A 114477-nucleotide genomic window follows, 5' to 3' on the forward strand; every position below is an offset into this window, starting at 1 on the left:
AACGACAAATCGTCCACCGCTTTCGTCGGTCCGTAAACCTTGGTCAATCCCCTCAACTCGATCATGAGGACCAGTCAACCATGAAAACCGAACTGTCGGAACTTTCGGACGCCAACAGAGAAAGCCGTTGCGTGCGTTCACTGTCGGCGCTAGTATCGAATGCATGTTCGACACTACCGGGGGGTAAAAGTGACGACGAAAGTATCTGAACAGGCGATTTCCAAACAGACGATATCCGAAGAGACGATCGGACAATTCCGAGCGTCACTCGTCAGCATGGATCGTTCCATCGACAACGCAGCTCGCGTGGATCTACTACGCGCACTGGAAGAGCTGAAGGCCAGTTGCGCTGGGGCCCAGGCATTGCTGGCTGCCGATCTCGACACGGTAACCCGCAAGGACCGCGGCGAACGGGGAGTTCCGCGCTCGTACCAGGGCCGTGGAATCAACGCGCAGATTGCCCTCGCACGGCGAGAGTCGGCATGGTTCGGAACTCAGCATCTCAACCTGGCCCGCGCACTGAACGACGAGATGCCACACACACTTCGACTACTCGTCCGTGGCTCCATCAGTGAGCATCAAGCGACAATTCTCATGCGTGAAACTGCGTGTCTCACAGTCCAGGATCGCGCTGCATTGGATCGCGAGTTCTGCTGCGACGCTGCGATCTTGGACGGATGTGGCACCCACCAACTGACAGAAAGAATCCGCGCACGCACTGCCGAAATAGACGCCGACAGTGTTGCGAGACGAGCACGCAAAGCCGTACGAGACAGACGTGTGACGTCTCGGCCTGCGCCCGACACGATGTGCTGGCTCAATGTCCTACTTCCCGCTGCCGCGGGTACCGTCGTATATGCCACGCTCGGCCGCGATGCAGATTCCGTACTTGCCGGCGGGGACGAGCGCACGCGAGCTCAGATCATGGCTGATCTCCTGGTGGAGCGGGTCACCGGAATCGGCCGCGCCACACCGACACCCGTCACGGTGAATCTGATTGTCTCCGACCAGTCGCTACTCGGCGACGGTTCCGACCCTGCCCACGTCCACGGGTACGGACCTGTTCCAGCAGCCATCGCACGTGAATGGATCACCTTGTCCGGCGAGGACTCCGAAACCATGACAACGGTTCGAAAGCTCTACGCACGCCCCGATACGGGCGCACTGACCGCAATGGAATCCACCGCGAGAACCTTCCCGAAGGGGTTGGCACGATTGATCGAACTCCGGGATCGAAGCTGCCGCACTCCGTGGTGCGACGCGCCGGTTCGCCACCGCGACCACATTCGCGATCACTCGAGGGGTGGCCTCACCAGCGCAGCCAACGGTGCCGGGTTGTGCGCGGCATGCAACTACGCGAAACAGGGCTCGGACTGGTCTGCCGAACCTGTACCAGGTACCCGGCACACCTTCACCACGACGACACCTACCGGGCACCGATATTCGTCTGAGGCTCCGCCACTTCCGACGCCCTGGGCCGGTCCCGACGCGGCCTGAGGTCCTCGGCGTGGCTCACGATCCTCGGTGAGCCAGTGCGTTCACAAACACCTCGGAAATCTCCGAGGGGTCTCGAGCGATGTACGTCGAACCGCCCGTCACGCGGGAGATATCGGCGAGTGCCGCCGCATCGGCGTCATCGGTGATGCCGATGGTGACGATGATGACCGGACGCGCCGGATCCTGCTCGCGTGCAAGAACATCGAGCAGCTGTTCACGGCTGATGCTGTCGGGATCTTCGTTGGCACCGTCGGTCAAGATGATGACGCTGTTGACCGCTCGCGGATCGTACGATTCCTGCACCTTACGGAAGGCGGCCAGAGTCGTGTCATACAAACCGGTGGCGCCACGCTTGAGTTCGGTGAGACGGTTCGCCTGATCAGCCATCAACTTTCGCTGAGTCATGCCGTCGACGATGGTGTCGTAGCGCCTGATCGGCACTAATTCCTGAAAGTCCTGGGTTCCGTTCATACCTTGGGAGAACGCCCAGAGACCGGCAGCGACACTGTCCGGGAAGACCTGATTGCCGGCGAGAGCGGCAGCAGTGGTCAACTGCATGCGCGTCTTGCCGCCTGCTGCCGGGTAGTCCATCGACGCAGACACGTCGATCGCAACGAGTGTCCGGATCGGCTTGGCCATCAGAGCCCAAGCGCCCAGCGTTTGATCGGCCACCGACTGTTCGGAGACCGTCAAGGCCGTCACGTCACCAACTCCACCTTCGACAGCTCCACCGCCGGAAGTACGGAAACCGCTGCGTGTCAGCACTTCCTGAGCAGATTCACTGTGCAACAGCTCAGCGATGGCGTCACTCTTCTTCGCTGCCGCGTAGTGCCGATCCGGCGCCGAGGCACTGACCACCAGGGGGTAATCCATGATCATGGTTCCAGTCGCCGGTACTGTCGCGGAAATCTTCGACTCGGCTTTCGTGAACTCGACTACCTGCTGCTCGGTCGAAACACCGACCTTCCCGGAGCTGACCAATTCGGTGAGCATCTTCTGCCCTACCGGCTGATCTTCGGTACGAACGCTCTCTGCTTGGGCATGGGGTACCAGGGCCGCTCGAACCGATTCGGAGGTGGCCCCGGTCTCCGCGAGGGCTCCGAGAATGGGCGCCGACGCAACCCCGGTGAACAACGGATTGCCCAGCGCGAGATCGGGAACCTGAAGCGCCGTGAGCCAACTGGCAAACTGCTCGCCACCGCCGGAGGCGAGGACGACAGGCGAGGTGGCGATCGAACCACCGGCGGCAGCGACCGGTCCCTTGGCCGTCAGTGCAGCTTTGCCGACCCACGCTGTCGAATCCGGTATCCACATGTCCGGTGCGTCCACGCCCTTGCCCAAGGTTCCCGCTACGTCGCCTGGCAACGCAGAGGTGACCGTGATCCGTGAACAGCCTGTCTGCTCCGGCGACGATTCTGCGAGGATCTCCGTGACTGCAGGCGCGATCGCAGGATCTGCTGCCAGCGAGTACTCGTCGACGCTCTCGCAGGAATCGGACTGTGTTGCCTTGAAGACCACCACCCCGGTAGCGACTACCGCGACGGCAACCAACCCACCCACTGCGTAGAACCCGATCGATCGCCCGCTGTCAGGACTCGAATGCCGTCCGCCCGCCATGAAATCTGCCCTTCCGAGGCCACTCGCACTAGGACATACCGACGGCATGCGTGCGACTGGAGCTATCCCTACCGGGCGGTAGTGTAGCCAAGAACACAGAAATTCCAACTAGCGCTGAATCGTCGGAGAACCGACGAGCCCATATTCCGGGACAGTCCGACCGAAGTCACGAACCTTCAAGCGTCACAGCGACTTTTCAGCAAACCGCTCTGCTCAGAAGAGCTCGCGCTTCTGGACCTTGCCCATCGCGTTACGCGGCAGAGTCTCGGCGAAGCGAACCTCACGGGGACGCTTGTGCGCCGACAACTCAGCCCCGACCAACTCGACCAATTCAGCTTCGGTGACCTCGGGGCTCCCGGGCTTACGGACTACGACGGCGATGATCCGCTGACCCAGATCGGCGTCGGGGACACCGATCACCGCAACTTCGGACACCGAAGGGTGCCCGAGGATGGCGGTCTCGATCTCGCCGGCGCCGACTCTGAATCCACCGGTTTTGATCAAGTCGATGGATTCGCGGCCGACGATTCGGTGGAACCCACCCTCGTCGATGACGGCGACATCACCGGTCTTGAAGTAGCCGTCCTCCGTCCAGGACTCGGCGGTTGCGTCTGGACGGTTCAAGTAGCCGTCGAAAAGCATCGGCCCACGTACCTGTAGACCGCCGATACTCTCGCCGTCGTGTGGCACGTCGTTGCCCTTCTCGTCACGAAGACGAGTCTCGACTCCGCGCAGCGGCACGCCGACCCACCCTGGGCGTCGCTCGCCGTCGAAACGTGTGCTCAAAGTCAGCATCGTCTCACTCATGCCGTAACGCTCGATGGGCGTCAATCCTGTTCGGTCCCGTAGCTTTTCGAAGACAGGCACAGGAAGCGGCGCACTACCGGAAACCAGAAGTCGGGCACCGGACAACGCGCGCGCAGCTTCTTCGTTTTCGGCGATACGCGACCAGACGGTGGGAACACCGAAGTAGAGGGAGCCTTTCGCCCGGGCGTAGTTTTCCGGCGTCGGCTTGACGGTGTGGATCACCCGGCTGCCGATCCGGAGGGGGCCGAGGATTCCGAGGATCAGTCCGTGCACGTGGAAGAGCGGAAGCCCGTGCACGAGCGTGTCTCGCCACGTCCAGTCCCAGGCCTCGGCGAGCGCGTCGATCCCGGCTGCGATGGCCGAGCGACTGAGCAGAACGCCCTTCGGTGGGCCAGTGGTTCCGGACGTGTACAGGACGAATGCTGTGGACTGCGGTGCCGGTTCGGGATAGCTGTGCCACGAGCGAGCGTGCAACCGGACGGGAACTACCGGCAGAGTGTCGCAGTGGTCGTCCGTTTCACCGAGCCACGCCTGGGCCCCGGAGTCACGCAGAATGTGCTCCCGCTCAGCCTTCCCCGAGTCCGGCGGTACCGGCACAACGGTGACACCGGCAATCAAGGCCCCGACGACGGCGAGGATCGTTTTTGCTGTGGGAGTTGCCAATACGGCAACCCGATCGGCCTGCGCCACTCGTTCCGCGACCGAGGTCGCGGCACCGAGAATGGCACTCCGCGAGAGAACCGTGTCACCGATCGTCATGGCGTCGTCGAGGTCGTCACCGCGGGCGACAGCAAGGGGGTTCAGTGATCTCAGCAGCACCACGACAGCATCTCACAGGGCCGATGGTCGCAAACTTTCTCCCGCCCGACGCGCGTCTATCGAGTGCGGAGGGAACAGCGTCACCAGCGCCGCCCCCAAAAGCGCCCCGGAAAGAACGGCGAATCCGTGCGCATCGTCAACCGTCACCAGGGTTGCGCCGCCGACGACAATCACGGCCGTCAGAACAATCTCAGGCATTCGCGGGCGCACCAGAACACCGATCCCCGCGGCCGCCGCTGCCAGAGCAAGTGTGGCACCGGAGTTACCTGCGCCGGTCGACGGAAAGACTGCGGTGGTGAGCAAACCGAACAACAGTTGACCGAACAGGAACAGAGCCCACCCACGTGCGGCGCCCCAGAGCCGAAACGCAGGCGGTGCAACCACGGCCAGCGTCACGAGATTGGTGACGGCTCCTGCGACCCCTCCGTCCTGGACGAGCACGGAGGTCAGAATGCGCCACCATTGACCGTCGCGAATCAATGCGGGATCACGACGAAACATCTCGAGTAGTCCTGGTATCAGCGCCTGCAGGATGGACGGCACTGCAACCATCAGCCAGAGGAGAGCTGCCGAGAGTGGGAATTCTCCGAAAACTCGACGACTTTTCAACCACACGAGCATCAGTGCAACCGAGGCGACAACGACAGCAAAAATCAGTACCGCGTCCAAGCCGCCGGTCCCTGAGGTGGTCACAGCGCGACCTTACATCGGACCGATACCGACATCAGGGAACCTGACACCCGGGAAAGCACACGGTTCAGGCGGAGAGGCGCTTTGCTGCCGCGGAGATTCGTTCGTCTGTTGCAGTGAGCGCGATCCGCACATGCTTGCCCCCGCTCGGACCGTAGAACTCACCGGGGGCAACGAGGATCCCACGATCGGCGAACCAACTGACCGTCGCTCGACATTCCTCGCCGCGCGTCGCCCAGAGGTACAGACCCGCCTCGGAATTGTCGACGGTGAATCCGGCGCCTCGAACAGCTTCGATCAACACGCTGCGACGCTCGCGGTACCGCTCGCGCTGGATGTTCTCGTGTTGGTCGTCGCCCAAAGCTGCGGTCATCGCCGCCTGGATCGGCAGCGGCAGGATCATGCCCGCGTGCTTACGCACCTCGAGCAGTTCCGACACCAAAGCCGGATCACCGGTGACGAACCCCGCGCGATAGCTCGCGAGATTGGACGTCTTCGAAAGCGAGTGGACCGCAAGCAAACCGGTCAGATCGCCGTCGTTGACACGGGGATCGAGAATGGAGAGTGCATCCGCTTCCCACGTCAATCCGAGGTAGCACTCGTCGGAGACGACGATCGCGCCGCGCTCGCGCGCCCAGGCCACCACCTTCTGCAAGTGCTCGAGGCCGAGCACTTTGCCGGTGGGGTTCGACGGCGAGTTCACGAAGATCATCGCCGCCGACTCGGGACCGAGCTTGTTCAAGCCGTCGGCGCGCAGGACGCGAGCGCCTGCCAGCTTCGCCGCAACCTCGTACGTCGGGTATGCCAACTCCGGAATGACCACCAGATCGTCGGCTCCGAGACCGAGCAATGTCGGCAGCCACGCGATCATTTCCTTGGTACCGATGGCCGGCAGGACCGCTGCCGGATCGACGTCGGGAATGTTGTAACGGCGATCGAGTGACTCCGCTACGGCCTCGCGAAGTGCGAGCGTGCCGTGCGTCGTCGGATATCCGGGTATCTCGGCAACAGAAGACAAAGCCTCCTGGATCACCGGATCAACGGGATCAACCGGCGTTCCCACGGACAGGTTCACGATGCCGTCGGGATGAGAGTGCGCCTTCGCCGTGACGTCGGCGAGCGAATCCCACGGAAAATCAGGAAGCCCAGCGGCCACCGGAGTACGAGACAAGATCTCTATTCCTCACCCATGGGAGGCAGCGCCTTGATGAACGGCGTGTCGTAGTCGACCTTGCCGAGCTTGGCCGCTCCACCCGGCGAACCGAGATCGTCGAAGAAATCGACGTTGGTGCTGATGTACGCGTTCCACTGGTCCGGGACGTCGTCTTCGTAGAAGATGGCTTCGACGGGACAGACAGGCTCACACGCGCCGCAGTCGACACACTCGTCGGGGTGGATGTAAAGCATGCGTCCACCCTCGTAGATGCAGTCGACAGGGCATTCTTCGATGCACGCCTTGTCCATCACATCTACACACGGTTCAGCAATCGTGTAGGTCACTGCCGATCTCCCTGCCTTCCTGTCGTGCATCGCCGCCGCAACACGCAGTTGCAAGGGGCCGAAAATCCGATACGACTCTCACGTACCGCGGGAACAGCCTATTATCCCCCTGCCAACCGACTCTGAGCAGGCGGGGGTAACACATTTCAGCCTACTGCGGTGATGTTCCTCGACCGAATCGCGATCCACTTCTCCCCCGCGGCAGCCGCGCGGACCAAAGCGCCGCGCTCACCGAGATAATCCGCCACGACGCCGACCACCGGAATCTTGCCGAAAATCTCGTACGGTTTTGTCCGCGACGGCCGCTTGTGCAGCTCGTCCGTGATGGCACGAAAAGTCTTGGACGTGCGCCACAAGGTGCCGATGAGCGCGAACGGGCGCCAGGTCTCGTCGGCACCGCTGACCGACTTTTCGGCGAAATCCTCACCGGCGAGCAGATCTCGGGACTTGGTCTCACGCCGGCACAGCACCGACGCCAGGAGGTCCACCTGCTGATCCCGCTCCGTCACTCCGTGTTCACGGGCAACCGCAACGAGCACAACGGCCTGATTCGCGAATGCCAAGAGGTCCTGGATCGGCAGCCGATTGAGGAGGACGCCGAAGATGCCGGGGAACGCGACGGCGACGGTGTTGAGTGCACCCAACCGGGTCGTCCACCACTTCGAGCGCTGCTCGTCGGTCATCACCGACCACGCCGCCGTCCCGGGGAACTTGACGACGTCGAGGACCCAGGCCGCCGCGTCCAACACCATCGCTGCGGCATTTCGCTCGGGATCGGTCGGCTCGAAGGTCCGACGCTTGATACCGAGCGGATCGCTGTAGGCGAGATCGAGAACCGGGTTGATCCCCCACACCGCTCGATCGAGAACCTCGACGACCTTGCGGTCCCCCAGAACATCGGCCATCAGGCAATCGCTCCTTCGCGTCGTGCATGTGTGGTGGTTCGTTCGCGCGCCGGGCGTCCGATTCCCTCGGCGATGGCGCGCAGTTCTGCGACGGTCTTCTCGGAGCCGTGTTCGGAGCCTGCCATCCGCGAGATCGTCTCCTCCATCAGCGTTCCGCCGAGGTCGTTGGCTCCGCCGTTGAGCATCATCTGCGTTCCGGTGATCCCGAGCTTGACCCAGCTGGTCTGGATGTTGGGGATACGACCGTGCAGCATGATGCGTGCCAGTGCATGCGCAGCGCGGTTGTCCCGGTTGGTCGGCCCTGGCCGTGAAGCGCCCGCCAGGTACAGCGGCGCGCTCTGGTGAACGAACGGCAGCAGCACGAACTCCGTGAATCCTCCTGTACGGTCCTGGATTCCGCGAAGAACGTTCAGGTGCCCGACCCAGTGGTGCGGCTGATCGACATGCCCGTACATCATCGTCGAACTCGACCGCAGTCCCACCTCGTGGGCCGTGGTGACCACTTCGATCCACTCCGCCGTCGGTAGTTTGCCCTTGGTGAGGATCCAGCGCACCTCGTCGTCGAGGATCTCCGCTGCCGTACCGGGAATGGTGTCCAGGCCCGCCTCACGCAGAGCGGTCAGCCAATCCCTGATGCTTTCACCGCTGCGCGATGCACCGTTGACGATCTCCATCGGCGAGAACGCGTGGACGTGCATCGACGGCACGCGCTTCTTGACGGCCCGGACCAGGTCGGCGTAACCGGTGACGGGAAGTTCCGGATCGATACCGCCCTGCATGCACACCTCGGTCGCGCCGGCGACGTGCGCTTCCCACGCACGGTCGGCGACCTGCTCTGCCGACAGCGTGAACGCGTCGGCGTCGCCCTTGCGCTGCGCGAATGCACAGAACCGGCAGCCCGTGTAGCAAATGTTGGTGAAGTTGATGTTTCGGTTCACCACGTAGGTGACGTCCTCGCCGACGGCATCCTTGCGTAGCGCATCCGCCAGTGCCACAACAGCTTCCAGGCCCGGCCCCTCCGCCGTGGCAAGGGCCAGGTACTCGTCGTCGGAGCATCCGGCCGGGTCGCGTTCGGCACTGCGCAGCGCAGCCAGCAGATCGGTGTCGACGCGAATCGGAGCACTCAGCTCGAGGACCTGTTCGCGCACGGTCTCCCAGTCGCCGAATGCACTGCCCAGGTCACTGCGGGTCTCGGTGTTGCGCCCGTCCGTGTCGATCTCGGTATTGAGATCGACGCGTCCGCTCGATTCCCACGACTCGTCCGGTTCCTGCCACGGTCGACCCACAGGCTTGGTGTCGGGCCGGGCGAGGCCGGTTTTGGGGTCCGCCAGTGCCTGCACGTGGCCCGCAATGCGCGGATCGATCCACGGAGCCCCGGCCAGGACATATGCCGGCTGAGCCGCAGTCCGTTCGGTCAGGGTGAAGCCGCCTTCGGTGCTGATCTCCGCCAAGGTCTCGAGATTCGGCCACGGACGCTCCGGGTTGACGTGATCGGGGGTCAACGGTGATACCCCGCCCCAGTCGTCCACACCGGCGCCGAGCAGCGCGAGGCACTCGCTGTTCGAGACGAGATTCGGCGGACTCTGAATCCGCATCGTCGGCCCGAGCAGCAGGCGTGCGACGGCGATGGCCGCGAGAAACTCGTCGAGTCCTGCATCAGGGGTATCGCGCATCGCGGTATCAGGTTTGGCCAGGAAGTTCTGGATGATCACTTCCTGGATGTGCCCGAACGCCTTCTGCGACTTGCGTATCGCCATGATCGATTCGGCACGCTCGAGGAAGTTCTCCCCGATGCCCACAAGAATTCCCGTGGTGAACGGGATGTTCAGTCGGCCTGCGTCGGTCAGGGTGCGTAGCCGAACCGCCGGGTCCTTGTCCGGGCTGCCGTAGTGGCATTCGCCCTTGTCGGTGAACAGGCGGGTTGCGGTCGTCTCGAGCATCATGCCCATCGACGGAGCAACGGGCTTGAGCCGCGAGAGTTCCTGCCAGCTCATCACACCGGGATTGAGGTGCGGGAGCAGTCCGGTCTCCTCGAGTACCCGGATCGACATCGCCCGCACGTAGTCGAGGGTGGAGTCGTAGCCGCGTTCGTCCAGCCACTGCTTTGCTTCCGGCCAGCGAGCCTCGGGGCGATCACCCAGCGTGAACAACGCTTCCTTGCAGCCCAATTCGGCGCCTGCCCGAGCGATGTCCAAAACCTCGTCCGGCTCCAGGAACATGCCGTGCCCAGCGGCACGCAGTTTCCCGGGCACCGTGACGAACGTGCAGTAGTGGCACTTGTCCTGGCACAGACGGGTCAGCGGAATGAAAACCTTCCGCGAATACGTCACGGTGTTCGGCCGACCCGCTGCCAGCAGACCCGCATCGCGAACCTTGGCTGCCGAGGAACACAGATCGGTCAGATCGGTTCCCCGCGCCTGCAGCAGCGTTGCCGCCTCGTCGACGTTTAAGGTCGCTCCATCGCGTGCGCGACGGAGAACTCGCCGCATCGCCGACGCTGACGGGCCGGGCGACGGACTGGACGAGGCGGACGCGGAAATACCTGGCATCGGAAGCATGGTGGGTTTGCCGGAGTCATCACCAGTTCGGTTCACCTAGCGATCATGCGCCATGTGGGACGACTAGTGCCACCCGGTGCCAGAAGTAGGAGGCCTTACCGCCCCGACACGGCCTCGATCACGACGGCCGGTAGTCGTCGTCGACCGCGACCTCGACTCGTTGATCCACCACGTCAGCCACTGGCGCGTCGAGTGGAATGTCGGTCAGATCGGGTTCTTCGGGGGCGTTCGGATCTACGGGTGTCGATTGTTCGAGCGCATCTGATTCCGGAGCCTCCGGGTCGAATGTCGCATCTTGTTCGGTCATCACGTGCTCCCTTCGCAGTCGCCACACTCCACGATAGGGCCGATGTCGACAGATCGCCCCTCACTCGACCAAAGTAGTGCCCATGACTGCCCCGCAACCGCTGACCATGGCCGACCCGTTATGGCGACCCAGCGCCAAAGCCCCGAGGCTGTGGGCAATCACTGCCTCGCTGTTCTGGGTACCCGTCATCGTCGCCGAAATCGTCTGTGCCGTCTTGATACCCGGAATCCCGTCCTGGGTGGTGGGCCTGGTCTTCGCAGTCACCGTCCTGTTCGCGGCCACCTACATTCTGATGGTTCCGGCGTGGCGGTATCGCGTACACAGATGGGAAATCAGTGACACTGCGGTGTACACACGCACGGGGTGGTTCACCCAGGAACGACGGATCGCACCGATATCGCGCGTGCAGACCGTGGACACCGAACGCGGACCGATCGACCGCATGTTGGGTCTGGCAACCGTGACCGTCACTACGGCGTCGTCGGCCGGGGCTGTGAAGATCTCCGCGCTCGACCAGGAAATCGCCGACCGCACAGTGGCCCAACTGACGGAGATCGCGGGCACCAACGTGGGAGACGCAACGTGAACGAGAAGCAGTTGGGCGACCCGACCGCGATCGAAATCCCGGTCGAGGCGGAAACGGCAGCTGCCGAGGCAGCCGAGGAGGAACAGCCATGGCTCCGCCTCGACCGCCGCATGCTTCTGGTCCACCCCGTCAACGAAGTCGTCAAACTGCTCCCGGTCCTGCTCGTCTCCGTAGTTCTCGGCAGCCAATCCGGAAACCACTGGTGGGGACTCGGCGTCGTCACTCTGCTCGTCGTCTTCGGTCTGTTGCGGTACTTCACCACCACGTACCGAATCGGGCCCGTTCACGTACAACTGCGCACCGGGGTATTCCAGAAAAAGCTGCTCTCCGTCCCGCGTAGCCGCATCCGATCCGTCGACGTCGAGGCCGGGGTCATGCACCGACTGCTCGGGCTGTCGATCGTGCGCATCGGGACCGGCCAGCGCGCCGGGATCGGCCACGATTCGAACAAGTTCGAACTCAATGCCCTCTCGACTGCCCTGGTTCCGGACCTACGTGCCGCACTGTTGGCCGGCGCGCAACAGGCACGGCGACTGGAAACCCCGGGCACACCGGTCGAGAACAGCGCCGAACCGGTCGACACCGAGATCGGTCACTGGGAGCCCAGTTGGGTTCGCTACGCTCCCTTTTCGTTCACCGGAATCGCCATCATCGCAGCGATCATCGGCATCTCGTTCCAATACGGCATCGGCACTGCCGTCGCGAAATCGTCGGCAGTAAGCGACAGCTTCGACTCACTCGAGAGCCTCGGCATCGCGCTGATGGTCGTCATCGCACTCGTCGTGCTGCTGGTGCTGTCGAGTGCACTCGCCTGCGTCCAGTACCTGATCGCGTTCGGCAACATGAAACTCACCGACAACGGCCGCATCCTGCATGTCAGTCACGGCCTGTTGAAAACTCGGCAAACCACACTCGACCGCGCCCGCCTCCGCGGCACGACGCTCAAGGAACCGCTTCTACTGCGATTGGCCCGCGGCGCGCGGCTCGACGCCATCATGACCGGGGTCAGCGCCGAGAAGAAGGAATCTTCGCTGCTGCTCCCGCAGGGACCACGCAGAGAAGCCGAGCGAGTGATGGCTACCGTGATCGGTGATTCACGCCAGGCGTCCGCCCCGCTGATCCCGCACGGGCCAGCCGCGCGGCGTCGCCGGTACACCAGGGCACTGTTTCTCGCGACTGTGGCGTTTCTGGTCTGCGTGGCGTGCACGGCTTCTGGTCTGGATGTACCGATCTACGCGTGGTTCGGGGTCGCCGTACTCGCCATCGCTGGCGCTGCCCTCGCCTACGACCGATACAACGGCCTCGGCCACGCAGTCCTGCCGGGATGGTTGATCACCCGAAGCGGCTCGCTCGATCGCCAGCGTCACAGCCTCGAATCCGAAGGTGTCATCGGATGGACAGTGCGCGAGACGTTCTTCCAGCGACGCGCAGGCGTGGCAACCGTCATCGCCGCGACGCCCGCAGGCACCGGAAGCTACGAGGTGATCGATCTCCCCGCCGAGAACGCGTGGGCATTGATCGAAGCCGTCACTCCGGGCGGTGGCGACGTTTGGGCAGGTCGTCGATGATGAGCCTCGCCAGCGAACCGAGACGCGATCGCTCCGGCTGGATGGTCGGAACACCGAGGAGTTCCAGCGGGGCGGCCGTCACCGGTCCGACGCAGTAGGTCGGTACCGGTCCGCGCATAGCTGCGACGAACCGCTCCAGCTCGCCCATCTCTTTTGCCGTGCTGAGCATCGAGGACACCGCGGGGGCACTGGTGAAGGTCAGCGCGTCGATTGCACCGGAACGAACTGCAGCGACCAACGCGCGGACTGGCGACTGATCCGGCGGCCGGATCCACCGATAGACCGACACCGGGGTGACAACCGCGCCGATGTCGGCGAGGGAGGCGCTCAGGTCCGTCAACGGCTCCCATTCGGTGATGGTGCCGTGCAACTGGACCGCGACGCGTAAGCCTGCCACTCCCTCGCTTCCGAGGTGCGCCAGAACTTCCTCGGACGACTCACCCGAAGGCGACCATTCCTCGCGCAGTCCGGCGCCCCGGATGGCGCCCGTCGCCTTGGGGCCGCGGGCGATGATGCGCGTGCGGGCCAGAGCTCCGAGGAACTCGTCGGTCAAACCCCACGACGCGACGGCGTCGAGCCAACCCCGAAAGCCGATTCCGGTGCTGATCACGACCAATTCCGGTGGATCGGAAATCAACGCGGACGTCTGAGTGCGCAGGTCTCGATCGTCCACCAACGGCAGCACATGGATCACCGGTGTCCGCACGATCTCCGCCCCTCGACGTTCGAGGAGCGTCGCAAATTCTTCGACACGCCGTTCTGCGGTCAAGGCGATAGTCGCGCCCGCCAGATCATCTTCAGCCACAGGCTGAGTGTCCCTTATGGATGGGTCACTTTCCTACGCGCGCGCCGAGAACTATTGCGAACTGAGGGCGGCAAGCCTGTTGATCGCTACTTTGAAGAGGAAAACCGCGGCCGGAGCGATTGCGCCGACCAGCAGTAAGAACGTCAGAGGGGACGAGAGCACCAGCACGTCGCCGCCCGGACCGCCGACCATGCACACCAAGAACCCGACGATCCAACCGGCGAGCGGCAATGCGGCCATACCCGGCGTCGTAACCGTGCGGGCGGCGATCACCAATACGAGGTTCGCGGTCGCTGCCACGAGAATGCTGATCGGAAATGCGGTCGTACCGAGATGAGTCGGCAAGAACAGGACGGACAACACCGCGCATAAGAACCCGTCGAAAATCAGGACACCGAGGATGATGGGGTCGAGCCACGACAGCGACGTTTCTGTCGAAGCGTCTGTGTTGTTCTCGGCCGTGATCATGGTTTTGATAGTGGTCTATCGACGGCCAACGCGCGAGCGCGGGGTCCCTCCCGACAAGCACCCCGGCTCGCGCCCGAAAAGCACGAAGTCGATCAGGGAACCGGCGGGAACCCGAGCAGCGTCAGCAGATGACTTTGCTGATCTGCAAATGCGTAGAGCGATCCGTAATACATGTCGTGGTAGTAACCGGCCATCGGACGCAACGAATCGACGAAGGCGACGATCTGGTTCTGCAGGTCCCAGTTGTACATTTCTTCAGCCCCCAGGCTTTGCTGTTACCGAAAGGACCACCCATCCGGTGACACGCATCACACACCACTACGGCGTCGATCGCAATGCCTGTGAGCCGACGCCCAGGTCAGCTGTGCAGCCCGCCGAACAGATCGCGCTCGCGACCGTCCTCACCCACCGGACCGAGCGTGCCGGCGGCCAATACGAAATGCTCGACCGTCAGGATCGGTTGGACCACGTTGTTCGACAACGCGAACTCGGCTCCACTCGGGGCTACCGTCACCTGAGTGGCGTGGGCGCTCAATGCCCTCGCCTTCGCATCGATGACGCCTCGAACATCGATTGCCGTCGTCACGTCTGCGTCCTCGACGCTCGGCAGTTCACCGGGCTCGGGCAGACGCCAGTTCTCCGGGAACTCGGAAATCGCAGCGATGCCGCGTTCGAGTCCGCTGCGCTCGGTCACGGTCCAGTAGAACTTCGGAGTCGACCACGGCTCGCCGGCCCCGGGATATGCGGTCGTTGCTGCAGCTTCCACGGCCGCTGTCGTGATCGCGTGTGCCTGGATGTGATCCGGGTGCCCGTAGCCTCCGTTGGGGTCGTACGTGATCACGACGTGCGGCCGAATCTCACGAATGACGGCGACCACCGCGCCGACTGCCTCGTCGGGTCGAGCATTGACAAAGGCACGGGGATTGGAGGCCGAAGGTGTGCCGATCATTCCGGAATCGCGATACCGACCGGCACCGGCGAGGAAGCGAGGAGCGGCACTGCCCAAAGCCGACAAAGCAGCGCTCAATTCGGCGATCCGGTAACCCCCGAGTTGATCGGCCTCGGCAGCCACGAGCCCTGCCCACGCGTCACCGATCACTTCGCCTTCCTCCCCCAAGGTGCAGGTGAGGACCGTGACGTCGGCGCCTTCGGACGCGTAACGCGCGATGGTGCCACCGGTGGTGATCGTTTCGTCGTCCGGATGTGCGTGCACCAACAGAAGTCGCTTTGCCGACGCGGTCACTTTGCCACCCTCACCCAGTCCGTAGCGTTTCCGAATATCCCCACCTGCACCGGCCCGTCGAGGACCACGCCCTCGACTCCGGTCCCGACTGCAACCAGCGCTCGGCTCTGCACGATCGGCAAAACCGCCGCCAGATCCCACAGCTTGGGTTCCGCATCGGCGATCAACGACCCGAGATCCCCGATGCCACTGAGCGCTTCGTCGATCCGACCTTGCAACGCCGGATCACACAGCCCGGACAGGTTGCTCGGAGCCTCGACGCTTGTCGTTCGAACAGGCTCCGGAGACTGCGACGGCGTGGGTGTGGGCACCGCCGAACCTGTCGCAGGAGCGGAAGGCGCTGTAGGGCAACTGAACCGGGAGGCCAGTGAAGTTGCGGTGTCAGCGCCTGCTCGGCTCCAACCGACGATCATGTCGACGCGTCCTGTGGTCAGATCCTCGCCGTAGAGCTCCTCCGGCGGCACCGATTCGACGGTCGCCAGGATCCCCACGTCACGCAATTCGTCGGCAGCGGTGTTTGCCACGGCGATCGCGATGTCGTCGTTTTCGGGAGCGCCGATCAGCAGCGTCAACTGAGCGCCGTCCCGGACGATCGATCCGACCGTTCCAGTGCCAGTGACGATTCCGGTTGGCGGTGCTGTCAAGTAGCCGGCTGCGGTCAGCTCGCCCAGCGCCTGATCTCTGGTCGGTTTCGGCGGCGCGGTTGGCGCATATCCCGGATCCGACGGAGCGAGGATCTGAGCTTTCACCGGGGCCGACGCCGATTCACTCCCGGCCGCCACTACGGCGAGCAGGTCCGGATCGAGCAGTCCCAGAACACCTTTACGCACCCGAACGTCCGCGAAGTTCTTACTGCGCCCATTGACGTTGATGTCGAGAGTGCGCGGAACGTAGGAGAATGCCGTACTGACACCCGGGATTGCAGAAAGCTGAATATCCGTGGCACTACCCGAATGAACTTGCGCCACTTGAGCGTCGTCGGTACGCAGTGCATCCGCCAACTGCGAAGCCGTTCCTCCGCGTCGCAGAACTATCTGATCCGGATCTGAGGGCTTGCCCCAGAATCGGTCGTTGCGTTCCAGCACGATTTCGTCTCGACCACGGTCGACCGAGCGCACGTGAAAGTGGGCTCCAGACACCGGAATCCCCTCACTCAAACCGGTGCTGAAACCGCCGGGAGTGTCCTTGATCAGGTGGGACGGAAGAATATCGGTGAACAACTCTCGCCACGCCGGATACGGCGCACGCATCACGACGTTGACCGTCTTGCCACCGCCGGACGAGTTCACGTCGTCGATCATCTGATAGCCCGCGGGGTTGACCACACCGGGAACCGAGATCATCTGCTGCCAGAGGTAGCGAAAGTCCTCTGCCGCAATGGGAGCGCCGTCCGACCATTGAGCTTCGTTGCGCAGTTGGTAGCGAATAGTGAACGGAGACTCTGACGTCACTTCAGCCGAAACGAGAAAAGAATCGTCGATCGCCCACTCCGTCGCACCAGGCTGCGTCGGCGAATTGATCGGGCGAAACGCACTGGGCAACACGAGGTTGCCGACTGCGGAGTTGACCGGCGACTGATCCGCGAGCAGGTGCGGGTTGAATCCGCCTCCTACCTCGTCGATCGCCACAGTGACCTGCTTCATCGCCGGAACGACCGGAGTCGGTGTGGGCTTGACGGTTTCGGTGCTCTCGACCGGAGGCGGCGGATCGGCCGTACACGCAGTCAGCGACAACGCCGTCACTGCCACTGCCAACGCCAGGTAGCGACGTCCTGAGGCCACAGACAATTCCTTCCGTACGGGGCCGCGTCGCCCCTTCGCACTCGATTTCCGGGCAGAACTTTCGCCCGGAAACCATGAAGGCGAATGTACCTTTCCGCCGAAAACTCGGCTGAAAGGCACATCCGCCTGTCAGGTGGTAACCGACGAAAGACTACAGAGCAGCCTTGTCGCGAGACTTGCTACGCGAACGCTCGCGAGCGCGCTCGGTTGCATTGAGATGCACCTTGCGGACGCGGACGTCCTCGGGGGTGACCTCGACGCACTCGTCGCCGGAGCAGAATTCCATGGCCGCTTCGAGCTCGAGCTTGATGGGCTTCGCGAGGGTCTCCATCACGTCTGCGGACGACTGACGCATGTTGGTCAGCTTCTTCTCGCGGGTGACGTTGATGTCGAGGTCTTCCTGACGGGGGTTGATACCGACGACGTGACCCTCGTAGGTGTCTGCGCCGGGCTCGACGAAGAAGGTTCCGCGGTCAGCCAGCTGGATCATGGCGAACGGCGTCACTGTGCCGGAACGGTCCGACACGAGAGAACCGGTGTGGCGTGCACGAATCTCGCCGGCCCAGGGGCCGTACCCGTCGAAGACGGCGTTGGCGATGCCGGTTCCGCGGGTATCCGTGAGGAATTCCGTACGGAAGCCGATAAGACCACGCGAAGGAACGATGAACTCCATACGAACCCAGCCCTGACCGTGGTTCGACATCTGAACCATCTTGCCCTTGCGGTTGGCCAGAAGCTGAGTGATGGCACCGAGGTACTCCTCGGGGCTGTCGATGGTCAGCTCTTCGAAAGGCTCGTGGATCTTACCGTCGACAGTCTGAGTGACCACCTGCGGCTTTCCGACGGTCAGTTCGAAGCCTTCGCGACGCATCTGCTCGACGAGGATGGCGAGCGCGAGCTCTCCACGACCCTGGACCTCCCAGGCATCGGGACGTCCGATGTCGAGGACCTTGAGCGAGACGTTACCGACCAGCTCCTGGTCCAGGCGAGCCTTGACCATGCGCGAGGTGAGCTTGTGACCCTTGACGCGGCCGACCAGCGGTGAGGTGTTGGTACCGATCGTGACCGAGATAGCCGGCTGATCGACAGTGATGCGAGGCAGCGCAACCGGGTTGTCGAGGTCGGCGAGCGTGTCGCCGATCATGATGTCCGGGAAACCCGCAACAGCGCAGATATCGCCGGCAAGCGCAACCTCGGCGGGAACACGCTCGACACCGATGGTGGTGAGCAGTTCGGTGATCTTGGTCTTGGTGATGACGGGCTCGCCGTCGACCTCGCGGCACCAGGACACGGTCTGGCCCTTGCGCAGCTCGCCGTTGTGGATGCGAACCAGCGCGAGGCGACCGAGGAATGCCGACGCGTCGAGGTTGGTGACGTGAGCCTGAAGCGGCGCGTCGACCGTGCCCTTGGGGGCCGGGACGTACTCCATCAGAACCTGGAACAGAGCGGTGAGGTCCTCGGCGTCGGGAGCCTGACCGTTCTCGGGCTGCACCGTCGAAGCCTTGCCCTCGCGGCCGGAGGCGTAGAGAACTGGCAGCCCGAGCGCAAGCTCGGCAGCTTCGGCGGCCTCGTCGGAGAGATCGGACGCGAGGTCCAGGAGCAAGTCCTGAGCCTCGGAGACAACCTCTTCGATGCGAGCATCGGGACGATCGGTCTTGTTGACAACCAAGATGACAGGCAGTGAGGCAGCAAGTGCCTTACGCAGCACGAAACGCGTCTGCGGAAGCGGGCCCTCGGACGCATCGACGAGCAGGACGACGCCGTCGACCATGGACAGACCGCGCTCGACCTCGCCACCGAAATCGGCGTGGCCCGGGGTGTCGATGACGTTGATGACGGTGACCGAACCATCCTCGTTGCGCTTGTGCACCGAGGTGTTCTTCGCGAGGATCGTGATGCCCTTCTCGCGTTCTAGGTCGCCGGAGTCCATGACGCGATCGACCAGCTCGGCGCGCTCCTCGAACGCGCCGGACTGACGAAGCATGGCGTCGACGAGGGTGGTCTTGCCGTGGTCGACGTGTGCGACGATGGCAACGTTACGGAAGCTGGTGGTGGTCACGCGATGGCTCTCCTGGCTGAGTTGATTCGGCCACGCGAAAGTCAAGTCGCACGGCTCTTCTGGTGGCCGCTGCACGAGTGTGTGATCCGAATCAGGGCACGAATCGCCTGAATAGGCACCGCGGCCTAGTAAATACTACTCGCTCCGAGCGGATACTCCTGCATTGTGCGGCCTCTATCACCGCCCCCACCAGCCAATAGTGATCTGCACCACGCTGAAGCGAGTAGGATTACGACCTGGAGAAACAGGGTATTTAAGGGTACGCTAACCTCGTTCCAAGAGCGGGCTCTCCGCCGTAGTGAAACAGGAAAGCCGCAGCGTCACATGGGAAAAATCAAGGCAAGCAAGGTCTCGAAGCTCAAGCCGAAAAAGAAGTGCTGCCGGAAGAAGACACGGTGCATCAAGTGCCCCGTCGTCATCATGCGGATGAAGAAGCTCGAGAACGAGGGCGCATCCAAGAAGGAACTGAAAGCCGGTCTCAAGAAGGCCCGCGCGGCGTAAGCGCCCTCAACTCCTCGAGCAATTCGGGGATCCAGGCTCGATCGTTGTCGACCAGATCCATCGACAAGAGTTCTTCGGCATCGACCCATGCCAACTGAGCGTGGTCGAGCGCGACCGGTTCGCCGGACACCAACTCCGCCCGGTACGCCCGCAGGACCAACCCGGCCGACAGTTGCACGTCGACGCCGATTCTTGTTCCGCATCGAACCTCTACCGCAAGCTCCTCGCGCAACTCGCGGGCCAACGCAGCCTGCGGCGTTTCGAACTCCTCGACCTTCCCGCCCGGCAGTTCCCAGCGACCGGCCAACGCCGGCGGACTCGTCCGCTGCGCGAGGAGCAGCCTTCCCCCACGGAAGATCGCACCGGCGACAACTTCGCGATCCCTTGCAGGCACATCACTCATCGCACCATGATGGAGTATGGCCACTTTGTTGTCCGACTCCGCGATCCAAAGCGCTCTCGACGAACTGCCGGCCTGGCAGCTGTCGCCGGGCTCGATCACTCGTACCGTCGATTCCGCGACTTTCCCGGATGCGATCGCGCTTCTTCAACGCATCGCGGCTGTCGCCGAGGCCGCAGATCATCATCCTGACATCGACGTTCGCTGGCGAAAGGTCACGTACACGCTTTCGACACACTCGGCGGGCGGTCTCACGGAACTGGACTTCGACCTTGCCCGTCGAATTGACGTACTCGTCGACGATTCGGTCCGTTTCGACTGATCTCCGAGTAAACAAACCTCGCAATCTGACGTAACAGTTGCATCAACTTTCACATAGATCACTTCAGTCACAGGTATGGTCGCCGTAAATCACGATCGAGGCCGGTCATGCCATAGACTCCCCCCGGTGCGTAGCTGCTCAGCAACTGAACAGCTGTACAACCCGGGGGCTCTGTACATAGAGTGACCCCTCGAGCCGTCAAACGCGGAGCTCGCCTAGGCGCCCGCGCGGTATGACTAAGGATGGGGAAACAGTGCTTCGAACCCGAGGTATGCGAAAGGCGTTCACCGCCGTCGCTATTGCCGCAGTAGCAGGACTGGCATTGCCGGCACAGGCAATGGCCGATCCGGCAGCACCGCCCGCACCCGAAAGTGTGCCGATCGAGTTCCTCGCATCGTTTGCGCCCGCCATCATCGGCGCCGCTGCAGGTCCGGCTGACGTCGCCGGCGGCCCGCAGCAAGCGTTGCTCGACCAAGCTCGCGCGATCCTGAACTCTCCCGGCATTCCGCCCGAGATCAAAGCCACCCTCGAGAAGGTCATCACCTTCCTCGACGGCAGCGGCGGCGGCGGACCGGAAATCCCGAACGAGAACGCCCCCGTCATCGCGCAGTTCCTCTACCCGACGCTTGGCAAGGGCTGCATCTCGGCCACCGCCGATTCGGTCGGAACCGCGCTTGCTGTTCCGGGCCCGGCTCACCTGCCCCCTCCCGGCCCCGCTGCCGGTCAGGCCGGGTTCGTCTTCACCGCTCTCGGTACGGCTCCCGCCGTCGACGACCAGCCGGTGCCGATGACCGTGACGTGGGTCAACATCGACAACCAGCGCAGCGCCACCCAGAACCTGACCAACGCGTCGCGCATCAACCCGGATGGTCCCGCCACCTTGTCGGCTATTGCCGATACGGGTCCGGGACGCGTCCTCTCGGTGATCAGCGGTTCGCTGACCACCCAGCCGGAAGGCGCAGATCGCATCACCTGCAGCTTCCTCCCGACCGTGGGTATGTTCGCGGTCGCTTGATCGAAGTCTTATGAAAGGGACCCGCCGAATTCCGGCGGGTCCCTTTTGCATCTCCGATCACCCTGATAGACCCGATAGATGGGACATCTACGAGTGGATATCACGCATGGCCGTCCAGACAAGGCATCGAGCCCAGACGACCAGTCGATACGGTCTCACAAGTCGAGTCGATCGATACTGTCCATCCGATCCGAGGGGTCCATTCTCTCGATCGGATCGGCGTACTCGATTCTCTCGATCGGTAGCGTCGGCTCTTTCCTTTCGATCGGGAGCATCGGGTCTACGGCATCGGTGCTGAGTTCGGGCTCGTTCGCCAGCCTCGGGTCGGCACTGTCCGGTCTCTCACGCTGGTCACTGCTTTCCTGGCGGGGAAATCACACCGCCCCCGAGGAACATCCGAAACTTGTTGTCATTGCGCCGGAATCGGATTCGAGCGATCCGGACCGATCACTGCGGTCCGTCTCGCACTCTCAGACCTGATTCGGTCGCGGCCATTCGCGGCCTTCCAAGGACTCGACCGAGGTATTGAATTGCCGCAGTAGGTCACCGAGCGCGAAGCGCTGCTCCGGCGTCCACTCACGCAGCGCCTTTGCGACTCCTGCTGTCGAATGTGCGCGGTCTGCACGGAGTTTCGCCAGACCCTGCGCCGTCGGCCGAACTTTTCGAGCCAGCCCACCGTCCGGATCCTCCACCCGCTCCACCAGACCCTGCCGCCTCAGAGCGCCGATCTGCCGGTTGATGGTCGAAATGTCGAGCGAGAAAGCACAAGAGAGTTCCTTGAGGCTCATGGGCTGCTGCAATTCCAGTCGTCCGAGCAACAGATACGCGGACCGGTCCAGAAGAAGTTCGGCTCTTTGAGCCAGCGCGTGGTAACGCGAGAGCAGGGTCAACTCGTACTCGATGTTCACCAGTTCGGGTTCTCGATCCATACTCATATTGTGCAGAATACACACGATGTGTAGCGTGCACATTGGGGCGAACGCACCAAATCAGAACAATCCATGGCGGGAGCCGCATGTCCGTGCACGCAGATTCGTCGAACGTCGACGAGAAATCCCCGGACAAGAAAACCACGGTCACGAACTACGCACCTTCGGGTCCCGTGCTCACAGTCCTCGGGCTGTGCGGAATCGTCGTCGCGCTGATGCAGACACTGGTAGTCCCGATCATCCCGCAGTTGCCTCACCTACTGAATTCCACCCCCACCGACACCTCGTGGGCGGTCACCGCCACACTCCTCGCTGCCGCGGTGATCACGCCGATCAGCGGGCGGCTCGGCGACATGTTCGGCAAGAAGCGAATGCTGCTCGTCAGCCTCGGATTGGTCGTTCTGGGCTCGGCCATCTGCGCGATCGCACCTTCACTCGTGGTGCTCATTATCGGACGTGCACTTCAAGGAGCATCTATCGGGGCGATTCCATTGGGCATAGCCATCATTCGCGATGTACTGCCGCCGAAAAAGGTAGCCGGGGCAATGGCGGTCATGAGCGCCACCCTCGGCGTCGGTGGTGCGATCGGATTGCCCATCGCCGCGGTGATCGCTCAGCATGCCAACTGGCACTTCCTCTTCGTCACTGCGGCGGCACTCGGATTGATCTGCGTCGCACTTGTTGCGTTCGTCATTCCCGAATCAACGGTACGACGCCCGGGCCGTTTCGACTTCGTCGGAGCCCTCGGCCTCACAGTCGGCCTGATCACTCTGCTGCTGCCCATCACCAAAGGCGGGACTTGGGGATGGGGCGACGCAAAAACGCTCGGGCTCTTGGGCGTATCCGCCCTCAGCTTCCTGGTTTGGGGATGGTGGGAGCTTCGACGCAACGCACCTCTAGTGGACCTCCGAGTATCGGCCCGGCCGCAGGTTCTCTTCACCAACTTCGCGTCGATCGCCGTCGGATTTGCCATGTACGGCCACTCTTTGACGCTCCCCCAACTCCTCATGGCACCGACATCCACCGGCTACGGACTCGGATTGTCCATGGTCGCAGCAGGACTCGCGCTGGCTCCCGGTGGACTCGTCATGATGGCACTCTCACCTGTGTCCGCTCGAATTTCGGCGTGGCAAGGCCCGCGAATCACGCTGATGCTTGGCGCGCTGATAATCGGATTGGGTTACACCTTTGCGTATTTCACGGTTTCGAGCGTGTGGCAGGTCTCCGCTGCCGGAATGATCATCGGCGCAGGCGTCGGACTGGCGTACTCGGCGATGCCCGCCCTCATCATGGGCGCTGTGCCCATCACGGAATCTGCGGCCGCAAATGGACTGAACTCCTTGATGCGATCGATCGGCACATCGACGTCTGCCGCGATCGTGAGCGTCGTTCTGGCCGGAATGACCATCACCGTCGGCACCGCAGTGATCCCCTCGTTCGAGGCGTTTCGTGCCACGTTCCTGATTTCCATCGCAGCCGCCGTTGTGACGATGGTGTTCGCCGGATTGATTCCCAAACAGAAAGTCACGTAAGGGAATCAACCCGGCAGCGGACTCACTTCTCCGAAGAGCCTTCGATGCTGCCAGTCTGCAACTTCGACAAAAGTGTGTAGATGAAACTGATGATGGTATCCACGCGTTGCCCTCTCACATATTGGGTCCCCGACCCGTCAACGACGGTACCGCAGAACTCGTCTGCATCGAATCGCCGACAATCAATTCTGCAACGTGTTCTAATTTGAGGCGACCACTACCCGAGGAGCCTTTCATGACCTGGACGCGTACCGAACTCGAAGACGCCTTCGCGGGGTACCAGAACACCGTTGTCGAGTGCACTCGTTCCGGCGATTGGAACGCCTTCGCGGACATGTTCACCGAGGACGTCGTCTACGTGGAACACGCTTTCGGCACCCTCAATGGCCGAGAGGCTGTACGCAAGTGGGTCACTCGCACGATGACAGAGTTCCCGGGGCACCGCATGACCGAATTCCCGGCCAACTGGTTCGTCGTCGACGAGCAGCGCGGATGGATCGTGTGCGAGATCGATAACCCGATGGAGGATCCGGGCGACGGATCCAAGCACGGAGCCGCCAACATCACGATCCTGCATTACGCCGGCAACGGATTGTGGTCTCGCGAAGAAGACGCCTACAACCCGATGAACTTCCTGTCGATGGCAAAAGCATGGTGCCTCGCCGCCGAAGCGGCGGGCACCCTCCCCGATGACGCCAAGGCCTGGCTCGCCAAATTCGGCGCTATGGTGCGATAGATCCTGTCGGCAACGAGGATCCGACGGGCTGGACCGGACCGACCGCACCGGCCAACGACCACTGGCCGTAGTCGCGAGTGAGGATCGAGTTCAGATCCACGCCCACGCCGTCGACCTTGCGCTTGTCGATCTCGAACTGGTGCAGGTTTGCCCTCGGGTGCACATATCCTGCGGGCGACCCCCAGTTGTGCTGCCAGAACCAGGTTCCGACGCCGGCGCTGATCATTGCGTCGATCACGCGAGTATTTCCGTAGATACCGAGTGCTCCGTTGCCGACGACCGAGGCCCACCCCTCGAGGTACGGCGCGATCAGGGTGGTGATTTCGGTACTGGTCGGGTTGTCGTCGATCGACGCGTAAATCGGCCGACCGGACGGCCCACCGGCCGCAGCGTGTAGTTCGAGGCCACGGGAAGCATGACGCTTGCCTGCCTCGCGAGCCCCGCGCCAGTCCGCCGTTCCGCCCTTGCCGAATTGATAGCAGGAAACGACTTGGAGTCCGGCCGCCGTCAACGCGTCGGTTTCCCGCGCCAGTACGGGCTTGCCGACCATCCAATCGGCTCCCGGGCGCCTGTCCGAGACATATCGAATGGCGCCTGCATACCCGGCGGCCTTGATTGCCTGAGCCGACGGCACACCGGCGGCGTAATCGAGCAGGGTCCCTAGTGAACCGGCATTGGCCACCGACGTCGTACCGCTCAATGCAGCGAGTCCGGCAGCTGCCGATCCAGCAGCTGCGTACTTGAAGAGGTTTCTTCGCGAGACGTGCACAAAGCTCCGATCATCGGCGTGTCCCGCTGGAAGTGGCGGGCAGGCAAGCTATCTTCTTTCGCTCGCATTCCACCACAGTCACATCATCCCCGCCATGCACTTGGCCAACATGAGCCACATTTGCGACAAATGGGCTCAGCGCCCGCTCCACCACACAGCTCGACGAAACAGAGAAGTGCCCCCGAGCCACAGGCTCGGGGGCACTTCTTGCTCTGCGGGACTTACTCTGCCGACAGGCCTTCAACGCTTCCGGAGATGAAGTCGAGGAATCCGAAGAGGTCAGCGAAAGCGCCGAGGAAGTCTGAGATGTCGCCGAAACCGATAGTAGGCATTGATGTTGCTCCTGTCAGTGATGAACTGTCCGTGATGGCGGGCCACTGGCTGGCTGCCGGGGCTAACACTAGAGCCCTTCCGTTACTTTTACGACACCAAATGTGTCCGGGACGTTACATTTCACGCCCGCTCAACTGACCTCATATCCACAGGTAACAACCAGTCAGGGTGAACAATTTGTCGACATATGGCGCATTCCTGACAAGATTCGAACATGGTTCCCGAGAACAGTTATCGCGCAGCATCACAGCTGTACCGTGGTTGCAAGTTCGGAACGCTCGACTTCCCCGCCCTGAGAGATTCGCCCTCAACGTCTCTTACTTGCAAATCGGTGCCGAATCTCCCCCTCTCGGACACATTGCATCCCGAGGATGTGCGCAAATTTTCAGCCCAAACTTCAGTTAGCGAGATCTTTACGCTGAAAACGACCGCCCCGACGGGGCGCGGGACCGTACCTATCGGTCATCATGGTGACGCTATTCACACTGATATGAGGAACTCGGGGCACCGATAACAACCAGATCTCGACACCGATTGGACGTTCGAGGGCACAGTGGAGTTCATGAACCTCACAAAAAAGAAATCCTGGAGTGAGCTGTCACCCGCGCAGCGCCGCGTCGTCTCCCTGCTCGCAACGATTCAGTCCCTGTTGGCGATCGCAGCGTGGACCGACCTGGCGCGACGCCCTGCCAATACGGTCAACGGCAGTAAGAAGAAGTGGGCGGCGATCATCTTCGTCAACTTCTTCGGACCGCTCAACTACTTCCGCCGAGGCCGGATTCAGTCGAAGTAGTCCCAGAACTGCAGCCACTTCACGGAGGCGAAGAGCGTCAGAGTCACGACGTACACCGCAATTACCGCTGCGACACCGCGCCAGTTGGTGCGGGGAACGGCGCCGTCGACCGGGTCGAGCCAGTGGCGGAACCACCTGGTGACCGTCGGCATCAGGAACCACGTCATGGCGCCGACGCTGACTATCTGGCTCAACCACATCGACAGCCACGGCGGCGCTCCGATTCCGTCGAGCAGCGGACCGAGAAATCGTGACAGCGTCATCACTGTCGGATAGAGAACGAGCAGGATGATCATCGCCGTTTTCCAATTCGGCGTCGCACGGGTCTGCCCGTTCTCCGTGCGCAGAATCGTGCCGAACGGTGTCGACCGCGTGGTCTCGGTGAAGTCCTCGGCCAACTCGGCTCGCAGTTTCGGCAGTGCCGCGGCCCTTTCGGGCGACGCCATCCACTCCGCCAATTGCTGCTCGGTCCGGAACCGAAGGACGGACTTCCACTGGGTGGAGTCGGTGACCGACCGCAACAACATCACCGACTCGTAGCCGGAGAATCGCGAACTGAGATCGATGAGGTGGCGTTGCGTTCGCAGAAACTCGTTCTCCTTGCCCACGACGACGACGTGGTCGTACACGCCGATACCGGGCGGCGGCAGAACTCCGTCGACGAGGACCAGATCACTCGTCTGTGCCAGAATTCCCGTTGCCGCAGCAGCTCTTTCGAGATCGCGGCGATCACTCGACTCCAGCCAACGGTGAAGATCGTCGGCACTGTCGAATGTGACAGACATGCCGTGCGACACCGGTTCCGGTTGATCACTGATGCCACAGCTCAGGTAGCCGTCGAATCGACCGGCGGTCTCGGCCGCACGCTCGACCCACGCCCGGAATCCCGAACTCGTTCGGTGATACCCGGTGATGGCGGTTGCGGACACGTCAGCCCGACACCCGGCGCCCTTGCACGTATACGTGCGCAATCGCGGGCTCGCGCATCGCCATCAGGAGGCCGAAGAGCGTCTGGTCGCGGGCGAGTATCGGATCATCCGAACGCGTTCCGTGGTTGACGAGCCCGGCGAGCGGCGGCCACCCGGAGGGATCGATCACCAGGAAGTCGGCCTCTTTGCCCTCGTCGAAGTTACCGATCCGGTTCTCCATGTCCAGCGCGCGAGCACCGGCGAGTGTTCCGGTGAACAGCAGTTCGGCGGGGTGCATCGACACTCCGTCGTCGCCGGCTTCGGAGATATGAACCTTGAAGGCGTCGCCGAGGACTCGGGTGAGCAGGCACTCGTCGCCGCCGCCGAAGTCCGATCCGATCGCGATGTTGACCCCTGACGCAACGGTTCGCTTCCACGGCATGGTGCCTGAGCCGAGAAACTGCTGGGACGTCGGGCAATGTGCGATCGAGGTTCCGGTCTCGGCCATTCGTGCGAGTTCGGAGTCCTGGCAGTGCACCGAGTGCGCGAGTATCGCGCGCGGACCCAGAAAGCTCTTTCCGCCGACCTGTGAGCCGGGGAGGAACTTGCCGTCGTACGTGTCGAGATAGGTCTCGACCTCGTACTCGGCAAGTGTGGTTGCGACCTCGCCGGTTCCGGGCCGATTGTTCTCATTGAGGTGACTGTGGAAGTAGACGCCCCTGTCACGGACGGAGTCGTACAGCTCCCCCAAGTCTTTCAGCGTCCGTGTTGTCACCGCGAGGGAGAAGCGGGGAACCACTGCAACGTGAATGAGTGCGGTGTTCACGTCGCCGGTGTCAGCCGCGTGCCACTTGTCGATCTCCTCGCGGGTGAGTCTGATCGCGTCCTCTTCCGAGGTGATCAGCGCGGCAGCGGAGGCCGGGCCGGTGGTCTGAATCCCGCGGCCGCTGGCCACTCGAAGGCCGCGTTTCAGAGTTTCCGAGAACAACGCGTCCTGTGCATGCGGGAAGGCCGATCCGAACACCATCGCGGCCGTGGTTCCCGTGGCGATTCGGCGAGCGCAGAAGGCCTCGGCAGCGTGCTGGGCGAACTCCGGATCAGCGAATCTCGATTCGGAGGGAAAGACGCACAGGTCGAGCCACTCGAGGAGTTGGCCGCCGCCGTACGCATCGCCGGCGTAGGTCTGAGGGAAATGAATGTGGGCATCTACGAATCCGGGCAGCAGGAAACCCGGTCGATGATCGTGAATTTCGCCGCCCGCGAGGTCTCCGGGGAGCAATTCGAATTCTCCGCAGTAGACGATCGTTCCGGCATCGTCGATCGCCAAGACGCCGTCGGGGATCGAGACGAGCGACTGCGCCGCATCCTCAACCGTCGGACGACCGGAAATGTGGAAGACATGGCCTCGATGAAGGTGCGTCACTTACTGAGCAAAGCACAAAACTACCCGGCGCCGCGCGGCGAATGCTGTCCTTTTTGTCAGATATTGGGATCAAGCAAGAGTTGCATGCCAAACAAGAGCCGCAGCCAGTGCACCTGCACCATTCAACGACCAATGCAGAGCAATCGGCGCAATCAGGCTGCCGCTGCGATGACGAAGCCAGGTGAATACGAGACCGGCCGCAGCGGTGGCGAGAACAGCTCCGAGGATGCCGGCGACCTGGCCGACGACTCCGGTACCGAGAAAGCCGGACAGCCCTTCGTTACCACTGGTCAAACCCATCGACGACGCGATATGCCACAGTCCGAACATCAGAGAACCGGCAGCGGCGACGCCGCGGAATCCACTGACCCGGTTCAACGTGCCGTGCAGGACGCCACGGAAAGCCAACTCTTCGGGAATGACGGTCTGCAGCGGGATCACGATCATCGACGCGATGATCGCGCCGGAAATAGTGGCGTAGCGATCCGCCATGAAGAAAGGACGTGTGAGCGGAAGCAGAGCGCCGACGGCGACAACGGTCAGGACCAGGCCGACGGCAGCAAGCGCGTACTTCGAACCTCGCCGCAGGTCACGAGGGGACAGCCCCAATTCCGCCCAACCCATTCCCCGGCGCTTGGTGAGCGCCAACAGGACGAGAGCAGAGATGGGTACCGTCGCGATGCTTGCCCAGGCGGTGGTGAAATGCGCGATCAGATTGGTTCCCACCAGCACCACGATCACAACAGCGATATCCACGTATGCATGCATCCGCGGAAAACGAGGAGCGGTCGCTTCGATCTCCACTGGAGCGATCTCCACTGGGCCGCCGCTCGTTAGCTGAAAGTTCACTTTTTCCAGTGTACTGACGCACGAGAACTGCCCGCCACTGTTTGCGAACACGCTCACAGTGACGGGCAGGTCCCGAAACACCTCTGATCAGGCGCCGAGCGTGCTCGCAAACTTCGGAACGGCGTTGTCGATTGCGTAGGTCAACCCCGGTACCGAGCCACTCGAGAACGCATTGACGAGTGCCGGGTCATCGAGGATCAACAGATGTCCCTCCTGGGCCGACGGGATTGCGCGCAGCAGCGGATCGTTCGCAAACGCACTGCTGTCGAGGAAGATCGGAAACAGAACCGTGAGATCCGCGTCGAACAAGTTCAGGTTCTCGTTGGCGACCGGGATGTAGAAGTTTCCGGTGGCTTTTTCGGTGATCGCCGTCGGGATCGTGAAGCCGAGGCGCGTCATGAAGTCTGCGCGTGCGTCGCCGGGTACGTACGCGCCGTAACCATCGGAACTGTAGGCGCCGACGGCCGCTGTCTTACCCGCAAAACTCGGATTGGCGGCAATTGCAGCGTCGAACTTGGCGTCGAGGCCGGACAGTAGCGCCTTTCCTTCTGCTCCCTTGCCGAGAGCCTTCGCGACGAGTTCGGTCTGCTGCTCGACCGTCGTCCCGTACGCAGTGGCCAGACCCGGGGGCGGCCCGACCGTCGGCGCGATGGCGCTGAGCTTGTCGTAGGTGGCCTGCGTGTTGTCGCTTCTCGTCCACAAAATCAGGTCCGGGTCGAGAGCAATGACGTCCTCGATGCTCAGGTCCATGGTTCCGAGGATCTTCGGGTCCGTGGTGAACTCGTCCGCAATCCAGGGTCCGACACCCTTGCCACCGAACGCCATCCAGTCCGCGACACCGACCGGCTGTGTTCCGAGGGCAAGTGCCGTCTCGGCGTCCGACCAACCGAGCGCGACGACGCGCTGCGGGTTGGCCGGGACCTCGACGTCGCCGAACATGGTCGAGACGGTTGCTCCCGCCTCCGCGGGTGCGTCAGCGCTGTCGCTGCTGCAGCCGGCAAGCCCGGCGACGGCGAGCGAGGCCGCCAAGGCGGTGACTGCAATCTTCATTCGAGAGACTTTGATTCGCATGGTTACCAGCACTCCTCCAACGCTCCAGCGAGAATTAGGGAAGGCTAGCATCAGCTAACGAAGGCTGTCGCCCATCGGCCAGAACGTGTTCAGGACGCGTCTGCGGCCCGTTCGAGCTCCGCGATGTCGATCTTCTTCATCTTCATCATCGCGTCCGTGGCGCGTTGTGCCTTGGCCCGATCCGGATCCTTCATCAGTTCGAGAAGACGATTCGGGACTACCTGCCAGGACAATCCGAACTTGTCCTTGGCCCATCCGCACGGGCCCTCTTCCCCACCTTCGGTCAGCCTGGACCAGTAGTGATCGACCTCAGCCTGATCGACGCACGGAATCTCGAACGACACTGCTTCCGAGAACGTGAACATCGGTCCGCCGTTCAATCCGGTGAATCGCTGACCGCCGAGCTCGAAGCTGACGGTCATCACCGATCCCGCCGGCATTCCGGAAGGCGATCCCTCGACGTATCTTTCGATTCCCAGGATCTGCCCGGAACCGAACACCGAGATGTAGAAGTTCGCTGCTTCTTCTGCTTGGTTGTCGAACCACAAACAGGGAGTGATGGAAGGCATGTTCTGTCCTTGTCGATGAGGTTACGAATCAGGTGTACAGGGTTATAGACCCGGCCCGAAGCGGAAACTCATCGCAAGGAATTACTCAAGCCGACAACGCAGAGTCGAGCATCGGCCAGGAGCGAACGAGTTCGTCGCGCCAGTACGGCCAACCGTGCGTCCCCACCGGTTGAGCGCTGCGGGTGACATCGACTCCGCGATCGCGCAACACCTGCGTGATCTGGTCGGTGCACAGGTTCGATCCCAGTTCCATGACCCCGCCAACGACCAGTACCCGGCCCAGGGCAGGAGTATCGAGAGTTTCGTGCGGGCCTGGTAGTCCCGATCCCGAGGCGAGATACACCTTGGTGCCGCGCAGCTTGTCGGCATTGGCGAAAATGTCGTGCTCTTGCCAAGCCTCACTGCCGGCCGGACCCCACATCTGCTCCGAACGGGCATTTCCGTTGATGACCACAAGATCGGTCAACGCCTTGCCGAATCCTCCGACGGTTGTGTAGCAGCCGCTGTAGCCCGCGACCGCGTCGTACAACCCGGCCGAGCGTTGGGCCAGGATCAGCGCGGCCTCTGCACCCATCGAGATCCCGCCGATTGCGTTGTGCCCGTTGGTTGCGAACCTCGTGTCGATCAGTGAGGGAAGTTCTTTCGTCAGGAACGTCTCCCATTTCAGACGACCGAATTTCGGGTGGTCTTCCTGCCAATCGGTGTACATGGTGCCGGTTCCACCGATGGGGAGTACGACGTTCACGTTCTTGTCGGCAAAGAACGGGACGATATCGCCGTTAGCCGGAGCCAGCCAGTTGTTCTCTTCGATCTGCCCGGAATTGCCGTCCAGGAGATACAGCGTCCCGCGCGGTTCCGAGCGGTCGGCAGGAAGCAGTACTTTCACCTGCATGGTGCGCCCCATGGCGGGACTCGCGACGTCGAGAAGAACCAAGCGCGAAGACAGTTCGGTGACACTCGTTATCTTCGGGGTCTCGTCGGCGAGCGCAGTCGAGGGCAACGCAAGTAGTGAAATCAAGGCGAGCGCGCCGACGAGAACGACGCTTCGAAGGCTTGCTCGATGGGGCCTCACACGCCGAGCGACGCGGCGATCATCGGCCACGAGTCGTGTAAGTCGTCTTCCCAGTATCCCCATGAATGCGTTCCTGCCGGCTTGAAGTTGTAGCGAATGTTGTTCATACCCAATGCGTTCGTCCTGTCCGCAAGCTGGGTGGTGCAGTAGTGAGTTGCCGCCTCGATTCCGCCACCGAGTACAAGCTGCAACGCCAAATCTGTGACGTCGTTGTCGATCCGTGGATCGGCAAGCGTGTCGTACGGACCCGGAATCCCGGTTGCGGTAGTGATGTACATCGGGATTCGAGGTAGCTTGTCCGCGCTGACAACCGGATCGTGAGCCGGCCAACCCGGGCCATCGTACGGACCCCACATGTTCTCCGCGTTGCCACCACCCACTGCGACCACGAGTTTCACGAAGTCCTGACCGATGCCTGGACTCGTCATCGCACACCCGCTGAAGGACCCGACACTGTTGTACAGCGCGGGCGCCGCCATAGCCAGATCCAGTACCGACGTGCCTGCCATCGACAAGCCGGCAAGTGCGTTCTCGCCGGTCGTTCCGAACGTCGAATCAATGACTGGCGGTAGTTCTTCCGTCAGGAACGTGGTCCACATGTTGACCCCGTTGTTGTTGCCGGATTTCGCGAGGCCGGGGTCCGGCCGCTCCCAATCGGTGTAGTAGCTGAATGCTCCACCGAGAGGGGTGACCACGTTGACGTGCTTGTCCGCGAAGAACTTCGGTGCATCGGTCCGCACCGACCACGTCGCGTCGTCTTTTCCTCCGTCCACTCCATTGAGTAGGTAGAGCGTCGGAGCGGGCGTCGAGGTATCAGCCGGCCGCAAGACCTGCAACGGAATGTCGCGCCCCATCGACGGTGAGTACACCGAGATGTCGACCAGCCTGCTGTCCACCGACTGAGCGTGACCCGGTGCCGTGAGGAGCTGGAGCCCACATACTGCCGTGGCCAACGCCACGAAGACGCGGAAAACCGTTCGCAAAGCACGAGTCTCGATCATCCGGGTCACTCTCTTCGGCAGCGGAACCTTTCGAACGGTACCGGCTGAAAGAGGCAAACCCGACGTGATCGGGAAAATTAGACCTGACCGACGCGGAAAGGCTCACACACCGAGTGCGTGAGCCTTTCGGAACTAGAGTCCTCCGATCAGGCCGGAGGGGTTCCTCCGCTGAGCGAAGTCAACAGGTTGACGATCTCGGTGCCAATCGCACTCGAACCCGTGGTCAGAATCTTGATGATGTCGAGCGAACCCATGTGAACTCCTATGTTGGTGGGCGCTTTGCACGCCAAGCTGAAGCAGATGAACGCAGACCCCTAAGAGGCCAGACTTTTAGCCGCCGAAGCTACCGAGGTTGGTCTCAACCGAACCCATGAACGTTTCGAGAAGACCATCAGCAGCAAACAACGAGCCCAAGCCACCGAGGGCAGCGGCGAGAATCGATTCCATCGAACCCATGTGAATCTCCTTGAGAGGTCAGAGGTCAGCTGCCGAAAGCACCCGACAGTGCTGTGACAGCTGCGTCACATCTGTAATGTATCCGTGACGTGGGTAACAGTAATCATACGTACGACCAGTTGGCAAAGGATTCTGACAATGGGGTCATTATTTCGACTAATAAGGTCTGCTACTGAAAAAATTCCGGCCAATCGGTCGAATTCGACCAATCCTGTCGCCGTATGGATCAAGCACCCCAAATCCTTTGGTTACCCACCAGTAAACTGAAATCATGTCTAGCGCAACCTCCCTCACGCAGGTAGCTAATTTCCGGTGGCACCGCCATCAACTCGACCGAACGACTGCCGGTGACGCCACTGAGCTCGCTCTTGCCTGGACGTTGCGCGGCGCTCCCCACTATTACCGTCGGGGCGACCTGCCTGCCATCGCCGTCGCCACGTCGCCGTTCAGCGAGGCTGATGCAGCCAAGCGCATTTACGACGCGAATCGGCCCCTGAAGGCCGCCGGCATCCCGACGCTGAGTGCCCTGCAAACAGTTGCTACTGCGATGCGGGACATCGTCTCGAAACCAACCGTCAAGGGCGAGATGTCCGCGCAATTGACCACGCGGGTCACCGAGCCCTTTCTGAGATTCTGCCGCCCGTGCAACGCCACTCATCTGTACGAGATGCCGTTCCGGCTCGCGGCACTTCAGGCAGGCCTCGAGCTACAGCCGAGCACATCTCCCCCAGTGCTCGAACGCATTCCGGGTTGGCGCCGACGCCCGTACACATCCTCAGGTTCGGACGCCGATCCCCGCTTCGACGTGATCCGCGGGTATCTGCGCTTCTACGGCCCCGCCACTCCTGCTCACGTCGCGTCGTTTCTCGATGCTCCGGTCAAGGACGTCAAAGCCCACTGGCCCGTCGATGCCGAGGAGATCGAGGTGAACGGCGAGAAGCGGTGGATTCTCGAACAAGACCGCGAAGACTTGCTCGGCTCCCCCTCCGATTCGAGTACGCGCTTGCTCGGGCCTTTCGATCCGTATGTACAGCTCAAGGATCGGGAGACCCTGGTGCCCGATCCGGCCGCACAGAAGACGGTGTGGCCGACCCTCGGGCGACCGGGCACGGTGGTGGTCGGCGGCACGATCACCGGACTGTGGCGACCGCGGGCGTCCGGAAAGAAGCTGAAGGTCGCGATCACCCCGTGGGGAACGTGGTCACGATCGGCCCGTGCAGCAGTGGCCGAGCAGGCCGAAATACTTGCCGAATTTCGCGGCGTCGAGCTCTCCGAACTGGTCGAAGTATCTTGATCGAGCCAGTGGCATCCGGATAATTCCAGCTCACACCCGCCCCGATTCGGAGAAGGAAACCCCCAACGATAACCTGAATGCGACCTTCGCACGCACCCTTGTTCAGGAGAGATGATGGCCGACTTCCTCTATGAGGACCTGTTGCCGATCGGTGATGACACCACCGAGTACCGATTGCTCACCACCGAAGGGGTGTCGACAGTCGAGGGACCGGACGGTCGCACCTTCCTGCAGGTCGAGCCGGAAGCGATGCGCTTGCTGACCGAAACGGCGCTGCACGACATCTCTCATTACCTGCGCACGGATCACCTGACGCAGCTCGCGAGCATCCTCGACGATCCCGAAGCGTCGAACAACGACAAGTTCGTCGCGCTCGATCTGCTCAAGAACGCCAATATCGCCGCTGCCGGCGTTCTGCCGATGTGCCAGGACACCGGAACCGCCATCGTCATGGGCAAGCGTGGACAGCACGTACTCACCCCCGGCGACGACGAGAAGTCCATTGCCCGCGGTGTCTACGACGCCTACACGCGTCTGAACCTGCGCTACTCGCAGAACGCCCCCATCACGATGTGGGACGAGAAGAACACTGGCAACAACTTGCCCGCGCAGATCGAGCTGTACGCCGATACTGCTGCCGGACATGAGAACTCGTACAAGTTCCTCTTCATGGCCAAGGGCGGCGGCAGCGCCAACAAGTCCTACCTGTACCAGGAAACCAAAGCGATCCTGAACCCCGACTCGATGATGCAGTTCCTCGAGGCGAAGATCCGCTCACTCGGCACCGCTGCCTGCCCGCCGTACCACCTTGCAATCGTCGTCGGCGGCACGTCGGCCGAGTTCGCGATGAAGACGGCGAAGTACGCGTCGGCACACTACCTCGACGAGCTCCCCACCGAAGGCGCCATCACGGGCCGCGGCTTCCGCGATCACGAACTCGAGAAGAAGGTCTTCGAGCTCACGCAGAAGATCGGCATCGGCGCACAGTTCGGCGGTAAGTACTTCTGCCACGACGTCCGCGTCGTTCGACTCCCCCGCCACGGCGCTTCATTGCCCGTCGCCATTGCGGTGTCGTGCTCGGCCGATCGACAGGCGAAGGCCAAAATCACGCCGGAGGGCGTGTTCCTGGAACAGCTCGAATTCAACCCGGGCCGTCTCCTGCCCGAGGTCACGGACGCTCAGCTCGACGAAGAGACCGATGGCATTTCGGGTACCGGCAAGGGTGCTGCGGTCAAGATCGACCTCACCAAGCCGATGGCCGAGATCCTCGCCGAGCTTTCCAAGCACCCGGTGAAGACTCGTCTGTCGCTCACCGGTCCGCTCGTCGTGGCACGCGACATCGCGCACGCCAAGATCAAAGAGCGTCTCGACGCAGGTGAAGAGATGCCGCAGTACCTCAAGGATCACCCGGTGTACTACGCCGGCCCAGCCAAGACGCCCGACGGTATGGCGTCCGGTTCGTTCGGCCCGACCACGGCCGGCCGTATGGACTCGTACGTCGAGCAGTTCCAGGCCGCCGGTGGCTCGATGATCATGCTGGCCAAGGGAAACCGTTCCAAGCAGGTTACCGACGCCTGCAACACCCACGGAGGTTTCTACCTCGGATCGATCGGTGGACCGGCGGCTCGTCTGGCACTCGACTGCATCAAGAAGGTCGACATCCTCGAGTACGCCGAACTGGGTATGGAAGCCGTCTGGAAGATCGACGTCGAGGACTTCCCCGCGTTCATCGTCGTCGACGACAAGGGCAACGACTTCTTCGCCCATACCGGTGAAGTGACCCTGACGATCGGTAAGCGTCCGGGCCTGTAGACGCGTCAACAGCAAAGAGCCCCGGCGAGTTTCGATCGCCGGGGCTCGTTTGTGTCTTTGTCAGGTCCAGAGCGCGGCCACGAATACGGTCACGATCGACAACCCGCCGACGACGTGCACCAGATTCGGATTGGGTTGCCCCTTCTTCTGCTTCGCCCGGGTGATCTCGGCCAGCGCCACGATCACCAGCGAAAGCACCAGCTTCACAGCGATTTTCGCGTGAATGTAGTTCTTGTCCAGCGCACCTTCGCCCAAGCCGACGATGATCAGGCCGGACACGAACTGCATCCTGGCACCCCACACCATGACCTCGGTGATCGAAGGAGCCTTGAGGACGGTGAAGTAGCTACCGACCAGGGCAGCCATACCGAGTAGGTGAATCACTACAAAGACGTTGTAAAGAACAGACATACGACTACTCTATCCCGTACTTCGTTCCAGGCGAACGGAACTGAGAGTTCCTGTCAGAATATCCCGGCTTCGGCTGCAGCAGAACGGTATTTGGCGGCCAACGTATCCACCGTCTCGTGTGCGTTCAGCCCACTGGGATTGGGCACGATCCACAGAGCAGCATCTTCGAAAGGCTGATCCTGCCGCCCCGCTTTGGCTCGTTTGTCAGCGAAAGCAGTGCGATAGGCGGTGATTCCGGCGAAGGCAACCACTTTCGGTTTTGTCGCACGCACGACCGCCCGCACCCGCACTCCCCCGGCGGCAAGTTCCTCCGCCGTCAACTCGTCGGCTCTGGCCGTCGCGCGAACGGCGAGATTGGTGATACCGACGCCGCGATCGATCAGGTGCTGCGTATCGGCGTCCGACATACCCGCGGAAGGATCGATCGGACGCTCGATGATGCCTGCCCGCAGCAGTGCCGGGTAGAACCGATTACCCGGCCTGGCGAAATGCGCGCCGGTCGCCGCCGTCCACAGTCCCGGATTGATACCGACGAACAACAGACGACAATTCGGCCCGATCAGATCGTCGATCTCGGCGTCTCGGAACGATTCCAGTTCGGCGCGCGTGAATCCCATGCTGCCAGTACATCAGGCCGTCACGACAGTGCTTCGCGTACCTCGTCGATCGCGTCGTGCATCATCTGCTCGTACACGTCGATGCCCGCGATCGAGGCCGGACTGCTGGTGATGCTGATCGTCACCGTGTCCCCGATCCCGTGTACGCCGTGGGTCAACGACATGACCGGTGACAAACTCGGGAAGCCCGCTGTGAACCGAACGACGCCGCCTCCGAGCACCAGATCCGCGTCACCGCGCGCGACACTCGACACCACGGTGTTGCCGGTGACCTCGTCGGGCACTGCCGTGAAATCGTATTGCTGCACGCCCCAACGGACCAGCGGGCCGGGAACCGCGTTCAGCGCGAGATCCGAAGCTGCGCTGGACGGATGGGATGCCCGTGCGCGACGCTCGTCCATCGACTCCTTTATCCGTTGGGCTCGCTCACGAAGATCATCGACGTCCGGGAACAGTCCGACACCTGCATTGCGGAAGTGGTTGCGCGCCGTGGGTGTACCCGCCTTGGCGATGGTCACCTCAGCTCCCAGTTCCGGCGGTACCGAGCCGTCTCGCTCGGTGAGGTAATTCGCCATCGCTACCGAGATGGCTGTCATCGCTCCGACTGTGACGGATACGTCGTCGCCACGGAAATCTGCGCTGTCCCGCACGACCATGCGCACCAGTCGGTGAGGTCCAGGCGGGATGTTGGAGCGCACCTTGGGACGGCTCGCCGCCTGCGGCGCAACAACTCCCGATTCGGTGTCCGCCTGCAGCTGTAACTGCGCTCGGTGCCCAGCCCGTCCGTCGCGGAACAGCGAAACGAGCTGACCCGGCAGGCGCAAGGCGGCGCGGCCCAGAATCTCGGCTGATCCGCTGGGCCGCACGTCCGTCTTCTGCTTTGCGGGCGGTTGCGGCGAGAACAGCTGGCGAGCAATCGCCGACGCCCGCTTGCCGTCCGCCAGAGAATGAGCGACCTGCAGAACTGCGATCAGAGCCGGGCCGCTACAACGCGGCGCGCCGGTGACGCCGTGGAACAGGTGAAGCGTCCACGGGGACTCACGCGGGTCGACGTGGTTTTCGAGAAGCTTTTCGATTCCGTGAATACACGATGGCCACGAGTCATCTGGCAGCTCATGCACTCTCACCAACGAGGCATCGACCGGCATGGGATCCCAGAGCGGATAGTCGAGATGCCACGGTGATTCACGAATCCGAACATTGAGATCCGGAATGAGCGACGCTCGTTCCACCACCGAGCGTCGTAGCTCGTCGATCGACTGGCTCTGCCCGTCGAAACAGTAGAGCAGTAGTTGATCGTTGGGGATCTTCTCCGAAATCCAGAAGGTTTGGGCATCGGTGGGCGTCATCCGTAACACCGGGAGACGGTACCACCGGCTCGTCAGCCCTTTTCGGCAGCAGCTTTCAGCTGGGACAGGCCCTTCTCGAAATCCTTTCCGACGAGCTTGTCCATGCTGAAGATGAAACCGAAGATCTTGAAGAACAGATTCTTCTTTCCAGTCATCTTCCACGTCACCTGAACTTCACCGGCATTGGGAGAGGCACCGGCAGTCGGAGAGATGAGAAAGGTGGTGACGTTCTGTGCCTTGAACGGCTTGAGGAAGGCCAGGTCCAAAACTACGCGTTCGTCTGGGACGGATTCGGTGATCACCATCGAACCGGAACCTGCCTTCTTGTTGCCGGCCCAGGCGTACGAAGCCCCGACGCCCGCGTCAGGACCCGCGTATGTGCGCTGCATTGCCGGGTCGAGACCTTCCCAGGGCGACCACTGCGTCCACTGGTGGAAATCGTTGATCAACGCGAAGACGACCGATGCTTCTGCCTTGACGATCGTCGTACGTTCTACCAGGAATTCGTCGGAATTCTGCGAAGCCATCGTCGATCTCCAATTCTCGGGCGTGACAAGTGTTCGGAATTATCCACGGTCGACGAGATCGGGGCGAGTCGACACTCAGTCGCGCAGACACAGGCAGAAGTGGTGACCGACCGGGTCGCGGTAGACGCGGAAAGTCTGATGCTCCGGGATGCCGGTCACCCGCTGCGCACCCAGGCTGATCACCCAAGCCTCCACGGGGTCGAGAGAATCGACGAGCAGATCCAGATGGATTCCGACGCCGGATGTCGGCCAGTCGACCGGAACAAAATCCGGAGCAAGCTGAAACGCGAGCCGCTCGCCGGCGGGTCCTTCGATCACGTGCCAATCATCTTCGTCCCGAACGCTTTTCCAGTCGAGGACCTGGACGTAGAAGTTGGCCAATGCAGCCGGATCCGGGCAGTCCAGGACTGCGTAGTCCATACCGATGTTCGGACGCGTCACTGAGCCTTCTTCTCCTGAACTTTCTTACGCACGAACAACAACGGAAGCACCAGCGTCGCAAGTGCTGTTACCAGCCACACGACGACTGTTCCCAGAATCCACGTCGAGACACCGGAGATCGACAGATTGGAGAAAAGCGACGCCACCAACAGAGCGACAAACGTCGACACCAATCCGATTCCGCCGAGAAATGCTGGTGCGTGGCGCTTTGCCACTGTCGCGATGAACGGCGCCAGGACCGACTGCGCTATCGCAAAGATCACGACCGCAACGATGAATCCGGATGTGGGCGCCGAGAAGCCCGAAAGAATCAACGACGCAACAAGAAGCCCGACAGCGGCAGAACCCAGGAAGATCGCGGCGCGAATCAGGAAGCTGATCATTTGTTGATCCTATATGTCGGATATCGAGCAGAACAGATATTCACAATCCCAGAGATTCCTGCACCTCTCGCAATGTACGGGCAGAAGATCGGAGCCCCGAAGCCTCTTTTTCTGAAAGCGGTACCTCGAGGACTCGACCGGCACCCGCGCGACCAACCATCGTGGGAAGGGACAGGCAAACGAGATCGAGTCCGTGGACACCGGTCTGCAAGGTCGATACCGGAAGAACCCGTTGTTCGTCCCGCAACACGACTTCCGCGATGAATGCGCTCGACAATCCGATGGCGAGGTTGGTCGCACCCTTTCCTTCGATGATCTCGTAGGCACTCTCGACCACAGACTTCGCGACATTCGCGCGTAAGTCGGGGCCGAGGACTCCGCCCGACGGTCCCACGAACGAGGTGGCCGGCACTCCGCCGATGGTTGCGCTCGACCAGAGCGGAATCTCGAGTCCCCGTGCTCGCCGACGATGAAGGCATGGACGTTCTCGACCGCGACTCCGAGTTCGGTGGCCAGCAGGAATCGCAATCGGGCCGTGTCGAGCACCGTCCCCGATCCGAAAATTCGGCTGCGGTACGACGGTCCCGCAGCCTGGATCGCTGCGTAGGTCGCCACGTCGACCGGGTTGGTGACGAAGAGTAGAACCGCGTCCGGTGACACCGCCAACAGTTGTTCGGTCAGAGTCTGTGCAATCTTGACGTTCACCGCGGCAAGTTCGAGCCGCGACTGGCCGGGATGCTGTTTTGCGCCCGCGGTGACGACGACCAAGTCGGATCCCGCGGTGACCGAGATGTCATCACCTCCCTCGACGGTGCACGGCGGTGTGAACTGGGTGCCGTGGTTGAGATCGAGAACTTCGGCGCGGACCTTTGCACTGTTGGTGTCGTAGAGGGCGAGCGCGTCGGCTGATCCGCGTATCAAGCACGCGTACGCAATCGCAGTGCCGACGCTTCCCGCACCGACAACGGACACTTTTCGCCTGGATGAACGATTCGGCGTCGTCATGGGTAAATGGTGCTCGCTCGATAACGATTTCGCAGCACAACGGATTGCCAGCCTCTTCTCAGGGTTTGGATGCCGGCCTCTCAGAATTGACGTGGATCATCGCTGGCATGGCTGAGGTAACCGTTCTTGCAGTTGGCGGCACCGGCGAATCCCACGTCGGCGACCACGGCACCCGTGTGCGCGGACTCCTCAGTGCCGTCACCGACGAACTCGACAGTCGATTCGATTCTCGCTGGGTCGCCTATCCCGCGTCGTACGGCCCGGTCGCCGACGGCGGCCTGAGCTTTCGGCACAGCACCGCGATGGGTGTGAAGGCCCTCTCGACCGCAATCGCAGAGACAGACGGCCCAGTCATGCTGATCGGATACTCACAGGGATGCACCGTGATCCGCGCGGCTCTTCCGACTTTGACTTCTCCGACGCTGAACGGCGCCAACATCATCGGAGTCGGACTGATCTCCGATCCACAACAACCGACCGGCGTCATCGAAGGTTGCGAGGGACACGGAGTTGCCGGCGACGGACCCGAAGTCCAGCCGTGGATTCCGGTCAAGTGGATCGGGCACCCACAGGACATGATCTGTAATGCCAGCGACGACAGCTACATTCGCGACATCGCAGACTTGACGCGATGGATGTCCTTCTCCCAGGCACGCGTGTGGGCACAAAAAGTTTGGGAACTACTTCGTAGCAATGCTTTCCAGAATGCGCAGAAGACTCGTTTCAGTCCGAAACAGTGGCGCACCGATCTACGACGCATTCGCACCGCGTTCCTCGAAGTCCTCGGCTATCTGCCGACGCGGTTGAACCTGAACCGCTTTCAGCTGGAGAACCCTCGCGGCGGTAGACACATCAGCTACGCGATCGAACCTCTCGACGAGAGCGGACTGACCGGGTGCGAGCTTCTGGCGTCGTGGATGAAGGTCCAGGCAAACGGCGTCGAGCAGCGCGTTCACGCAGCCTGACCTTTACCGTTAGTTTACCTAACGAACCCCGGCGAGCCATTCGACGCCCTTACGTTCCTTTCATGCAACTGAGCAGAATATTGTCGTGTGCCGCCGTGACCGTCGCACTCCCCCTCACCGCCCTGGCGACCCCGGCCGGCGCATCGCCAACCGGCAGTCTCGACTGGTCCGGTTCGTTCGGTAGTTCAGCACCCCAGCCGGTTTCGACGTTCGACGTCCAAGCCCACCGCGGCGGGCTCGGCCTGTACACGGAGAGCAGCCTGGCCGCGTTCTCCAATGCTCTCGAAATGGGCGTCAGCACACTGGAACTCGATACCCAGATCACCGAAGACGGGATCGCTGTCGTCACGCACGATCGTAAGATCTCGAACAAGAAATGCCTCGACACCGAGCCCGCCACTACCGGCGACCCGGAGTTCCCGTACGTCGGCAAATTCGTCAACACGCTGAGCCTGCAACAGATCAAGACCATGGACTGTGGCACGCTCCCCCTTGCCGGATACCCTGAGCAGCAAAATGTTCCGGGAGCGAATATGCAGACACTCGAAGAAGTGCTCGCTCTGGTGAAGTCGTACAACGCACCCGGAATCAAGCTCAACATCGAGACCAAGGTGGAAGCGGGAGCGCCCCACGAGACCGCCCCGCGTGAGCAGTTCGTCTCTGTAGTCCTCGATACGATCCGGGCAGCCGGATTGTTGGACAGCGTCACCATTCAGAGCTTCGACTGGGGCTCGCTCATGCTCACCCGTCAACTCGCGCCGAGTGTGCCCGTGGTCGCGCTCACCAACGGTGACTTTCTCCAGGTAGGCAAGGACGGAGCGTCACCGTGGCTCGGCGGTCTGGACATCGATGATTTCGGTGGCGACGGCATCGCGGCGGTGGCAACCTTCGGCGCCTCCGCCTACTCCCCTGTCCAAGGAACTCCCCAGGGTGGAAAGGTCGGCGACCCCGGCTTCGCCTTGTACCCGACAGCCGACATGATCGCGAGCGCACATGCGCGTGGCATGAAGGTCATCCCGTGGACCGTCGATGATCCCGCCACCATGCACGCCCTCATAGACCTGGGTGTCGACGGAATCATCACCGATTTCCCCGACCGTCTCCGCGCCGTCCTGTCCGAGCGCGGTATGCCGCTACCAGCGCCTGCGGTCAAGAAGTAACCTCCACCGCGCACCGAAGCAGGTACCTGAACAGGTACTTCGGCCGATGTCCGCGGGGTGTCGCCGGACGCATCCTGGACAGGTACTTGCTCGGGTGATCGGAGGTGAATTCTGATGATGTCTTTGAAGGATCAGTTGGACAACTGCGAATACCTACTTGCCGACGCGGAAATGGCGGGTGACTGGAATGCTGTTCGGCGATTCAGGGAATACCGGCTGAGGCTCGTTCGACAACTGTGCAGGCAAAGGGCTGCCGGTCTCTGCGCCTAGAGTCCTCACGTCAGCCGTATCTGAACTGAGTCCCTCTGGGCGGTTACGATCCGCCGTCGCCCGAGTCACAGTCGGGTGCTCTCACCAATTGAGCTACAGAAGGTATGGACCGCAGTGCTTTTCGACCGCGATCGTGTGTGTCGAAACCATACGGAGCCTTCCGGGGTCCGCGCTACTGATTTTCCGACTCGACGATCTCTGGTGATCACCGCTCCGAGTTGGTCCCCACGTCCCCGCGGGGACGTCTCCGGCAAGGCCGCACCGAATCACCGCTGACCAGCAGTCGATGGGATGATTACCTGTGTGTCCATGTCCCCACCGCTGCCCGTCAAGAACGGGGTTGGCCCGACGCGCCTACGCATCCCGCTCTCTGGGCCGTGGACGACGATCGCCGAGTACGTCGTAGCCAAGTTCGACCATCTGGACGCCGAAAACCTGTATCGGCGGTTCGACGACGGCGAGTTCGTGGGTATCGACGGCCAGTCGATCTGCCGGAGCACAGAACTCAGCGCGCACCGGTTCGTCTGGTACTACCGTGAGTTGCCGGCGGAGGACCCCGTGCCGTTCCACGAGGAGATCCTGCACATCGACGACGATCTCGTCGTCATCGACAAGCCACATTTTCTCCCGACCACCCCCAGCGGGCGCTACCTCCGCGAGTCGGCGCTCGTCCGACTGCGGGTTCGTCTCGACAACCCAGATCTGACCCCGATCCACAGACTCGACCGCGGCACCGCAGGGGTGGTGATGTTCTCGGCCCGCCCCGCGACGCGCGGCGCGTACCAGTCACTGTTCGAGAAGCGGCAGGTCACGAAGGTCTACGAGGCGGTGTCCGCGCGACCGTCCCGGTGGGGCCAGGATGCGCCAGCGCTCGACGTCCCTCTCGTTTACCGCAACCACATCGAAGCTCGACGCGGCGAGTTGCGGGCCGTCGTCGACGACAGCCGTGAACCCAACTCCGAGACCACGATCGAGGCGCGAGGGATGGGCGTGAGCGCCTCCGGACGTGGTGTGCTGCACACGGTTCTACGTCCGCAGTCCGGACGAATGCACCAGTTACGGGTGCATCTGGCAGCTCTCGGCGCTGGGATCCTGGGCGACCGGCGATACCCCGACCTGCTTCCCGACGCCCCGGACGATCATTCCCTCCCACTCCAATTGCTCGCGAGGGAACTCGAATTCACCGACCCGTTGACGGGGAGAGCGCGGCGGTTTGTCACGCGTCGGACGCTCAGTGAGATGCCCGCGTCTGACTGCTAAGCCCCGCGGGTTGACCGTGCTCTCAGGCACCTGAGGACCGTTGCTGGCCTGGCAGCCCGGCGAAGTCATGATGGAGGGTGGACGGCGACCGGACTGCTCCAGACACTCGCGGAGCGTGTTCGGCAGTTCATCGACGCTGTCGATCAAACGGCGTGATCTTTCCCTGTATGAGCGTGCACTGCAGCCCCTCCCGACGCAGACGGCAGACCCACAGATGAGTTGTTCCGGACGCTGCGGATTCTGCTGCGGACGGACGATGAATAGGCCGCTGACCAGGGTCCACAAATATTGAATCGGAATTCCACCACGTCGCCACGGTTAGGAACGTCACGGCCGGAGCACGGAACGCTAGCCGCGACGCCGCGCCGCCGCCCTGATCGCGACCAGGAACGGGCCGTCCTCCCTGCGTGTCTCAGTGTCGAGCTCGTCGAACGGGCGGATCGACTCGTGGGCGGGGTCGACGCGGAGCATCCAGGCCGACCACGCGTCGTGGACGTCCCTCGCTTGCGTATCAACTCCCTTCGCACGCATGAGCACCGCGTACATCAGGAAGAGGTCGTCGGAGTCCTCCGGCGCGTCGGCTCCTGCAGGGAGGCACTGCTTGATCAGCTTCGCGTCTCGTCCCAAGTAGCTCGTCATGACATCAGCCTGCCGATGAGCAGCACGATGTACAACAGGCCGAAGACGATGGGCACGAGACGCTCGACGCCTCCGAGCTGCTTGAGGCCAGCCTTCACCTTCGCCGTCCTGCCTGCGGGTGAGGCATTCCCGCCGAGCTCCGTCCATTCATCCTTGAACACCTTGACGGGCAGGTGCTCGTCCTCGATCCGATTGATGATGACGAACTTCGCCTCGTTGAGCCTCCGGTAGTTCTGCAGGAGAAACCACCAGCAGGCAGCTACGACGACCCCCGCACTACAGACGGCTATCGACAGCAGCACAGAGCGCTCCGTGGAGGCGTGGAGCCCCACGACGGCCACCAGCGTCGTGTTTACGGTCAGGAAGAACGCGTTGGCGACGGCGCGACGCGCCGACATCCTGTCCGCCATCTCGACCGCGAGCTTGTACGCCTCCATCACGCGGGGGTCAGGAATCAGCTCAGACGTCACCGTGCACCGCCCACGAGCGCCTTGAGATTGGGCCAGGTCCACTCGTAGAGCTTGTCGCTCGACTTGGCTGTCGTCGGCCTCGTCGAGCCCTGGGTGTAGCCGGCGAGCAGGAAGTAGGGAACGCCCTCCTCCTGGGCGATGGTCACCTCGATTGCCACGCCCGTCGCGGTCCCCATGTTCTTGCCGCACAGCACGATGACGAGGCCGCTTGCCCTGATCTGCCGGCGCGCCCTGGCCTTCCAATCGCTGGATGGCTCCTTGAGCGACCAGTCGTGGATCGTGAAGGGCGAGTCGGGATTCTTCGACTGCCCGATCAGCAGGTCTTTCAACCTAGCGTCGTTGTCATAGTCGAAGCTGATGAATGCGCGCTGCGCCATGGGATCTCCCGGTCTTGCGGTCTGGCCGGGCGTTCCCGGTTCGAGGACATGATGCCAACAGCCACCGACAGACCGAGCTCGAAGGGCTTCAGACGCCGCCCTACCGGCACGCGCCGGCGCGAGGCAGTTCAGTGCTCGATGGCCTGCAGGCGCTCCAGTCGCTGCTCGGCCAGGGCGAGGGCGATGTCGGCCTGCTGCAGCTCCCACTCGCCGTTGCGGATGCGCTCGTGGAGGGCGATGACGGGCTCCGCGTCGGCCTCCTGAAGGGCGAGCTCCCCGAGGTCCTCCAACTCGGCGCGGGCACCGCGGTGCTGATCCTCGAGGTGCGTGGCGCGGATCGCCAGGCGCTCGACCTGATCCTGCGTCCAACGGATCCGCGACTCGCGGTCCAGAGCGGTCCGGCCCTCCAGCCAGGCCCGCAGCTCGGGCAGCTCGACGTCGGCGGGCACGCCGGCGGCCAGCGGGCAGCCGTCGCCCGGGTGGGCGACCGGGACGTGCGACAGGAGCACGGCGGGCGTGGTGTCGAGGGCGACGGCGAGAGCGACGAGGTCATTCGACGGTGATGATGCTCGCGCCCTGCTCGATCGCGCGGAGGTCGTCGACGTCGAGCTCGTGACCGAGGTCGGAGAGCACGTAGGACAGCTCATCGCGCGTGAGCTGGCGCAGCTCGCGGTGGTGGACGATGGCACTGGCGACGACGCGGGACGGGTGGGAGAGCGGGATCAGCGGTGGCATGACTCCGGCGTAGGTCGGACCACGGACATGGTTCGGCTGGAATACGAGGACGTCGGAGCCGGAGGCGACGGACGCTGGGCAGCTCGCTGCGCTCGTGCCAGGCCAAGTCTCCCGGGGTCCGGCGCTCCGCGCCGGGGAGGTCGTGCGGGGAAAACGGGCGAGTGAGGCAGCGCCGAGGTGTTTTGGCGCTGCCTTCGCACAGAACCCCGACCGCTGGTGCGGCCGGGGTTCTGTGCTGTCTCGGACAACGAGTTCGAACCTTCCCGGCGAATCGTGTATGACAGTGTTACGCTTGCGTAATACATCACTACGAAAGGTGGGAGCCATGGCGGTTCTGAACATCCGCGTCGACGATCGAGTCCGTGACCAGCTCAAGGAGATGGCAGATACAGAGGGGGTGACTCTCAGCGAGTTCGTTCGGGACCTCCTGATGGAGGCGGTCGTCCCCGTCTTCGAGAGGGAGGTCGAGCCCGGCGACGAACCCGCCCCAGCGACGATGCAGATCGTCGACCGGCAGGTCCTCTCGCTCCTGCATCGGATCCTCGGTCGGGTGCTGCCAGAGGACGCCAACGATGTCGACGGCGACCTCGACTATCAGCTGATGCGGGCGAAGATCCTCGAGGAGGGTTACACCGGCGAGTACTGGTACGAGACCGCTGGATTCCACACCGAGCTATCGAAGCGTGACTGTGGACGGGTCGCGGATCTCCTCGACATGTTCCGGATCATCACCTACAGCATCGCCCGCCTCGAGAAGGACGGGACGCCCGTCGATGAGCGGCTCGTCCGCGAGCTCGAGTTCCGAGGCTTCGATCACAACGACGCCCTCGAGGGCCACATGGCGAGCTACGTCGAGTTCCTGATGCGCGACGGCGAACGGTGGACCGAGCTGAAGCCGCAGCTGGAGCGCAACGACGACGGGAACTCGCATCAGCGCGTCCTCGACTTATACCTGCGGATGCTGGCCGAACACCGTCGCATCATGGACGGCCGGGAGCGCGGATTCAGCCATACGGACTATTTGCTGTCCCAGGACGAGCTGCAGCAGGTCGCCGACGCGCGAGTCCATCCCGCAAACCGCCGGCCGTACCGCTCGGTCAGCCGTTACGCCGGCGACGCTGCTCTGATCAAGCTGCCAGCGGAGAACGTCGTCGCCAGCCGCAAGTACGAGATCCGCGATGTCGACGGCGAGACGGTGCTCGCCGCAGGCGTGACCGGCCAGGAGATCCTGGACGCCCGCAGGGCTCAGCTCAAGACCTACCTCGCGGAGGATCCAAAGCGCACCAACATCTCGATGGTCGATGTCGCCGAGCTCATCGAGCGCCATCGGGTGTAGACACGGGCTGCCTACCGAGAACCAGCAGACCCTGGTCGCCTATGCGGCCGGGGTCTGCTGCGTGTTCGGGCCACACCGTTGGTCAGGTCGCTGCCGCCTGCTCAGCTCGCGCCCGTGCGACCAGCGCGTACATCCGCGCGCGGCTCATGCCGACCGCGCCGGCGATCTCCTGTCTGGCCATGCCGCCGTTGTCGAGCATGTGCATCGCGCGCTTGACCTGCTCGGGAGTGTGCGTCGGCTTGCGACCACCGACCCGCTCTCCTCAGCGGCGCTGGAGCTCCGCGCGGATCGACGTGGCGATCCTCGTTGCCTCATTCAGGGTCTGCGCCCGGGCACCGTGAGCGACCTCGCCCTTGTCGTTGACGTGGAGCCCGACGAATGCCAAGCGCTCGTTGAGGCGGTCCTGGCGCAGCGTGAAGAGCTCGGGCCGGTCTCTGTAACGGACCGGCTCCATCGCGCGCACGATGAAAGTCACGATGCGTTTCGCACTTCCGTCCGTGTTCTGGCGGGCGACGAACGCCTCGGTGAGGCGATCGCGCTTGGTGACACCGGGCATAGGGTCCTCCATCCGCAGACGTGCGAGCAGATCGCCGATCTCCGAACCGGTGAGGCCATCGGCAGTGTCAGCGAGGACGGCAGCGATCTCCTTGAGGGTCGCGTACGACCAGGCGGGCGGTGGCGCAGTCATCTACTCATCGGATTCGTCTGTAGACGGCGCAGGGAGGATGACCTCGATCCGTCGGTCAAGCAACGCGTCGCGAAGTGCTGCCCTCGCCAGTCGCGCACTGTCGAGCTCGGCCGCCGTCGTGGTGATCTGCTGATCCATCGCATCCATCGCGTCGGAGATCTCCGCCTGCTTGGCTCGCGGCGGAACCGGGACGACCAACCGCGCGAGGTTGTCGCGCGACACGCGCACGACCTTGGTGTCCGAGTACACGCGCTCCACCTGCTCTCGGAACGCCGGTGATACGAACAGGTGCGCGGCGAACCGCGGCTCGAGCGAGTGGTCGAAGATGTAGGCGTCGTCGTGGACGGCGACCGAATCGTCCCCGAGCCAGGCCACGGCCTTGAGCACACCCTCGACGTTCTCGCTCGTCCCAGCGATGACGAGGTTCCCCGGCGCGGCGAATCGTAGCTTGGAACGCATCTCCTCCGGGAGACGGGTCCTGACCTCGGCGGTGTGCGCGCCGAAATCGGTGTGGATCTGGGAGTAATGGATGCAGCCGATGCCCTCGGGTACGTAGTCCGACTTCACGAAGCGCTTGCCTCGGATGATCGTTCCGAGGTCACCTACGGGGCGCTCTTCCCATGTCTCGTCCCGACGCCGGAGCAGCTCGCCGAGGAGGGCGACGCGCACGGCGGCAGCAGCGTCGATCTCGGCCTCCAGCGCCTTGATGACCGCGTCAATCACCGTGACGACCTCGACGATGCCGGCCTGCACTGCCAGCGGCGGCACGGGGGCAGGCAGCGTTAGGAAGTCGGGCTCCTTCAGGCGGTTGCGGCTGACCGCGGCTGCGCCCGTCGACAGGTTGAGCGCTTTCTCCGCGAAGCTCGGCGATGAGCAGTAGAGCGCGAGGAACTCGGGGGTCGCCTGCGACGGGTCCACGTCGAACTGAGGGAACTCGTTCGACACGACGACGCCCTCGAACTCGTCTCCAACGACGGCGAACGATTGCTTCCAGGCGAACAACCGGTTGTAGATCAGCGTGCCCGGCTTCAGCGCGTAGATCTTCCCCTTGATCGCCGCCCCTCGCCGCTCCTCGCGGACGAAGAGGCCATCGCCGTACCAACGGACGCCGGCGAACTGCACGATGTCGTCAGGTGCCGGGGCTACCGCGCTGGGAACGTGCTGGGTCAACAGCGACGAGAGGGGCGTGGTGGGCCACTCAGGCATCGAAGCCGCCGATACCAGCCGCTGTCAGAACGGCGTCCATCGTCGCCTGCGCCTCCTCGCGCGCTGCTCGCGCCTCCTGCCAGTCCGCGATCGGCCGACTCCAGGTCGTGCGACTCCGTGAGCGGCCAGGGGTTGTGGCGGACACCGCGGGCGACAAGTGTGCCGGTCGCTGTGAAGATCGGCGTGCGCCACGAACGGGCGTGCTGGTCCTCGAGATTGTCGCGGATCGCACGTTGGACGTTCCGGCTGATGGTCGGCCAGCTGCCCGTATCGCGCCGGCCCTGACCGAGCATCACCTTGTGTCCGTCGTCGGCCATGTCGACAGCGGTGACCAGAGCCTCGCGATCGTGGCCGTTGCTGGTCTTGGTGAAGCCGAAGACCGAGGTCTTCACGCCACGCCCCTGCTCGAAGAACAGCTGCTGGGGCATATCGATCATGAAGTCCAGGCGAGCCTTCCCGAGGATCGCCAGAGCAGCCTTCTCGTTCATCGACTTCGAGAGCGTGTTGTTCGGCATGATGATGACCAGCCGACCGCCCTCCTCGAGGTACTCGATCGCCGACATCGTGAAGTTGACTGGATTGTCGTTCTCGTAAGGCGGGTTGATCACGCACTTGGTCGGCTTCAGACCCTTGACGTATTTGCGGAACCGCTGGTCACCGCCGGCCTTCACCGTGAAGGTCTTATCGCGAGTCACGAGCGAATCGCGGAAGATCAGGTTCGAGCGGCCGTCGCCGTGCAGGAACATGTTCGAACAGGCCAGCGCAAAGAGGATCGGGTCGAGCTCCATGCCGATCAGCTGGTTGTCGTGGATGTGCTCGATCATCTGCTCGTCACCACGAGCCTTGTCGACGAGCTGTTCCATCGCGTCCATGAGGAAGCCGCCGGAGCCCATGCAGGTGTCGACGACGGTGTCGTCCTTGCCCAGCTGCGCGAGGTCAACCATGAAGGTCTTGATGTGATCCGGCGTCAGGTTGATGTTCTTGTTGTCCATCTTCCCAGCACGGGAGAGGAAGATCTTGTACGCACGTCCGAGGATGTCGCGCTTCGTCGTCTGCTTCGAGGGCTGGTGGACCCGCTCGTCGATGTCGCTGATGATCGATTTGTACTCGGTCAGCGGGATGTCGACGTTTTTGATGAAGGCGAAACGGTCCTCCCAGTCGATCTGCTTCGATTCGGAGTTGACCTTCTTCGCCAGCTGCCGCTTCACCGCGTCCACGACGGCGTCACTGAGGTAGCGTGCCTCGACGACGCGCTGGTCCTCCGGCTTCGAGAGCGACTGGTACATGCTCCGAAACGGCTGGTCATCGAGCGCGATCATCAGCGCCGAGAAGAACAGCGAGCGCTCGGTGTCGCGCACGCGCGAGTCCTTGTGGAAGCGCTCGTTCAGCCGCACGAGGAACCGACGAAGCTCGACATCGGAGAGCGGGTCGCCATGGGCAGCCGCCACGTAGTGCTTCGTCAGCGTGTCGAGGCTGACCAAGGACCTGGGGTCATCGAGCTCCTCGACCTCGTCAGAGCCGCCCTTGCGGAGGAAGTGGGTGACCTGGAGCGACTCCTGCGTCTGTCCAGAGACGGCGATGCCGACGATGTCGACGTGGGGCACGGCGTTGGTTTCCATGTACGTCCGGACATCGGCGACGGCGGCGGCATGGCTGGTCTTCGGCCCTGGGTCACCCGATTTGGCTTCAACGACAATGAGCCACTCACCCATGTCCTTGAAGAAGTCGGGGTAGCCGTCGACGACGGACCCTGCGCGCTTGGACTGGAAGCCGAACTTCTTCGGGATGTCACGCTTCTCGACGAACGTCGAGGCCCCGTAGAACTCGCGAAGTAGGTTCTCAGTCGTGCTCTCTGCCATCGTTTTCCACCCTCGTCGGCTCTGACTAGTTCGTCCTACTCTCAGACGCGACGTTCCTACACGTTGAAGCGGAACTCCACCACATCGCCGTCGGCCATGACGTATTCCTTGCCCTCCATGCGGACCTTGCCTGCAGCCTTGGCTGCGGCCATGGAACCGGCCTCGACGAGGTCGTCGAAGGACACGATTTCAGCCTTGATGAAGCCACGCTCGAAGTCGGTGTGAATGACGCCGGCAGCCTGGGGCGCGGTGTCACCCTTATGGATCGTCCAGGCGCGAGCTTCCTTCGGACCAGCCGTCAGGTAGGTCTGCAGTCCGAGGGTGTGGAAGCCGGTGCGCGCGAGAGCGTGCAGGCCCGGCTCGGTCTGACCGATCGAGTCGAGCATTTCCTGGCGGTCCTCCTCGTCGAGCTCGAGGAGTTCCTGCTCGACCTTCGCGTCGAGGAACACAGCGTCGGCCGGTGCGACGGATGCGCGCAATTCCGCAACCTTCGCTGCGTCGGTGAGCACAGACTCGTCGGCGTTGAAGACGTACAGGAAGGGCTTGGTGGTGAGCAGGCTCAGTTCACGCAGCAGCGAGAAGTCGAGCTTGTCCTTGACACTGAAGAGCGTCGTCCCCTCGTTGAGGAAAGCCTGAGCCTTCAGTGCCTCGTCGTGGGCTGGCTTGAGCTCCTTGTTCTTGCGAGCTTCCTTGTCCAGACGCGGGAGCGCCTTCTCCAAGGTCTGCATGTCGGCGATCACGAGCTCGGTCTCGATGACTTCGATATCGGAGGCCGGGTCGACCTTGCCGTCGACGTGGATGACGTCGTCGTCGGCGAAGACGCGAACTACCTGGCAGATGGCGTCGGCTTCACGGATGTTGGCCAGGAACTTGTTACCAAGGCCTGCGCCCTCGGACGCGCCCTTCACGATTCCCGCGATGTCGACGAACGACACGGTCGCGGGGAGGATGCGCTCGGAGCCGAAGATCTCGGCGAGCTTCTGCAGCCGCGGATCGGGCAGCTCGACCAGGCCGACGTTGGGTTCGATGGTCGCGAACGGGTAGTTCGCTGCCAACACGTCGTTATTGGTCAGTGCATTGAAAAGGGTGGACTTGCCGACGTTGGGCAGTCCGACGATTCCGAGGGTAAGGCTCACGGTCTGTGGATTCTACGGCCTCGCAGCGACGTGACGGGTACTCGCCCCACCGTCACGTCGCGGCAGGTGATCAGTTGTAGGTATACGAATCGACGGACGACACGATCGCAACCAGGAAGATGACGTAGAACGCGATGAACAGCACCCAGCAGATGACGGCTATGAGGAGCGAGATCTGCCCGAGCTTCTTCACGCGCTCGGACGCGTACTGTGCGCCCTGGTGATCGCCCATCGCCCACTTCGGGTAGATGTCGTGGAGATGGTTGAACGCGGCGAACGCGATAGGCCAGAAGAACAGGATCGACGCGACGGCCCATCCCGCGTTGGACTTCGGCGGACCGTACTGGGGCGCCGCGTACGTGGGTGCGGCGCTGTACTGCTGGGTCGCGCTGTACTGCTGACCGGTCGGATACTGCTGTCCGGCTGAGTACTGCGGGTCGGTCGGGTACTGCTGGCCCGTCGGATACTCCTGGCCTGCTGAATATTGCTGACCGGCTGAATACTGCTGGCCCGCCGGATACTGCTGCTCCTTCGGATCCTGCGGGTCGGTCGGATATTGCGGTTCGGTCATCATTCCCCCAAAGAGTCGGATTCGGTTCTCTATCGCAGAACCTAGTGGAGACTTACCGCTGCCGTGTCACAGTGGGCGCCTACGCTCTCGAGGTGACTCGGATGCTGATCGTGCTCTTTATATGGATAGTGGGTCTCGGCACCGCCGCGCTCGCAATTGTCGCCTCGCCCGGATGGTGGGTGATCGCTGTCGTCACTCTCGCGCTGGCGGCGATGGGCACCTATGACCTCACTCAGAAGTCCCACAGCATCCTCCGTAACTATCCGGTCCTGGGGCACGCGCGATTCCTCCTCGAGAAGATTCGACCGGAGATCCAGCAGTACTTCGTCGAATCATCCACCGATGGAATGCCATTCGATCGCGAAACGCGAGATCTGGTTTACGAGCGGGCAAAGGGAACACTGGCGGAAGAGCCCTTCGGGACCGAGCGCGACGTCAATGCGATCGGCTACGAGTTCATGACGCATTCGATTCGCGCACGGACCGCCCCCGACACCGTTCCGCGAGTTCGCCTCGGCGGACGCGATTGCACGAAGCCGTACGACATCGCTCTATTGAACGTCTCCGCGATGAGCTTCGGGTCGTTGTCCGCCAACGCAATCGAGGCCCTCAACGCCGGCGCCGCCAAAGGCGGCTTCGCCCACGACACCGGCGAAGGCGCGATCAGTCCGTATCACCGCAAACACGGCGGCGATCTGATCTGGGAAATCGCCTCGGGATACTTCGGATGCCGAACCGAGGACGGCCGATTCGATCCTGACCGTTTTGCCGAGCGTGCCGGACTCGATCATGTGAAGGCCATTTCGATCAAGCTCTCGCAAGGTGCGAAACCCGGGTTGGGTGGCGTGCTTCCCGGAGTCAAGGTCTCCCCCGAAATCGCTGAAACCCGCGGGGTACCCGTCGGCCAGACCGTGATTTCGCCACCCGCGCACACCGCGTTCAGCACTCCGGTCGAACTGGTCGATTTCATCGCGACCCTGCGAAAACTGTCGGGAGGCAAGCCAGTCGGGATGAAACTGTGCGTCGGCTCGCGTCGCGAATTCCTCGGAATCTGCAAGGCGATGATCGAACGCGGCATCACGCCGGACTTCATCATCGTCGACGGTTCCGAAGGCGGCACCGGCGCTGGTCCGGTGGAATTCGAGGACCACATGGGCATGCCGTTGACCGAAGGCCTGATGCTCGTGCACAACGCCTTGGTGGGAACCGGTCTACGCGCTCTCGTGAAAGTCGGCGCTTCCGGAAAGGTGGCGAGCGGTTCCGACATCGTCAAACGCATCATCCAAGGCGCAGACTTCACGATGGCTGCCCGCGCAATGATGTTCGCAGTGGGCTGCATTCAGGCCCAGATGTGCCACACAAACCGCTGCCCGGTCGGCGTTGCCACTCAGGATCCGGCACGCACCCGCGCACTCGACATCCCCGACAAGAGCGAGCGCGTCTACCGCTTCCAGAAAGCAACAGTCGCCAGCGCACAACAGATGATTGCGTCGATGGGCATCGATTCGTTCGACCAACTGCAACCGGGAATGCTCAACCGCCGCGTCGACGGTCTCACCACGCGTACCTATGCCGACCTGTTCGACTGGCTGATGCCGGGCGAACTGCTCGACTCCCCGCCGCAGAGCTGGCTCACCGATTGGATCGACGCCGACGCTCACCGATTCTGACGCCGGTCGACTCCCGCGCCACAGATCGCGCGGATTCACCCGTCTGGTCCTACAGTGACAGATGGCCCGCTGTGACGGCGGCCACACTGCACTAGTGGACGGAGTTCGACGATGAGCTTGACGACTGCGCCGGAACCAAATGTCGAGTACCTGAAAACCGATCCTGACCTGCCACCTGTCGGCGTCATCGACAAAACACCCATTTCCACCACTGCGCGCGTCGTCTTCCTCGTTCTCGGACTGGTCGGCGCGGGCTCCTGGTACATGATTGCGATCGTCCGCGGTGAACACATCAGCGCCGTGTGGTTCGTGTTGGCCGCAATCTGTACCTATCTGATCGCCTACCGCTTCTATGCGCGGTTGATCGAACGCAAGATCGTCAAGCCTCGCGACGACGTCGCAACTCCCGCCGAGATCATGGAGAACGGCGCCGACTACATGCCGACCGACCGTCGGGTGCTGTTCGGTCACCACTTCGCGGCAATCGCCGGTGCCGGTCCCCTGGTCGGACCCGTCCTGGCCGCGCAGATGGGATACCTACCGGGAACGATCTGGATCATCGTCGGCGTGGTGTTCGCCGGGGCGGTGCAGGACTTCATGGTCCTGTGGATCTCGTCGAAGCGCCGCGGGCGCAGCCTCGGTCAGATGGCCCGCGAAGAACTCGGCCTCGTCGGCGGCGTCGCCGCATTGATCGGCGTGTTCGTCATCATGATCATCCTCATCGCCGTTCTCGGACTTGTGGTCGTCAATGCGCTCGCCGAGTCCCCGTGGGGTGTGTTCTCGATCGCGATGACCATCCCCATCGCCCTGTTCATGGGCGTGTACCTGAGGTATCTGCGGCCGGGCAAGGTTTCCGAAGTCTCCCTGATCGGCGTCGTCCTACTCCTACTGGCCATCGTCTCCGGTGGTTGGGTAGCCGATACCGGTTGGGGCGCAGACTGGTTCACACTCTCGAAGGTCACCATTGCGTGGCTGATGATCGCGTACGGATTCGCCGCTTCGGTGCTGCCGGTCTGGCTGCTCCTGGCACCGCGCGACTACTTGTCGACGTTCATGAAGGTCGGCACCATCGCGCTGCTGGCCATCGGAATTCTGGTCGCACGACCCGCGCTGAACATGCCTGCAGTGACGCCGTTCGCCTCCAACGGCGAAGGCCCCGCCTTTGCCGGTTCACTGTTCCCGTTCCTATTCATCACCATTGCCTGTGGCGCACTCTCGGGCTTCCACGCGCTGATCGCGTCCGGCACGACGCCGAAGCTGCTCGAGAAGGAAAGCCAGACCAAGATGATCGGTTACGGCGGCATGCTGACCGAATCGTTTGTCGCGATCATGGCTCTGGTCACCGCCTGCATCCTCGATCAGCACCTGTACTTCGCACTCAATGCTCCCGCGGCGCTGACCGGTGGAACACCGGAAACCGCAGCCGAATACGTCAACAATCTGCCCCTCGGTACCGCCCCCATCACACCGGACGTGCTGACTCAGGCAGCCGAGGCCGTCGGGGAAGAATCGATCATCTCGAGAACCGGCGGCGCCCCGACGCTCGCGTTCGGCATGTCCGAAGTGCTCAGCGACGTCTTCGGCGGCGACTCGCTGAAATCGTTCTGGTACCACTTCGCGATCATGTTCGAGGCTCTCTTCATCCTCACCACGATCGATGCCGGCACTCGCGTCGCTCGATTCATGCTCTCGGACTCGCTCGGCAACTTCGGCGGTCCGGCAAAGAAGTTCAAGGACCCCTCGTGGCGCATCGGCGCGTGGCTGTGCTCGCTGATCGTGGTCGCTGCGTGGGGCGCAATTCTGCTCATGGGTGTCACCGATCCGCTCGGCGGAATCAACACGCTCTTCCCGCTCTTCGGCATCGCCAACCAACTTCTGGCCGCGATCGCACTGACGGTGGTCATGACGATCGTCATGAAGAAGGGCCTGTTCAAATGGGCCTGGATCCCCGGCGTGCCATTGGTGTGGGACCTGGTCGTGACTATGACCGCGTCGTACCAGAAGATCTTCTCCGACAACCCCGCGATCGGTTACTGGGCTCAGCACAACGTGTTCAAGGATGCGAAGGCCGCAGGTGAGACGGCGCACGGTTCTGCGAAGACTCCGGAGGCCATCGATGCCGTCATTCGCAACACCTTCATTCAGGGCACGTTGTCGATCATCTTCGCGTCACTGGTGATTGTCGTCGTCATCGCCGGGATCATCGTATGTGCCAAGGCAATCCGAGCGGGTGGGCTGCCGACCACCGAGTCCCCGGAGGAACCGTCGAAGATCTTCGGTCCCGCAAGCTTCATTCCGACGCCCGCGGAGAAGGAAATCCAAAAGGAATGGGACGAGCTCATCAAAGCCGGGAAGGTCCGAGCACCCGGCGCCGCGCACGGAGGTGGGCACTGACCATGACCATGACTGCAAAACTCACCACAGCGTTCCGCGGAACGCTGTGGTGGGTTCGCTCGGTGATGGGTGATCTCGACTATCAGCGCTACGTCGAGCACACCCGACGCCACCACGCCGACTCACCGGTGATCAGCGAACGAGAGTTCTGGCGCCGCCGGCATGCAGCAGCCGACGCCAACCCGGGCGCCCGCTGCTGCTGAATCCGGTCAGGGGCAGGTGGCCTTCGCGAGTTCGTAAATGTGGCCGGCCTGCTCGTCGGTGGGCTTGTTGCCGTTGTTCTCGGCCAGGTCGGTGATCTTGGACTTGACCTCCGCCTCGTCCGTGCCGTTGGCGACCTCCGTGCACGTGGTCGTCAAGATCTCCTCGATGTCTGCGTCGTCGCGGTTCTCCGCCAACGGTGCGTAAGCCCCACGGAAGGTGGCGACGAACAACGCCGTCTTGCCCTGGTCGATGGCGTTGCCCGCTGACTGCTTCGCCGTCTCGAGCGCCTGTTGCCCGCTCGTGACTGCCTCGCTGATCTTGTTCTGCGCGTTGTCCTGATCCTCGGTGCTACACGCGGTGAGCCCGAGAACGACGATTGCTGCTGCCCCGACTGCTGCTGCGATTCTCATGACGGAAATGTTAGTCCGGTCGGCATGCTTCAAAACACAGAATTGCATCGCAACACACGAGTTATCGCATGCAGTCGTTACGATCAGCTCAGCTAGATCACCGGATTCGCACATCGGCGAGGAGATCCCTGCGCCGACGGAAAGGACGATCAGTGAGCGAGCAAGACAAGGGGACGTCCGCAGGGGTGCGAAAGCGCGACCGCGGCGAGATCATCGGGCAAGGGGGTATGTGGCTCGCAAAGTGGTCGTTGGTGTTGGCGTCGATTTCGCTGGGCGCCTGGATTTTCGGTTGGCTGATCGAAAAGCTCTGGGTCATCATCCTGCCGGTGGCTCTGGCAATCGTCGTTGCGACAGTCATGTGGCCGCCGACCCGCGGAATGATCAAGCGCGGTATGCCACCGGCCGCGGCAGCCGGCATCACCCTGGTCCTCTCGATCGGAATCTTGGCCGGTGTGATCGCAGGCATCGTTCCGTCAGTGGTCAGCCAGGCCCCCGAGCTCGCGAACAAGACCACCGAGGGCATCAATCAGGTTCAGGACTGGCTCCAGGGTCCGCCACTGAATCTGAAGGACGACCAGATCGACAACGCAGTCCATGCCGTCATCACGAAGGTGCAGGAAAGTGGAACCGCCATCGCTTCAGGCGTTTTCAGCGGTGTGAGCACGGCGAGCTCGTTGTTGGTCACGCTCGGTTTGGTCCTGATTCTCGCCTTCTTCTTCATCAAGGACGGACCGAGGTTCATCCCCTGGCTGCACGCTGTCGGCGGCGGCCGCGCCGGTCGGCATCTCGAAGAGGTCCTCACCCGCATGTGGGACACGCTCGGCGGATTCATCAGGACTCAAGCACTGGTGAGCCTGATCGACGCGGTCTTCATCGGCGCCGGATTGCTCATCCTCGGGGTCCCGCTGGCACCGGTGCTGGCAATTCTGACGTTCATCGGTGGATTCATCCCGATCGTCGGTGCGTTTGTCGCCGGCGCCCTGGCCGTGTTGGTTGCGTTGGTGGCAAACGGCCTCACCACCGCCATCATCGTCCTGATCATCATCCTGGCCGTTCAGCAGATCGAAGGAAATGTCCTTCAGCCTGTGCTGCAGAGCAAGTCGATGAAACTCCACGCCGTCATCGTGCTGCTTGCCGTGGCCGCCGGTAGCTCGCTGTACGGCATCGTCGGCGCCTTCCTCGCAGTGCCCGTCGCCGCTGTTGCAGCAGTTGTCATCCGCTACATCGGAGAGCAGATCGACGAACGCGCAAGCGACAACGAGCCGATGCCCGCCGGCGATGCCTCGGACATCCTCGAAGATCAAGACGACGACGCCGAGTCAGAGGTAGAGAACAAAAAGGCCTGATCAGCCCGCGATCACCTTCACCGAGGAGCCTGCACGTCCGCGAATGACGTGCAGGCGACTCGGGATTCGCTGCCTCATCTCGTCCACGTGACTGACGATGCCCACCACTCGTCCTCCGTCGCGAAGCTCGTCCAACACAGCCATCACCGAGTCGAGGGTGTCGGCGTCGAGGGTGCCGAATCCTTCGTCAATGAACATCGTGTCGAGAACGATTCCGCCGGACTCCGCCGCAACCACATCGGCGAGTCCGAGCGCCAAAGACAATGACGCCAAGAACGATTCACCGCCCGAGAGCGTCTTCGCCGAGCGAACGACGCCCGTGAAGTCGTCCCGGATGTCGAGTCCCAGACCGCCGCGGCGACCCCGAGATCCTGCCTCGTCACTGTGCACGAACTCGTACCGTCCCCCGGACATCCGCTGCAGACGAACCGATGCCGACACGGCGATCTCTTCCAACCGCGAAGCGAGCACATACGCTCTCAGCGACATCTTGCGACTGTTCTGACCTTTGCCGGCGATCACGTCTGCGAGGGCAGCGAGTTCGTCGTGCAGTTCACGCTCAGGTGCAACCGCCTCGTAGGCCTTCTCGAGTTGTCCGCTGAACCGTTCGAGATCCGACACACGGTTCTCGGCCAGGGAAGCGGCCGCAACAGTCGCGTTCACTACCTCGGCGCACTGAAGCGCGAGGCCGCGAGGGCCGTCCACGTCGACGGTCTCGACTTCACCCACCGCAACAACCTCGGGGTCGTCGAGGACAGTCCGGGCGGCAACCTCGAGGTCACGCGCCTTGGCGAGTTCCGTTTCGATCGCCGCGATTCGGGCAGGCGATCTCACCCCTCCGATCGCAGCCTCGACCGAATCGAATCCGGCAGCGGCCGCAGCAGCGGACAGTTTGGCCGACAGTTCCGCCGATCGGGCCTGCGCACGAACGGCGTCGTCGCGCATTTCGGACGCCGCCGTGGCAGCGGATGCAAGGCCTTCGAACCGCGAGCGCCGAGCAGCGATGGTCGAATCTTCTCCCACCGCAGCAACGATCGCCGCTCGAATCTGCTCGACCGTCGCTGACAGAGTCGTCCTACGCTCGGCAAGTGCCGCCAATTCGGCTGTCAGAGAAGCGGATTCCTGTTGTAGTTCGGTGTCACGCCCATTGAGTTGCGCAAGTTTTTGTGCCAGCACTCCAACCTGACCGGCAGAGTGTGTCGCCTCGTCGACGGCGTTCCGTGCCTCGGCGCGGAGCCTGTCGAGTTCTTCGGAATCGCCGTCTCCGCCGCGCGCGATCACCCGGTCGATGTCACGTTCGACGGTTACCTGGCGATCGGCCACCTTGCTGAGGGCTTTCTCGGCCGCACGCTCGGCCGCTGACGCGGCTTCCAGATCGGGCTCGGTGACCGTGACGACATCCGACTGAGCCAGCGCAGGGTGTTCACGCGAACCACACACCTGGCATGGGTCACCAGGCGCGAGTGAACTCGCCAACTCCGCCGCCATGCCCTCGATACGCTTTTGCACGAGGTCGAGCCAGCGCCCGCGAGCACTCTGATGGGCGTCGCGCGCATCCAACACCTGCACACGAATCTTCTCGGCTTGTGCACGCAGAGAAACGATTTCATGGGCCGCTGTCGCGGCATCCGACGCTTTTACGAGTGCAGCCTCGAGGCCAGGCAGAGCCGCGTGAGCGCGTTGCGCATCCTCCAGTCGTTGGCCGGCCGAGCGCACCAGTTCTGGCAGTTGTGTGCGTTCAACCGCGATGGCATCGATGCGCTCGGACAGAGTGTCTCGCCGAACTCCGAGTTTCTCGATCTCGGCTTCTGCCGCATCGGCTCGTCGAGCGTCCTCCGCCATTGCGTCCAGGCGAACGATCTCGTCACGCCAGGTCCGGATCCGAGCTACGACGCGTTGACGCTCATCGTCGGTGGGTGGCCACACCTCCGGCACGAAAATCTCCGGACCGTCGAGTGCGGAGTAGGTCGACATCGCTGTGGTCATCGATTCGAGTGCGGCAGCGAGATGCAAGCCGGCAGCGTCCACATCGCCGGCGACAGCGGCCACCGGTAGTGCACGCTTGGCGGTCTCGAGTTCGGCGCCGATCACAGCTCTTTGGGAGGCGCCCGTATTGAATGCTGCGAGCTCAGCGGTCGCACGATTACGGCGAGCTACCAGATCTGCGGTTCGCTGCGCCGCCGACAGAACCCGATTAGCCTCGGCTGCTGCATCTTTCGCGGTCACCAGCTCCGCGAGACTTGCATCGCGGGTGTCCTGAGCCTCGGCGAGGAGTTTGCGCGACCATTCCAGTGGGTGTGCCTCGGCGCCTACCTCGAGTCCCGCAGCTGTCTCGACCTTCGCGAGCAGCAGCCGCACGGATTGCTCCCTGGCCGCGAGCGCGGTCGCACTTGCCTTTCGCTTGGCGTCGAACCATGCCTCGACGGAGACAAACCGCTTGGTGTCGAACAGACGCTCGAGCAGTTTGCCTCGCTCGTCGCTCTCGGCACGCAAGAATTTGGCGAACTCACCCTGCGGCAAGAGCACCACCTGGAAGAACTGATCAGCGCTCATGCCCATGAGGCGGTTGATCTCGTCACCGATGTCAGGGATGCGCGAAAGGTTTTCGCCGCGGCCGTCCAACCACGTCAGTGTGGCCTTTGCGTTCTCCGTGATCGAACCGGTGCCACGCTTCTTCGGGCGCGAATACTCTGGACTACGAACAAGTTTGATTCTGCGACCACTGATGGTCGCTTCGAGTTCCACGCGCGGCACCGAACCGGCAGGCGCATGATCGGACAGTAGCCGTTTGCCCTCGTTGCGCGCACCCGGAACCCGCCCGTACAGGGCAAAGGAAACCGCGTCGAGGATCGTGGTCTTGCCTGCACCGGTGTCGCCGTGCAGAAGGAACAACCCGTCTGCACCCAATCGGTCGAAGTCGACCTCGACAGTGTCGGCAAAGGGCCCGAAAGAGCTGACTTCGAGTTTGTGAAGCCTCACGCGGTTTCACTCAGTTCTACCGTGGACTCCTCGGCGCGCGCGGCAGCGCTGAGCGCTTCGGCCATCAACTTGACCTCCCGCTCGGACGGGTCACTACGCACGGCCGAGACAAAGCCACGGGCGATCTCCATGTCGGTTCGACCCCGTACCGCGTCGCGATACTTGAGATCCGATTGTCCTTCCGGCCTTTGCCATTCGAGATGAACGGCAAAGGGGAAACGTGCATGGAGCTGCCTCATGGCATCGACGGGACGAACCGGATCAGTGAGCAAAGCGGAGACGTAGCACTGCTCGGAATCGGCGTACTTCGACTCGGTGAGAAGTTCCTCGAGAGTTCCCGTCACCTGGCTCAGCCCTCGAATCACCGGAAGATCGAGGCGCTGCACCGACGACAGTCCGGCTGCGTCGAGTTCGATCAAAAGCGCAGCCTTGCGGTGGCTGCGCTCACCGAACGAATACGGCAACGGTGAACCTGAGTAGCGAACGCTCTCCGAGAGCATCTGGGGCGAATGCAGATGCCCCAGCGCAACGTAGTCGACACCGGCAAACTCGCCCACTGCGACAGTCTCCACTCCGCCGACCGAAATGGAGCGTTCCGATTCAGACGCCTCACCGCCCACGACAAAGGCATGCGCGAGCAGTACCGACCGAGTCGACGGATCGGTAGCTGTTCGTTCGGCGAGGTCTCGCCGAACACGCGACATTGCCGCACCGAGGATGTCGGAATGAGTACGAGCCCGGGGCACGTCCAACTCGACGCGCGTGATCTCCGGCTCGAGATACGGAATCCCGTAAAACGCGACAGGTCCGAACTGATCACTGAGCATCACCGGAGTACCGATCTGGCCGACTCGGGTGATCAAGTGCAATCCGCCGGCAGCTGCAAAGGACGCCCCGGCACCGAGCCGCACCGCGGAATCGTGGTTGCCGGACGTGGCGACGATGACCGCTCCGGCCGCCCGGATTGCCTCGAAGCCTCGATTGCACACCGTGACCGCGTCGGAACTGGGAATTGAGCGGTCGTAGATGTCACCGGGCACGACCACGACGTCAACACCGTGTTCGCGGACGGAATCCGCGATGGAACCGAGCACACTCGCCTGATCGGCCAACAGATCGACGCCGTGAAACGTGCGACCTATGTGCCAATCGGAGGTGTGCAGAATCTTCATGAATCCGACGGTAGAGCAGCCCACCGACACTGCCGATCTCCCACGCTGACGGCTTCGACGGTGTGCCCCAACCCACGAACGTCCGGTGACCCTGCACACAATCCGTCCGGTTCGTTTGGCGAAGAACCCGAAACCATCGCGCCATCGCGCCGATAAATGCGCCAGCCACGACCCGCACAAACACGGCCGACAACGCAAGAACCGCTAATGTCGTTATGTGTCTGCAACCCAACGTGCTCGCTCCGGGGTACCGCTGGACAAGCGATCGCTCATCGTGACCGTCCCCGGCCTGCCCTGGTGGGGAGTGATCCTGCTTGCTGCCGGTGTCACCGCCGTCGGCGTACTGATCGATGCAACCGGAGGCGGCGGCGAGCTCACCGCGGTGTTCTCGACGTTCTACTTCCTGGGCTGTCTCTTCGCTGTGGTTGCCGCTTCGAACAAGGCTCTTTTCACCGCGATGGCCCAACCTCCGTTGCTGCTCTTCGCTGCGGTGCCGATCGGGCACACGCTCATCGGCAAGGACAACAGCACCGCACTGCGCGACATCGCGATCAACATCGCGTACCCGTTGGTCAACCGCTTTCCGATCATGTTGGCCGCAACCGTCGTCGTGCTGATAATCGGCGGTTTCCGGTACTTCCTGCTCAATCAGCGTCCCACCGGGCCTGCGCGCTCGACCCGCTCCCGCCGCTCGGCGACCACCACTCGAGACTCCTCTGCGGCTGCCACGCGAGAACAATCCGCACCCGAGACCGGGCGTCGCCGCAGAGTCTCGGACGCGCCCGTCCCCGGGCCCCCGCGTCGCCGCGCCCCCGAGGTGGACGAACAGCCCGCTTACCGAAGCGCTCCCCGGCGCGAACCGATCGAAGACGATCGCCCGCTGCCGCCCCGGAGAAGCCCACTGCCACCCAGGGTCGATCGCACGCACCAACCGCCTACGCGTCGCCCTCAGCCGGACAGCAGACCGACAGCAGACGACGACTACCCGTCGTACGGTCGCCGCCGGGCGCCCGAGCCCAGTCCGTCGCCCAGGCGTGAGGAGCGGATGGAGCCCTTCTTCGCTTCGGGTGACGACGTATCGCCGCCGCTGCCCCCTCGCCGCCGCCCACCCGGAGTCGATCTTCCCGCGTATCCGCCGCCGCGAGTTCGGTACCGCGATCGCGAAGAGCCCTGACAGACGAGCCCAGTAGCAAAAAATGCGGGGCACCTTCCATCTGGAAGGTGCCCCGCATTTTCTTGTTCTAGGACGTGCGCGCTGCTCGCAATTCACGGGGAAGGGCGAACACCAGAGTCTCGTTGGCTGTGGTGACGGGCTGAACGTCGTTGTATCCGTGCTCGGCAAGAAGTTCGATCACGCCGCGCACGAGCACCTCGGGTACTGATGCACCCGACGTGATGCCGACGGTCTGGACACCCTCGAGCCACGCGAGATCGACCTCACGGGCGTAGTCGACCAGGTACGACGCGGCAGCGCCCGCCCCGAGTGCGACCTCGACGAGGCGAACCGAGTTGGACGAGTTCCGTGAACCCACCACGATCACGAGATCGCACTCGGGAGCCATCGCCTTGACCGCGACCTGACGGTTCTGCGTGGCGTAGCAGATGTCGTCGGACGGCGGGTCCTGCAGATTGGGGAAGCGCTCACGCAGGCGCGCGACAGTCTGCATCGTCTCGTCGACACTCAGTGTGGTCTGGGAAAGCCAGATGACCTTCGACTCGTCACGAACCGTGACCGCGTCGACCGAATCCGGGCCGTCGACGATGGTGACGTGATCGGGAGCCTCACCTGCGGTGCCCTCGACCTCCTCGTGGCCTTCGTGGCCGATGAGGAGAATGTCGTAATCGTCGCGAGCGAATCGCTTTGCTTCCTGGTGCACCTTCGTGACCAGGGGGCACGTAGCGTCGATCGTGCGCAGGTTCCGCTCGGCAGCCGAGTCGTGGACGGCCGGAGACACACCGTGCGCCGAGAAAACGAGGAGTGATCCTTCCGGAACCTCGTCGGTTTCGTCGACGAAGATCACGCCTTGATCTTCGAGCGTCTCGACGACGTGGCGATTGTGGACGATCTCCTTACGCACGTAGATGGGTGCGCCGTGCTTCTCGAGCGCCTTCTCGACGGTCTCGACCGCGCGGTCGACGCCGGCGCAGTAGCCGCGAGGCTCGGCGAGGAGCACGCGCTTGGCGCTGCCCTTGCGGGTGGACGGCGAATCAGCCGAGTGCGCGATACCGAGATTGAGAGGAACAGCCGAAGACATGTGACCAGCCTACTGGCACCTCGAACGTGAGACACTCCGGCAAACGTGAACACCTCGGTTTCGGGCTCCGATCGAAGGTTCCGAAGTAAACGAGTACGGCCGTCACAGGCAAGTCGGCTACCGATTGTCGGAGCTTTGCGGCAAGCTGTGGGAATGATCCGACCACCGTTCGTGGCGCGCGTTGCCGCGGGACTCGCCGTCACCGCGATGGAAGAGGCAAAGAAGTTGCCCACCACCGCTGTCGCCCTGCCGATGACCGCCGTGAGCCAGATGCTGCAGACAAGCATGCGCGTGCAGCAGTCGATCACCTCGTTGGCGATCAAGGGCGATCAGGCATTTGCACTGATCAACTGGTCTTCCGAGGACGAACAGCCCGAGTGGGCGGTCTTCGACGAGGACGCCGACGCTCCCGCGGACTCGGCGTCTTCCACCGGGTCGACCACCGCTGACACCCCGACCAATGCCGGACGCTTCGCGCTCTACTCGCTCGAGCCGACTGCCCCCATCGAGGAGCCCGCACCCGGCGCCGAGTCCGAATCCGCGGCAGCTACGACGGACGGACCTGCCGAAGAGCCCGAGATCGTCACCGAACTCGACTACCCCAACCTCACACTCGCACAGCTCCGTGCGCGCATCCGGACGCTCAGCATCGACGAGCTGACCGCCGTCCTGGACTACGAGAATGCGACGCTCGCCCGCGCACCGTTCCAGACCATGCTCACCAACCGCATCACCACAGCCAAGGCAAAGTGACTTCCGCAACGCCCCCCGCTTCATCGCAGCGATCGTCCGGCGCCAGCAGCGCTGAACAGCCGTGGCCGGTCCGCACGGTTTCCGCCAAGGTCGCCGGCTGGATCGATCGACTCGGCAGCATCTGGGTCGAAGGTCAGATCACCCAGATCAATGCACGCCCCGGTACCCGAACGGCCTTTCTCGTTCTGCGTGATCCGTCGGCAGACATGTCGCTGTCGATCACATGCTCACCACAGTTGTTGCACAACTCTCCGGTGCCGTTGACCGAGGGCTCGCGTGTCGTGATGTTCGGCAAGCTCTCGTTCTACACCGGACGCGGAACGGTGTCGTTGCGTGTCACCGAGATTCGCGCCGTGGGTATCGGTGAGCTGCTGGCCCGCATCGAGAGACTGCGCGCCTTGCTCGCCGCGGAGGGCTTGTTCGATCCGAGACTCAAACGGCCTCTTCCGTTTCTGCCCGGCACGATCGGCCTGATCACGGGCCGAGCCAGCGCGGCCGAAAAGGATGTCGTCTCGGTCGCCCACCGTCGTTGGCCCGCAGTGGCTATCGCGGTGCGTAACACCGCGGTGCAGGGCCCGACTGCTGTTCCCCAGATCATCGAAGCGCTGAAGGAACTCGACGCCAACCCGGTAGTCGACGTCATCATCCTCGCTCGCGGCGGCGGTAGCGTCGAGGATCTCCTGCCGTTCTCCGACGAAGCGCTGTGCCGCGCCATCGTGGCCTGCACGACGCCGATCGTAAGTGCCATCGGCCACGAGCCGGACAGCCCGCTCAGTGACCACGTCGCCGACCTGCGCGCAGCCACACCCACCGACGCGGCCAAGCGCGTCGTACCCGACGCGGTTGCGGAAGCTGCTCTGGTTGCCGATCTTCGTGACCGCAGCGCTGCGGCACTGCGCAGCTGGGTCAAGCGTGAGTCTCATCTGATCGAACAGTTGCGCACTCGACCGGTCATGGCATCACCGCTGCTCGCGGTGGACCGTCGCGCCGAAGAGGTCGAAAGGCTCCAGGCCGCCGGACGACGCGATGTGACTCGGTTGATCGACTCCGAGTCCCGAACGATCGAGCATCTGCGCGCCCGGCTCACCACGCTGGGCCCCGCCGCGACGCTGGCCCGCGGGTACGCAGTCGTGCAACGTGTTGTCGCCGACGGCGATCCGGAGGTTCTGCGCTCGGTCGAGGACGCGCCACCCGGAACCCAGATTCGAGTTCGACTTGCAGACGGCGCCGTTCGCGCCGCAGTGATGGGAAGAGAAAAATGAGCAACGCCACCGACACCGACACCGACATCAACGAACTCGGCTACGAAGCAGCCCGCGACGAATTGGTGAGCGTCGTGAAGATTCTCGAACAGGGCGGCCTGGACCTCGACGCGTCACTCTCACTGTGGGAGCGAGGCGAAGCGTTGGCCAAGCGCTGTGAAGAGCATTTGGCCGGCGCCAGGGCTCGCGTCGAAAAGGCTCTGGCCGAAGCGGACGAGTAACGTCCGCTCCGACCGGAAATCCTATGGCGTGATCGGCTGCGCTGCGCCGACCTTCTCGGCAAGAATCCGGAACTCTTCCGGCGTCGCCGCGCCCGTGAGCAACAGGCGAACATCCCCGACGTCCGTGACCCAGATCGACTCGACACCTTCGCCGCCGAAGACGTTCCACGTATCGGCACCGACGGTCTCGACTCCCGTCGCGAATCGCTGTCCACCGGCAACGTGTGACACCAACGGGAATTCCTCGGCGTTGCTCTGTGTCAGCTGAATGTAGCGACCACTGGTCGTGATGAATCCCACAGTGCTCGAATCTCCACCGCCGTCGCCGGAGATGATTTTGCGACTGCCGGAATTCGGGGTCCACCCGTCCGGAACACCGGGATTACGGATGGGAAATCCAAGTTCCTTCGCGTCGTAGTTCAGAGCTGCGTCCACGTCGACGCTCGGGATAGGCCCCTGCGTCGGGCCGCCAGGACTGAATGTGCACTGGCTGGCGATGCCCGCAATGATGATGCAGAACAGCACCAACGGTACGAGAGACCAGACCATGTCTTTGTTGTCTTCGAGAATGCGGGGTTTCTTCGATGCCACACCCCCAGTATCCAGGTACTGCGCAGTAGATACGATTCCCGGTCCCCTTCGAGCGAGACAAAACGTCGCAGCAGCGACCCGACAGCGCACGTAGCCGCTCCCATCTGGGACAATGACGCCTGAAGAAACCACTGCGTCGACACACCCCGTCGACCGCGACCGCGCCAGGAGGCACCGCACATGACGGCCAGCAGCACTCATCGTGAGACCCCGGACCGTAACCTCGCACTCGAATTGGTCCGAGTCACCGAAGCCGGTGCTATGGCTGCCGGCCGCTGGGTAGGCCGCGGCGACAAGGAAGGCGGCGACGGAGCAGCCGTCGACGCTATGCGTCAGCTCGTCTCCTCCGTCTCGATGCGCGGCATCGTCGTCATCGGTGAGGGCGAGAAGGACGAAGCGCCGATGCTGTTCAACGGCGAAGAGGTCGGAAACGGCGACGGCCCCGACTGTGACTTCGCCGTCGACCCGGTCGACGGCACCACCTTGATGTCCAAGGGCATGCCCAACGCGATCTCCGTTCTGGCTGTTGCCGAGCGCGGCGCGATGTTCGATCCGTCGGCCGTGTTCTACATGGAGAAGATCGCTGTCGGACCGGATGCTGCAGATGTCATCGACATCAGCGCACCGATCGCCGAGAACATCAAGCGCGTCGCCAAGGTCAAGAAGGCGTCGGTCTCCGACATCACGATCTGCATCCTGGACCGCCCGCGTCACAACCAGCTGATCCAGGACGTGCGCGACACCGGCGCTCGTATCCGTCTGATCTCCGACGGTGACGTTGCCGGCGCCATCGCCGCAGCGCGTCCCGAGTCCGGCACCGACATGCTCGTCGGCATCGGCGGAACGCCTGAGGGCATCATCGCCGCAGCAGCCATGCGCTGCATGGGTGGATCGCTGCAGGGCAAGCTCGCACCCACCGACGACGAAGAGCGCCAGAAGGCCATCGACGCCGGTCATGATCTCGATCGGATCCTGACCACCGAAGATCTCGTCTCCGGCGAGAACGTATTCTTCTGCGCCACGGGCGTCACCGATGGTGACCTGCTGCGCGGTGTCCGCTACTACGGCGGCGGCGCCAGCACGCAGTCCATCGTGATGCGCAGCAAGTCCGGCACCGTTCGCATGATCGACGCGTACCACCGTCTCGAGAAGCTGCGTGAGTACAGCTCCGTCGACTTCGACGGCGAAGAGGGCGCGGTTCCCCCGACGTTCTGATCGGCTCCGCCCCGTGAGTGGTTAGGGAGTCCCTGCACTCCTTAACCGCTCACGGGGGACGTAGTCCCCTACCCGCCCTCCAAAAGTGGCAATGTGGAGCCATGACGGAGAGCAACGATCAACAGTTCCGAATCGAACACGACACCATGGGCGAAGTTCGGGTGCCCATCGACGCACTGTGGCGGGCACAGACCCAGCGTGCAGTCGAGAACTTCCCGATCAGCGGGCGCCCACTCGAGCGCACCCAGATCCGCGCAATGGGCTTGCTGAAAGCAGCGTGCGCGCAGGTCAACAAGGACCTCGGACTGCTCGACGCGGACAAGGCCGACGCAATCATCGCCGCCGCGAACGAGATCGCCGAAGGCAAGCACGACGATCAGTTCCCCATCGACGTCTTCCAGACCGGCTCGGGAACCAGCTCGAACATGAACGCCAACGAGGTCATCGCGTCCATCGCGAAGGCCGCCGGCGTGGACGTACACCCCAATGATCACGTCAACATGTCGCAGTCCTCCAACGACACCTTCCCCACCGCCACGCACGTCGCAGCTACCGAAGCAGCGGTCACCGATCTTGTTCCGGCACTGGAACATCTGCATGCTGCGCTTGCGACGAAGGCGTCCGAGTGGAAGACCGTCGTCAAATCCGGACGCACCCACCTGATGGACGCTGTGCCGGTCACGCTCGGTCAGGAGTTCGGTGGCTACGCACGTCAGATCGAGGCCGGCATCGAGCGCGTCAACGCAACACTCCCTCGCCTCGGCGAGTTGCCGATCGGCGGAACAGCAGTCGGCACCGGTCTCAATGCTCCGGATGGATTCGGCCCCAAAGTTGTTGCCGAGCTGGTCAAGTCGACAGGCGTCGACGCGCTGACTCCGGCGAAGAACAGCTTCGAAGCACAGGCCGCGCGTGACGGACTGGTCGAAGCATCGGGCGCGCTGCGGACCATCGCAGTCTCACTGACGAAGATTGCCAACGACATTCGGTGGATGGGATCGGGTCCGCTGACCGGACTCGGCGAGATCGCACTCCCCGATCTGCAGCCGGGTAGCTCGATCATGCCCGGCAAGGTGAACCCGGTCCTGCCCGAGGCAACCACTCAGGTTGCGGCTCAGGTGATCGGAAACGACGCCGCCATCGCGTGGGGTGGCGCTGCCGGAGCGTTCGAACTCAACGTCTACATCCCGGTCATGGCACGCAACCTGCTGGAGTCGTTCACCTTGCTGGCCAACGTCTCTCGACTGTTCGCCGACAAGTGTGTCAGCGGACTGGTCGCACACGAGGAGCACCTCAAGACACTCGCCGAATCTTCACCGTCGATCGTGACGCCCCTCAACTCGGCGATCGGTTACGAGGAAGCCGCGGCCGTCGCGAAGCAGGCGCTCAAAGAGAAGAAGACGATCCGTCAGGTCGTCATCGAGCGCGGACTCGTCCCGGACAAGCTGAGCGAGGAAGAACTCGACAAGCGTCTCGACGTTCTGGCGATGGCGAAGGTCAAGGACTGAACAAACAACAGAGTGGCGGTTTCCACTTCGGAAACCGCCACTCTTTTCCCTACACCGTAGTGGTTGCGCGCCATTCGTCGGTGCGATCGGGGCTCGCCTCGGCCAATGCCTTCAACGTCGCTTCACGATCGAAGTCCTTGCCGTACACCGGAGTTCCCGGCTGCTGACGCCAGGAATCGTCGATCGTTCCCGCATCGACAGGATCGAAGCCCAACTGATTGATCAGATCGAACACGACCTGCTTGTTCGCGTCGTCGTCGCCGGCGATGGGTAGCGCAATGCGCCCCTCTGCACCTTCGGGAAGCCCCTTCTCGAGGAGGTGCTTCCACCAGATTCCGTTGAACGCCTTGAATACCGGTACACCCAGGCGCTCCTGCACCCATCCGCTTTCGGTCTGTCCGTCCTCGATGGCCGAGATCAGACCGTCACGCTGTTGCGGGTAGTAGTTGTTGGTCTCGATGACCGGGGCACCGGCGACCGCACCGCTGAGGATCCCCGCCGGTAGATCGACCACGTTCTTCTGCGGGATGCTCACGATGACCAGCTCGGCGCCCTCGGCGGCCTCGGTGCTGCGGACTGCCTTCGCGCCCGTCTCCGCTTCCAGTTCTGCAAGGGTGTCCGGTGTCCGCGAGTTCGAGACGCGCACGTCGTGACCGAGCGCAGCGAGCCTACGTGTGAGCGTGCCACCGATCTGACCGGCTCCGATGATTCCGATGCGCATGACCCTGCTCCTTCGTCGTGTGTAGTGGCGATCGCGCCACCGCTGCATTCGTCAACGACGAGAACGCACCGGGTCATTCCGTACCGACTACTTCAACTCCCGTTGATTCAATCGGTTGACGGATCGAGTTCGAGCCTGATGCGAACACTGACCGGATCGGTCTGCAATCCGCGAAAGGCCGAGGCCGTCAGCGCCGATCTGAACTTCCCCGACGTGAATGTCTTCACCCGCGCCGGGACGTCGTCGTCCGGCATGATCTGGGCCTGTCCGTCCACCCACTCGCCGCGGCGACGGATCCGAACCTTCGGCGTCGCAGAGATATTGGCGCCCCAGCCCCTGTCGATGCCGTGCTGCGCGATGACCCACGCCTCGTCGCCGTCGTAGGTGATCGCAACGGGCACTCGGCGGGCCAGACCGGTTCGGCGTCCAACCGTCTCGATCTCGGTCATCAACGACGGCATCAAGCCGATCCGAGCCAATCCGGTGACCAGCGGATTGGCGAAATACTTCCCGACTGCGACTTCGATTCTTCGTTTTCGTGCAACTGACGTCGGTACCGGCATGCCGTTTCCTCTCCTCCGGAGCTGGCGCTCGAAGCAACAGCTCTATACCGCACGATATAACCACTGATCCGGGAGTTTTGCCACCATGAATATCGATCAATACCCACTACCTGCACACAACACTTGACTGTGTCTGTGGGTTACATCTAGTCTCAGATTCGTTCCTATACCGATCGACATACTGGGAGGCAGTGATGAACACACCTCGAGACACCTCGTTGCCATGACCGGCCCGCAGACGCGTTGTCCGATCGCCGCAGCGCGTCGCAAGTGGGGAGTACCAAGAGAACCAGCGGCACCAGATGAATCGAACAGCTCTGCGATTGCATACGATGGCGGGATGGCCGACTCCGATTCCCGCACTCTGATGCTGGTCGGCGCCATCAATGCCTTCCGTGAACACGGGATCGCGACGACCTCGCTCACCGAGATCGTCGAACGCTCGGGAGCTCCCCGCGGGTCGGTGTACCACTACTTTCCCGAAGGCAAAGGACAGCTGGCCGGCGAAGCAGTTGCCTACTTCGGCCGAGGCGTCAGCGCCGCCATCAGTTCGATGATCGCTCAGTCTTCCCCACCGGAGATCATCGACGCGGTTGTCACAATATTTCGAAACAGCTTGGTAGAGAGCGATTTCACCTCCTCCTGTCCGGTCGCAGCCGCGGCGGTGGAGGGCGCGTCGACGCCGGCGGCATTAACTGCTGCGGGCGAATCCTTCACCTCGTGGGAATCGCTTCTCACATCGTTCTTCTGGCAGCAGGGACAGCCGTCCGAGACTGCAGCACAGTGGGCAACCGTCGTGATCGCGTCGATCGAAGGCGCGACTCTGATGGCAAAAGCTCAGCACACCACCGCGCCTCTCGATCGGATCGGCGCGCACCTCAAGGCTCTGGTCTCGGCCCCGAGCTGACCAACCCCTCTACTTCCAACCGCTGCTGCCGTCCGCGCAGGAGCAGAGATGGCGTACAAACATGTCTCACACACTTGCACCGGCGCCCTCGGCGCCTATGATGACCAAGTCCCGTCGATTCACTGCGCTGATCTTCATCTGCCTCGCCGAACTCCTTGTCGTGCTGGACAACACAGTGGTCAACGTCGCACTGCCGACGATGAGCGTCGACCTGTTCGCCAGCGTCAGTGACCTGCAATGGATCGTCGACGCGTACACGTTGACCTTCGCCGGGTTCCTACTCACTTTCGGCCACCTGGGTGACCGCTTCGGACGCCGCCGAGTGATGATCATCGGTCTGATCGGCGTCGGCGCGATGTCGCTCGTCGGCGCTTTGGCTTCCAACCTCGAACAGGTGATCATGGCGCGCGCTGCCATGGGTGTCTTTGCCGCAGCGGTCTTTCCGGCCACCCTGGCCATGATCACGAACATCTTCACCGACGCCAGAGAACGAGCCATCGCCATCGCTGCCTGGACCGCAATGGCCGGCTTCGCGATTGCCATCGGCCCGACGGCAGGCGGTTGGCTTCTCGAGCACTTCTCCTGGCACTCGGTGTTCTGGATGAACGTTCCGGCTGCGTTGCTGGTCATCGTCGGTGTGCTGCTGGTTGTTCCGGAATCGAAGGCGCTTCACGTCGGCCGATTCGATTTCGTCGGAACAATCTTGTCGCTCCTCGGCATCGTCATTCTGGTGTGGACCATCATCGACGCGCCACATCGCGGATGGGTGTCGCCATTCAGCATCACGGGATACCTCTCTGCGACAGTGTTGTTGGCGGCATTCGTCGCATGGGAACTGCGCACCGATGCGCCGATCCTGAACATGAATCTCTTCCGAATCCGGCGGTTTTCATTCCCCGCCTTGGCTATTGCGGTCAGCTACTTCAGCATGTTCGGGTTCTTGTTCCTGATCACGCAGTACTTCCAGGGCGTTCGCGAATACTCGCCACTCGAATTCGGCATCCACTCTTTGCCTTTCGCCGCCGCTGTTGCGGTGGGCGCCCCAGTTGCCACCTTGGCGGCACAGAAACTCGGCACGACCGCAGTGATGGTGTTCGGCCTCCTCGTCCTCAGCGGCGGCATGTTCCTGGCCGGCCAGACGACCGTCGAGACGCCCTACCTCGGACCCGTCGTGATCTCGATGGTTCTCATGGGTCTGGGCCTCGCAATTGTCCAGGGACCGGCTACCGACTCCATCATGTCCTCGGTGCCCCTCGACGAAGCCGGCGCTGGCTCGGCAGTCAACGACACGACGCGTGAACTCGGTGGGACCCTGGGCGTCGCCGTCATCGGCTCGATCGTCGCCTCGTATTACACGTCCAAGGTGGCTCCGATCGTCGACGCCATTCCCGACGCCGTGATGTCGGCACAGGAGAAGGGCTTCGCTCGTGAGTCGGTGCTCAGCGTCATCGAGATCCGCTCGCGCGACATCAGTCCGCTCTTCGAGCAGCAGAAGGACAGTCTGATCTACACGATGAAGACCGCGTGCCTGGAAGGCTTCGCCATCGCGTCGTACTTCACGGTCGGCGCAGCACTGATCACCGCGCTGCTGGTCGCGTTGTTGCTCCCCTGGAAGCCGGTCACAGAAGGCTCCATTCTCGGCAGTCTGGCAACCAAGACCCCGAAGTAGCTACAGGGTTTCCCGATTTGTCCGTATCTCAGCCCGCCGTTCCCCGATACTGGATTGACCGAGTGGTACCGACGACAGCCCTGCTAGGGAGAATCTCGTGTCCATCACCAGTAGAAACATCTCGCGACTGTCGGCTGCGGCGGTTCCGGTAGTACTGACGGTCGCCCTGCTCGCCGGATGCTCGTCCGATTCAGACACCACCTCAGCGCCCGGGCCGGTCGTCAGCGACGCCAGCCCCGGTCTCGACGCCGGGGTGCCGATCCCGGACGGGCAAATCGACGACGCGGTCGGGAAGCTCGACGGCCTCGCGAACGATCTCATGGCAAGTTCGGGCGTCCCCGGCATGGCTGTGGCCGTGGTGCACGGCGGTAAGACTGTGTATGCAAAGGGATTCGGGGTTCGCGAGTTGGGTAAGAGCGCCACCGTCGATGCCGACACCGTGTTCCAACTGGCATCGGTGTCGAAATCGGTAGGAGCCACGGTGGTCGCCCACGAAGTCGGAATCGGGACCGTCGACTGGGACACTCCGGTGATCTCGAAACTGCCGGGGTTTGCGCTTGGCGATCCGTGGGTGACCGACCACCTCACGATCTCCGATCTCTACACGCATCGGTCGGGATTACCGGACCACGCCGGCGACGGGCTGGAGGACCTGGGCTACAACCGGGCCCAGGTGATCGAGAAGCTACGCCAACTACCGCTCAATCCATTCCGAATCACATACGAGTACACGAACTTCGGCGTCACAGCCGGCGCTGAGGCCGTTGCAGCTGCGGCGGGCACCGATTGGGAAACGCTGTCGCAGAACACAATCTACGGCCCGCTCGGTATGACGTCGACGTCTTCGCGGTTCGCCGATTACCAGGCCCGAGAAAATCGAACAGTGGGCCACATCCTCGAAGACGGAAAGTACAAGGTAGGGCCGGTTCGGGACGCCGACGCCCAATCCCCCGCCGGTGGAGTCAGCTCCTCCGCGAACGACATGGCCAAGTGGTTGGACATGGTGCTGTCCGGCGGTCAGTATCAGGGGCAGCAGGTCGTACAGACGGATGCGCTCGTGCCCGCAGTGAACCCCGAGATCGTCTCGCGCCACGCGCAGCAGATCGGGGAACGCTCCGGCTTCTACGGCTACGGGTTCAACGTTTCCGACAGCGCCGCTGGCCGTGTCACCGCCAGCCACTCCGGCGCTTTCCTGGTCGGAGCCGGGACAAATTTCGTGACGATTCCCTCCGCTGACGTCGGCATCGTCGTTCTGACCAACGGCACGCCCACCGGCGTCGCGGAGACCTTGACCGCCGAGTTCGCCGATCTGGTGCAGTTCGGGAAGATCACCCGCGAGTGGCGCCCGCTGTACGAAGCGGCGTTTGCCTCACAAGCCGATCCCGAGGGCGAACTTGCCGGGAAGACACCGCCGACCTCCCCCGCGCCTGCCCCACCGACAAACCAATTGACCGGCGACTACGGCAACCCGTACTGGGGTCCCGCACTCGTGACACAGCAGAACGGTGCGCTGGCCTTGACGATGGGTCCCGCGGCGGTGACGTATCCGCTGACCCACTGGGACGGAAACACCTTCACGTTCCCGCTCAGCGGCGAGAACGCACCGGCCGGGACGGTCTCGAAGGCCACCTTCGACGGAAACTCGCTAACCTTGGAGTACTTCGATCACGATCATCTCGGTACCTTCATCCGGGCAACACCGGCCGAATAATCAGCCAAGGACACCCCATGAGTAGTTCGACAGCCACGGTGAACGCAATGTTCGCGGCCCTCACCGATTTCGACGTGGACGCAGCAGCCGAATTGATGACAGACGACATCGTCTGGCAGAACGTCTCGCTCCCCACTCTGCGAGGCAAGAAGACCGTCGTGCGAGCGCTTCGTCTGGTCACCAAGCCTTCACTGAAATTCGAGGCCGAGATGCACCACATCGTCGGCGACGAGTCCACGGTGCTCACCGAACGCACCGACATCCTGACCGTCGGGCCGCTGCGCATCGAATTCTGGGTGTGCGGAACTTTCGAACTGCGCGACGGCAAGGTCTCCGTCTGGCGTGACTACTTCAGTCTGCGAGACGTCGCGTGGGGTGTGGTGACCGCGGTCGGCCGTGCAGTCGTCGGGAGCGGGACACGAAGTAGGCTTGCTCCGGCCTGAAATCACCTGCCGAAAGCGAGCGAACCTGCCATGCCCGAGAACACCACGCCTGACTCCTTCGACGCCGGCTTGGCTGTGCGCACCGAAGTCATGGGGGCCGATTTTGTCGACGCCGCCTTCGAGCGCACCCGCGGCACCGACAGCGAAGAACTGCAGAACTTCGTGACGGCCAATGTCTGGGGTTCGGTATGGACGCGTCCCGGACTCGATCGCCGCAGCCGCAGTCTGATCAATCTGGGGATGCTGATCGCGCTGCGCGCGGAGAACGAACTCAAAGGCCACGTACGCGGAGCACTACGAAACGGCTTGACGCGCACCGAGATCGTCGAAACCGTGATCCACGCGAGCGCGTACTGCGGTGCTCCGGCGGGACTGGCGGCGATGCGTGTCGTGCAAGAGGTTCTCGACAACGAACTCGGACCGCTGCAAAACTGAACTACTGAAAACCCAAGAATCTCCCCGTGCAGACCGAAGTCCGCACGGGGAGATCGCTTCTCAGGAAGTGGGGCCGAACTCCTCGAGCATGTCGGTCACCAACTCGGCGATCGGCGACCGCTCACTGCGCGTGAGTGTGATGTGCGCAAAGAGCGGGTGCCCCTTGAGCTTCTCGATGACGGCCGCAACTCCGTCGTGCCTGCCCACTCGCAGGTTGTCACGCTGCGCGACGTCGTGCGTAAGGACCACTCGCGAGCCGGTTCCCAGACGAGAAAGCACTGTCAGCAGAACATTTCGTTCGAGTGACTGCGCTTCGTCGACGATCACGAACGAATCGTGCAGCGACCGACCGCGAATGTGCGTCAGCGGCAACACTTCCAGCATTCCGCGGGCGAGAACCTCTTCGAGAACCTCTGGCGAAGCCAACCCGTCGAGAGTGTCGAAAACGGCCTGAGCCCACGGGCCCATCTTCTCGCTCTCACTACCGGGAAGGTAGCCGAGTTCTTGTCCGCCAACGGCATACAGCGGACGGAAGACGACGACCTTGCGCTGGGTGCGGCGCTCGAGAACGGCTTCCAAACCTGCTGTCAGAGCCAAGGCCGACTTACCGGTGCCTGCCTTGCCGCCGAGAGAGATGATGCCGATGCTCTCGTCCATGAGGAGATCGAGCGCAATGCGCTGCTCGGCGGAGCGGCCGTGCAGCCCGAACGCCTCACGCTCACCGCGCACCAACTGAATGCGCTTGTCGGGAGTCACCCGACCGAGGGCGCTCGACGAGCCACCGAGCAGACGAAGACCCGTGTGACACGGCAGATCTCGTGCTTCGTCAAGGTCCAGGAAACTCTCGTTGAACAGCTCGTCGATGTCCGTCGAGGCGACGTCCAGCTCGGTCATGCCCGTCCATCCCGATGGCACGACGTCGTGAGCGTGGTACTCGTCGGCAGGTAGTCCCACCGCGCCTGCCTTCACACGAAGCGGTATGTCCTTACTGACGAGGACTACGTCCTTGCCCTCCGCCGCAAGGTTCAGCGCGCACGCCAGAATCCTCGAATCGTTACTGTCCGTGCGGAATCCGACGGGTAAGACCGCAGGGTCGGTGTGATTGAGTTCGACCTGCAGTGTCCCGTTCTCGGTGCCGATCGGTACCGGACGGTCGAGGCGGCTGTATTCGATCCGGAGATCGTCGAGCATGCGGAGCGATTCTCGGGCGAACCATCCCAGCTCGTGGTGGTGTCGCTTGCCTTCGAGTTCGCTGATCACGACCAGTGGCAGTACCACGTGGTGTTCGGCGAATCGAGTGACAGCCCATGGATCGGACAGTAGTACCGAGGTATCCAAGACGTACGTGCGAAGTGCATCTCCCGAATGATTCCCGGCTGATAGATCAGCCCGGGCCGAGTGGGCAGAGACGGAGCGTGATGCAGTCACGTTGGGCTCCTAGGTCTGCGCGGCACCCGCGCAAACTCAGCTCGCTGGGCCGGACGGCTCTGGTGTCAGGTGACGCTGTGTCAGCTGAAACAAGGGCCGGGCGCCGGCCCTCTCGTACTGAGTGTTTCAGTCACGATCAGAACCTCCCGCACAAGTAACTTCTGGTTACTCGTTACTGCCGACGGTACTGCGGATCGGACACTCGCGCCACGGAACGAGCCGCACATCTGGTGAACGCCAGGTAACAAAATGCCACTCGTGTGATTCAGCGTCACTCAGGACTCGATCAGACCCCACTTCGCGGCGCGCACCGCTGCCTGAACCCGCGAATTGGTTCCGGTCTTGACGAAGATGTTCTCGAGGTGGGTGGCGACGGTGCGACGGCTGACGAACAACTCCTCGGCGATCTCGACATTGCCCGCGCCCCTGGCCACCAATTGCAGTACTTGGATCTCCCGTGGGCTCAGATGGACATGATCGAGCGCCACCTGGTCCCCCACGACGCGCGAGCAGGCCGCGCTGGACGCCGCCACCACCTCGCGCACGCGATCGACGACGCCGGAATCCGCGAAGCTCATGTGCAGCAATCCGGTCACCTCACGGCCGGAGAACCCCAATGCGACCGACGCGCCCTCGGCGTACCCGGACGGCCGCAGCACATCGGTAACCATCTCGACCTGCTCGAATCGTGGCACGTCCTGCCAAAACACTGGCACGCCCGAAGCCTCGCGAATGATGCCGAAGAGATTGCGATCGGCGACGAAGTCGTCGAGCAGGAACTCGAGCACCCTGGCGTCGTATCCGGAGCTCGCCAGAGCCCGATGCCGTCCGCTCGACGGGTCTCGGTACGTGACCGCCGCAGCCGAGTACGCGAGTCCACGTGTTCGAAGTTCTTCGGCGCACAGGCCGAGAATGCCGTACGCCCCGGCCGCCGGCGATCGCGACGCGAACATGTCAGGTCCAGCGCCGCGATCAGGCAGTACAGACGTCATCACACCAATCTAGCCAATCGTGTGAGCTAGGCCACCACCAGTGAATCGGCCGGCTTCCTGTCCGCCCACGGACGCACCGCTTCGAAGTTCGCGGCAGTCCGCAGAACCAGTGCGTCCTGGCGGTGGCGTGCGGCGATCTGCAGCCCCACCGGTCGACCGTCGGCGGTGAATCCAGCTGGCACGGTGATCGCGGGGTTGTTGAGCATGTTGTACGGGTAGGTGAAGAGCCAATCGAGCAACTGCTCACGCAACGACGCACCTTCGAGCCACGACGGCGCGAACTGACTGAGCGGGAACGTGGCCGAAGCCAAGGTCGGCGAGACCAACACGTCGTAGTCGTTCATGAACGTGGTCCACGTGTCCCACATGACGCCGCGGAATGCGTCGGCCCGCCCGACGTCGACACCGGTGAGCCGCTCGGCCTCGTGCATGATCTCGATCAGGTTGTCGTCGACCTCGCCGCGCTGGTTCTCCCAGTCGAGCAAGTCGTATTCGGAAGCGAAACCGGGAACCCAGATGCCGTTCCACATCGACTCCGACGGATTTCCCCACTGCGGGGTCGCCTCGGTGATCTGGGCACCCAATTCCTCGAATGCCGCCAGCGCGTCGAGGCACACCGCCAGCACCTCCGGATCAACATGGCCGAGGCCGAGATTCGTCGACCACGCGACGCGAAGCCCCTTCACGTCGCCCTTCGCCGCTTCGACGTACGAGGTCTCCGCACGCTCGATCGAGAGCGGATCCGCATTGTCCGGCCCGGCCATGATGTCGAGCATCAGCGCGTTGTCGGCGACGGTCCTGGTGATCGGACCGTGGTACGCCCAGTTGTAGAACCGCCCGGCCAGAATGGTCTGCGGAATGACGCCGGTGGTCGGTTTGAGCCCGACGACCCCGCAGAGCGCCGACGGGATACGCACCGATCCGGCGCCGTCACTGCCCTCGGCCAGTGGCCCGAGGCCTGCAGCCACGGCAGCCGACGCACCGCCACTGGACCCGCCCGCGCTGTTGCCGAGCTTCCACGGGTTGTGCGTCGGCCCGTACAGGTGGTTGTCCGTGCCACCGTAGTAACCGCTTTCGGGAGTGTTCGTCTTTCCCAGGAACAGTCCGCCGGCGCCGCGCAGCCTGTCCACGACGACGGCATTTCCCGTCGCGATGTTGTCGGCCATCGGCTTCATCCCGAACGTGGTCGGCAGCCCGTCGACTGCCGTCAGATCTTTGATCGTGAATGGAACGCCGTGCAGCGGGCCGAGTTTCTCGCCCGATTCCTGTTGCCGTGAGAGTTCGGCCGCGTCGCGCGTGACCTGCTCGCGATCGAACTGCACTATCGCGTTGATCGACGGATTGACGGCGTCGACGCGCTGGATCATCGCTTCGGCAATCTCGTTGGGCGAGAGACTGTTCGACGCGACCGACGCCGCCATCTCGGTAGCGGAGAGCCAATGCAGATTCTGTTCGGTCATGGGGTTTCCTTCGCCGGAGGGGTGATGCTCTCAGGCTAGGAAGCGCCGAACTCGGCCACCATCGGTCATGTGACCGATGCCACAATCCGCGACTGGCAAAAAACCAGCGGCCCGGCCCCTCGAAAGGGACCGGGCCGTCGGTGAAGGAATACCTAGACGTTCTTGCTGAGCAGGCCCCAGTTCTCGAGACCGTCGTACAGCGGAAGGTCGAGGGCGAGCTTGGCGACGCGCGCACGCAGCGCCGGCAGATCCGCGTTGCCGGCCAGAGCGGTACCGATGATGTCGGCGACCTCGGTGAACTCGGCATCGCCGAATCCGCGGGTGGCCAACGCTGCGGTACCGATACGCAGACCGGAGGTGGTCATCGGCGGGCGGGGATCGAACGGAACAGCGTTGCGGTTGACCGTGATGCCGATTTCGTGCAGAAGGTCCTCACCCTGCTGGCCGTCGAGCTGCGAGTTACGCAGGTCCACGAGAACGAGGTGGACGTCTGTGCCGCCGGTCAGGACACTGATGCCCTGGTCTGCGACGTCCTTGTTGCCCAGACGCTCGGCAAGGATGCGCGCACCGGAAAGGGTGCGTGCCTGACGATCCTTGAACTCTTCACCGGCAGCGATCTTGAAGGTGACTGCCTTGGCCGCGATGGCGTGCATGAGCGGTCCACCCTGCTGACCCGGGAAGACAGCGGAGTTGAGCTTCTTGGCCCACTCCTTCTTCGCCAGGATCAGGCCGGAACGCGGTCCACCGAGTGTCTTGTGGACGGTCGAGGAGACGACATCCGCGTACGGGACGGGCGACGGGTGCAGGCCTGCGGCAACCAGTCCGGCGAAGTGAGCCATGTCCACCCACAGGTACGCCCCGACCTCGTCGGCGATCGCACGGAACGCCGCGAAGTCCTGCTGACGCGGGTACGCGGACCAACCGGCAACGATGACCTTCGGCTTCTCGGCGAGGGCGATCGAGCGCACCTCGTCCATGTCGATGCGGTGATCTTCCTTGCTGACGCCGTAGGACGCGACGTCGTACAACTTGCCGGAGAAGTTCAGCTTCATGCCGTGCGTGAGGTGACCACCGTGTGCAAGGTCGAGGCCGAGCAGCTTCTCACCCGGGTTCATCAGTGCCATCAGAACAGCAGCGTTGGCCTGTGCGCCCGAGTGCGGCTGAACATTCGCGAACTCTGCACCGAAGAGTTCCTTCGCACGGTTGCGCGCCAGATCCTCGATGACGTCGACGTGCTCGCAACCGCCGTAGTAACGACGTCCCGGGTAGCCCTCGGCGTACTTGTTGGTCAGGACGCTGCCCTGAGCCTGCAGAACCGAGCGGGGAACGAAGTTCTCCGACGCGATCATCTCGAGCGTGTCGCGCTGACGAGCCAATTCACCAGCCATCGCCTCGGCGACTTCGGGGTCGAGTTCGGCGAGTGATGCAGAGTTGACGTCGGAGCCGGGCACAGCGGTCATCGAGGAATCTCCAAGCTGGATGCGGAAACGAATGCGTCCAGTCTACGAAGTTCGCTCCCGCCGTCTCCACCCGGCACTAGGCAGCACGCAGAGAGCTGGGGACCAGCGGCTCGTCGAGCAGCCTGCGGAAGCGTTCGGTGCGCTCTGCGCCCACCGGCACCTCGTCCAGCCAGCCCCCGAGCAGCCGGTATCCCTCGACATACGTGCTGGTGTACGCCCGCCACAGCGGTGAAGACAGGAACTTGAGCGATTGGCGAGCGCGTTCCGGCGTCGACAGCGACCACCGTTCGAGGAACAGTGCCACGTCGTCGAGGCTGCGCCCCTCGTCGTGCAACATCAGAGCGGCATCCTGACGAACACTCAGCAGTTGCCCCGAGGCGGCGGAGAGCCGTTGCGCCTTTTCCCCGTCGAAAGACAAGCCGAGATCGGCGTAGATGTCCTGCGCCCACAAGCCCCACTCCGGACCCACGATCGCTTCCAGCGCCAGATCTGCGAGGCCTTCGGCCATGATGCACTGCGGCGTGTTGACCAGGAACAGTGTCTGCTCGAGCTGACCCGAACCGACCAGACCGGCTTCCTTACGGCAATGCTCGGTGTGATGGCCGGCGTAGGACTCGTGCGCGATCAGCCGCGGCAGGTTGGCCATGAACTGCGGCAGATCCGAATTGATCGCAACCTTGGAGCGGTAGTCACCGAGGTAGTAGTTGAAGCCGGACCACGGCTTGTCCCCCACCACTTCGTATTCGACGGTTTCCGACGCCGGAAGCCCGAACGTGCCGCGGACCAGATCGCGCAGCGCACTCGACATTGCCTCGACGCACTCGTTCAGTCTCGCCGCGGGGATCTCGTCGGCCTTGCGATGCGCCTGCACTCGCTGCGCCAGCGGTCCCGGACCGGGCAGAACTTCACCCATCAACCGGTGCGCGTCGCTGTAGGCGTCCTCGTTTCCCTTTTCGATTCGTACGTCGAAGTACGCCTCCACCTCGTCCACGAAGCCGATGTCCTCACCCGCGAACTTGCGCCCGGAGCATTCCAGGGCGCGAAGGTGAACGTCGATGAAGTGAGCGCGCTCGGCATTCAGACCACTTCCGGCCAGCTCGCCCCGCAATTCACGTGCCGTGCGGGCAAGTTCACGCGGATCGGGCTTCGGGGCGCTCTCGATCTGCTTACGCAGCGCCGGGTCACCGGTGAACGCGTCGACGAACCCGTCTTCGAGACGGTCGAAACCCAGTCCGAGCAGCAGATATTGGCGAACAAGTGTGTCTGGATCCATAACGACCGAGCCTAGCCGCTCGCTCCGGAATGCCACCCGGCGAAAGTCCCGGACGTGGCACCGAGCACAATCCGACTATGCACTCGGATCGTGCGCACACGCGCCTGGCTTGCTCGCATAGCTGTTTCGTCCGCCGGGCCCCGGGTTCACTACATGCCGGTGAGCTGGGCTGATGGCGCGCACCAACGAATCGAGTCCCTACGTCGAGTTCGACCGCAAGCAGTGGCGGACACTGCGTAAGTCGACGCCGCTGGTGTTGACCGAGGACGAGTTGTACGGCTTGCGTGGTCTCGGCGAGCAGATCGATCTCGAAGAAGTTGCCGAGGTTTATCTCCCCCTCGCACGTCTGATCCACCTGCAGGTGGCGGCACGCCAACGGCTGTTCGCGGCCACCGCGACGTTCCTCGGTGAGAAGCATCCCGATCGTCAGGTGCCCTTCGTCATCGGTGTCGCCGGTTCGGTCGCGGTCGGAAAATCCACGACTGCTCGTGTGCTGCAAGCTCTCCTGGCCCGCTGGGACCACCATCCACGCGTCGACCTCGTCACCACGGACGGATTCCTCTATCCGACCAGGGAACTCCAGCGTCGGGGCATCATGCACCGCAAGGGTTTTCCCGAAAGCTACGATCGCCGCAAGCTGTTGCGCTTCGTCACCGAAGTCAAGTCCGGGGCGGAAGAGGTAGCGGCGCCGGTCTATTCGCATACGTCGTACGACATCATCCCGGGCCAGTACCACCTGATCCGCCAGCCTGACATCCTCATCATCGAGGGCCTCAACGTCCTGCAGACCGGCCCGCGTCTGATGGTTTCCGATCTGTTCGACTTCTCGATCTACGTCGACGCCCGCATCGAGGACATCGAAGCCTGGTACATCCAGCGGTTCCTCGCGCTACGCAACACGTCGTTCGCCGATCCGAACGCTCACTTTCACCACTACTCCGGCCTCTCCGACCGTGACGCGACCATCGCGGCGAAGGAGATCTGGAACTCGATCAATCACCCGAACCTGGTGGAGAACATTCTCCCCACCCGCCCCCGCGCAACCCTGGTACTGCGCAAGGACGCCGATCACACGATCAACCGGCTGCGCCTGCGCAAGCTCTGAGACGGCTCAGGCGCCGAACCGGCGGTGGCGCGCCGCGTAGTCACGCAAGGCTCGAAGAAAGTCGACTCGACGGAACTCGGGCCAGTACGCCTCGGTGAACCAGATCTCCGAATAAGCGCTCTGCCACAACAAGAATCCGGAGAGCCGCTGCTCGCCGGAGGTGCGGATCACCAGATCCGGATCGGGCTGTCCCGACGTGTACAGATGACCGTCGATGCCGTCGACCGTGACGGCCTGGATCAGTTCGTCTCCGCTCAGACCCGCACCGATCTTGTCGCGCAGGAGCGACTGGACGGCGTCGGCGATCTCCTGACGTCCGCCGTATCCGATCGCGACGTTGACATGTGTCCCGGTTCGGCCACTGGTCCCCGCCGCCGCTTCCCGCAAGCGCCTGGACTGCTCGGGGGGCAGAAGATCGAGAGCACCGACGATCTGCACACTCCAGTTCTTGCCGGGCCCGGAGATCTCTTCGACGACGTCGGTGATGATTTCGAGGAGCGTGTCGAGCTCTTCCGGCTCGCGGCGCAGGTTCTCGGTCGAGAGCAGGTAGATGGTTGCCATCTCGATTCCGGCGGCGTCGCACCACTCGAGCAATTCGGCAATTTTGAGCGCGCCCATGCGGTGCCCGTGACTGACATCGGTGAAGCCGTTCTCGCGAGCCCATCGCCGGTTTCCGTCACACATCACGGCTACGTGCCGTGGGTGCGCGAGACCGTCGAGATGACTGAGGAGCCGTCGCTCGTAGATGCTGTACAGCAGTCCGCGCAGATTCACCGTGACATCACCATGGTGTCAAAGACTACGCCCGGCAGTGACAGCCACATGCGAGCGCCGTCACGCTTTTTGTACGCGTCGAAAACCCGCAGGTAGGTTATGCTACTGGTGCGTAACCTACGGTACCGTAGGTTACGTAGTTCGCAACAGCACGGAACGAGAGGGGTTGCACATGACGGCATTCGGGCTCGACGAGCTTCCGGTCAAACCACGCATGCGCGGTTGGATCCATCTGTGGGCGCTCGGTGTCTCCGTCGTCGCGGACATCGTTCTCGTCTCCGTAGCCGGCGCTCAGGTGGGCGCCAAGGCGGCTTGGGCAACCGCGATCTACAGCATCACGATCTGCGGCCTGTTCGGCATCAGCGCGACGTATCACCGCATCCAGTGGCAGACCGTCAAGGGCCGTACGTGGATGAAGCGTGCTGACCATTCGATGATCTTTCTCTTCATCGCCGGCAGCTACACACCGTTCGCCATGCTCGGCCTTCCCACCCACACCGGCAAGATCATTCTTGCGATCGTGTGGGCAGGTGCACTGGCCGGCGTTGCCCTCAAGATGCTCTGGCCCACCGCGCCGAAATGGGTAGGGGTACCGCTCTACCTTCTCCTCGGCTGGGCGATCGTTCCCGTGGTCGGTGAACTGACACACCAGGTCGGTGTGGCGCCGATGGTGCTGCTGCTCGTCGGCGGAATCTTCTACAGCGTCGGCGCAATTCTGTACGCGACAAAATGGCCCAACCCGTGGCCGACGACGTTCGGGCATCACGAGTTCTTCCACGCTGCCACTGTCATCGCAGCGATCTGCCACTACATCGCGGTATGGCTCGTCGTGTTCAACTGATTCGCCAGTTCCACCACCGTCGTCACCGGCCGATCACACACGAATCCCCGACAGATGTACGCGGCTTCACCGTCGTCGACAAGGGGTCGATCTGCAAGCAGCGGTGAAGAATCCGGCGCTCCGCCGACAACCACTGCTCCACCCGGGGCAAGCCGGCGGGCATCGGCCAACAGCGAACCTTCCCCGACGACGGCCACCTGTATCGGACCACGCAACGACGCTTCCGCCACTGTGAGCCAGTGTCCCGCCGACCGAGGCGCACGCTCGAGCGGCAGCGTGGCCCTCGCCAGCGCGTCCGCCGCGGCCTGGGCGTAACGAGAGGATCGATCGGCATCGGTCAACGCCGCCGCGGTCAACAGAGCCTCGGCGACGCTCGACGCACCGGACGGCGTCGCGCCGTCCAACGGGTCTCGGGGCCGTGTGACGAGGGACTCCGCGAAATCGGCCGTGTCGAACCAGCTTCCCGGCTCGGCCGGATCGGCGAAGTGGTCGAGCGTGACGTCGAGCAACTGCTGCGCCGCATCGAGCCACCGCGCGAATCCCGTTGCCTGGTAGAGAGCCAGGAGGCCGGTGGCCAACATTGCGTAATCCTCGAGCACTCCCGTCGGGGCGCCGACAGCCCCGCCGAGGGAAGCGCGACGCAAATGGCCGTCTGCCAGGTGAAGGTCGAGAAGAGCGCCAGCGCACTCGGCCGCCGCCGCGATCCAGTCGGGTCGGTCCAGGGCAAGTCCCGCTTCCGTCAAAGCCGTGACGGTCAACCCGTTCCAGGCCGTCACCACTTTGTCGTCGCGGCCAGGCTGTGGACGCTGAGCCCGGGCGGCGCGTAGAGCGTCGGAGACCGTCTGCCAGCGCGACCAGTCGTCGGGGTCACGGAGCAATTGCAATACCGACGCACCCTCTTCGAAGGTTCCGGTATCGGTGACCCGGAACAAGTCCGCCGCCCACTGCCCGTCCTCCGCACCGAGTACCTCGACCAGCTGCGTCGGCGTCCATACGTACGTGAGGCCTTCGACGCCGTCGGTGTCGGCATCGAGAGCCGAAGCGAAGCAACCGTTCTCGGTCAGCAGATCGGAGAGCAAAAATCCTGCGGTCTCCCTGGCTACGCGGGTGGCCAGGTCCGATCCGGTTCGCCGCGCCAAGTGCGCGTAGAACCGCAGGAGCAACGCATTGTCGTAGAGCATCTTCTCGAAGTGCGGAACCACCCACTCGGCATCGACCGAGTAGCGCGAGAATCCCCCGCCCAACTGGTCGTAGATACCGCCGCGTGCCATTGCTTCGGCGGTGCGCTCGATACCGCCGAGGATCTCGCCCGAACCCGTTCGCTCGAACTGTCGGAGCAGCCCCTCCAGTAGTGCCGACGGTGGAAACTTCGGTGCCCCACCGAATCCCCCGCGCGGGATGTCCTCGTCACCGAGGATCGATCGACCCGCCGCGTTCAGCAGTTCGGCGTCGACAGGCGCTCCGCCGTACGGAATTCCGCCAGACGCGCGCTGAAGTTCCGTGACGATCGACTGCGCCGCGTTGTCGACCTCGTCGCGCCGATTCGTGAAGGTGTCGACTATCGCTTCGAGAAGCTGTGTGAACGACGGCATTCCGCCGCGAGGCGTCGGCGGGTAATACGTGCCGCAGTAGAACGGTGAACCGTCGGGAGTCAGAAAACAGGTCATGGGCCAGCCGCCCTGACCGGTCATCGCGACCGTCGCATTCATGTAGACGGCGTCGATGTCGGGACGTTCTTCGCGGTCCACCTTCACACAGACGAAGTTCGCGTTCATGACGGCCGCGATCTCGTCGTTCTCGAACGACTCGTGCGCCATGACGTGGCACCAGTGGCACGCCGAGTATCCGATCGAGAGAAGGATCGGCACGTTGCGCTCGCGCGCCCACTCCATCGCCTCTTCGCCCCACTGTTGCCAGTGGACCGGATTGTCGGCGTGCTGACGCAGGTAGGGGCTCGAGGACCCACCCAGGTTGTTCCGCAGCCGTGGGTCCATCGTCGCTACCTCGTTCGTCTCAGGATTCTTGCTTCGGCTTCTTCTCGGTAGAGACGTTCGGTTCCGCCGGGCTCGGAGCTGTGATCGCTCCCCGGTCGGTGCCTTCGTCTGCCTGCTGATCGAGTTCGGGATGATCCGGTTCGAACGTTTCCGGCAGCTTCTTGAGCTGGCGGTTCATCGACCGGACCAAGAGGATCACACCGATGAGCAGCGCAAGAATCACCAGCAGGCCGACCGGAGACGACTTTCCGAACTCCGGACCGGATGGGTTACTCGGGGTCTGAGCAAGAAATTGTGTGGTGCCGAGAACTACCTCGGCGGACAGAGCATTCACTTCTGAGCGTCCTCTTCGAGACCTGCGAACAGGTCGGTTTCCGGAATGGACGTGGTGACCCGCGTCTTGGCGAGCTCGAATTCCTCGGTGGGCCAGATCTTCTGCTGAATATCGAGCGGCACAGCGAAGAACGAACCGTTGGGATCGATCTGCGTCGCGTGCGCACGCAGAGCGTCGTCGCGCTGGGGAAAGTAGTCGCCGCAAGTGACCTGAGTGGTCACCCGAACCATCATGTCGCCGCGCTCGGTCTTCCACTTCTTGAGCCAGTCCGCCATCGGGAACGGCTCACCGCGACGCTCGTACTCCTCCTGGAAGAGTTCGAGGCGCTTACGGATGAATCCGTGCGAGTAGTAGACTTTCTTGATTTCCCACGGCTGACCGTCCTCGGGGAAGTACTCGGGATCGGCAGCGGCCTCGTAGGCAGCCATCGACACCTCGTGGCACCGGATGTGGTCCGGGTGCGGGTATCCGCCGTTCTCGTCGTACGTCGTGACGACGTGGGGACGGAACTCGCGAATCACCTTGACCAGAGCGCGCGTCGACTCTTCGAGCGGAACGAGGGCGAAGCACCCTTCGGGCAGCGGCGGAAGAGGATCACCCTCGGGGAGCCCGGAATCGACGAAACCGAGCCAGCGCTGCTTCACGCCCAGGATGCGAGCGGCCTCGGCCATCTCCTCCTGGCGAACTTCGCTGATTCGATCGCGGACACCGGGAACGTCCATGGCCGGGTTGAGAATGTCGCCACGCTCACCCCCGGTGAGCGTCAGGACCATCACTTCGTGGCCTTCGGCTGCATAACGGGCGGTGGTGGCCGCACCCTTGCTCGACTCGTCGTCGGGATGGGCATGGACGGCCATGAGCCGGAATCCGCTCACGTGTTCGTTCACCTCAACTTCACCTGTAGCCGTTGCCGGCAGTTCACTTGTAGCCGTCACCGGCAGTTCACCTGTAGCCGTCACCGGCAGTCTTCGAGTCACACGCTGTGCACCGCTCGGATTACTCCGGGTGGTTGCCGTCAAACGTACCGACTGCCGACAAACCTACCGACGGCGCGACGGGACACGTCCTCTATAGTTCCACCCGAGAGTTCCTGGCGCAGCCGTGACCCCTTCGGTAATTCGGCGGGACACAGTCAGTTGCTGCACGACACGTGAACTCGAGCCTTCGAGAGCAGAGTGATGAGCAAACCGCTTCCCCAAGATCGGTACCCGAGCACAACTCGCACGGGCAGTCCCCGCAAGTGGATGGTGTGGGCTCTGACCGCGCTCGTCATCGTCGTAGGCGGCGGAATCGCGTACTACGCGTACGGAAAATTTGCGGTCAAGGAAATCGAGACCGAGACCATCTCGTTCGACATCGCCAACGACTCCACGGTGAAGATCCGCTTCACCGTCACACGCGACGACTCGTCACGTGACGCGATGTGCATCGTGCGCGCTCGCTCGAAGGACGGATCCGAAACCGGACGACGTGAGGTCTACGTCCCGTCCTCCGAGCATCAGACCCTCGAGTTCAACACCGAGGTCAAGACGTCCCAGCCGCCAGGCATGGCCGACGTCTACGGCTGTAGCTTCGACGTTCCAGAGTACCTGACCAAGAGCTGACCTCGGAACGCATCCACCCTGCCGGACGTTTGGCGCCGGACAGGGCGGGTAGTCATGCGTGATAGAATTGCCCGATACACGGTTCCGGGTGGAACCGTGTATTGCTGCATTGACGCAAGGTTTGACGGCAAGGTTGCATCCCTGGTGGTGCTTCCGAGTCGTTGTTCGCTGCTGTTGCAGCGATCGTCGAGGGAGCCCCCGGCTCCGACTACTAGGGAGTGATCGAGATGACCGAGACCCAGGTGACCTGGCTTACCCAGGAATCACATGACAGGCTCAAGAACGAACTCGACCAGCTCATCGCCAATCGCCCGGTCATCGCCGCCGAGATCAACGAGCGTCGCGAAGAGGGTGACCTGAAAGAGAACGGCGGCTACCACGCTGCCCGCGAAGAGCAGGGTCAGCAGGAAGCCCGCATTCGCCAGCTCCAGGAGCTGCTGAACAGCGCAAAGGTCGGCGAGGCCCCCACTCAGTCCGGTGTTGCACTGCCCGGATCCGTAGTCAAGGTCTACTACGACGGCGACGAGAGTGACACCGAGACGTTCCTCATCGCTACCCGCGAAGAAGGCGCACGTGACGCCAAGCTCGAGGTCTACTCCCCGAACTCACCGCTGGGCGGCGCGCTGCTCGAAGCCAAGGTCGGCGACACGCGTGAGTACAACCTGCCCAACGGCAGCACCATGAAGGTCACGCTGCTGAGCGCGGAGCCTTACCACAGCTGATCGGCTGTACCAGCTCTGAAAAGAAGCGCCACCCGACTCGGTCGGGTGGCGCTTCTTGCTCTGTCGGCGTTGCAGTTCCGGCCCACTCACACCACGCGGCGAGCCTTCATGCCTGCGAAGATCGGGCCGACCTTCACCACGTCACCGAATGTGGGTGCGTGAAGCATCTGTCCGTTCCCGACATAGATCGCCACATGGCCGGGACCGCCTGCCTGCCAGTTGCCGAACAACAGGTCACCGGGCTGCGCCTGATCCAGCGGGACCTCGACGCCGACGCCCCACTGTGTCTCCGAGGTCCGGGGCAGCGTCACTCCGGTGGCCGCGTGGATCGCGTACGACGTCAGACCCGAGCAGTCGAACCCGCCCATCGAGGGCCCGTTGATGTTTCCGCCGCCCCACACGTACGGCAATCCGAGAAACTTCAGACCGGCCTCGACGACGCCGCCAACGGCGGCGGCGAGGTTGTTGTAGTCGAAGGGTGCGAGCATCAGAGCGAACGAGTCCTGCAACGATTTGATCTGTGCGACAAACGGAGCGGCGACCGCCTGCTCCGCGGGAACCTCGCCCGCCTTGTCGGCGGGGACGCCGCCCGCTTCACGAACTGCGTCCGGCCCGACGTCGTAGGCAGCGAGCGCGAGGTCGACGGTATCGCCCTCGACCTCACCGGACTTCTGCCAGGACTGCGCTTGCTTCACGAGATCGCACAACCGGTATCCGGTTGTCATCACCGGATCGGCAACGCCCAGGATGTCCATCTTTCCGTCGCCGTCACCGTCCTTGCCGTATGCCGTCCACGCTGCGGTGGTGAAGCGGCCAGGCCCGCGCCCACCTTCCGGTGAGATGTCGGTATCGGGTCCGTACTTGAATCCGTTCTCGACCGAGTACAGCGAAGCGATCACCGCGGGCGTGATCTCCGAGCACAGAGCACCGGCCTTCTTGATCCACGGCGCGAACACCGCCACCGCTCCAACGGGCGCCAATGTCGCTCCCGGAAAGTTGGAGGGTACGGAAGGCACGATTCCCTCAGGTGTGTCCTGAGTTCGTGCCGGTCCGTTCCAGGCTGCAAGTGAGACTGCAGCATTCGAAGACTCGTTCTTCTCGACTTGTGCGGGCGCTCCGAGAGTTCCACTCATCACGCCCAGTGCGGTGCCGATCGACACAGCGATCGCCAGGACACCGACTGCCATCCGAACCTCCGATAAACCTCTGAAAATCTACGTACGTGGTCGTACCCGAAACTTGTCGGTGCGAACATCTACCCTTTCGAACATGCATTCGACACGGCTCAGTCTCGCGACTCCTGTAACCAATGTCTCATTTATCTCGGTGGGCGTTACGCAAATGACTACAGACACCAAGGCTTTTCTCAGGTTCGGCGTGCAAGCTGAGTGCATGAGCGACGATCGGCCACGACCCGCCCGGGGACGCACTACGGTGTATCGACCCGTTCGCCTCGCCCTCGCAGCCACGGCTGTGGCGGGAGCGCTCGCAAGCGGCGGACTTTCACTCGTTTCTTCTCCCACTGCCACGGCACTCGCGCCGGACACCTCGGCTTCTCACACCAAGAATCCCGTAGCGAAGCGGCCCGTCGTGGTCGCCGGATTCGGAACCCCGGACGCCGTCTCCAACGGTTCGTGAGCACTCCGCGCTCGGCCTCCGAGTGGCTCACGTGGGGTGTGCAGGCCCGGGTTGTCGTCACCGACCCTGATGTCCTTCCCTCCGCGGCCAGCCTGGTTCGCGGATACCTCACCGCTGCCGACGCTGCCACCAATCGAGATCGTGCCGACTCCGAGATTCGTACCTATGTCAGCGCCGCGAGCAACGTCGACGGCGTCGCCGTGACTCCGATGTTCGCGCACTTCCTCGAAGACGCGTTGGCCGTCGCACGACTGACCGACGGCAAACTCACGCCGACGGCCGGGTCGGCAGACCCTCACTCCTGGTGGAAGATCCGCGTCGAGAACAACCGCGTGTACAGCCCGGACGACGTCGTTCTCGATCTGTCCGCGACGGCCCGCGCCAGTTCAGCGGACCACTGCGCGGCATCGACCGCCACGCTTCTCGGGTGCGGAGTACTGGTCGGCCTCGGCGGGGACATCGCGGTTGCCGGCCCGGCGCCGGAAGACGGCTGGCAGATTCAGGTTCAAGACCTGCCCGGCGACCCGACGTGCCAGGTAGCGCTTCCTTCCGACTGCGGGATCGCCACGGCCAGCACCGTCAAACCACTGCACCGCGAATCGACGGCGACGCCGATGTGGCGCACGGTGTCGGTGATTGCATCTTCCTGCGCCCAGGCCGCCGCATTCAGTCGGGTTGCGGTCGGCATGGGCGGTTCGGCCATCGACTGGCTACATCAACTCGACGTACCCGCCAGGCTGGTCGACCAGGAGTACCGCGTAACGGTTCTGGGCGGCTGGCCTGACGAGTAAGTCGCGTCAGTTCTGCAGTCGTACGGCGTAGCCGGCACGGTCGAAGGCGGTGAGAAGTTCCGCCTTGTTGTCCGGACCCCGCGTCTCGACGGTGAGGAAGACTTCCACTTCGTCGAGCGCGAGTTCGCCACCGGTACGGGAATGGATGACGTCGACCACGCTGGCGCCGTTCGCTCGAACCACTTCGAGCAACGAGACCAGTGCGCCCGGCCGATCGTCGATGGTGATGTGAACGCCGAGGAACCGTCCGGCCGCTCGCAGACCGTGCGAGATGACGTGCGTGAGAAGCAGCGGATCGATGTTGCCGCCGGAAAGCACGGCGCACACCGGCCCTGTCAGTCCCAGCTCCTCCGGAGAGCAGGTCATCAAGGCCGCAACGGCCGCAACGCCGGCCGGTTCGACGATGAGCTTGGCGCGTTCGAGGCACAGCAGGAGCGCTTTGGACAGCGCTTCCTCGCTGACCGTCACCACGGCATCGACATGGGCGGCAACTTCGGCGAACGGAACCTCGCCCGGGCAGCCAACGGCGATACCGTCTGCCATCGTGGACATCGACGCCAAGGCGGTCGGCTTCCCGGCTGCCAACGACGCCGGCCAGGCAGCCGCGGTCTCGGCCTGCACTCCGACGATGCGGACCTGCGGGCGTACAGCTTTGACTGCTGCGGCCACTCCGGCGATCAACCCGCCGCCGCCGGTGGGGACGAGGATAGTGCCGACCTCAGGCAGTTGCTCGAGGATTTCGAGCCCCACAGTCCCCTGCCCCGCCACGACGTCCTCGTGATCGAACGGGTGGACCAGAACCGCTCCGGTCCGGTCCGCGAATTCGCGAGCGGCCACGAGCGCGTCGTCGACAGTCGAACCGTGCAGGTGGACCTGAGCTCCATATGCCTTGGTGGCCACCAACTTCGGCAGCGGCGCACCCGTCGGCATGAAGACGGTCGACTTGATTCCCAGTTCTGTTGCAGACCAGGCAACTCCCTGCGCATGGTTACCGGCACTGGCCGCCACCACGCCCGCTGCCCGTTCCTCTGCGGAAAGATTGGCAATGCGGTTGTACGCACCGCGCGGTTTGAAAGAGCCGGTGCGCTGCAGGTTTTCACATTTCAAGCTCACGGCGAAGCCGGTGGTTTCGGACAACACTCGCGAGGCCACGACCGGGGTGCGTCGCATGACCGGGGCGAGCAGTTGCTGTGCAGCCTTTATCTGTTCGAGATTCACGCATGCCTCCAGAAAGTGCGCCTCCACACCCTCGTGAGGTGTGAAGGCGCACTGCAGATTCGAAGTCGAATTACTGTAGAGCGACGATCAGGACAGCGCTTGCTCGATGTCGCCGACCAGGTCGGAAGCGTCTTCGATGCCGACCGACAGGCGAACCAGATCGTCGGGAACCTCGAGAGCGGAACCGGCCGTCGAGGCGTGGGTCATCGCGCCGGGGAACTCGATGAGGGATTCGACGCCGCCGAGAGATTCTGCCAGCGTGAAGATCTCGGTGCGCGAGCACAGGTCGAGAGCTGCCGCCTTGCCGCCCTTGAGGCGGACGGAGATCATGCCGCCGAAGCGTCGCATCTGCTTGGCCGCGACCTTGTGCGACGGATGCGAAGCCAGGCCCGGGTAGATGACGCCGGCAACCGCGGGGTGGCCGTCGAGCAATTCGACGACCTTCTCCGCATTGTCACTGTGACGCTCCATGCGCAGCGCCAGTGTCTTGATTCCGCGCAACGTCAGGAACGCGTCGAACGGGCCGGGAACGCCGCCGGATCCGTTCTGCAGGAAGGCAAACGCGGTGTCCAGTTCTTCGTCGTTGCAGACGAGAGCGCCACCGACCACGTCGGAGTGTCCGCCGATGTACTTGGTCGTGGAGTGCAGCGCGATGTCGGCACCGAGCTGCAGCGGCTGCTGCAGGTACGGCGACGCGAAGGTGTTGTCCACCACGATCTTTGCGTTGCCCTCGTGGGCGACCTCGGCAAGGAGCTCGATGTCACCGATATTGAGCAGCGGGTTCGTGGGCGTCTCGACCCAGACCAGCTTGGTGTTGGACTTCATCGCCGCGCGCACCGCATCGACGTCGGACACCGGAGCCGGGGTGTACTCGATCCCCCACTGCGTGAACACCTTGTCGATGAGACGGAAGGTTCCGCCGTACGCGTCGTCGGGGATGACCAGGTGATCGCCCGGTCGAAGTACCGAACGGAGCAGGCAGTCGGTGGCCGCCATTCCCGAACTGAACGCTCGGCCGTAGGTTCCGGATTCGAGCGCGGCAAGGTTCGCCTCGAGCGGGCGACGGGTGGGGTTGCCCGTTCGTGCGTACTCGAAGCCACTGCGCATTCCACCGACGCCGTCTTGGGCGAAGGTGGAACTTGCGTAGATCGGCACGTTGACCGCACCGGTCAGCGGATCGGGTTCGTAACCCGCATGCACCGCTTTCGTGGAGAAACCCTGCCAGCTGATGTTGTCGGCCTTGCTGCGTTGCTCACTCATGGTCCCCAGCCTAATGGCGCCGGCACCGGCGCAGGAATCCGTACTCAGGAATCCGAACTCAGGAAACCCAGGAGATCGTGGCGCGTGATGACACCGACCGGCTTGCCGTCGTCGACGACCATGAGTGCGTCGGTGTCACCGAGCGCCTTCGTGGCAGCCGAGACCGGCTCGCCGGAACCGATGAGCGGGAACGGCTTGCTCATGTGCTTCTCGACGGAATCCGCAAGGTGCGCACGGCCTTCGAATACCGCGCTCAGCAGATCTCGCTCGGACACGCTTCCGGCGACCTCGCCTGCCATGACCGGCGGTTCTGCACCGACGACGGGCATCTGGGACACGCCGTACTCGCGCAGGATCTCGATCGCGTCGCGCAGAGTCTCCGACGGGTGAGTGTGAACGAGGTCCGGCAGCTCGCCCGACTTCCCGCGCAGGACATCGCCGACGGTGGGGACGTTGGTCTTGCCGTCGAGTGGGGTGCGCAGGAATCCGTACGACGCCATCCACTGATCGTTGAAGATCTTGGACAGGTAGCCGCGGCCGCCGTCCGGGAGGAGGACGACGATCAGAGCGTCGGGGCCTTCGCGCTTGGCTACTTCGAGGGCAGCGACGACGGCCATACCGCAGGAACCGCCGACCAGCAGTCCCTCTTCGCGGGCGAGGCGACGCGTCATCTCGAAGGAATCGGCATCCGAGACGGCGATGATCTCGTCCGGGATGGACGGGTCGTATGCCGACGGCCAGAAGTCTTCGCCGACGCCTTCGACCAGGTACGGGCGACCGGTGCCACCGGAGTAGACGGAGCCTTCGGGGTCTGCGCCGATGACCTTGACCTTGCCGCCCGAAACTTCCTTGAGGTAGCGGCCGGTGCCGGTGATGGTGCCGCCGGTGCCGACGCCCGCGACGAAGTGCGTGATCTTGCCGTCGGTGTCGGCCCAGATCTCGGGACCGGTGGTCTCGTAGTGGCTCTCCGGTCCGCCCGGGTTGGAGTACTGGTTGGGCTTCCAGGCGCCGGGGATCTCACGGGTGAGGCGGTCGGAGACGCTGTAGTAGCTGTTCGGGTTGTCCGGTGCGACGGCCGTGGGGCACACGACCACCTCGGCGCCGTAGGCACGCAGGACGTTGCGCTTGTCTTCGCTGACCTTGTCTGGGCAGACGAAAACGCACTTGTATCCACGCTTTTGCGCCACGAGTGCCAAGCCGATTCCGGTGTTGCCCGAAGTCGGCTCGACGATGGTGCCGCCAGGCTTCAGTTCACCCGAAGCCTCGGCTGCGTCGATCATCTTGACGGCGATGCGGTCCTTGGAGCTACCGCCAGGGTTGAGGTATTCGACCTTGGCTGCCACCGTGCCGAAGTTTTCGCCCGTGACGGACGTGAGCTTGACGAGTGGGGTGTTGCCGATGAGGTCGACGACGTGTTCCGCGATGCGCATTCGTCCATGTTCCCAGATGAAAGAAAACGGTGCGCGCGGACGTCGGGCGAAGGTGGTGCAATCCGGCTAGATTGGCAAGTGTGAGTCGAACCGGACTGAAAGCGTCGGTGGCCACGGTGGTGGCCGGATCGAGTGCAGGCACGCTCTCCTGGTTGGGCTACAACTATCTGATGTCGCAGGCGGGGGCGGCCCGCGGGGTGATCGGTCGCAATATCGCCAAGCCACCCGAGGCGGACGGGGTGTACGCACCCGGCGCCGACAACCCGGAACTCTGGTGGCGGGCCGTGCCCTTCGATCTCCACTTGATGATCTTCGGCGATTCGTCTGCGGCCGGCGTCGGCGCGCTGACGGCGTCGGAAGTTCCGGGTGTGCAGGTCGCGAAGCTGCTTGCGAGTGAAACCGGGAAGCGAATCCGTTTGAGCACCAAGGCCATCGGCGGCGCCACCTCACGCGGGTTGAGTGGGCAGGTCGACGCCATGTTCGTCGCCGGCCCTCCCCCGGATGCTGCCGTGATCCTGATCGGCGCCAACGACGTCACGGCGAAGAACGCAATTCATGCTTCGGCAAAACGCCTCGGCGACGCGGTACGACGGCTACGCGAGAGTGGCGCCGTCGTTGTTGTCGGCACCTGCCCGGATCTGGGGGTGGTCACGGCTATCCCGCAACCACTGCGCTCCGTGGTGCGTGAATGGGGTCATCGTCTCGCGCTCGCCCAGGCGTCCGCGACCAGAAACGCCGGGGGTCATCCCGTTCCACTAGCCGACCTGCTGGCCAAGGAATTCCTGGCCTCGCCCGACACGATGTTCTCGGCTGATCGTTTCCACCCGTCGGCGGCCGGCTACGAACTCGCGGCGAAGCAGATCGTCCCGGTTCTCGCGTCGGCTCTGGGTGAGTGGCAGGGTGGCCCGCTACCCGAACTCCCCCATGTCTCGGAGGCGGCGCAAGCTCGCACCGTCGCGGCCCGACTGACGGCAGCGGCAACCCAGTGGAAAGCCTTCGCGAGACGCACCAAACCCGCAGTTCAGCGCCCCGACGTCAACTGAGTGAGACTGCGTGACCACCATCTGGGAGCGGCAACGTAAATTGTAAGTCGAAGCTGCATTCAACTTGCCCTGCTCGACGGCGTTTCAAGCCGCCCACGAGCAGTACACAAAAGGAGTTTTCATGCCCGAGGCAGTAATCGTCTCAGCAGTACGGTCGCCCATCGGCCGCGCAATGAAGGGTTCGCTCAAGGACATCCGCCCGGATGACCTCGCAACTCAGATGGTTGCCGCCGCGTTGGCAAAGATCCCCGAGCTCGACCCCACCGAGATCGACGACCTCATGCTCGGTTGCGGCCAGCCCGCCGGCCAGTCGGGCTTCAACATCGCCCGCGTCGTCGCCGTTCAGCTCGGCTACGACTTCCTCCCCGGTGTGACGGTCAACCGTTACTGTTCCTCCTCGCTGCAGACCACCCGGATGGCACTGCACGCCATCCGCGCAGGCGAGGGCGACGTCTTCATCTCCGCCGGCGTCGAGTCCGTCTCCAGCTTCATCACGGGCAACGCCGACGGCCTACCCAACACCAAGAACCCGCTCTTCGACGCAGCGCAGGCTCGTAGCGCCAAGCTCGCCGAGGGTGGAGTCGCCTGGACCGATCCTCGCGAAGAAGGCCTGATCCCCGACGTGTACCTGGGCATGGGCCAGACCGCCGAGAACGTCGCTTCGGCCACCGGCATCACCCGCGAAGACCAGGACCGCTGGGCAGTTCGCAGCCAGAACCGCGCCGAGGAAGCCATCGCTCGCGGCTTCTTCGAGCGTGAGATCACGCCCGTCACCCTCGCCGACGGCACCGTCGTCTCCAAGGACGACGGCCCCCGCGCCGGCACCACCTACGAGGGCATCAGCGGCCTCAAGCCCGTCTTCCGCCCCGACGGCACCGTCACCGCCGGCAACGCCTGCCCACTCAACGACGGCGCAGCCGCACTGGTGATCATGTCCGACACCAAGGCGAAGGCACTCGGCCTGACCCCGCTCGCTCGCATCGTCTCCACCGGCGTCTCGGGCCTGTCCCCCGAGATCATGGGCCTCGGCCCGATCCAGGCCGTCAAGAACGCCCTGAAGATCGCCGGCAAGTCGATCTCCGACATCGACCTGTTCGAGATCAACGAGGCATTCGCCGTGCAGGTCCTCGGATCCGCTCGCGAACTAGGCATCGAAGAGGACAAGCTCAACATCTCCGGTGGCGCGATCGCCCTGGGTCACCCCTTCGGTATGACGGGTGCCCGCATCACCAACACCCTGATCAACAACCTGCAGGAGCAGGACAAGACCTTCGGCGTCGAGACCATGTGTGTCGGCGGCGGACAGGGCATGGCAATGGTGATCGAGCGCCTCAGCTGATCCCCTGAGCACGTCGAAAGCGGCCGCCCGGCTTCTGCCGGGCGGCCGCTTTCGTGTGGTCGTGTTTCAGGTAGTCGTGAATTTCCGAGCAAAACTCCCCAACTCGCGAATCAACGCTCGGGCAGCGTCGTCCTCACGCTGCACAGCGGCGCGGGCGTCGTCGGCCCAACCGTGGCGGAGCAGTCGCTTGGCGGCAAGGACTGCCGGTCCGATGTTGGCGGCAATCTGCTCGGCACTCTCGCGGGCACGTGCCTGTACCTGGTCGGCCGGTAGGGCAGCGGTCGCCAGTCCGTAGGCGGCAGCTTCGATGCCGCTGAGCCACCGGGCCGACAGGATCAGCTCGGCGGCGCGCTGTGTTCCGATCACCTTGGGCAGCAACCAACTACTGGCAGCTTCGGGAGCTGTACCCAGCGACGTGAACGGTGCCCGCAGACGTGCGTCCTCGGCAACGTAGACGACGTCGCAGTAAAGCAGCATGGTCAGGCCGATACCGACGGCAGCGCCGTGTACCGCGGCGATCAAGGGCTTCGGGAACTCCACCAGCGCGACGATCAGCGGCGTGAATGCGTGGCCGAAGTCGGCGTTGTCTGCGCCTGGTTCGGCGAGTGCGCGTAGGTCGACGCCACTGGAAAATGCCTTGCCTGCGCCCTCGACGATCACCACGGCCACGGCCTCGTCCGACGCCGCGTCGTCAAGCGCCTTGGTCAACGCTCGAAAGCCGGCCGCATCGAAAGCGTTCAGGCGGCCCGGATTGTTGAAGGTCAGCGTTCGCACTGCTCCGGCATCCGCCACCAGCACGGGTTCGGTGGTGTTTGTCGACATTCGCTCCCCTTCGCTCCAAACCAAGCAGTTGCTAGGCATCCAAGCACCGTAACCGCCCACAGACGACAAAAGAAGGGCCCCTCGCGGGGCCCTTCTTCGTGTTACGGAACGACTCGAGAACTAGTCGTTGTTGAAGTAGCTCAGCAGACGCAGGATCTCGACGTACAGCCAGACCAAGGTGACGGTGAGGCCGAATGCGACGCCCCAGGCTGCCTTCTCGGGCGCCTGTGCGCGGATCAGCTGATCAGCGGCATCGAAGTCGAGCAGGAAGCTGAAGGCTGCGATGCCGATGCAGACGAGGCTGAAGATGATGGCGACGGTTCCACCATCACGCAGTCCCAGTCCACCCTCGGTGAAGAAGCTCGCGACGAGGTTACCGAGCGCCAGAACGACAACACCGATCAACGCACCGATGATCATTCGCGTCAGACGAGGGGTCACCCGAATCGCACCGGTCTTGTAGACGACCAACATGCCGAAGAACACACCGAAGGTTCCGAGGACCGCCTGCGCAATCAGCATCGATGCGTCAGCGCCTTGGAGCTGGAAGGTGAACATGAACGACAGCGCACCGAGGAACAGGCCCTCGGCCGCGGCGTACGCCAACACGATTGCCGGGTTGTCCATCTTGCGACCGAACGTCGCGACCAGAACCAGAACGAGGCCGACGAGACCGCCGCCGATGACCAGCGGGGCTGCAAGGTCGGCGTTGTTGTTGACGAGGAAGTACGACACCAGTGCCGAGATCGTCAGCACACCGAGCGTGATGCCCGTCTTGGTGACGACGTCGTCGATCGTCATGGCCCGCGAGGTGGGACCGGTCTGGTACGGCTCGGCCGGAGCGTACTGCGGCTGACCGAACTGCTGGGTTGCCTGCGAGGCGCCCGCCGTCGCAGATCCGAACGAGGCGTATCCGTTGCCCTCTTGCTTGGGCAGATTGCGGAACACCGGGTTGCTGGTGGTGCGCACCGTGATCATCCCTTCATCGTGGTGGCCTACGACGGGTGCGTCGCGGGTTCGCCGTACGGATCCGAGTTTCCGACACGGTCCGTGTACCTAACTAAAAGTAAAGCACTCGTAATTTACAACGTCGAAGCGTCGGTTGTAGTTCCCGGCGCATTTCCGGAAGATCAACACTCTTCGATACTAGGACGGTTTGACCGACTTCATCACGATGAACTTCGCGTTCTTCGCCATCGCCTCGCTCGGACCCACCGCGGCTTTCAGCGGTTCGCGATACCCCAGATGCGCGTTGTGAACAGTCCACAACTCGCCACCCGGACGCAGGACGCGACCGGCGGCTTCGAACATCTTGAGTGCTCCGCCGGTGTGCACCGCCGCGCCGACGTGGAACGGCGGGTTCAACAGAACCAGATCGGCACTCGCACTGGGCAACGAACTCACGGCGTCGTCGCGCAGGCCGCTCACCCGATCGCCGACGCCGTTAGCAGTTGCGGTCGCCAGAGCGGAAGCGACGGCTGCCGAGGACTGATCCGTTGCGATCACGTGGACATCCGGGAACTTACGCGCGATCGCCGCCGCGAGAATGCCGCTGCCACAACCCAGATCGATCACGTCGCTCAGCGGATCGACCGCAATCTTTCCGAGGTTCTCCAGGAGCAACCGGGTGCCGATGTCCAGGCTCGCACCGGCAAACACGGCGCCGTGAGCAACGACGTCGAGGTCGAACTCGTCGAGGCGTTCGGTCATCGGGAACGTGATGGCAACATCGGTCTTCGGTTCCGATGCCTTGAGTACGCGGGACTTCTGACGCCCACGCGAGGCGCTGACGTCGGAAAACGATTCGCCGAGAACCTTGTTCATCGCCGGGGTGATGTGCTTGTCACGCCCACCGGCGAAGACACGAACCGCCGGGTCGGCGTGGAGCGCGATCAGCTGAGCGATCTCGGCAAGTTCAGCGAGGCTACGCGGCAATTGCATGAGCACGACGCGGGCGCCGCTGAGCAACTCCTCGTCCAGTCCGTGGGAGGTGAAGGCGTCACTGAAACCGAGTTCGCGCGCATTGTTCGCGAGGGCCAACTCTCCGGTGAGCGGATCCTGGTGAACCCGCACGCCGGCGATTCCGTGAACGAGCGCAACACCGGCGGTCAGCGCACCGTAGTGATCGCCGATCACGACGACGGTGCCCGCCGGTGCCGCGGCAAGAGCGTCGGCGGCCTCGTCGAGGATCAGACGATCAGCCGCGTCGACGGCAAAGAGATTGGGTGCCTCGACATCGGGGAATCGGCGCAGATGATCGAACAGTTCGGGTGTGTCGGACATGCCACCAGTCTTTCAGGTGAATCAGCTCAACACTCAATCCCTGGAAGTGCAGGTGATCAGTTCGACATCCACATCAGTTCGACATCCACTGCACGACGTTGTCGACGGTTTCGCGTTCGGTGCGGAATCCGTTCACCGGGTGGTCGGTATCGGGGTATCCGAACGAGATCGCGCACACGACCTTGCGAGTGTCGTCGATGCCGAAGTGCTCGTGAATGAACTTGGAGCTACCCGCGAGCGCCGCCTGCGGAATGGTGGCCACCCCCAGGCTCTGGGCCGCGAGCAGGAAGCTGTTCACGTACAACCCACAGTCGACGGCGCCGTAGGTGCCCAATGCCTCGTCGGTGGTGATGATCGCGACGTGGGGAGCGCCGAAGAGCTCGAAGTTCTTCATCGTCTGTGCCGCGGAACCGGCGCGGTCACCGTGCTCGATTCCGACGCTCGAATAAAGCGCCATCGCACAGTCGAACCGACGCGACTTGTAGATGCCCTGGTACTCGCGGGGGAACTCGAAGTCCGACTCCTGGGCGTTGGCCATCACGTACTCACCGAGGCCGGCGCGGAATCGTTCGGTGCCCTCTCCTTCGGTGATCGCAACCTGCCACGGTTGCGTGTTGCACCACGAGGGCGTCTTCTGCGCCAGCCGAAGGATCTCCTCGATCACCTCACGTGGCACCTGACGGTCCTCGTAGGCGCGGCAGCTGATCCGGGCATCGAGCAACCCTTCCAGGCTCGTATCCACGACGATGCTCTCGGTCATGTGTTCTCTCCTCGATCAGGCTGCACTACAACACTTCGCACGATAGAACTATCGCTTCAACGCAATAGTCATCGGGTCACCTTTGCGAAGGCCGACACCAGCTCGCCGAACTCCGACATCGCCGTGTCCGGATCCGGATCAACAGCTGCCAGCGCGACCAGCACATCGGTAGCACCGGATTCGAGCAGCTGTTCGGCACCGATCATCGTCGCCGGGAGATCGATCGAACCGTCAGCCCCGCGAACAACGGTCAGTCGCCCACGGACCTGCAATTCCGCTGGATCGCGTCCGAGATCCGCCATGGCCTTCCCGATGACATCGATCCCTTCACGTAGGTCGTCGTCCGCGGCGCCCATGATCGGAATCCACCCGTCACCCCAGGTTGCGACGCGTCGTACGACGGCTTTGGAGAGCGAACCGGATACCCAGATCGGGATTCCAGCGGCTGGACGGGGCGCGCAATACACGTCGTCGAACTTCAGACGAGGAGTGTCGATGCTCGCCGGCGCCGAACTCCACAGGGCCCGGCACACAGCGAGAGCGTCGTCGAGCAACGGTCCTCGTTTACCGAAGTCCATACCGACCGCGTCGTATTCGCGTTGCTGCCAACCGGTTCCGACGCCAAGGTCGAGGCGGCCACCGGACAGCAGATCGAGTGTCGCGGCAGTCTTGGCAAGTACCGCTCCCCCGCGAAGCGCCGCGATGACGATTCCGGTCCCCAAGCGAATTGTCTTCGTCTGTCCGGCAACAAAAGCCAGGACGGTCAGCGGTTCGAGCCAGTTGGCGTCAGGCTCGGTGGGGAACGCCGACCACGTGTATGCCGAGTTGTCCGAGCCCATCACCACATGATCGGTGACGAGGACCCGGTCGAAGCCGGCAGCTTCCGCGCTCTGACAGACCTGCACGAGTTTCCCGTAGGAGTTCTCCGCGAGAGTGGTGCCGAAATTGGGAACGTTCAGACTGAAAGTTGTCATGTGTCAAGCCTTTCGGGGCCGGTTGGTCCAGCCGCCTTCTTCGGTGGGGAACCAGCCTCCGGCAGCGTGCGAGCCGCCGTCGACGTGGATGACGGTTCCGGTGATGTATCTCGCCAGGTCTGAAGCCAGGAACAGCGCGGGGCCGGCGATGTCGACCGGCTGGCCCGGTCCACCCAACGGCGCCCATGCCGGCCACTTGTCCCAGTCGTCGGCAGGGACGATCCTGCGATACGGCACCTGTACCGACTCGATCAGATCCGGGGCAATGGCGTTGACGCGCACTCCGGTTCGACCGATCTCCACACCAAGACTTCTGGTGAACTGCGTCAGCGCGGCCTTGTATGCCGAGTACATGGTGTGGCCCGGGATCGCTCGATGCGCCTCCACCGTCGTCAGGTTCACGATCGATCCACCGGCTCCGCGATCGATCATGCCGGGAAGCAGGGCATGGGTCAGGCGCACGACGTGATCGAAATTGATGTTGCCCGCCTCGGACCAGAATCCTGGATCCGTACCGGCGAACGCTGTCGGCGGGTTCAGGAAATGACCCACATTGTTCACCAGAACGTCCGGCGCGAACTCGGTCAACGCGACGGGGACCTCCTGCGCACGCACGTCGTACTCGAGATGGTTGATCGAACCACCTGCAGCTGAGTCGAATTCGACCTCGCCCAGCGGTGCCATGTCCACAACCAGAACTGACGCGCCATGCGAGGCAAATGCTCGAACGATCGCTGCGCCGATTCCCTGGGAACCGCCTGTGACCACTGCCTTCTTACCCACCAACATCGGCCCTGGGAAGTACGCCGATCCGACCACCACGAAGACACCCTTCTGCAGTTCGATGTGAATCACTTCGGCGTACCGTCACACATCGATCGCCAAAACGGGCGCAAAGTTCTCACTCAGTGGTAGCCGCGACACCCAGCCTGCTCGGACCGCCTGGTCGCTCATTCAAATAGTCCGGAATCTCGGCTGCCCGTATCGGCATTCCCTCCAAGTACCCCTGGATCACGTCACATCCGCACTCCGTCACTATCGCGCGCTGCCTCTCCGTCTCCACGCCCTCGGCAACGGTGTCCAGCCCGAGAGATTTGGCAATCGCGATGACGGCTCGCAGGACAGCGAACCTCGAATTCGAGGGATCCGCGTCCAGCGGTGCGACGAACGCCCGATCGATCTTCAACCGATCGAGCGGCAGCCGGGCCAAGCTGGCAACCGAGGAGAACCCTGTACCGAAGTCGTCCATCGCAATCGCGATTCCGAGCGCCGAGAGCTGTACCAACACATCTCGGTCGGCGTCGTCGATGACCAGCGATTCGGTCACTTCGATCTCGAGTCGGCTGGGGTGGAGGTTCACCTCGTTCAGTGTCTGGCGTACCGATTCGACGTATCGACTCGAACGCAGTTGCACCTGAGAAACATTGACGGCAACCCGAATGTCCTCCGGCCACGTTGTCGCTGCCGTGCAGGCAGCCCGCAAAACACCTGCACCGATCGGCACGATCAAGCCGGTTTCCTCGGCGACCGAAATGAAGTCTCCCGGCGAGACGAGACCTGAAGTCGGATGGTTCCACCGCAGCAGAGCCTCGAACCCGACAACAACTCCCGTCGCGGCTGAAACCTGCGGTTGATAGACCAACTCGAACTCTTCGTCGATCAACGCACGACGAAGATCCAACAGTGCTCTGGCCCGACCTGTCGCACGATCCCGCAAAGTCGCATCGAAGGCGCGAATCTGGTTCCGACCGCTCTCCTTTGCGTGGTAGAGCGCGAGGTCCGCAACAATCACCAGGTCTTCGAGGCTGTCGGCGTCGTCGGGCATCGAGCCGTACCCCAGACTGGCACGAATGCGAATCTGGTTGCCGACCAGTGAAAATGGTCGTTCGAATGAGTCGAGAATCGTTTGGAATCGTTCCTCCACCTCATCTGCACTCGCGATGTCGTCGAAGGCGGAGTCGTCGAAGGCGGAGTCGTCGAAGGCGATGGCAAACTCGTCACCCCCCAGTCGCCCACAGATCTCGTTCGAGCGCAGAACGCTGTGCAGCCTGCTCGCAACATCGCGAAGCACGTCGTCTCCGACGTGGTGTCCCAACCGGTCGTTGATCGACTTGAAGTTGTCCAGGTCCAGAATCGCCAACCACACTCTGCGTCCGTCCCGAAGCCTCGACGAGAGCTGAGAGTTGAAGCTGTACCGATTCTTGAGCCCGGTCAGAGAATCGACTTCCGCCAGTCGCAATATATTTTGACGCTGGTGATAAGAGTGCGTGATATCGGATCCGACACCGCGCCACCCGTAGTCCGCCCCGTCGCCGCTGGCGGGGTGACCTGACATCGACCACCAGCGAGTATCGCCCCGTACGACAACTTGCATGGTGAGGTCCCGAAACGCCGTCCCGGCTTGAAAATTCGCGGTGAGAAGATCAAGGGACTTCCTGCCCGCATCTGTTCGAGATGCGCCGATCCCGATCAGGATCTCGTGCATGGTGCGGCCCCGAATCTGCGCTGCCGGTAAACCGACCTGCTCGGCAAATCGATACGACACGGTACTGGCGATACCGCGCGAATCGGTTTCCCAGAGCCAATCCTGCGCTCCGTCTTCGAGATCGTTGAGCAACAATTCGACGAGATCTCGTTCGTCCTCGGCTACGAGTTCGGCGCGTAGCCGTCTCTCGAAGAGGTTGGCCAACAGCAAAGTTCCGCTGTAGAGCGAGCCTACGAAGATGACCAGCACCCCGATCAGTACATAGCGCGAGGGTTCCGGCTCGGTCCAGAATCCCCCCGCCAACCCAAGCCCAACCAGTCCGATCCATATCAGCGTGAATCCGCGAAACATCAATGTCGGGAAAACGCCGACTGCGATGCCTCCCATCAATGTCGAGGTCAGCACCAATTCGTTACCAGGATCCAGGATCGGGAACAGCACCAGCGCCAGGCACGCGAGCAAGACCCCCCACACGACGACCTGGGTTGTGAGTACAACCAATTCGGTGGTCTGCGACTCCGAAACCCCCAGCCGCGAGCGCCCCAGCCAATAGAGGCTGAACGCGATGCTCGACACGGCCACGACGCTCGGCCATACCCAGCGGAACATCCCGGTATCTGCCGGCAGAAGCACCACGATCGTCGAAAGCGCGATAGCAGCGATCAGGAAGGCCCACGGCAGTACTCGCGACGTGAACTCCAGGCGTCGGTTGAGAAGTCGGTGACGATCGTAATCCGAAAGGTGGTCGTCAGAACCTCGTCGACCGAGCCTGCGCACGGTGGTTACGACTCGACGTCTGCGTACCACCGCCGGGTCATCCACGTCGGCCTGCTGTCGCCAGCGCCACTGCCTGGACAGACATGACTTCGCCGGCAGCACGCCCCTGCACCGTCCGCACCCCCGCAGCCGCAACGGCCTTCAGTTGCTCCTCGCTGTCCACCCCCGAGACAACGACCTCCATTCCCAGTGCGTCGACCAGATCCACGAGCGCTTCGAGGATCGGCCGCCCGCCGGGCGCCGCACCGGAAATGGAGCGTTCGATGCGCACTCGCGTGAACGGAAGGCCGGACAGTGATGCAAGGGAGGAGAATCCGGCTCCGAACTCGTCGACCGTCAGCGATACTCCCATCTCCGCGATGGCATGCAACGCGGCTCTGGACTGGTCGGTAATGACAGAGGACTCGTCGAGTTGGAGCTCGAACTGCCCTGCCCTGGCATCTGATCGACGAAGCGAGTCGCCGACCGCCTCGATGAACGCCTCCGATTCGAGCTGACGCGTCGATACCGCGACGGCTACCCGCAGGTGATCAGGAAGACGCGACGCCGCCTCGCACGCCAGCTCGAAGACTGTCGTTCCTAGTGAATAAGCCAAACCTGTGTCGTCTGCCACGCTCATGAATTCGGCGGACGTCACAGCTCCGAGGCGGGCGTTGTGCCAGACCACGCGGACCTCCACGGCCACGATCTCGCGGGAGAGCACGTCGATCCTGGGCAGCAGCTCGAGTTCGAGGTCCTTCTCCGCGACGGTGTTTCCCAGATCTTCGAGCAGGCGGGCCCGCCGATCGGCCACGGACTTCATCGAGTCTCGATATTCACGCACGGCCCCGCGCCCAGATTCCTTTGCCGCGAACAATGCGAGGTCCGCAGCGCCCATCATTTCGTCGGCGGAGGACGGCAGTTCGGCGGGGAGGTAGTACCCGATGCTGCATCCGATCTCCAACCGCGTGCCGGCCACTGTGATCGGCTCATGCAGAGTTTCGATGTAGCGGCCGAGCAGAGTACGAACTTGCGAACTGTCACCCATGTCGGTGAAAAGAATCGCGAACTCGTCTCCACCCAGACGTGCGAACAACTGTGACATTCCGCCGGCTTCGGACAGGCGATCCGCGACCTCTCGCAGAACCGCGTCGCCAACGGTGTGACCCAGTGTGTCGTTGACCGATTTGAAGTTGTCGAGGTCGAGCATCGCCAACGCGAGACCACTTTCGCTTGTGTACGGATCACGCAGCAGTCGCTCGAGCTCGGTCCAGAAGCTGTGCCGGTTCGGCATGCCGGTCAGTGCGTCCACGCGACCCATCCGCACGATCTCGTCACTCTGCAGTTTCACTTCCGTGACGTCGGAACCGACTCCTCGCCAGACGAACTCGTCAGGTGTGCGGCCGGGGCGCGGGCGTCCGGAGATCTGCCACCACCGGATTTCACCGTGCACTCGGACCGGAACGAGCACGTCGACGAATGCGGTCTTCGTGTGGCGGGCTTGCTGCAGCTCCATGAGCGCATCGATTCCGCCGGGGATCCGTAGAGTGCCCAGCTCCATGAACAGGTCTTGCCACGCCGTTCCCTGCAACTCGGCGGAGTCCAGCCCCGCTTCGGATGCGAGCCGCGTCGGGATTCGGTTGAATTTGCCTTTCTGGTCCGTCTCCCACACGAAGTCCCCGGCGTTGCCTTCGAAGTCTTCGAGCAGCATCTGCACAACCGATCGTTCCGATGCTGCGCGCAGCTCGGCTCGGTAGCGAGATTCCAGGTTGCCCGAGACCACTATCGTGCCGCCGATCAGAGCTGCTCCGTACACGATCAATCCGATGAGAATTCGTTCGAACTCGGGCCCCGGTTGGAGCCAGAACGCCACGCCCAAAATCACGAGATTCGACAGGACCCAGGTGAGTCCGACGATCCGCAACATCGCGGTAGCCACGGCTCCGGCGCCGGTGATAGACGCGGACGCCGCCGTGAGGATCAGATCGCCGGAATCGTCCAGGATCGGGTACAGAACCAGGGCGAGGGAGGAATACAGGATCCCGACTACGGCAAATTCGACGATGAGAAACGCGTAGGACATCCGGTACGTGGGTGCGATCAGGTTGAAATGAATGGCGAGACCGACGCACATCCCCACCAGCCCGATCACTCCGGACAGGAATGGCCACAGGCGCGGCAACGGTCCGCTGTCCGGCGGAATCACATACAACGTCAGCCCGAGTGTGACGACGAGGTGGACAGCAGCGGCCCACGGCAGCACGCCGAAGGTGACGGCTATCTGCTCACGAGTGACGTCATCGCGCTGCGCGGGCGTCAATCTTTCTCTCTGGTGGGGTTGCAGAAGAGACAGGACCGACATCACTTACCTCCCGCTCCCACGACTCAATTCGAATCGGACGTCCGACTCAGCAATTCTCTCGTAATTAGGCACTGCGGTGCCAACCAGTACGTCCGACCTATTTCGGAGTCAGGTCTGCCCACAGACACAGTAATCAGCAAACTACTGGTCTGCCGGTAGTTGGTGCGGCAAGTTTGATGCGGATGGGTTGAAATCAGACATGAGGGACAATGGCCGGAGATCGCCGATCACGTCGGTGGAGATTCCTCGACGGGTAACACGATCGGACTCATTCGAGTTCAGACAAGGACTATCACGATGGCAATCGACTACACCCGACGTTCCGGCGAGTCCACTCCGTCGCAAGCACCGGTCAGCCTGAGCAAGATCACGCTCACCAAATCGGCACCGACGGTCAACCTCGCGAAGGCGGGTGAACGACAAGGCAATATGCGGGTGAACCTCAACTGGTCGCAGGGAGCACCACCGAAGAAGACCGGTTTCCTCGCCAAACTCGCCGGCGCAGGTTCTGGCGCGGTCGACCTGGACCTCGGATGCCTCTACGAACTTGCCGACGGGTCCAAGGGAGTAGTTCAGGCCTTGGGCAACAGTTTCGGTTCACTGACTTCTCCGCCCTACATCTCCCTCGACGGCGATGACCGCAGTGGCGCGAACACCGGCGGCGAGAACATGCACGTCAATCTCGGTGACCCAAGCGCTTTCCGGCGAATCCTGATCTTCGCGATGATTTACGACGGCGCCCCCAACTGGGCGGCCGTGGACGGCGTCGTCACCCTGTATCCCACCAACGGCCCCGAGGTGGAAGTGCGGCTCGATTCGGCCAGCAACCAGGAGCGGTTGTGCGCAATCGCTCTCATCCAGAGTTCAGGTCAGGGCGTGACGGTGACCCGCGAAGTTCAGTACATCAACGGCAGTCAGTCAGATCTCGATCGGGCCTACAACTGGGGAATGAAATGGGCGGCTGGACGAAAGTAGGTGTCGCGGGCGGGGTGTCCCCCATCCGAATGACAATGTCCGAATCGTCCACAATGTCGCAAGTTACTGGATAGTGTCGAGAAGTGGGGTCGGACATGAGGGGTCACGCTCGACACCGATAGTGGGTCGGTGACGCTATGTGCTTGGCGACACCGACGTTCGACCGGAAAGGCCCTCGATTTCCCCCGAGATCGAGGGTCTTTTCGTATCTTGCGTCACTGTTCGGACCCGTTTTATTAGTTGATCATTAAACTAAGCGTTCGTCCAACATGTACCGATGGAGAACGTGAATGTCCACGAATTCAGATCGACGCCCGCGCCTGCCCGTGAAAATCGCCTACCTCACCGCGGGAGTTCTCTTTGTCGCCGCCATGCTCCTGCTGGCAAGCGTCGTCAACCCTGACCGGGACCGCGATTTCTCCATGAACCACGTCCCCGCGGGGACGTCGGTGACCTCCGTCGTCGCCACCACTGACCTCGGCTAACGAAGGTACTGGTACGTAAGTGGCGCGCGTCACGAAGTGTGGGTACCTTCAACGCCAATGGTTCGCCGTAGGTCGGTATTGAGAGGGACGGCCAACCACTGCCCTGCCTGGTTGCCCCACCCAAGCAGGCAGGGCACCCCTTCAACTCCATCGATTTTTCTGCGGATCCACGCCGACACACTCTGGCGTCCGGACAGTTTCACCGCAGCGCCTGCAGTAATGGGTCCGATGCCCGCCATTCTCGGTCGAGGCACACCCGCAAACCTCCCAGCCGACGAGGCACGTATTGGCCGTCAGCGGGTGTCCGTTCGCGCAGCGGTCCGGGGATCGCTCGGTTAGCCGCATCTCCACATTTTCGCACACACGTTCGATATCTTGGTACTGCACACTGCAAATTCGATTGCACCGGCCGCTTCCGGTCAGCCCGAGCGCAACTATCCCTTCTGTCACTTCGGTCTGCTTTAATACGAAGGCTTTGTCGGGGGTTTACCAATGTCCGAAGTTGTCGAGTTTCTGCGAGCACACGCAGGCGAACACGGGGTTGAACTATGGGTTTCTTCAAGAAGGCGGCTGTGACTGCTCTAGCGGTCGCTGCAGTCGGAGCATCAACAGGGATCGCATCAGCTGATCCGTCAACCGACGTGAATTACGAAGCGAAGATCGTCGACAAGTCGATCGTCACCACCATCGATGCCGGGTTGTTCAAGGTGTCCGGCGACGGCAAGTCTGTTGTCTTGCAGGACAGCAAGGGAGCCGACCTTGTTTCCCTGCCTCTCGCATACAACCTCGGGGATCTGCAGTTCCCCTTCGATCGCACGATCAGTGAAGACGGTAAGACCCTCACACTGACACCGATCACCGATTCGGCGAAGGCAACACCTCGACCCGAGAGTGCGCCTGCGGCAAAGGAATGGACGCCGGTAGCCTCGCCCGAGGAGAATGATCGGGCGATTGCGCACTTCCAGAGTCAGCTCGGTCTCGGCACTCAGGTCGGCAGCCTGCTCGGCACCATCGTCGGCGCCGGAATCGGTTGCGCTGTCGGC

The 114477-nt window shown here is 63.0% G+C and carries 111 protein-coding genes, 1 tRNA gene and 2 pseudogenes (1 of these 114 only partly in view); 42 read left to right on the plus strand and 72 right to left on the minus strand.

The window, feature by feature from the left end; translation table 11 throughout:
• Window positions 1–276 precede the first annotated feature (276 nt).
• On the plus strand, window positions 277–1497 hold the full coding sequence (locus tag H7C86_RS00005; protein ID WP_259348988.1) for an HNH endonuclease signature motif containing protein: 1221 nt from the start codon (window positions 277–279) through the stop codon (window positions 1495–1497).
• A gap of 15 nt (window positions 1498–1512) precedes the next feature.
• Here the strand turns inward: H7C86_RS00005 and H7C86_RS00010 are convergent, their stop codons facing one another.
• From H7C86_RS00010 to H7C86_RS00045, 8 genes are all read right to left on the minus strand, one after another.
• A complete protein-coding gene (locus H7C86_RS00010) occupies window positions 1513–3114 on the minus strand; it encodes a substrate-binding and VWA domain-containing protein (RefSeq protein WP_031333674.1) in 1602 nt (533 codons plus the stop codon).
• A 213-nt stretch (window positions 3115–3327) separates the two neighbouring features.
• Window positions 3328–4740, minus strand: a complete 1413-nt coding sequence (locus H7C86_RS00015) for an acyl-CoA synthetase (RefSeq protein ID WP_182261048.1) — start codon at window positions 4738–4740, stop codon at window positions 3328–3330.
• 12 nt (window positions 4741–4752) lie between these two features.
• Window positions 4753–5433, minus strand: a complete 681-nt coding sequence (locus H7C86_RS00020) for a rhomboid family intramembrane serine protease (protein WP_182260891.1) — start codon at window positions 5431–5433, stop codon at window positions 4753–4755.
• A gap of 64 nt (window positions 5434–5497) precedes the next feature.
• Entirely contained in the window at window positions 5498–6601 is a 1104-nt protein-coding gene (gene dapC / locus H7C86_RS00025) for a succinyldiaminopimelate transaminase (RefSeq protein WP_182260892.1), read from the minus strand.
• Window positions 6602–6606: 5 nt separating this feature from the next.
• On the minus strand, window positions 6607–6930 hold the full coding sequence (fdxA, locus tag H7C86_RS00030; protein WP_003945248.1) for a ferredoxin: 324 nt from the start codon (window positions 6928–6930) through the stop codon (window positions 6607–6609).
• A gap of 146 nt (window positions 6931–7076) precedes the next feature.
• Window positions 7077–7835, minus strand: coding sequence for a hypothetical protein (locus H7C86_RS00035; RefSeq protein ID WP_020908480.1), 759 nt, complete (start codon window positions 7833–7835; stop codon window positions 7077–7079).
• Window positions 7835–10393 (minus strand): bifunctional FO biosynthesis protein CofGH, encoded by a 2559-nt coding sequence (locus tag H7C86_RS00040; RefSeq protein ID WP_046378911.1) that lies wholly within the window; start codon window positions 10391–10393, stop codon window positions 7835–7837. The genes H7C86_RS00035 and H7C86_RS00040 overlap by 1 nt, the downstream gene beginning before the upstream one ends.
• A 118-nt stretch (window positions 10394–10511) precedes the next feature.
• On the minus strand, window positions 10512–10700 hold the full coding sequence (locus tag H7C86_RS00045; RefSeq protein WP_003945217.1) for a hypothetical protein: 189 nt from the start codon (window positions 10698–10700) through the stop codon (window positions 10512–10514).
• Window positions 10701–10782: 82 nt separating this feature from the next.
• Here H7C86_RS00045 and H7C86_RS00050 point away from each other — a divergent pair, with 82 nt between their 5' ends.
• Complete coding sequence (locus tag H7C86_RS00050) at window positions 10783–11286, plus strand: PH domain-containing protein (RefSeq protein WP_020970221.1); 504 nt, start codon at window positions 10783–10785, stop codon at window positions 11284–11286.
• On the plus strand, window positions 11283–12854 hold the full coding sequence (locus H7C86_RS00055) for a PH domain-containing protein (protein WP_259348989.1): 1572 nt from the start codon (window positions 11283–11285) through the stop codon (window positions 12852–12854). Before H7C86_RS00050 ends, H7C86_RS00055 begins: the two co-directional genes overlap by 4 nt.
• Here H7C86_RS00055 and H7C86_RS00060 read toward each other — a convergent pair.
• The 6 genes from H7C86_RS00060 to typA all read right to left on the minus strand — a co-directional run bounded on the left by H7C86_RS00060 (window position 12814) and on the right by typA (window position 19210).
• Complete coding sequence (locus H7C86_RS00060; RefSeq protein WP_020970223.1) at window positions 12814–13659, minus strand: uroporphyrinogen-III synthase; 846 nt, start codon at window positions 13657–13659, stop codon at window positions 12814–12816. The two genes, H7C86_RS00055 and H7C86_RS00060, sit on opposite strands and share 41 nt — an antisense overlap.
• A gap of 51 nt (window positions 13660–13710) precedes the next feature.
• Complete coding sequence (locus H7C86_RS00065) at window positions 13711–14127, minus strand: hypothetical protein (protein ID WP_070795987.1); 417 nt, start codon at window positions 14125–14127, stop codon at window positions 13711–13713.
• 92 nt (window positions 14128–14219) lie between these two features.
• Window positions 14220–14378, minus strand: coding sequence for a hypothetical protein (locus H7C86_RS00070; RefSeq protein ID WP_019744522.1), 159 nt, complete (start codon window positions 14376–14378; stop codon window positions 14220–14222).
• A gap of 107 nt (window positions 14379–14485) precedes the next feature.
• Window positions 14486–15370, minus strand: coding sequence for an N-acetyl-1-D-myo-inositol-2-amino-2-deoxy-alpha-D-glucopyranoside deacetylase (mshB, locus tag H7C86_RS00075; RefSeq protein WP_182260893.1), 885 nt, complete (start codon window positions 15368–15370; stop codon window positions 14486–14488).
• Window positions 15367–17151 carry an ABC transporter family substrate-binding protein gene (locus H7C86_RS00080; protein WP_182260894.1) on the minus strand — a complete coding sequence of 595 codons (1785 nt, stop codon included), beginning with the start codon at window positions 17149–17151 and terminating at the stop codon, window positions 15367–15369. The genes mshB and H7C86_RS00080 overlap by 4 nt, the downstream gene beginning before the upstream one ends.
• Before the next feature lie 151 nt (window positions 17152–17302).
• Window positions 17303–19210 (minus strand): translational GTPase TypA, encoded by a 1908-nt coding sequence (gene typA, locus H7C86_RS00085; protein ID WP_019744525.1) that lies wholly within the window; start codon window positions 19208–19210, stop codon window positions 17303–17305.
• Between the two features lie 324 nt (window positions 19211–19534).
• Here typA and H7C86_RS00090 point away from each other — a divergent pair, with 324 nt between their 5' ends.
• Window positions 19535–19711, plus strand: a complete 177-nt coding sequence (locus H7C86_RS00090) for a hypothetical protein (protein ID WP_019744526.1) — start codon at window positions 19535–19537, stop codon at window positions 19709–19711.
• On the opposite strand, the gene H7C86_RS00095 is transcribed toward H7C86_RS00090, so the two are convergent.
• Window positions 19689–20114, minus strand: coding sequence for a (deoxy)nucleoside triphosphate pyrophosphohydrolase (locus tag H7C86_RS00095; protein WP_024487314.1), 426 nt, complete (start codon window positions 20112–20114; stop codon window positions 19689–19691). The genes H7C86_RS00090 and H7C86_RS00095 overlap by 23 nt on opposite strands.
• Window positions 20115–20130: 16 nt before the next feature.
• On the opposite strand from H7C86_RS00095, the gene H7C86_RS00100 reads away from it, so the two are divergent.
• From H7C86_RS00100 to H7C86_RS37110, 3 genes are all read left to right on the plus strand, one after another.
• Window positions 20131–20433, plus strand: coding sequence for a 4a-hydroxytetrahydrobiopterin dehydratase (locus H7C86_RS00100; protein ID WP_029255826.1), 303 nt, complete (start codon window positions 20131–20133; stop codon window positions 20431–20433).
• A gap of 271 nt (window positions 20434–20704) precedes the next feature.
• A complete protein-coding gene (locus tag H7C86_RS00105) occupies window positions 20705–21448 on the plus strand; it encodes a hypothetical protein (RefSeq protein WP_029255827.1) in 744 nt (247 codons plus the stop codon).
• A 78-nt stretch (window positions 21449–21526) separates the two neighbouring features.
• Window positions 21527–21928, plus strand: a complete 402-nt coding sequence (locus tag H7C86_RS37110) for a hypothetical protein (protein ID WP_223257892.1) — start codon at window positions 21527–21529, stop codon at window positions 21926–21928.
• Here H7C86_RS37110 and H7C86_RS00110 read toward each other — a convergent pair.
• Window positions 21919–22377 (minus strand): MarR family winged helix-turn-helix transcriptional regulator, encoded by a 459-nt coding sequence (locus tag H7C86_RS00110; protein ID WP_078377383.1) that lies wholly within the window; start codon window positions 22375–22377, stop codon window positions 21919–21921. The genes H7C86_RS37110 and H7C86_RS00110 overlap by 10 nt on opposite strands.
• Window positions 22378–22463: 86 nt before the next feature.
• Here H7C86_RS00110 and H7C86_RS00115 point away from each other — a divergent pair, with 86 nt between their 5' ends.
• Entirely contained in the window at window positions 22464–23909 is a 1446-nt protein-coding gene (locus tag H7C86_RS00115) for an MFS transporter (protein ID WP_060939502.1), read from the plus strand.
• A 235-nt stretch (window positions 23910–24144) separates the two neighbouring features.
• Window positions 24145–24645, plus strand: coding sequence for a nuclear transport factor 2 family protein (locus H7C86_RS00120; protein WP_007726289.1), 501 nt, complete (start codon window positions 24145–24147; stop codon window positions 24643–24645).
• On the opposite strand, the gene H7C86_RS00125 is transcribed toward H7C86_RS00120, so the two are convergent.
• The gene (locus H7C86_RS00125; protein ID WP_020908491.1) at window positions 24632–25414 is read right to left on the minus strand and encodes a DUF1906 domain-containing protein; all 783 of its coding nucleotides are present in this window, start codon (window positions 25412–25414) and stop codon (window positions 24632–24634) included. The two genes, H7C86_RS00120 and H7C86_RS00125, sit on opposite strands and share 14 nt — an antisense overlap.
• An 895-nt stretch (window positions 25415–26309) precedes the next feature.
• On the opposite strand from H7C86_RS00125, the gene H7C86_RS00130 reads away from it, so the two are divergent.
• Window positions 26310–26540 (plus strand): hypothetical protein, encoded by a 231-nt coding sequence (locus tag H7C86_RS00130; RefSeq protein WP_182260895.1) that lies wholly within the window; start codon window positions 26310–26312, stop codon window positions 26538–26540.
• Here H7C86_RS00130 and H7C86_RS00135 read toward each other — a convergent pair.
• The 8 genes from H7C86_RS00135 to H7C86_RS37115 form a co-directional block, all read right to left on the minus strand.
• Window positions 26528–27469: an antibiotic biosynthesis monooxygenase gene (locus H7C86_RS00135; RefSeq protein ID WP_020970233.1), complete on the minus strand. Its 942-nt coding sequence runs from the start codon at window positions 27467–27469 to the stop codon at window positions 26528–26530. The two genes, H7C86_RS00130 and H7C86_RS00135, sit on opposite strands and share 13 nt — an antisense overlap.
• A 1-nt stretch (window position 27470) precedes the next feature.
• Complete coding sequence (locus tag H7C86_RS00140) at window positions 27471–28871, minus strand: amidohydrolase family protein (protein ID WP_182260896.1); 1401 nt, start codon at window positions 28869–28871, stop codon at window positions 27471–27473.
• A gap of 69 nt (window positions 28872–28940) precedes the next feature.
• On the minus strand, window positions 28941–29639 hold the full coding sequence (locus tag H7C86_RS00145) for a CPBP family intramembrane glutamic endopeptidase (protein WP_020908494.1): 699 nt from the start codon (window positions 29637–29639) through the stop codon (window positions 28941–28943).
• Window positions 29640–29807: 168 nt separating this feature from the next.
• Window positions 29808–30770, minus strand: a complete 963-nt coding sequence (locus H7C86_RS00150) for an iron-siderophore ABC transporter substrate-binding protein (protein WP_259348990.1) — start codon at window positions 30768–30770, stop codon at window positions 29808–29810.
• Window positions 30771–30880: 110 nt separating this feature from the next.
• Window positions 30881–31360 carry a VOC family protein gene (locus H7C86_RS00155; RefSeq protein ID WP_007726307.1) on the minus strand — a complete coding sequence of 160 codons (480 nt, stop codon included), beginning with the start codon at window positions 31358–31360 and terminating at the stop codon, window positions 30881–30883.
• An 85-nt stretch (window positions 31361–31445) separates the two neighbouring features.
• Window positions 31446–32432: an alpha/beta hydrolase family protein gene (locus tag H7C86_RS00160; protein ID WP_020908496.1), complete on the minus strand. Its 987-nt coding sequence runs from the start codon at window positions 32430–32432 to the stop codon at window positions 31446–31448.
• A complete protein-coding gene (locus H7C86_RS00165) occupies window positions 32429–33433 on the minus strand; it encodes an alpha/beta hydrolase family protein (RefSeq protein WP_182260898.1) in 1005 nt (334 codons plus the stop codon). The genes H7C86_RS00160 and H7C86_RS00165 overlap by 4 nt, the downstream gene beginning before the upstream one ends.
• 330 nt (window positions 33434–33763) lie before the next feature.
• Window positions 33764–33889 (minus strand): hypothetical protein, encoded by a 126-nt coding sequence (locus H7C86_RS37115; RefSeq protein WP_257898927.1) that lies wholly within the window; start codon window positions 33887–33889, stop codon window positions 33764–33766.
• A 271-nt stretch (window positions 33890–34160) separates the two neighbouring features.
• Between H7C86_RS37115 and H7C86_RS00170 the strand changes: the two genes are divergently transcribed.
• Together H7C86_RS00170 and H7C86_RS00175 are read left to right on the plus strand one after the other, a co-directional pair.
• A complete protein-coding gene (locus H7C86_RS00170) occupies window positions 34161–35183 on the plus strand; it encodes a winged helix DNA-binding domain-containing protein (protein WP_182260899.1) in 1023 nt (340 codons plus the stop codon).
• 114 nt (window positions 35184–35297) lie between these two features.
• Window positions 35298–36995 (plus strand): fumarate hydratase, encoded by a 1698-nt coding sequence (locus H7C86_RS00175; protein WP_182261050.1) that lies wholly within the window; start codon window positions 35298–35300, stop codon window positions 36993–36995.
• A gap of 60 nt (window positions 36996–37055) precedes the next feature.
• On the opposite strand, the gene H7C86_RS00180 is transcribed toward H7C86_RS00175, so the two are convergent.
• From H7C86_RS00180 to H7C86_RS00210, 7 genes and pseudogenes are all read right to left on the minus strand, one after another.
• Window positions 37056–37406: a hypothetical protein gene (locus tag H7C86_RS00180; RefSeq protein WP_003945214.1), complete on the minus strand. Its 351-nt coding sequence runs from the start codon at window positions 37404–37406 to the stop codon at window positions 37056–37058.
• Window positions 37407–37459: 53 nt separating this feature from the next.
• Window positions 37460–38023: a mismatch-specific DNA-glycosylase gene (locus H7C86_RS00185; RefSeq protein ID WP_047270329.1), complete on the minus strand. Its 564-nt coding sequence runs from the start codon at window positions 38021–38023 to the stop codon at window positions 37460–37462.
• A 20-nt stretch (window positions 38024–38043) separates the two neighbouring features.
• Window positions 38044–39372, minus strand: a complete 1329-nt coding sequence (locus H7C86_RS00190) for a WS/DGAT domain-containing protein (protein ID WP_182260900.1) — start codon at window positions 39370–39372, stop codon at window positions 38044–38046.
• Window positions 39373–39404: 32 nt separating this feature from the next.
• On the minus strand, window positions 39405–39899 hold the full coding sequence (locus tag H7C86_RS00195) for an SRPBCC family protein (RefSeq protein WP_042952474.1): 495 nt from the start codon (window positions 39897–39899) through the stop codon (window positions 39405–39407).
• Between the two features lie 75 nt (window positions 39900–39974).
• Window positions 39975–40340 carry a VOC family protein gene (locus H7C86_RS00200; RefSeq protein WP_182260901.1) on the minus strand — a complete coding sequence of 122 codons (366 nt, stop codon included), beginning with the start codon at window positions 40338–40340 and terminating at the stop codon, window positions 39975–39977.
• Entirely contained in the window at window positions 40337–40723 is a 387-nt protein-coding gene (locus H7C86_RS00205) for a phage holin family protein (RefSeq protein WP_019744552.1), read from the minus strand. The genes H7C86_RS00200 and H7C86_RS00205 overlap by 4 nt, the downstream gene beginning before the upstream one ends.
• 40 nt (window positions 40724–40763) lie before the next feature.
• Window positions 40764–41728 (minus strand): annotated as a pseudogene (locus H7C86_RS00210) (L-lactate dehydrogenase).
• 107 nt (window positions 41729–41835) lie between these two features.
• Here H7C86_RS00210 and H7C86_RS00215 point away from each other — a divergent pair.
• Both H7C86_RS00215 and H7C86_RS00220 read left to right on the plus strand, forming a co-directional pair.
• Entirely contained in the window at window positions 41836–42693 is an 858-nt protein-coding gene (locus tag H7C86_RS00215; protein ID WP_031333681.1) for a PE-PPE domain-containing protein, read from the plus strand.
• Between the two features lie 95 nt (window positions 42694–42788).
• On the plus strand, window positions 42789–43853 hold the full coding sequence (locus tag H7C86_RS00220) for a glycerophosphodiester phosphodiesterase family protein (RefSeq protein WP_259348991.1): 1065 nt from the start codon (window positions 42789–42791) through the stop codon (window positions 43851–43853).
• A gap of 300 nt (window positions 43854–44153) precedes the next feature.
• Here the strand turns inward: H7C86_RS00220 and H7C86_RS00225 are convergent.
• A tRNA-His gene (locus tag H7C86_RS00225) sits at window positions 44154–44226 on the minus strand.
• Window positions 44227–44414: 188 nt separating this feature from the next.
• On the opposite strand from H7C86_RS00225, the gene H7C86_RS00230 reads away from it, so the two are divergent.
• Window positions 44415–45383, plus strand: a complete 969-nt coding sequence (locus H7C86_RS00230; RefSeq protein WP_182260903.1) for a pseudouridine synthase — start codon at window positions 44415–44417, stop codon at window positions 45381–45383.
• Window positions 45384–45731: 348 nt separating this feature from the next.
• Here the strand turns inward: H7C86_RS00230 and H7C86_RS00235 are convergent, their stop codons facing one another.
• The 5 genes from H7C86_RS00235 to H7C86_RS36945 all read right to left on the minus strand — a co-directional run bounded on the left by H7C86_RS00235 (window position 45732) and on the right by H7C86_RS36945 (window position 47604).
• Window positions 45732–46022, minus strand: a complete 291-nt coding sequence (locus H7C86_RS00235) for a hypothetical protein (protein WP_182260904.1) — start codon at window positions 46020–46022, stop codon at window positions 45732–45734.
• Window positions 46019–46492: a hypothetical protein gene (locus H7C86_RS00240; RefSeq protein WP_259348993.1), complete on the minus strand. Its 474-nt coding sequence runs from the start codon at window positions 46490–46492 to the stop codon at window positions 46019–46021. Before H7C86_RS00240 ends, H7C86_RS00235 begins: the two co-directional genes overlap by 4 nt.
• Window positions 46489–46869 (minus strand): TIR domain-containing protein, encoded by a 381-nt coding sequence (locus tag H7C86_RS00245; RefSeq protein WP_182260905.1) that lies wholly within the window; start codon window positions 46867–46869, stop codon window positions 46489–46491. Before H7C86_RS00245 ends, H7C86_RS00240 begins: the two co-directional genes overlap by 4 nt.
• A gap of 128 nt (window positions 46870–46997) precedes the next feature.
• Window positions 46998–47378 carry a hypothetical protein gene (locus H7C86_RS36940; RefSeq protein WP_220463448.1) on the minus strand — a complete coding sequence of 127 codons (381 nt, stop codon included), beginning with the start codon at window positions 47376–47378 and terminating at the stop codon, window positions 46998–47000.
• Between the two features lie 40 nt (window positions 47379–47418).
• Window positions 47419–47604, minus strand: coding sequence for a hypothetical protein (locus H7C86_RS36945; RefSeq protein ID WP_220463449.1), 186 nt, complete (start codon window positions 47602–47604; stop codon window positions 47419–47421).
• A 325-nt stretch (window positions 47605–47929) separates the two neighbouring features.
• Between H7C86_RS36945 and H7C86_RS00255 the strand changes: the two genes are divergently transcribed.
• The gene (locus H7C86_RS00255) at window positions 47930–48940 is read left to right on the plus strand and encodes a YfbU family protein (RefSeq protein WP_182260906.1); all 1011 of its coding nucleotides are present in this window, start codon (window positions 47930–47932) and stop codon (window positions 48938–48940) included.
• Between the two features lie 82 nt (window positions 48941–49022).
• On the opposite strand, the pseudogene H7C86_RS00260 reads toward H7C86_RS00255, so the two are convergent.
• The 6 genes and pseudogenes from H7C86_RS00260 to H7C86_RS00285 all read right to left on the minus strand — a co-directional run.
• Window positions 49023–49175, minus strand: a pseudogene (locus tag H7C86_RS00260) (hypothetical protein); the annotation flags it as partial.
• A gap of 27 nt (window positions 49176–49202) precedes the next feature.
• Complete coding sequence (locus H7C86_RS00265) at window positions 49203–49628, minus strand: hypothetical protein (RefSeq protein WP_220463450.1); 426 nt, start codon at window positions 49626–49628, stop codon at window positions 49203–49205.
• Entirely contained in the window at window positions 49629–50834 is a 1206-nt protein-coding gene (locus tag H7C86_RS00270) for a restriction endonuclease subunit S (protein ID WP_182260907.1), read from the minus strand.
• On the minus strand, window positions 50795–52693 hold the full coding sequence (locus tag H7C86_RS00275) for a class I SAM-dependent DNA methyltransferase (protein ID WP_182260908.1): 1899 nt from the start codon (window positions 52691–52693) through the stop codon (window positions 50795–50797). The genes H7C86_RS00270 and H7C86_RS00275 overlap by 40 nt, the downstream gene beginning before the upstream one ends.
• Before the next feature lie 56 nt (window positions 52694–52749).
• Complete coding sequence (gene ychF, locus H7C86_RS00280; protein ID WP_019744568.1) at window positions 52750–53829, minus strand: redox-regulated ATPase YchF; 1080 nt, start codon at window positions 53827–53829, stop codon at window positions 52750–52752.
• Between the two features lie 70 nt (window positions 53830–53899).
• On the minus strand, window positions 53900–54403 hold the full coding sequence (locus H7C86_RS00285) for a CD225/dispanin family protein (protein ID WP_020908510.1): 504 nt from the start codon (window positions 54401–54403) through the stop codon (window positions 53900–53902).
• Between the two features lie 89 nt (window positions 54404–54492).
• Here H7C86_RS00285 and H7C86_RS00290 point away from each other — a divergent pair, with 89 nt between their 5' ends.
• The 3 genes from H7C86_RS00290 to H7C86_RS00300 all read left to right on the plus strand — a co-directional run bounded on the left by H7C86_RS00290 (window position 54493) and on the right by H7C86_RS00300 (window position 58667).
• Entirely contained in the window at window positions 54493–56070 is a 1578-nt protein-coding gene (locus H7C86_RS00290) for an FMN-binding glutamate synthase family protein (RefSeq protein ID WP_182261052.1), read from the plus strand.
• A 111-nt stretch (window positions 56071–56181) separates the two neighbouring features.
• Window positions 56182–58464: a carbon starvation CstA family protein gene (locus H7C86_RS00295; protein WP_019744571.1), complete on the plus strand. Its 2283-nt coding sequence runs from the start codon at window positions 56182–56184 to the stop codon at window positions 58462–58464.
• A gap of 2 nt (window positions 58465–58466) precedes the next feature.
• On the plus strand, window positions 58467–58667 hold the full coding sequence (locus H7C86_RS00300; protein ID WP_019744572.1) for a YbdD/YjiX family protein: 201 nt from the start codon (window positions 58467–58469) through the stop codon (window positions 58665–58667).
• Between the two features lie 6 nt (window positions 58668–58673).
• Here H7C86_RS00300 and H7C86_RS00305 read toward each other — a convergent pair whose 3' ends face one another.
• On the minus strand, window positions 58674–59078 hold the full coding sequence (locus H7C86_RS00305; protein WP_019744573.1) for a hypothetical protein: 405 nt from the start codon (window positions 59076–59078) through the stop codon (window positions 58674–58676).
• Between the two features lie 152 nt (window positions 59079–59230).
• On the opposite strand from H7C86_RS00305, the gene H7C86_RS00310 reads away from it, so the two are divergent.
• Window positions 59231–60424: an AI-2E family transporter gene (locus H7C86_RS00310; protein ID WP_003945249.1), complete on the plus strand. Its 1194-nt coding sequence runs from the start codon at window positions 59231–59233 to the stop codon at window positions 60422–60424.
• Here H7C86_RS00310 and H7C86_RS00315 read toward each other — a convergent pair whose 3' ends face one another.
• Both H7C86_RS00315 and H7C86_RS00320 read right to left on the minus strand, forming a co-directional pair.
• Window positions 60425–63403 carry an AAA family ATPase gene (locus H7C86_RS00315; protein WP_020908512.1) on the minus strand — a complete coding sequence of 993 codons (2979 nt, stop codon included), beginning with the start codon at window positions 63401–63403 and terminating at the stop codon, window positions 60425–60427.
• Window positions 63400–64575 (minus strand): exonuclease SbcCD subunit D, encoded by a 1176-nt coding sequence (locus H7C86_RS00320; RefSeq protein ID WP_182260909.1) that lies wholly within the window; start codon window positions 64573–64575, stop codon window positions 63400–63402. The genes H7C86_RS00315 and H7C86_RS00320 overlap by 4 nt, the downstream gene beginning before the upstream one ends.
• Window positions 64576–64792: 217 nt before the next feature.
• Between H7C86_RS00320 and H7C86_RS00325 the strand changes: the two genes are divergently transcribed.
• Window positions 64793–65749, plus strand: a complete 957-nt coding sequence (locus tag H7C86_RS00325; protein ID WP_182260910.1) for a DUF6542 domain-containing protein — start codon at window positions 64793–64795, stop codon at window positions 65747–65749.
• A gap of 67 nt (window positions 65750–65816) precedes the next feature.
• On the opposite strand, the gene H7C86_RS00330 is transcribed toward H7C86_RS00325, so the two are convergent.
• Window positions 65817–66830 (minus strand): 4-hydroxy-3-methylbut-2-enyl diphosphate reductase, encoded by a 1014-nt coding sequence (locus tag H7C86_RS00330; RefSeq protein ID WP_003945273.1) that lies wholly within the window; start codon window positions 66828–66830, stop codon window positions 65817–65819.
• Between the two features lie 153 nt (window positions 66831–66983).
• Between H7C86_RS00330 and H7C86_RS00335 the strand changes: the two genes are divergently transcribed.
• The 3 genes from H7C86_RS00335 to H7C86_RS00345 are packed head-to-tail and all read left to right on the plus strand — an operon-like array spanning window position 66984 to window position 69066.
• Window positions 66984–67583 carry a lipid droplet-associated protein gene (locus H7C86_RS00335; protein WP_113683167.1) on the plus strand — a complete coding sequence of 200 codons (600 nt, stop codon included), beginning with the start codon at window positions 66984–66986 and terminating at the stop codon, window positions 67581–67583.
• Window positions 67580–68845, plus strand: coding sequence for an exodeoxyribonuclease VII large subunit (xseA, locus tag H7C86_RS00340; protein WP_003945258.1), 1266 nt, complete (start codon window positions 67580–67582; stop codon window positions 68843–68845). The genes H7C86_RS00335 and xseA overlap by 4 nt, the downstream gene beginning before the upstream one ends.
• The gene (locus H7C86_RS00345; RefSeq protein ID WP_019744579.1) at window positions 68842–69066 is read left to right on the plus strand and encodes an exodeoxyribonuclease VII small subunit; all 225 of its coding nucleotides are present in this window, start codon (window positions 68842–68844) and stop codon (window positions 69064–69066) included. The genes xseA and H7C86_RS00345 overlap by 4 nt, the downstream gene beginning before the upstream one ends.
• A 21-nt stretch (window positions 69067–69087) precedes the next feature.
• Here H7C86_RS00345 and H7C86_RS00350 read toward each other — a convergent pair whose 3' ends face one another.
• Window positions 69088–69657 (minus strand): DUF4245 domain-containing protein, encoded by a 570-nt coding sequence (locus H7C86_RS00350; protein ID WP_003945206.1) that lies wholly within the window; start codon window positions 69655–69657, stop codon window positions 69088–69090.
• 180 nt (window positions 69658–69837) lie between these two features.
• Here H7C86_RS00350 and glpX point away from each other — a divergent pair, with 180 nt between their 5' ends.
• Both glpX and H7C86_RS00360 read left to right on the plus strand, forming a co-directional pair.
• Complete coding sequence (gene glpX / locus H7C86_RS00355; protein ID WP_019744581.1) at window positions 69838–70872, plus strand: class II fructose-bisphosphatase; 1035 nt, start codon at window positions 69838–69840, stop codon at window positions 70870–70872.
• 101 nt (window positions 70873–70973) lie between these two features.
• Window positions 70974–72377, plus strand: coding sequence for a class II fumarate hydratase (locus H7C86_RS00360; protein WP_019744582.1), 1404 nt, complete (start codon window positions 70974–70976; stop codon window positions 72375–72377).
• Window positions 72378–72426: 49 nt separating this feature from the next.
• Here the strand turns inward: H7C86_RS00360 and H7C86_RS00365 are convergent, their stop codons facing one another.
• Both H7C86_RS00365 and H7C86_RS00370 read right to left on the minus strand, forming a co-directional pair.
• Entirely contained in the window at window positions 72427–73146 is a 720-nt protein-coding gene (locus H7C86_RS00365; protein ID WP_020908517.1) for an NADPH-dependent F420 reductase, read from the minus strand.
• A 59-nt stretch (window positions 73147–73205) separates the two neighbouring features.
• Entirely contained in the window at window positions 73206–73661 is a 456-nt protein-coding gene (locus H7C86_RS00370; RefSeq protein WP_182260911.1) for a nitroreductase family deazaflavin-dependent oxidoreductase, read from the minus strand.
• 340 nt (window positions 73662–74001) lie between these two features.
• Between H7C86_RS00370 and H7C86_RS00375 the strand changes: the two genes are divergently transcribed.
• From H7C86_RS00375 to H7C86_RS00395, 5 genes are all read left to right on the plus strand, one after another.
• Window positions 74002–74568, plus strand: a complete 567-nt coding sequence (locus tag H7C86_RS00375) for a TetR/AcrR family transcriptional regulator (RefSeq protein WP_003945239.1) — start codon at window positions 74002–74004, stop codon at window positions 74566–74568.
• Between the two features lie 97 nt (window positions 74569–74665).
• Entirely contained in the window at window positions 74666–76237 is a 1572-nt protein-coding gene (locus H7C86_RS00380; RefSeq protein WP_020970254.1) for an MFS transporter, read from the plus strand.
• A gap of 97 nt (window positions 76238–76334) precedes the next feature.
• Complete coding sequence (locus H7C86_RS00385; protein WP_182260912.1) at window positions 76335–77948, plus strand: serine hydrolase; 1614 nt, start codon at window positions 76335–76337, stop codon at window positions 77946–77948.
• Window positions 77949–77965: 17 nt separating this feature from the next.
• The gene (locus H7C86_RS00390; RefSeq protein ID WP_019744587.1) at window positions 77966–78391 is read left to right on the plus strand and encodes a limonene-1,2-epoxide hydrolase family protein; all 426 of its coding nucleotides are present in this window, start codon (window positions 77966–77968) and stop codon (window positions 78389–78391) included.
• Between the two features lie 30 nt (window positions 78392–78421).
• The gene (locus H7C86_RS00395) at window positions 78422–78826 is read left to right on the plus strand and encodes a carboxymuconolactone decarboxylase family protein (RefSeq protein WP_019744588.1); all 405 of its coding nucleotides are present in this window, start codon (window positions 78422–78424) and stop codon (window positions 78824–78826) included.
• A gap of 60 nt (window positions 78827–78886) precedes the next feature.
• Here H7C86_RS00395 and H7C86_RS00400 read toward each other — a convergent pair whose 3' ends face one another.
• From H7C86_RS00400 to H7C86_RS00420, 5 genes are all read right to left on the minus strand, one after another.
• Window positions 78887–80254, minus strand: a complete 1368-nt coding sequence (locus H7C86_RS00400; protein ID WP_182260913.1) for a PhoH family protein — start codon at window positions 80252–80254, stop codon at window positions 78887–78889.
• Window positions 80255–80529: 275 nt separating this feature from the next.
• Window positions 80530–81246 carry a LuxR family transcriptional regulator gene (locus H7C86_RS00405; RefSeq protein WP_182260914.1) on the minus strand — a complete coding sequence of 239 codons (717 nt, stop codon included), beginning with the start codon at window positions 81244–81246 and terminating at the stop codon, window positions 80530–80532.
• A gap of 26 nt (window positions 81247–81272) precedes the next feature.
• Window positions 81273–82706, minus strand: coding sequence for an amidase (locus H7C86_RS00410; protein WP_019744590.1), 1434 nt, complete (start codon window positions 82704–82706; stop codon window positions 81273–81275).
• Window positions 82707–82858: 152 nt separating this feature from the next.
• Complete coding sequence (gene glyA, locus H7C86_RS00415; protein ID WP_003945195.1) at window positions 82859–84166, minus strand: serine hydroxymethyltransferase; 1308 nt, start codon at window positions 84164–84166, stop codon at window positions 82859–82861.
• 76 nt (window positions 84167–84242) lie between these two features.
• Window positions 84243–85439 (minus strand): DUF885 domain-containing protein, encoded by a 1197-nt coding sequence (locus H7C86_RS00420; protein WP_182260915.1) that lies wholly within the window; start codon window positions 85437–85439, stop codon window positions 84243–84245.
• Between the two features lie 172 nt (window positions 85440–85611).
• Between H7C86_RS00420 and coaA the strand changes: the two genes are divergently transcribed.
• Window positions 85612–86544, plus strand: a complete 933-nt coding sequence (gene coaA, locus H7C86_RS00425) for a type I pantothenate kinase (protein WP_003945270.1) — start codon at window positions 85612–85614, stop codon at window positions 86542–86544.
• Between the two features lie 6 nt (window positions 86545–86550).
• Here the strand turns inward: coaA and H7C86_RS00430 are convergent, their stop codons facing one another.
• Window positions 86551–87318 (minus strand): isoprenyl transferase, encoded by a 768-nt coding sequence (locus H7C86_RS00430; RefSeq protein ID WP_003945211.1) that lies wholly within the window; start codon window positions 87316–87318, stop codon window positions 86551–86553.
• Window positions 87319–87490: 172 nt separating this feature from the next.
• Here H7C86_RS00430 and H7C86_RS00435 point away from each other — a divergent pair, with 172 nt between their 5' ends.
• Window positions 87491–88159, plus strand: a complete 669-nt coding sequence (locus H7C86_RS00435) for a hemolysin III family protein (protein ID WP_182260916.1) — start codon at window positions 87491–87493, stop codon at window positions 88157–88159.
• Here H7C86_RS00435 and H7C86_RS00440 read toward each other — a convergent pair.
• Genes H7C86_RS00440 through mca form a run of 3 tightly spaced genes read right to left on the minus strand, consistent with a single transcriptional unit; the run spans window position 88126 to window position 91362 of the window.
• Window positions 88126–90153, minus strand: coding sequence for a thioredoxin domain-containing protein (locus H7C86_RS00440; RefSeq protein WP_182260917.1), 2028 nt, complete (start codon window positions 90151–90153; stop codon window positions 88126–88128). The two genes, H7C86_RS00435 and H7C86_RS00440, sit on opposite strands and share 34 nt — an antisense overlap.
• A 19-nt stretch (window positions 90154–90172) precedes the next feature.
• The gene (locus tag H7C86_RS00445; protein ID WP_007726381.1) at window positions 90173–90487 is read right to left on the minus strand and encodes a hypothetical protein; all 315 of its coding nucleotides are present in this window, start codon (window positions 90485–90487) and stop codon (window positions 90173–90175) included.
• Window positions 90484–91362 (minus strand): mycothiol conjugate amidase Mca, encoded by an 879-nt coding sequence (gene mca / locus H7C86_RS00450; RefSeq protein ID WP_020908526.1) that lies wholly within the window; start codon window positions 91360–91362, stop codon window positions 90484–90486. Before mca ends, H7C86_RS00445 begins: the two co-directional genes overlap by 4 nt.
• Before the next feature lie 303 nt (window positions 91363–91665).
• On the opposite strand from mca, the gene H7C86_RS00455 reads away from it, so the two are divergent.
• Both H7C86_RS00455 and greA read left to right on the plus strand, forming a co-directional pair.
• Entirely contained in the window at window positions 91666–92091 is a 426-nt protein-coding gene (locus H7C86_RS00455; RefSeq protein ID WP_020970262.1) for a DUF4307 domain-containing protein, read from the plus strand.
• Window positions 92092–92318: 227 nt separating this feature from the next.
• Complete coding sequence (gene greA / locus H7C86_RS00460) at window positions 92319–92813, plus strand: transcription elongation factor GreA (protein WP_007726385.1); 495 nt, start codon at window positions 92319–92321, stop codon at window positions 92811–92813.
• 86 nt (window positions 92814–92899) lie between these two features.
• Here the strand turns inward: greA and H7C86_RS00465 are convergent, their stop codons facing one another.
• Complete coding sequence (locus H7C86_RS00465; protein WP_051636488.1) at window positions 92900–94000, minus strand: bifunctional lysozyme/C40 family peptidase; 1101 nt, start codon at window positions 93998–94000, stop codon at window positions 92900–92902.
• Window positions 94001–94205: 205 nt separating this feature from the next.
• Between H7C86_RS00465 and H7C86_RS00470 the strand changes: the two genes are divergently transcribed.
• Both H7C86_RS00470 and H7C86_RS00475 read left to right on the plus strand, forming a co-directional pair.
• Window positions 94206–94451 (plus strand): hypothetical protein, encoded by a 246-nt coding sequence (locus tag H7C86_RS00470; RefSeq protein ID WP_153211881.1) that lies wholly within the window; start codon window positions 94206–94208, stop codon window positions 94449–94451.
• Window positions 94448–95242 (plus strand): FAD:protein FMN transferase, encoded by a 795-nt coding sequence (locus H7C86_RS00475; RefSeq protein ID WP_060939517.1) that lies wholly within the window; start codon window positions 94448–94450, stop codon window positions 95240–95242. The genes H7C86_RS00470 and H7C86_RS00475 overlap by 4 nt, the downstream gene beginning before the upstream one ends.
• Before the next feature lie 6 nt (window positions 95243–95248).
• On the opposite strand, the gene ilvA is transcribed toward H7C86_RS00475, so the two are convergent.
• From ilvA to H7C86_RS00490, 3 genes are all read right to left on the minus strand, one after another.
• A complete protein-coding gene (gene ilvA, locus H7C86_RS00480) occupies window positions 95249–96412 on the minus strand; it encodes a threonine ammonia-lyase (RefSeq protein ID WP_238077114.1) in 1164 nt (387 codons plus the stop codon).
• 135 nt (window positions 96413–96547) lie between these two features.
• On the minus strand, window positions 96548–97720 hold the full coding sequence (locus tag H7C86_RS00485; protein ID WP_003943272.1) for a cystathionine gamma-synthase: 1173 nt from the start codon (window positions 97718–97720) through the stop codon (window positions 96548–96550).
• A gap of 44 nt (window positions 97721–97764) precedes the next feature.
• A complete protein-coding gene (locus H7C86_RS00490) occupies window positions 97765–99150 on the minus strand; it encodes a cystathionine beta-synthase (RefSeq protein ID WP_003943292.1) in 1386 nt (461 codons plus the stop codon).
• 71 nt (window positions 99151–99221) lie between these two features.
• Between H7C86_RS00490 and H7C86_RS00495 the strand changes: the two genes are divergently transcribed.
• Together H7C86_RS00495 and H7C86_RS00500 are read left to right on the plus strand one after the other, a co-directional pair.
• Window positions 99222–100193: an SGNH/GDSL hydrolase family protein gene (locus tag H7C86_RS00495; protein WP_046378939.1), complete on the plus strand. Its 972-nt coding sequence runs from the start codon at window positions 99222–99224 to the stop codon at window positions 100191–100193.
• 121 nt (window positions 100194–100314) lie between these two features.
• Window positions 100315–101532: an acetyl-CoA C-acetyltransferase gene (locus H7C86_RS00500; protein ID WP_019744600.1), complete on the plus strand. Its 1218-nt coding sequence runs from the start codon at window positions 100315–100317 to the stop codon at window positions 101530–101532.
• Window positions 101533–101598: 66 nt separating this feature from the next.
• Here H7C86_RS00500 and H7C86_RS00505 read toward each other — a convergent pair whose 3' ends face one another.
• The 8 genes from H7C86_RS00505 to H7C86_RS00540 form a co-directional block, all read right to left on the minus strand.
• Window positions 101599–102354 carry an enoyl-CoA hydratase/isomerase family protein gene (locus H7C86_RS00505; protein WP_182260918.1) on the minus strand — a complete coding sequence of 252 codons (756 nt, stop codon included), beginning with the start codon at window positions 102352–102354 and terminating at the stop codon, window positions 101599–101601.
• 120 nt (window positions 102355–102474) lie between these two features.
• On the minus strand, window positions 102475–103323 hold the full coding sequence (locus H7C86_RS00510) for a Bax inhibitor-1/YccA family protein (RefSeq protein WP_020970268.1): 849 nt from the start codon (window positions 103321–103323) through the stop codon (window positions 102475–102477).
• A 177-nt stretch (window positions 103324–103500) separates the two neighbouring features.
• Window positions 103501–104637, minus strand: coding sequence for a class I SAM-dependent methyltransferase (locus H7C86_RS00515; protein ID WP_182260919.1), 1137 nt, complete (start codon window positions 104635–104637; stop codon window positions 103501–103503).
• A gap of 73 nt (window positions 104638–104710) precedes the next feature.
• Window positions 104711–105397, minus strand: a complete 687-nt coding sequence (locus tag H7C86_RS00520; RefSeq protein ID WP_020908534.1) for a nitroreductase — start codon at window positions 105395–105397, stop codon at window positions 104711–104713.
• Window positions 105398–105465: 68 nt separating this feature from the next.
• A complete protein-coding gene (locus tag H7C86_RS00525) occupies window positions 105466–106371 on the minus strand; it encodes a TIGR03619 family F420-dependent LLM class oxidoreductase (protein WP_046378941.1) in 906 nt (301 codons plus the stop codon).
• A gap of 3 nt (window positions 106372–106374) precedes the next feature.
• Window positions 106375–107226, minus strand: coding sequence for an SDR family NAD(P)-dependent oxidoreductase (locus H7C86_RS00530; protein ID WP_133727846.1), 852 nt, complete (start codon window positions 107224–107226; stop codon window positions 106375–106377).
• Between the two features lie 46 nt (window positions 107227–107272).
• The gene (locus H7C86_RS00535) at window positions 107273–109678 is read right to left on the minus strand and encodes a bifunctional diguanylate cyclase/phosphodiesterase (RefSeq protein ID WP_182260920.1); all 2406 of its coding nucleotides are present in this window, start codon (window positions 109676–109678) and stop codon (window positions 107273–107275) included.
• On the minus strand, window positions 109671–111974 hold the full coding sequence (locus H7C86_RS00540; protein ID WP_223257895.1) for a bifunctional diguanylate cyclase/phosphodiesterase: 2304 nt from the start codon (window positions 111972–111974) through the stop codon (window positions 109671–109673). Before H7C86_RS00540 ends, H7C86_RS00535 begins: the two co-directional genes overlap by 8 nt.
• Window positions 111975–112271: 297 nt before the next feature.
• Here H7C86_RS00540 and H7C86_RS00545 point away from each other — a divergent pair, with 297 nt between their 5' ends.
• The 3 genes from H7C86_RS00545 to H7C86_RS00555 form a co-directional block, all read left to right on the plus strand.
• Complete coding sequence (locus H7C86_RS00545; RefSeq protein ID WP_007728823.1) at window positions 112272–112949, plus strand: tellurium resistance protein TerA; 678 nt, start codon at window positions 112272–112274, stop codon at window positions 112947–112949.
• Window positions 112950–113239: 290 nt separating this feature from the next.
• On the plus strand, window positions 113240–113434 hold the full coding sequence (locus H7C86_RS00550; protein WP_020908540.1) for a hypothetical protein: 195 nt from the start codon (window positions 113240–113242) through the stop codon (window positions 113432–113434).
• A 548-nt stretch (window positions 113435–113982) separates the two neighbouring features.
• Window positions 113983–114477 carry the 5' portion of a hypothetical protein gene (locus tag H7C86_RS00555; RefSeq protein WP_029255863.1) on the plus strand. 192 nt of this gene lie beyond the right edge of the window, so only the first 495 of its 687 coding nucleotides appear in the window; the start codon lies at window positions 113983–113985; the stop codon falls past the right edge of the window.

The organism is Rhodococcus sp. UFZ-B548, assembly GCF_903819475.1.
Lineage (GTDB): Bacteria > Actinomycetota > Actinomycetes > Mycobacteriales > Mycobacteriaceae > Rhodococcus_F > Rhodococcus_F erythropolis.

What these genes read in the sequence shown, in the direction of transcription:
- H7C86_RS00525 (WP_046378941.1), bottom strand. Translation starts at nt 106,371, where the DNA reads ATGACAACTTTCAGTCTGAACGTTCCCAATTTCGGCACCACTCTCGCG.
- H7C86_RS00100 (WP_029255826.1), top strand. Translation starts at nt 20,131, where the DNA reads ATGGCCACTTTGTTGTCCGACTCCGCGATCCAAAGCGCTCTCGACGAA.
- H7C86_RS00090 (WP_019744526.1), top strand. Translation starts at nt 19,535, where the DNA reads ATGGGAAAAATCAAGGCAAGCAAGGTCTCGAAGCTCAAGCCGAAAAAG.
- glyA (WP_003945195.1), bottom strand. Translation starts at nt 84,166, where the DNA reads ATGACCGCTGTGCCCGGCTCCGACGTCAACTCTGCATCACTCGCCGAA.
- H7C86_RS37110 (WP_223257892.1), top strand. Translation starts at nt 21,527, where the DNA reads ATGGGACATCTACGAGTGGATATCACGCATGGCCGTCCAGACAAGGCA.
- H7C86_RS00300 (WP_019744572.1), top strand. Translation starts at nt 58,467, where the DNA reads ATGACCATGACTGCAAAACTCACCACAGCGTTCCGCGGAACGCTGTGG.
- H7C86_RS00035 (WP_020908480.1), bottom strand. Translation starts at nt 7,835, where the DNA reads ATGGCCGATGTTCTGGGGGACCGCAAGGTCGTCGAGGTTCTCGATCGA.
- H7C86_RS36945 (WP_220463449.1), bottom strand. Translation starts at nt 47,604, where the DNA reads ATGCCACCGCTGATCCCGCTCTCCCACCCGTCCCGCGTCGTCGCCAGT.
- H7C86_RS00205 (WP_019744552.1), bottom strand. Translation starts at nt 40,723, where the DNA reads ATGATCAGCTTCCTGATTCGCGCCGCGATCTTCCTGGGTTCTGCCGCT.
- H7C86_RS00435 (WP_182260916.1), top strand. Translation starts at nt 87,491, where the DNA reads ATGACGGCATTCGGGCTCGACGAGCTTCCGGTCAAACCACGCATGCGC.
- H7C86_RS00440 (WP_182260917.1), bottom strand. Translation starts at nt 90,153, where the DNA reads ATGGACCCACGGCTGCGGAACAACCTGGGTGGGTCCTCGAGCCCCTAC.
- coaA (WP_003945270.1), top strand. Translation starts at nt 85,612, where the DNA reads ATGGCGCGCACCAACGAATCGAGTCCCTACGTCGAGTTCGACCGCAAG.
- H7C86_RS00540 (WP_223257895.1), bottom strand. Translation starts at nt 111,974, where the DNA reads ATGTCGGTCCTGTCTCTTCTGCAACCCCACCAGAGAGAAAGATTGACG.
- H7C86_RS00010 (WP_031333674.1), bottom strand. Translation starts at nt 3,114, where the DNA reads ATGGCGGGCGGACGGCATTCGAGTCCTGACAGCGGGCGATCGATCGGG.
- H7C86_RS00255 (WP_182260906.1), top strand. Translation starts at nt 47,930, where the DNA reads ATGGCGGTTCTGAACATCCGCGTCGACGATCGAGTCCGTGACCAGCTC.
- H7C86_RS00265 (WP_220463450.1), bottom strand. Translation starts at nt 49,628, where the DNA reads ATGACTGCGCCACCGCCCGCCTGGTCGTACGCGACCCTCAAGGAGATC.
- H7C86_RS00320 (WP_182260909.1), bottom strand. Translation starts at nt 64,575, where the DNA reads ATGAAGATTCTGCACACCTCCGATTGGCACATAGGTCGCACGTTTCAC.
- H7C86_RS00305 (WP_019744573.1), bottom strand. Translation starts at nt 59,078, where the DNA reads ATGAGAATCGCAGCAGCAGTCGGGGCAGCAGCAATCGTCGTTCTCGGG.
- H7C86_RS00185 (WP_047270329.1), bottom strand. Translation starts at nt 38,023, where the DNA reads ATGGGATTCACGCGCGCCGAACTGGAATCGTTCCGAGACGCCGAGATC.
- greA (WP_007726385.1), top strand. Translation starts at nt 92,319, where the DNA reads ATGACCGAGACCCAGGTGACCTGGCTTACCCAGGAATCACATGACAGG.
- H7C86_RS00550 (WP_020908540.1), top strand. Translation starts at nt 113,240, where the DNA reads ATGTCCACGAATTCAGATCGACGCCCGCGCCTGCCCGTGAAAATCGCC.
- H7C86_RS00050 (WP_020970221.1), top strand. Translation starts at nt 10,783, where the DNA reads ATGACTGCCCCGCAACCGCTGACCATGGCCGACCCGTTATGGCGACCC.
- H7C86_RS00150 (WP_259348990.1), bottom strand. Translation starts at nt 30,770, where the DNA reads ATGAAGATTGCAGTCACCGCCTTGGCGGCCTCGCTCGCCGTCGCCGGG.
- H7C86_RS00005 (WP_259348988.1), top strand. Translation starts at nt 277, where the DNA reads ATGGATCGTTCCATCGACAACGCAGCTCGCGTGGATCTACTACGCGCA.
- H7C86_RS00215 (WP_031333681.1), top strand. Translation starts at nt 41,836, where the DNA reads ATGGCTGAGGTAACCGTTCTTGCAGTTGGCGGCACCGGCGAATCCCAC.
- H7C86_RS00370 (WP_182260911.1), bottom strand. Translation starts at nt 73,661, where the DNA reads ATGCCGGTACCGACGTCAGTTGCACGAAAACGAAGAATCGAAGTCGCA.
- H7C86_RS00455 (WP_020970262.1), top strand. Translation starts at nt 91,666, where the DNA reads ATGAGCAAACCGCTTCCCCAAGATCGGTACCCGAGCACAACTCGCACG.
- H7C86_RS00520 (WP_020908534.1), bottom strand. Translation starts at nt 105,397, where the DNA reads ATGACCGAGAGCATCGTCGTGGATACGAGCCTGGAAGGGTTGCTCGAT.
- H7C86_RS00375 (WP_003945239.1), top strand. Translation starts at nt 74,002, where the DNA reads ATGGCCGACTCCGATTCCCGCACTCTGATGCTGGTCGGCGCCATCAAT.
- H7C86_RS00270 (WP_182260907.1), bottom strand. Translation starts at nt 50,834, where the DNA reads ATGCCTGAGTGGCCCACCACGCCCCTCTCGTCGCTGTTGACCCAGCAC.
- H7C86_RS00345 (WP_019744579.1), top strand. Translation starts at nt 68,842, where the DNA reads ATGAGCAACGCCACCGACACCGACACCGACATCAACGAACTCGGCTAC.
- H7C86_RS00500 (WP_019744600.1), top strand. Translation starts at nt 100,315, where the DNA reads ATGCCCGAGGCAGTAATCGTCTCAGCAGTACGGTCGCCCATCGGCCGC.
- H7C86_RS00420 (WP_182260915.1), bottom strand. Translation starts at nt 85,439, where the DNA reads ATGGATCCAGACACACTTGTTCGCCAATATCTGCTGCTCGGACTGGGT.
- H7C86_RS00105 (WP_029255827.1), top strand. Translation starts at nt 20,705, where the DNA reads ATGCGAAAGGCGTTCACCGCCGTCGCTATTGCCGCAGTAGCAGGACTG.
- H7C86_RS00235 (WP_182260904.1), bottom strand. Translation starts at nt 46,022, where the DNA reads ATGACGAGCTACTTGGGACGAGACGCGAAGCTGATCAAGCAGTGCCTC.
- H7C86_RS00465 (WP_051636488.1), bottom strand. Translation starts at nt 94,000, where the DNA reads ATGGCAGTCGGTGTCCTGGCGATCGCTGTGTCGATCGGCACCGCACTG.
- H7C86_RS00380 (WP_020970254.1), top strand. Translation starts at nt 74,666, where the DNA reads ATGATGACCAAGTCCCGTCGATTCACTGCGCTGATCTTCATCTGCCTC.
- H7C86_RS00410 (WP_019744590.1), bottom strand. Translation starts at nt 82,706, where the DNA reads ATGACCGAACAGAATCTGCATTGGCTCTCCGCTACCGAGATGGCGGCG.
- H7C86_RS00505 (WP_182260918.1), bottom strand. Translation starts at nt 102,354, where the DNA reads ATGTCGACAAACACCACCGAACCCGTGCTGGTGGCGGATGCCGGAGCA.
- H7C86_RS00110 (WP_078377383.1), bottom strand. Translation starts at nt 22,377, where the DNA reads ATGGATCGAGAACCCGAACTGGTGAACATCGAGTACGAGTTGACCCTG.
- H7C86_RS00335 (WP_113683167.1), top strand. Translation starts at nt 66,984, where the DNA reads ATGATCCGACCACCGTTCGTGGCGCGCGTTGCCGCGGGACTCGCCGTC.
- H7C86_RS00065 (WP_070795987.1), bottom strand. Translation starts at nt 14,127, where the DNA reads ATGATCACGGCCGAGAACAACACAGACGCTTCGACAGAAACGTCGCTG.
- H7C86_RS00175 (WP_182261050.1), top strand. Translation starts at nt 35,298, where the DNA reads ATGGCCGACTTCCTCTATGAGGACCTGTTGCCGATCGGTGATGACACC.
- H7C86_RS00170 (WP_182260899.1), top strand. Translation starts at nt 34,161, where the DNA reads ATGTCTAGCGCAACCTCCCTCACGCAGGTAGCTAATTTCCGGTGGCAC.
- H7C86_RS00115 (WP_060939502.1), top strand. Translation starts at nt 22,464, where the DNA reads ATGTCCGTGCACGCAGATTCGTCGAACGTCGACGAGAAATCCCCGGAC.
- H7C86_RS00155 (WP_007726307.1), bottom strand. Translation starts at nt 31,360, where the DNA reads ATGCCTTCCATCACTCCCTGTTTGTGGTTCGACAACCAAGCAGAAGAA.
- H7C86_RS00330 (WP_003945273.1), bottom strand. Translation starts at nt 66,830, where the DNA reads ATGTCTTCGGCTGTTCCTCTCAATCTCGGTATCGCGCACTCGGCTGAT.
- H7C86_RS00145 (WP_020908494.1), bottom strand. Translation starts at nt 29,639, where the DNA reads ATGCATGCATACGTGGATATCGCTGTTGTGATCGTGGTGCTGGTGGGA.
- H7C86_RS00285 (WP_020908510.1), bottom strand. Translation starts at nt 54,403, where the DNA reads ATGATGACCGAACCGCAATATCCGACCGACCCGCAGGATCCGAAGGAG.
- H7C86_RS00275 (WP_182260908.1), bottom strand. Translation starts at nt 52,693, where the DNA reads ATGGCAGAGAGCACGACTGAGAACCTACTTCGCGAGTTCTACGGGGCC.
- H7C86_RS00190 (WP_182260900.1), bottom strand. Translation starts at nt 39,372, where the DNA reads ATGACGCCCACCGATGCCCAAACCTTCTGGATTTCGGAGAAGATCCCC.
- H7C86_RS00195 (WP_042952474.1), bottom strand. Translation starts at nt 39,899, where the DNA reads ATGGCTTCGCAGAATTCCGACGAATTCCTGGTAGAACGTACGACGATC.
- H7C86_RS00365 (WP_020908517.1), bottom strand. Translation starts at nt 73,146, where the DNA reads ATGCAGCGGTGGCGCGATCGCCACTACACACGACGAAGGAGCAGGGTC.
- H7C86_RS00390 (WP_019744587.1), top strand. Translation starts at nt 77,966, where the DNA reads ATGAGTAGTTCGACAGCCACGGTGAACGCAATGTTCGCGGCCCTCACC.
- H7C86_RS00545 (WP_007728823.1), top strand. Translation starts at nt 112,272, where the DNA reads ATGGCAATCGACTACACCCGACGTTCCGGCGAGTCCACTCCGTCGCAA.
- H7C86_RS00395 (WP_019744588.1), top strand. Translation starts at nt 78,422, where the DNA reads ATGCCCGAGAACACCACGCCTGACTCCTTCGACGCCGGCTTGGCTGTG.
- H7C86_RS00295 (WP_019744571.1), top strand. Translation starts at nt 56,182, where the DNA reads ATGAGCTTGACGACTGCGCCGGAACCAAATGTCGAGTACCTGAAAACC.
- H7C86_RS00405 (WP_182260914.1), bottom strand. Translation starts at nt 81,246, where the DNA reads ATGACGTCTGTACTGCCTGATCGCGGCGCTGGACCTGACATGTTCGCG.
- H7C86_RS00485 (WP_003943272.1), bottom strand. Translation starts at nt 97,720, where the DNA reads ATGAGTGAGCAACGCAGCAAGGCCGACAACATCAGCTGGCAGGGTTTC.
- H7C86_RS00360 (WP_019744582.1), top strand. Translation starts at nt 70,974, where the DNA reads ATGACGGAGAGCAACGATCAACAGTTCCGAATCGAACACGACACCATG.
- H7C86_RS00040 (WP_046378911.1), bottom strand. Translation starts at nt 10,393, where the DNA reads ATGCTTCCGATGCCAGGTATTTCCGCGTCCGCCTCGTCCAGTCCGTCG.
- H7C86_RS00165 (WP_182260898.1), bottom strand. Translation starts at nt 33,433, where the DNA reads ATGATCGAGACTCGTGCTTTGCGAACGGTTTTCCGCGTCTTCGTGGCG.
- H7C86_RS00070 (WP_019744522.1), bottom strand. Translation starts at nt 14,378, where the DNA reads ATGTACAACTGGGACCTGCAGAACCAGATCGTCGCCTTCGTCGATTCG.
- H7C86_RS00180 (WP_003945214.1), bottom strand. Translation starts at nt 37,406, where the DNA reads ATGTCTGTTCTTTACAACGTCTTTGTAGTGATTCACCTACTCGGTATG.
- ilvA (WP_238077114.1), bottom strand. Translation starts at nt 96,412, where the DNA reads ATGCGACGCACCCCGGTCGTGGCCTCGCGAGTGTTGTCCGAAACCACC.
- H7C86_RS00245 (WP_182260905.1), bottom strand. Translation starts at nt 46,869, where the DNA reads ATGGCGCAGCGCGCATTCATCAGCTTCGACTATGACAACGACGCTAGG.
- glpX (WP_019744581.1), top strand. Translation starts at nt 69,838, where the DNA reads ATGACGGCCAGCAGCACTCATCGTGAGACCCCGGACCGTAACCTCGCA.
- H7C86_RS00045 (WP_003945217.1), bottom strand. Translation starts at nt 10,700, where the DNA reads ATGACCGAACAAGATGCGACATTCGACCCGGAGGCTCCGGAATCAGAT.
- H7C86_RS00230 (WP_182260903.1), top strand. Translation starts at nt 44,415, where the DNA reads ATGATTACCTGTGTGTCCATGTCCCCACCGCTGCCCGTCAAGAACGGG.
- H7C86_RS00470 (WP_153211881.1), top strand. Translation starts at nt 94,206, where the DNA reads ATGAGCGACGATCGGCCACGACCCGCCCGGGGACGCACTACGGTGTAT.
- H7C86_RS00130 (WP_182260895.1), top strand. Translation starts at nt 26,310, where the DNA reads ATGAACCTCACAAAAAAGAAATCCTGGAGTGAGCTGTCACCCGCGCAG.
- H7C86_RS00515 (WP_182260919.1), bottom strand. Translation starts at nt 104,637, where the DNA reads ATGTCCGACACACCCGAACTGTTCGATCATCTGCGCCGATTCCCCGAT.
- H7C86_RS37115 (WP_257898927.1), bottom strand. Translation starts at nt 33,889, where the DNA reads ATGGGTTCGATGGAATCGATTCTCGCCGCTGCCCTCGGTGGCTTGGGC.
- H7C86_RS00490 (WP_003943292.1), bottom strand. Translation starts at nt 99,150, where the DNA reads ATGCGCATCGCGGAACACGTCGTCGACCTCATCGGCAACACCCCACTC.
- H7C86_RS00120 (WP_007726289.1), top strand. Translation starts at nt 24,145, where the DNA reads ATGACCTGGACGCGTACCGAACTCGAAGACGCCTTCGCGGGGTACCAG.
- H7C86_RS00095 (WP_024487314.1), bottom strand. Translation starts at nt 20,114, where the DNA reads ATGAGTGATGTGCCTGCAAGGGATCGCGAAGTTGTCGCCGGTGCGATC.